Raw genomic sequence first — 98,713 nt, 5'->3', positions numbered from 1 at the left:
CCCCACCGCGGCCGATTGCTTCGTGCCCGTGACTCCCGCTACGGTCAACCAGAGTCACATGCGAGAGGAAACCCACATGAGCGACCCCCAGAATCCCGTCGACCCGGCGCAGCAGCCGCCGGAGCCGCCGGCCGAAGCCGCACCCGCGGCCCCTGCCGCAGAGCCCGCTGCGCCGGCGGCGCCCGCTGCGCCGGCTTACGACGCACCGGCCGCCCCGGCAGCTGAACCGGCCGCCCCCGCCGCGCCGGCCGCCGAGCCCGCCGCACCCGCCTACGGCGCCGTTCCGCCGGCACCGCCGGCGTACGGCGCTCCCGCCGCACCCGCCTACGGCGCCCCGGCCGCACCTGGTTACGCCGCGGCTCCGCCGGCCCCGTACGGCGCTGCCGCGCCCGGCGCTCCGGTCCCGGGCAAGACGCTCGGCATCGTGGCGCTCGTCGTCGTCTTCTTCGCGTCGCTGATCGGCCTGATCCTGGGCTACGTCGCGCGCTCGCAGAGCAAGGCGGCGGGCGTCCCGAACACGCCCGCGAAGGTCGCGATCATCCTCGGATGGGTCTTCATCGGCCTCAGCATCATCGCGGGCATCATCCTGGCCATCACGATCCCGCTGATCGTGATGAACGCGCACAACGCGCTGTGCGAAGGCATGCCCCCGGGGACGTACGACCTCACCGACGGCACCACGATCACCTGCGAGTGATCCGCTGACGCACGACGATGCCCCTCTCCGCGCGGAGAGGGGCTTCGTCGTCTGCAGGTCTGTCCGGTATCAGCCCACGATGCGGCAGTGCGTGGTGAGCGCCCCGATGCCGTCGATCCCGACGGTCACCGTGGACCGATCGCGCAGGAACACCTGCGGGTCGCGCGAGTAGCCGGCGCCGCCGGGGCTCCCCGTCGAGATCAGCGTGCCCGGAAGCAGTGTCGCCGAGCGCGACAGGTGCGACACGAGCGATGCGACCGGGCGCACCATCTGGGCGGTCGTGGCGTCTTGCAGGGTCGTGCCGTCGAGCACCGTCCAGATGTGCAGCGCCTGCGGATCGGGCACCTCGTCGCGCGTCACGACGAACGGGCCGGTGGGCGTGAATCCGTCGAACGACTTGCAGCGCGACCACTGCGCCTCGGAGTACTGGATGTCGCGCGCCGTGATGTCGTTGACGACCGTGTAGCCCCACACATGGTCGAGCGCGTGCTCGGGAGCGACATCCTTGGCGGGCGTGCCGATGATGACGCCGAGCTCTGCCTCGTAGTCGACGGATTCGCTGAGCGACCGCGGCCACACCGTCGTCCCCTCGTGGCCGGCGAGCGAGTTCGGCCACAGCACGAACACCGTGGGCGTCGAGTCGGTCTTGAGACCCAGCTCGCTGGAGTGGGCGGCGTAGTTCAGCCCGATGGCGAGGATGACGGGCGGCCTCAGCAGCGCCGACGCGTACCGCAGTCCGTCGAGCGGATGCCGCACGCCGCGGTCGGCGGCATCCCGAACCTGATCTAGCAGGCCGTCGCCGCCGGCGATCAGCTGCTCCAGCGTGGCCGGTGCGCCGTCGAACAGCTCGTCGACGAACACGCCGTCGTCGCCGGTCACCACGACGAGTCTGGGCTCGGCGCTTCCGGGCGGGACGACGTGGGCGAAGCGCATGCCCCCAACCTACTCGGACCACCCCGCGACCGGGCCGTCCGCAGCCGACGGCCCTCCACCCACGTGAGGGCGGTGTGTCTCACGGCACGGCGCCGCCCCTAGGCTGAGCGCATGACGCCTGACCCCGGCGCCGCATCCCCGCGGCCCTCGCTCACGCCGCCCGAGTTCGCCTCGCCGTTCGCGCAGCCGCACTATGCGGCACCGGCCACGATCACGCCGTCGGCGACCTCGTACGCGCCCGTTCCGGCGGCCGCGGCCGCGCCGCGGCGGGGGAGCACGGCGACGATCTGGATCGTGGGCGTGCTGGTGCTGGTGCTCGTCGCGCTGGTCGGCTACTTCCTCAACGCCCTCGGCCCCGGCGCGTCGCTCGTGGGCATGCTGCTGGCGTTCGTGCCGCTGGTGGGCGTGTGGTTCGCGGTGCGCATCGTCGACAGGTGGGAGCCCGAGCCTCGCGGCCTGCTGCTGCTAGCGGTCGCGTGGGGCGCCATCGCGGCCGTCGGCATCGCGCTGGGCGTCGACGTCGTGCTCACCCTGATCTTCGGCGTGCGCACCGGTGCGGGCGAGGTCCTGCAGACCGTGGTCCAGGCGCCGGTCGTCGAGGAGTTCGCGAAGGGCCTCGGCGTCTTCCTGATCTTCGCGGTCGCCCGCCGGTCGTTCGACGGCCCCGTCGACGGCGTCGTCTACGGCGCGCTGGTCGGCGCCGGCTTCGCGTTCACCGAGAACATCCAGTACTTCGCGGTGAGTCTCATCGAGGGCGGCGCGGCCGAGACGACCACGACGTTCTTCCTGCGCGGCATCCTCTCGCCGTTCGCCCACGTGATGTTCACGAGCGTCACGGGCTTCGCGCTCGGGCTCGCGGCGCGGCGCGGTCTGCCGACGGGGCAGGCCGTCGGACCCTGGCTGGTCGGCCTCGCGGGCGCGATCGCGCTGCACGCGTTCTGGAACGGCTCGGCCACCTTCGGCGACTTCTTCGTGCTGTACCTCACGCTGCAGGTGCCGCTGTTCATCGGCTTCATCCTGGGGATCGTCGCGCTGCGCCGGGAAGAGGCACGGCTGACCCGTCGCCGCCTGGGCGACTACGCCGCGGCCGGATGGTTCACGACGCAGGAGGTCGACATGCTCGCCACCTCTGCGGGGCGCAAGGCCGCGATGGCGTGGGCGCAGACGCTGCGCGGCGATCGGCGCCCGCTCATGCGGGGCTTCATCACGGATGCGACAGCGCTCGCCGCCACCCGTCAGCGGGCGCTGACCGGGCGCGATCCGCAGGCGGCCGCGCAGGAGCACGACCTGCTGGCGCGGATCGTGTCGACCCGCGCGGCGATGTTCGCGCCGTAGACCGTCGCCGCCCTCTCGGGGCCGGCTGGGGCACGGACGAGACGCCCGCAGACGAACTCAGCGCTCGGTGCCGCGGCGATGCCTGCGTGACTCCCGAGCGCTGAGCTGATCTGCCACCAGGATGCCGGGTGCCCGGCGCGGGTGTCAAGACATGGTGTCCGGTTCCCCTGAGGGCGAACCTGCACTGCGCGCGGGGCGGCGGGATGGTTGGATGGTGGCATGACTGACGACCGCACCAAGCCCGAGATCGACGCACCCGCGGGCCCCGCGCCCGCCGAACTCGTCATCCGCGACATCGTCGTGGGCGACGGCGCCGAGGCCAAGCCCGGCGACACCGTGACCGTCCACTACGCCGGCGTCGAGTACGAGTCGGGCGAGGAGTTCGACTCGTCGTGGAACCGCGGCGAGAGCATCCAGTTCCCGCTGCGCGGCCTCATCCAGGGCTGGCAGGACGGCATCCCGGGCATGAAGGAGGGCGGTCGTCGCGAGCTCGTGATCCCGCCCCACCTCGCGTACGGCCCGGCCGGCGGCCACTTCCTCGGCGGCAAGACGCTGATCTTCGTCATCGACCTCATCAAGGTCGGCTGACCACACGACCGACACGGAGGGGCGGATGCTGCGGCATCCGCCCCTCCACTCGTTCGAAGCCCGTAGCGCGACGTCTTTTTGCATTCACGGGAATAGATGTCGCGTATCGTGTCGTTGTCACCCCTGTGCCCGCAGCGCGCGGGCGCCACAGCTTCTCGCATGAGACCCCACGGAGGAACGCCATGACCGACGCCACGACGATCGACATCCCGGGCTACCGGACCGGAACCTGGGTGCTGGACCCCTCGCACAGCGAGGTCACCTTCAGCGTCCGCCACATGATGATCTCGAAGGTGCGCGGCACCTTCGGTGTGAAGAGCGCCACGCTGGTCGCTCCCGAGAACCCGCTGGACGCCAAGGTCGAGGCGAGCGTCGACGTCACGTCGGTGGACACCAAGGACGAGGCGCGCGACAACCACCTGCGCTCGGCCGACTTCTTCGACGCCGAGAACCACCCGACCATGGAGTTCCGCTCGACCGGCGCCCGTGTCGAGGACGGCGACTTCCTCGTCGACGGCGACCTGACGATCCGCGGCATCACGAAGCCTGTCACGTTCGAGCTCGAGTTCGGCGGCTTCGGCGTCGACCCGTGGGGCAACTACAAGGCCGGTGCGACCGCCAAGACGATCGTGAACCGCGAGGACTTCGGCCTCACCTGGAATGCCGCGCTCGAGACCGGCGGCGTCCTCGTCGGCAAGGACATCACGATCACGCTCGACCTGCAGGGTGCGCACCAGCCCGCCTGATCGCGCGAACCTTCAGAAGAGTGGATGCCTCGGCCCGAGGCATCCACTCTTCTCATTTGCGCGGGGCTCCGCTCCGGCGGCGCAGGCGGTCCTGGGCGAGCAGGATGCCCAGGAACACGACGAGGGCGCCGACCGGCTCGTTCCAGGTCACCGTCTCGCCGAGGATGACGACGCCGAGGATCACTCCCACGACGGGGGTGATGTAGGTGACGGTCGAAGCGCGCGTGGGGCCCCACGCACGGACGGTGTTCTGATTCCAGACGTAGGCGATGCCGGTGCCGAGGCATCCGAGCAGCACGAGGCTCACGATGATCGGCACGTCCAGCTTCACCGGGGTGAGCACCAGGAACGGCGTGAGGACGGCCATGACCGCGCCCGCCATCGCGATGTAGCCGAACGTGAAGGCGAGTGCCGACATGCCGGTGTTCGAGGCGAACCGCCGCATGTACGCGAAGCTGAAACCGTAGCTGGCGGTGGCGCCGAGGATCGCGAGCTCGGCGACGAGACTGCCGTCCCACGAGAGCCCCTGCCACGGCGCAATGATGACGATCACTCCGAGGATGCCGACGCCGATGCCGACGACCTGCATCGCCTTGAGCCGCTCGACGCGGAACACGAGCCACGCCATGATCGCCGTCATGATCGGGGTCGTCGCGTTGAAGATGCTCGCGACGCCCGAGCTGACGTGCTGCTGCGCCCACGAGAACAGCAGGAACGGGATGACGCAGAACGTCATGCCCAGCACCAGGAGGTGCCCCCACACCCGCAGGCTGCGCGAGAGGTGCTCGCGGCGCGCGAGCACCAGGATGCCCAGTGTCAGCGTGCCCAGCAGGATCCGGGTCCAGGCGACCTGCGCGGGCGAGATGCCGGTGAGCGCCACCTTCATGAAGAGGAAGCTGGAGCCCCACACGATCCCCGCCAGGACGAACTGGACGGTGATCCAGGTCGACGAGGGTGTGCTCGTCGCACCGGCGGTCGCGGTCGTGGAGGTCGAGGTCACGGGGGCCACGCTACGCGCGCCGGGAACGGCGCGAGCACCAGGGCGGGTGCGACGTCCGAAATCTGCCGACGAGCGGCCGTTCGGCTACGTTGCGGCGGCCCTCCGGCCGCGCCCGGCTACGGCACCGGGTTCTCGGCGTCGTACGCCCGGAAGCGCGGGCTGAGCCGCACCAGGGTCGCGACGATGCCGATGATGAGGAAGCCGCCGAGCAGTGGCGGGAACCACAGCGCGGTGAGGGTCGCGAGGGTGCCGGCGTAGAGGGCGCCCAGCCGCGGTCCGCCCGCGACGACGACGATGAAGATGCCCTGCAGGCGCCCCCGGATCGTGTCGGGCACGGCGGCCTGCACCATCGTGTTGCGGTAGATCGAGCTGACGTTGTCGGCGGCGCCTGAGACGGCGAGCGCGACGCACGCCGCCGCGATGAGCACGAGGTTGGGCGTGTCGGCCCCGACCGCGGCGGGCGCGAACCAGCCGAGCGCCGCGGCGCCGAGGACCAGTCCGAGCGCGGCGATCGCGCCGCCGTAGACGAGGATCGCCCGCTCTATGCCGACGCCCTGCCGCCGTACGGCTCCCACGCGCCCCGAGAAGAGGCTCGACACGAACGCCCCGGCGGCCACGGACGCGGTGAGCACGCCGGTCGTGATCGGCCCGCCCCCGAGCAGCACCGCGCCGATCGCCGGGAACAGCGACAGCGGCTGGCCGAACGTCATCGCGGTGATGTCGAGGATGAACTGCAGCCGGATGTTCGAGGCACGCCGCAGGAACTGCCACCCGTCGCGCAGCGATTCCAGGCCCGGACGCACGATCACGCCCTCGGGACGCAGCGTCGGGAGCGTCCACAGGCCCAGGAACAGCGACGTCATGAGCAGGACGTCCAGGGTGTACGTCCACGCGTAGCCGGTGAAGGCGACGAGCACGCCGGCGAGCGCGGGCCCGGCCATCACCATGATCCCCACCGTGATGCCGCCGAGAGCGGATGCCGCGGCCAGCAGCTCGCGGGGGAGCAGCCGCGGCACGATCGCCTGACGGGTGGCGAGCACGATCGAGTTCGCCGCGGAGTTGACGATGCTGAGGGCGTACAGCCACCAGACGGTCTCCAGCTGCGTCCATGCGAGGACCGCCAGGAGCGCCGTCGAGCCGAAGGTCACGGTTGCGGCGATGAGCGCGACCTTGCGCCGGTCGAACGCATCGGCGAGCATGCCGCCGTAGATGCCGGCGATGATCATCGGCACGAGTCCCGCGACCGCGATCATCGACACCGCGAACGTCGACCCGGTGAGGTCGTACATCTGCAGCATGATCGCGACGATCGTCAGCTGACCGCCGAGCCCGGCGAGCGTCGAGCCGATCCACATGCGCGTGAACGCGGGGCTGGTGCGGAACGGGCGCAGGTCGATGAAGTGGCTGCGATGCTCGCCTGCCGCGCTCACTCGTCGACCTGGACGCGCTGGACGCGGACGGTGTACTGCACGCTCTCGAGCCTACTGGCGGCGCGGCGCACCCCGGATGGCGGGCGGTTCGCCGAGGCATCCGTTCGCTGGTAGACTCTTCAGGTTGCCGTTGGATCGGCCGCGGAGAAAGAGAGCTCGCACATCGGGTGACGGGCACCGCGCAACAAGCAGAGAGGGGATCACCTATGGCACTGGAAGCAGACGTCAAGAAGGCGATCATCGAAGAGTACGCGACGCACCCCGGTGACACCGGATCCCCCGAGGTGCAGGTCGCGATGCTGACGCAGCGCATCAAGGACCTCACCGAGCACCTCAAGGAGCACAAGCACGACCACCACTCGCGTCGTGGCCTGTTCCTGCTCGTCGGTCAGCGCCGTCGCCTGCTGGGTTACCTGCAGGACATCGACATCAACCGGTACCGCTCGCTCATCGAGCGCCTCGGTCTCCGTCGATAAGGCATCGACCAGCGTTCAATCGCGCAAAACATTCTTGAGAAGGCCTCCCCACGGTGTGGGGAGGCCTTCGTCATTCCCGCTGGTCGATCCGGGACGCTCTCACGCCGACGCGGCGCGTGCCGCAACGAGGTCGGCATGATGGATGCCGGCGACGTCGGGGTGTGCGCGCAGCCGCGACTTCAGGGCGTTCTCGCCGTACAGCGCGTGGATCGGGTTGGCCGGATCCTGCGTGACGCCCCGGGCCTGCGCCGCGAGATCGGCGGGCAGCTCGATGAGCGGCAGTCGCTTGTCGAGGGCGGGGTTGAAGAAGAACGGCACCGAGATGCGGTCGTCGGGGTACGTCGGCGAGATCACGCGATGCTTGGTGGCGATGAGATAGCCCTGCGTCGCGTACTCGAGCAGTTCGCCGATGTTGACGACGAAGGCGCCGGGCACCGGGGGAGCATCCACCCACTCTCCGTCGCGCTCCACCTGCAGGCCGCCCTTGCCGGGCTCGACCCACAGCAGCGTGAGAACGCCGGAGTCCTTGTGTGCGCCGACCCCCTGCTGCGGCGTCGGGTCCTCCTTGCCGGGGTAGCGCACGATCTTGATGAGCGTGGACGGTTCGCCGAAGTGCTCGTCGAAGTAGTTCTCGGGGGCGCCGAGCGACAGCGCCCATGCCCGGAGCAGCTTGCGGGCGACCCCCGACAGGTGGTCGTGCCACTCCGAGACGACATCGCGAAGCTCGGGCTGCGCCTCGGGCCACAGGTTCGGCCCGATCAGACGCGAGAAGTCCGGGGCGTCCGGGTCGGCGATCGCCTCGCGCTCAGGGCCGATGTCGATCTGCTCGCGCCAGTCGACCTTGCCCTGCGTGCGCTCGCCGCCGACGCGCGTGTACCCGCGGAAGTGGGGGCTGTTGACGTTCTCGATCGCGAGCTTGTCGGCCTCGGGCAAGGCGAAGAAGTCGCGCGCCGCCCGGTTCAGCCGGGCCTCCAGCGCGGGCGAGACGCCGGTGCCGGTGAGGTAGAAGAACCCGACGTCGTGGGTCGCGGCGCGCAGCTCCGCACGGAACGACGCAGCCTCCCCGGGGCCCGCGTCGAGCCGGGAGAGGTCGAGGATCGGCAGGGTGAGGTCGCTCATGAGGCGAGGCTAGGCGGATGCCGCGGGCGCCGCTCGATTGTTGCCCACGGTTAAGCCGGGGCAGGGCGTGAAGCCCGGCCCCGGCCGCGGTCCCGGGCGCGACGCGGTCGTCACACGTCGGCGAAGAACGCGCGGATGTCGCCCACGACGAGGTCGGGCACCTCGAGCGCGGCGAAGTGGCCGCCGCGCTCGAAGCGGCTCCAGTGCACGATGTTCGTGTTGTCACGCTCGGCGAACACCTTGATGGTCTGGAAGTCGTCGGCGAACACGGCGACACCGGTGCGCGCACCGCTCACCTGCGGTGCGGCATCCTCCAGCGCGTTCTCTCGGTAGGCGCGGCTCATGCCGGCCGACGCGTTGGCGAACCACGCGACGCTCACCTCGGTGAGGATCGTGTCCAGCGGCACGAGCGACGTGCCGTTGCCGAACGAGTTGAACAGCTCGGCGTACGCGAGGTGGCCGACGGGGGAGTCCGAGAGCGCGGCCGCGATCGTCTGCGGCCGCGACGCGTTCATCGTGTTGTAGGCGCCGACCGACTGGAACCACTGCATGTGCTCCAGGCCGGCGTAGTCCTGCGGCTCGAGCTTCTCGAACTCCGCCGGGTCGCCCGACGGGAACGAGAAGAGCTGCAGCACGTGCAGGCCGAGGAAGCCGTCGGGGCTCTGCAGACCGAGCTCGCGCGCGACCATCGCGCCGTTGTCGCTGCCGTGGATGCCGTATGACTCGTAGCCCAGGCGGCGCATCAGGACGTCGTACGCGGCCGCGACGCGCGCCGTGGTCCAGCCCGCCTCGGTCACCGGCTGACTGAACCCGAAGCCGGGCGCGTCGGGCACGACGACGTCGAACGCGTCCTCGGCGCGGCCGCCGTGCGCGACCGGGTCGACGAGCGGGCCGATCATGTCGAGATAGTCCACGAAGGAGCCAGGGTAGGTGTGGGCGAGCAGCAGCGGCGTCGCGCCCTCGTGGGGCGACCGCACGTGCACGAAGTGGATGTTCTGGCCGTCGATCTCGGTGGTGAACTGGGGGAACTCGTTCATACGGGCCTCGGCGGCCCGCCAGTCGAAGCCCTCGCGCCAGCGGGCGACGGCATCGGCGAGGTAGCTGTGGGGCGTCCCCGACTCCCAGTCGTCGGTGGGGGCGGGCTGCGGCAGGCGGGTGCGGGCGAGACGGTCGGCGAGGTCGTCGAGGTCGGCCTGCGACACCTCGACGAGGAAGGGGTGGATGCCGGCGGCCGTGGTCGTTGCGATGTTCATGTCTTCGACGCTATGGTCCAATCAGGCAAAGTATCTTCCTGTTATCTGAACTCATCCGGAGAGGGCTGACATGGCCGACACCTCCGCCCGGATGCTGGCGCTGCTCGCCTTGCTGCAGAGTCGCGCGCGGTGGCCGGGGCCCGAACTCGCGGCGCGGCTCGACGTATCGGTGCGGACCATCCGCAACGACATCGAGCGGCTGCGCGCGCTCGGGTACCCCGTCGAGGCCGAGCGCGGACGAGCCGGGTCCTACCGGCTGGCCGCCGGCGGCAAGCTCCCGCCGCTGCTGCTGGACGACGAGGAGGCGGTCGCGGTCGCGATCGGGCTCCGCGTGGCACGCGGGATCGCCGGCGTGGACGAAGCGGGGGCGCGTGCGCTCGCGAAGCTGCTGCAGGTGCTGCCCGAGCGCCTCCGGCCCACCGTCGACGCGGTGGCCGCCACCGTCGACAGCGGCCCCGAGAACATCGGCACCGATGCGCCGGACCCCGAGGTCGACCCGGCGGTGCTGAGCGCGGTGGCCCAGGCCGTCCATGCGGGGGAGTGGCTGCGGTTCGAGGACCGCGGCATCCCGCGTCGTGTCGAACCGTACCGGCTGCTCAGCTGGCAGCGCCGCTGGTACCTGGTGGCGCGCGATCCGGACGCCGACGAGTGGGAGACGTTCCGCCTCGACTGGATCGAACCGCGCATGCCTACTCGCCGGCGCTTCGACCCGGTGCCGATCCCGGGCGGCGACTTCACCTCGTTCGCCCTGCGATCGATCGCGGCGGGCGGGTGGAACGTGCACGCGCGACTGCGCATCGCCGCGCCGGCGGAGCGCGTCATCGCGCGCATCAACCCCACGGTCGGCGTGGTCGAGGCCGTCGATCCCCGCACGTCGGTGCTGGTCACGGGCGCGGACAGCCTGGAGACGATCGCGGCGTACATCGGCATGCTCGGCATGGACTTCACGGTGGATTCGCCGCCCGAACTGGTGCCGCATCTGCAGCGCCTCGCCGAACGTTACGTGCGCGCCGCGGGCTGAATGGACAACCGGACAGAGCGTCGGGTAGCGTCATAGGTAAGGCTCACCTTACGATTGATGTCACCCGATCGACGTCCCGGCGGGCCCGGTGCGACGGAGCGCCGCTCATCCGCATGAAATCCCAGGAATCCCCTTGCTCGCCACTTTCCTCATCGGCCTGCGTGAAGGCCTCGAAGCCGCGCTCGTCGTCGGCATTCTCGTCGCCTATGTGACCCGTCTCGGCCGTCGTGACGTGCTGCCCCGGCTGTGGGTCGGCATCGGCCTCGCTGTCGCTCTCGCCGTCGCGATCGGCGCGACGCTGACGTTCGGCGCGTACACGATGACCTTCCAGGGCCAGGAGATCCTGGGCGGGACGCTGTCGCTGCTGACCGTCGCGATGGTGACCTGGATGATCTTCTGGATGCAGAAGACCGCCCGCAGCATGAAGCGGTCCCTCGAAGGCGGCCTCGACCGCGCGCTCGCCGTCGGGAGCCTGTGGGCCCTCGTGGCCATCGGCTTCGTGTCGGTCGCCCGCGAAGGCGTCGAGACGACGCTGCTGCTGTGGGCCATGGTGCAGTCGTTCGGCGACGCGCCCGCGGCGCTCACCGGCGCGCTCCTCGGCCTCGTCGTGGCCGTCGTCCTCGGCTGGCTGCTCGCCCGCGGCATGCTCAAGCTCGACCTGCGCCGCTTCTTCGCCTGGACCGGCGGGTTCCTGATCATCGTCGCCGCCGGCGTGCTGGCGTACGCGATCCACGACCTGCAAGAGGCCGGCGTGTTCCCCGGGCCGTTCACCGAAGCCGCTCCGGTGGATGCCGCGACCGGCGCCGTCCTCGTCGGCTGGGCAGCGTTCCCGTTCGGCTGGGCCTTCGACGTGACCGGTGCGATCCCGCCCGGCTCGGTGCTGGCCACCGTGCTGCAGGCGACCGTCGGGTTCATGCCGCGCATGTCGTGGATCCAGGTCGTCGCGTGGGCGCTCTACGTCGCGATCGTCGGCGCCGTCTGGGCGCGCCGGCAGTTCTTCGCGCCGCGCAAGCCCGCGGCCGCGGCATCCTCCTCTCCCGCTGTCGAGTCGGCGGGCACCGCGCCCGTCGCCGTCTCGCCCACCGACCCCGTCCTGTCCTCGCAAGGAGAAGCATGACCGTCCGCCGCCTGATCCCGGCCCTCGCCGTCACCGCGCTCGGCGCCCTCGCGCTGTCGGGCTGCGTCGCCAAGAGCGACGCCGCCGCATCCGACGCCCTGACCGTCTCGTCGACCGCCGCCGCGTGCGACGTCTCGGGCGACGGGGCGACGAGCGGCACGCTCACATTCGATGTGAGCAACGAGGGCGACGACGTCACCGAGTTCTACCTGCTCGCCGAGGACGGCCTGCGGATCGTCGGCGAGGTCGAGAACATCGCGCCGGGCACCTCGCGCACGCTCACGCTCGTCGCACAGCCGGGCGAGTACTTCACCGTCTGCAAGCCCGGCATGACCGGTGACGGTGTGGGCCGTGCCGCGTTCACGGTCTCGGGCGACGCCGTCGCGCTGACCGGTGAGGACGCCGAGCAGAAGCAGCAGGCCGTCGACCTGTACGCCGCGTTCGTGAAGGACCAGGTCGGGCAGCTCGTCCCCGCCGTCGCAGACTTCGTCGCCGCGTACGAGTCGGGCGACGACGAGACCGCGCGCACGCAGTTCCCGCAGGTGCGTGCGTACTACGAGCGCATCGAGCCGGTGGCCGAGGCGCTGGGCGACCTCGACCCGCGCATCGACTACCGCGAAGTGGATGCCGTCGCCGAGGGCCTCGACTGGACTGGCTTCCACCGCATCGAGAAGGACCTGTGGCTGCCCGCGGCCGACGCGCTCAACGCCGACGGCGAGACCCCGGCCTGGCAGGATTGGGCGCCCTCGACCGCCGACGAGCGTGCTGCCTACGGCGACCAGCTGATCGTCGACGTGCAGGAGCTGTACGACTACGTCCACGGGGACGACTTCGCCGCGACACTCGCCGACCAGGGCATCGGCGGCATCTCGAACGGCGCCATCGCGCTGCTCGACGAGGTCGCTACCGGCAAGATCCAGGGCGAGGAGGACTGGTGGTCGCACACCGACCTGTCCGACTTCGCCGCCAACGTCGAGGGTTCGAAGATGGCGTTCTCGCTCGTGCGCGACTTCGCCGAGGCCCAGGGCGACGAGGGTGCAGCCCTCGCCGACCAGATCGACGGCGGCTACGCCGACCTGGAGGCCGCGCTCGCGCAGTACGGCTCGCTCGACGCCGGCTTCGTGTCGTACCTCGAGCTGTCGGACGACGACAAGCGCGACCTGACCGACCTCATCAACGCACTGGCCGAGCCGCTCGCGCAGCTCACGAACACCGTCCTGGCGTGACCGGAACCGCAGCGGGTCACGGGCCCGCGGAAGAGACCGCCCCCGCAGCTGCGGAGGCGGTCTCGCCCGCACCTGCCGGGGTCTCGCGCCGCGGCCTGCTCGGCCTGGCGCTGGGCGCCGGGGCCGCGGGTCTCGCGATCGGCGCCGGCGCGGGTGCGGCGACCGCCGCGGCGATCGGGCGCGCGCAGCAGGCGGAGACGGCGGCATCCGCCTACGACTTCTTCGGCACGCACCAGGCAGGCATCACGACCCCCGTGCAGGATCATCTGCACTTCGCGTCGTTCGACATGATGGCCCGCACCGACCGCGACGACCTCATGAGCCTCCTGCAGGACTGGTCGTACGCGGCGTCCCGCATGACGCAGGGGCTGGACGTCAGCGCCACCGGCGCCGTGGGCGGATCGCCCGAGGCGCCGCCGGACGACACCGGCGAGGCGCAGGGTCTCGCGGCGAGCGGCCTGACGATCACGTTCGGCTTCGGTCCGACCCTGTTCGAGAACGACGAGGGCGACCGGTACGGCATCGCCACGCAGCGCCCCGCCCAGCTGCAGAAGCTGCCTGCGTTCCTCGGCGACGACCTCGACCCCGAGCACTCCGGCGGCGACCTGTGCATCCAGGCGTGCGCCGACGACCCCCAGGTCGCGGTGCATGCTATCCGCAACCTCAGCCGCATCGCCTTCGGGCGTGCGCGGCTGCGCTGGTCGCAGCTCGGCTTCGGCCGGACGTCCCGCACGACGGCATCCCAGTCGACGCCGCGCAACCTGTTCGGCTTCAAGGACGGCACCGCCAACATCCTCGCGACCGACGATGCCGCACTGGATGAGAACGTCTGGGTGGCGGCATCCGACGACCCCGCCTGGATGGCGGGCGGCTCGTACCTGGTCGCACGCAAGATCGCGATGCTGATCGAGACGTGGGACCGCGTGCGCCTCACCGAGCAGGAGGCGATCATCGGGCGCGACAAAGGCCCCGGCGCGCCGCTGTCGGGCGGCGACGAGTTCACCGAGCCCGACTTCGACGCGAAGGCGAAGGACGGCACGCCCGCGATACCGGTCATGAGCCACGTGCGCCTCGCGCACCCGGACTTCAACGACGGCATCCAGATCCTGCGCCGCGGCTACAACTTCGTCGACGGCAACAACGAACTGGGCCGGCTCGATGCGGGCCTGTTCTTCCTGTCGTACCAGCGCGCGCCCGAGCAGTTCGTCACGCTGCAGCGGTCGCTGTCGACCGACGCGATGAACGAGTATCTCCGGCACGTCGGCTCAGGCATCTGGGCGATCCCTGCCGGCGCCGCGCAGGGCTCCTACGTCGGGGCCGCGCTGTTCTCCTGAGGGATGCCGCAAGCCGCGATGCCGGGCGGTCCAGGTCTGCACTGCAACCGCCCGGCACCGCATCGGATCACACCCCGGGTCGGTTGATGTCGGGGATCGTGATCGGCGTCGTCGTGCCCGAGCCGCCGCGGTTGAGGAACGCCATCGCGAGCGCGCGCACGAACTGGTCGAACATGTAGAACCCGACCGGTGCGATGGGCAGCAGCCCCTCGCGGAAGGCGATGTAGGTCGGCCAGCCGGCGCGGATCGTGGCCGCCGAGACGTAGTCGCGCTTCAGGCCCAGCCAGTCGCCGATGTCGTTCCCGAGTTGGTACCGCACGAACTCGTTCAGGAACCCGCGCGTCACGCCGAGGTCGACCTGCGCGGTGAGCCCGAGCAGCACTTCGGCGAGGTCCTGGCCCTCCGGCGTCCAGGCGAGCTTCGGCGTCAGGATCTGCTCCGCCTGCGAGTGGGCGGCCGCCCACGTCGCCGGGATGTACTCGTCTCGGACGCCCAGGAAGTGCAGCGCCACCTGCCACGAGTGCAGGAAGGCCTCCTCGTCTGCCGCCGACATCGGCACCTTCCACTCCTTGAGCTTCTTGTGCGCGAACGTGCCGGTGCTGTGGAACGTGACGAGGATGTCCTGGTTGCTGATCGGGATGGTCTCGTCGGCGACCGCCTTCCAGTACGGCGACTGCGGCAGCAGGTGACGCACCGCGGCGTGCACCATGCGGGTCTTGTTGGACGTGACCTTGAACTGCCCGCTGTTCTCGAACGCGTTGATGTCGCTGAGGTCGTAGCCGAACGAGAAGGTCTTCGCGGCGCGGTCCTGCATGTCGGCGCCGCCCTTGGACCAGTAGACCGACTTCGCCTCGCGCGGGATGACGGTGCTCATGATGCCGCCGCCCAGGCCGTAGATGAGGAACAGATAGGTGTCCTTGCGGCGGTTGAAATCGGCGGCCCGCCGGAGCTTGGTCATGTCGGCCCATGCCGGCATCGCGGTGCTGCGCTGCAGGAAGCCGGCGAGGTTCGCGGGCAGGCCGGCCGGCACCGGCTGGTTGTTGTTGACCCACGAGGCGATGGCGGAGTTGACAGCGGGCACCTGCCCGCTGTCGATGACACCGGCCATGATCTGATCGATCTCGTCGTCCCAGACCCATTGCGGGTCGGTGCCCGCGCCGCTGCCGAGGACGGAGCCGACAGGGGACCAGGACCACGCCGCGCGGGGGATCGCGACGCCGGCGAGTCCGAGTGCGGCGCCGAGGGTGAGGACGGAGCGCCTGCTCATTTCAGGCATGGGGAACCTGCTTCCAGACAGGGATGGACCACGCCGCGACGACACCGTCGACGTCGCTCCTGCACTGTCGATCCATCCAGGACCAATGTGATTCGCCGTTAACATATGGGCAATGGGCGCGCCGCACAACCCCTGATGTCAGGGGAGTTCGATAAGAGGCTCAGCCGTTCTGACGAGGATCGGGGCGCGGCATCCCCGATCCGCCGCCCGCGGCGCGCGGCACCTCACGCGGCCGGCGCGAGCCGGTGGGGTCGCTGCGCCGGCCCTCGCGCCGCGCCAGGGTGCGGTCGGCGAACAGCCACGACGGACGCGGCTCGACGAGCGGGCGGAAGATGCGCCGCACGGGCCTGGTGGCAAGCCCCAGGGCGATGAGCACCGACAGCACGATCACCAGCGGCAGCCACAGCCACGTGGGCTCCGCGTTGCGCAGCAGGCCGTTCTCGCGGAACGGGTACAGCACGAACGAGTGCAGCAGATACACGTACATCGTGTACTGGCCGAAGTGGGTCCACCAGTGCGTGCCGCGCGGGACGAGGGCGAAGAACGCCGTGGCCAGCACGACCGCGACGAGCATCAGCGCGAGTCGGACGCCGCCCGCCCACCACTGGGTGCCGCCGATCGACGCGTAGTTCTCGTCGTAGAACAGCCATTCGCGCAGGTTCATGGCGCGCCAGTCGTCGACGAAGAACCAGGCCGCCCACGCCGCGAGCGCGAACAGCCCGAGGCCGCCGGCGAACACCCACCACGGTCGGCGCACGAGGAGGTGGAGCCGCGAGACGACGTCGTGCTCGTGCAGCCACCAGCCGAGGGTGAAGAACGGCAGCAGGCCCAAGGTGCGCGACAGCGAGAAGGTCGAGTCGATGTTGGGGAGGTAGCCGGCGCCGATCGAGATCACGACTGTCCACAGCAGCGGCCAGCGCAGCAGGGCGAGGTAGGGCAGCACGACGCGGAAGATGCCGAGCGCCAGCAGGAACCACAGCGTCCACGACGGCTCGGTGAGGTTGGGGTTGGCCTCGCCCTCGACGAGCCACTTCGTGAGCGTCCACAGGCCTTCGAACACGATGTACGGCACCAGGATGTCGGTGATCACGCGCGCCATCTGCGTCTTGGTGGGCGCGTCCGATTTCGAGAAGTAGCCCGAGATGACGGCGAACGCCGGCATGTGGAAGGCGTAGACGACGAGGTACAGGCTCACGGCGAGGTCGGAGTCGTAGGTCAGCCGCTGCACGGCGTGCCCGAGCACGACGAGCACGATGCACGCGAAACGGGCGTTGTCCCAGAACGGGGTTCGGCGGCGTGGGCGGGCGATCGCTCCGGTCTGGGCGGTCGCCGGGGGTCTGGCGTTGTGGCCGGTCATTTCACCTCCGGGCGCAGACCAGACTAGGCGACCCGGCGCCGGCTCGCCTCTGCGGATGCCCTCCATGGCGCGTCGGAGAGCGCTTCGCACGTGCCCGGGGCGGATTCGGCGTTTTCTCAGGCTTCCCATAGGGTCGGTCCGCGGCGGACCCGTCGCGAGCTGAGGAGTGTGCCGCTGATGCGGCTCGAGGAGGATGCAGGATGGCCGGAGTCGCGACTCGTGCGCGAGTGACCGTGGCAGCTGTCGTGGCGGGCGTGATGCTCGCCGTCGGTGCGAGCGGGCCCGCGTGGGCGGACTCGATGGACGACCTGATCGCGGTCGATACGTCGCTGAGCGCGTCGGTCGACACGTTCGCGACGGTCTACTCGGACCAGACGGCGTCCAACGAGGATGCCGCCGCCGCCGCGGAGACCTTCCAGACCGCAGCGGAGTCCGCTCAGACCGACTTCCAGTCGATCGCGGACGAGGCCACCGACTCCGAACTCGCCGGCTACGCGGAGGACTTCGCGGGGGAGGCCGGCGACATGGCCGCTGCGGCGGGCGACATCGTCGCCGCGTTCGGCACCCAGGACCCCGATGCGCTCTCGCAGGCCGAGACCGACCTGTCTGCCGCGATGGACGCCTACTCCGCGAGCGCCGACGAGTACAACGCGTACCTCGCGACGGTGCCCGTCTCGCCGCTGACCGATCCGGCCTTCGTCGGCTGGCTGATCGTGCTGGTCATCGCGGTCGTGGTCCTCGTCCTGGCGCTGGTCTTCGCGCTCGTCACGCGCAAGCACCAGGGTCTGCTCCCGGCCAAGCCCGACAAGAAGGGCGCCATGCAGCAGACGTCGCTGAAGCGGCTGCGCTGGATGGTCGTCCTGTGGGCCGGCGTGTTCGTCGTGGGCGCCGCGATCCCGTTCTTCCAGGTCGCCCTCGCCCAGCCGGACGAGAACGGCGAGTACACGTACAACGTGTTCTGGTACCCGCTGGCCGCCGGCGTCGTGCTCTCGATCGTGGGCCTCGTGCAGTACTTCATCGCCGCCGCGACGGTGCGCCGTGAGGGCTCCGCGCCGCTGTACGACCCCGACGATCCGTTCCCGCTCGCCGCGGGCGCGCCGGCCGTCGCAGCGGACCCCGCCGCTGCGGCGGGCGCCGCGACCGCCGCACCGGTTCCCGCGCCCGCGGCTGCGGTGGACGCGGCACCTGCCGCCCCCGTTCCCACCGCTCAGCCGGCCGCGCCCACCGGCGAGCCGGCGCCGCAGCCGGTCGCGGTCGCCGAGTCGCAGGGCTGATGCACGAGACCGCCGCACGGCCCGCGTCCTGGGATGCGGGCCGTGCGGCGTCTCTGCTTGACACCGAGTCCCACGCTGGCTGAGTCTGAGTACGAGCGTGCCGAGGGTGCCGCGCAAAGGGGATGACATGACGGATGCCGCCACCGGGACCGGAGCGACGGCCGCCGCCGCGCGTCCGGTCGTGACCGTGTCGACAGGTGCCGTGCGCGGCACGTGCGTGGACGGGCTGGATCGGTTCCTCGGCATCCCCTACGCGGCCCCGCCGGTCGGCGACCTGCGGTTGCGCCCTCCCGCGCCCGCGGCCGCGTGGGAGGGGGAGCGGGATGCCGCGGCCTTCGGCCCGACAGCCCCGCAGCGCCCGTACGCCCCGGCGATCGCGCGCTACCTCGCGTCGGTCGAGGTGCCCGGGGACGACATCCTGACCGTCAACGTCTGGACGCCCGCCGATCGCGCTCCCGACGCGGCGCTGCCGGTGCTGGTGTTCGTGCACGGCGGAGCGCTCACGCGGGGCGCGACGGCGCTCCCGACCTACGACGGCGAGCGGTTCGCGCGCCATGGGATCGTGTTCGTGTCGATCCAGTACCGGCTCGGGCAGGAGGGGTTCGCCGTGCTCGAGGGCGTGCCGCACAACCTCGGCGTGCTCGACCAGCAGGCGGCGCTGCGGTGGGTGCGGCGCGAGATCGCGGCCTTCGGCGGCGACCCGGCGCGGGTGACCGCGATGGGCCACTCCGCCGGTGCCAACACGCTGACGGCCCTGCTCGCGCTGCCGCACGCCGGGGAGCTCTTCGACCGGGCGATCCTGCAATCGGGCCCGCTCGTGGCGCAGCCGCCGAAGAAGGCCGGCCGCATGACGCGCGAGATCGCGAAGCGGCTGAGGGTCCCGGCGACGCGTGCCGGGTTCGCCGCCGTGCCGGCCGACGACCTCGTCGCGCAGCAGACCGCGGTGGCGGCGGGCGGCTCGCCGCTCGGCGCCGGCCCGACTCTGACGCTCGCGATCGGCGGTGACGCCGTGCCGCGCAACCCGCTCGATGCCCTGGTAGACGGTGCGGGCCGCGGCGTCCCGGTGCTCATCGGGTCCACGAGCGAGGAGTACCGGCTGTGGCTCGTGCCCTCGGGAGCGGTCGACAAGGCGTCGTGGCTCACGGTCGCCCTCGCGCGCCTGGCCGCGCGGGTCCCTTCGCGCGTCGTCCGGGCGCACCGCTCACGACGCCCCGACGCCGCGCCCGGTGAGGTGCTCGGCGAGGTGATGACCGACATGCTGCTGCGCGGACCCCTCACGCGGTTCGCCGACAGCCGGGCGTCCGCCGCGGGCGCCGCGCCGACCTGGGTGTACGAGTTCCGCTGGAAGAGCCCGGTCGACCGGCTGGGTGCGGCGCACGTCATGGAGCTCGGCTTCGTGTTCGACCGACTGTCGGAGCCCGACGCGATCGGCATCGGCGGCTCGGACGGCCCGCAGGCGCTGGCCGATGCGATGCACGGCGCGTGGGTGTCGTTCGTGGTCGATGGTGACCCCGGGTGGGCGGCGTGGTCCGCGCGGCGTCCGGTGCAGGCCTTCGACGCCGACGGCGGGCACATCGACTACGCGCCGCGGCAGGACGAGCTCGACGGTCTTCCGCGGCGGTAGTGTCGCACTCGCGATGACGACGATCGACGACGCGCTCCAGCGCGACCAGGCCATCCCCGACTTCGACTGGCACGTCTTCCCGGACGGCACGGAGCAGGACGTGTTCGCGGCTGCGAGCGGCGGTCTCGCCCGGGTGCGCCTCGGTGATCCGGACGCGCAGCGCATCGTCCTCGTGCCCGGCGTCGCCGGCTCGAAAGAGGACTTCGTCCTGATGTTCCCGCTGTTCGCGGCGGCGGGGTATCGCGTCGAGTCCTACGATCTCGCGGGGCACTACGGATCGGTGGATGCCGGTCCCCACCGCCTGGACCCGCCGCGCGAGCACTACGACTATCCGCTCTTCGTCGACGACCTGATCGCGATCCTCGAGGACGGCGGTCCCGCCCACGTCCTCGGCTACAGCTTCGCCGCCCTCGTCACCGAGCTCGCCCTCGTCGCGCGTCCCGACCTGTTCCGCAGCCTCACCCTGATGTCGGCGCCGCCGGCGACCGGCCAGGTGTTCCGCGGTGTCAAGCACATCGGCCCGATCTCCGACATGTCGCCGCACCGTGCGGCGGGGCTGATCCTCTGGGGCATCCGCTACAACCTCAACCGCACGCCTCCCGGTCGCATCGCGTTCGTGCGCGAGCGGCTCGGGGTCACCGGACGTGCGTGCATCGACGACGTCGTCGGCCTGATGATGACGACGCCCGACGTGGCCGACGACGTCGCGGCCGCCGGCATCCCGAAGCTCATCGCCGTGGGGGACCAGGATCTGTGGCCGCAGGCGCAGCACGACGCGTACGCGGCCCGCATCGGCGCGCGGGTGGCGACGTATCCGACGGGGCATGCGCCGTGCGAGACCGCGCCGCACCAGCTCGCCCGCGACATGCTGCAGCTGTTCGCCGAGGCGGTGTGACAGGGATGCCGGGCGCCCGGCATCCGCGCGGGAATAAGTTTGGATCGCACGCGTTGCACGAGATACATTCATTTGCATAGACCTTCACAAAGGGGAAGCGGAGAAGCGATCGTGAGCGAGAGCACCACCTGGCAGGGAATGCAGTTCGGCATCTTCTCGGTGAGCGACATCACCGAGGACCCCACGACGGGCAAGACCCCGAGTGAGGCCGAGAAGATCCGGGGCGCCGTGACCCTGGCCAAGCACGCCGAAGAGGTGGGGCTGGATGTCTTCGCCATCGGCGAGCACCACAACCCGCCGTTCTGGTCGTCGTCGCCCACGACGACGCTGGCCTACATCGCCGGTCAGACCGAGCGCCTGATCCTGTCGACCGCGACCACGCTGATCACCACGAACGACCCGGTGAGGATCGCCGAGGACTACGCGATGCTGCAGCACGTGGCCGGCGGGCGCATGGACCTCATGCTCGGCCGCGGCAACACCGGCCCGGTGTACCCGTGGTTCGGCAAGGACATCCGCCAGGGCCTGCCGCTGTCGATCGAGAGCTACAACCTGCTGCACCGCCTGTGGCGTGAGGACGTCGTGGACTGGGAAGGCCAGTTCCGCACGCCCCTGCAGGGCTTCACCGCGACCCCGCGCCCGCTCGACGGCGTCGCGCCGTTCGTGTGGCACGGCTCGATCCGCACGCCCGAGATCGCCGAGCAGGCCGCGTACTACGGCGACGGCTTCTTCGCGAACAACATCTTCTGGCCCAAGGAGCACTACCAGCGCCTGATCCAGCTGTACCGCCAGCGCTACGCGCACTACGGGCACGGCACGCCCGAGCAGGCGATCGTCGGCCTCGGCGGCCAGGTGTTCATGGCCGCGAAGTCGCAGGACGCGGTGAACCAGTTCCGCCCGTACTTCGACAACGCGCCCGTGTACGGCCACGGCCCGTCGCTCGAGGACTTCAGCGAGATGACGCCCCTCACTGTCGGCTCGCCGCAGCAGGTCATCGACCGCTACGCCGCCATGCGTGAGACGTTCGGCGACTACCAGCGCCAGCTGTTCCTCGTCGACCACGCGGGGCTCCCCCTGAAGACCGTGCTCGAGCAACTCGACATCCTGGGTGGCGAGGTCGTGCCGGTGCTGCGCAAGGAGCTGCAGAAGAACCGTGCCGCCGAGGTGCCCGACGCGCCGACCCACGCCGGCCTCGTGAAGGCGAAGTACGGCGAGGGCCCGGCCCGCCAGGCCGTCCCCGGTGCGAACCGCGGCGACAACCTCACCGCCGGCTCGCCCTACCAGGACGCCGGTGCCGTCGCGCCCGCGGGTGCCGCGTTCGGCCTCGGCCGGAAGGAGGCGTGACATGACCGGTTCGCCCCGTCGCATCGCCGTCGTCTCAGCCGGCCTCTCGAACCCGTCGTCGACCCGCATGCTGGCCGACCGGCTCGCCGCGGCGACCGCCAAGCAGCTGTCGGAGCGCGACATCGAGATCGAGGTCGATGTGTTCGAGCTGCGCGACTACGCGCACGACATCACGAACAACCTGCTGACCGGCTTCGCGCCGCCCGCGCTGGAGTCGGTGATCAACGCCGTCGTCTCGGCCGACGCGCTCATCGTCGTCACGCCGATCTTCTCGACGAGCTACTCGGGGCTGTTCAAGTCGTTCATCGACGTGCTCGACCCTGACGCGCTGACCGGCAAGCCGGTGCTCATCGGCGCCAACGCCGGCACCGCGCGGCACTCGCTCGCGATCGACTACGCGATCCGGCCGCTGTTCACGTACCTGCACGCGGAGCCCGTCCCGACCGGTGTGTTCGCGGCGTCGAGCGACTGGGGGGCGAGCGCCGACAACGTGGCTCCGCTCGCCGAGCGCGTCGACCGCGGTGCCCGCGAGCTCGCCGACGCGATCGCGCGGCGCGAGCCCGCGAAGGACAGCGACCCGTTCGACCCGGCGAACTACCTCGGCGATGGCCGGTCGTTCGGCCACCTGCTGGGCGGCCTGTCGGGCGAGTAGCCGGGGGCTCAGCCGAGGTGCGCATCCTCCGGTGCGCGGAGAAGACGCCAGGCGTCTTCTCCGCGCACCTGCGTGTCGCGGGGCTCTGTGGGGGGCAGCACGTCGGCGGCCACGAGCGGACCGAGATCGATGCCCGCGAGCACCGCGATGTCGGCGATCGGCGCCTGGAACGTGCGGAACGCGCCGAGCGGCGGCACTGAGAGCGCGCCCTGGGCGACGTCGATGAGGTCGGACTGGTCGAGCACGAACCCCGCGGCCGCGAGCTGCGTCGGCGCGCCGTCATCGGCCGCCGCCCAGGATGCGACCTTGAAGAACCGGCGCGGGACCTGGATGCCGCGATACGCGGGATCCTCGTCGGTCAGCACCGGCGCCGTGAACACCGCGAGACGCCGGTCGGTGGCATCCGCGTACTCCAGGACGTGATCCTCCAGTCCGAGCCACAGCTCTTTCGACTGGTTGAACCCGCTCGCCTGCGGTGCCGCGTTGGGGTAGACGAATGTCGCCGCCGTCGCCGCCCGCGCCTCGGCCGCCGTTCCCCAGCCCGGGTCGCGCCGGCGCACGAGATGCCCGCGATCGAGGTCGTTGTCGGCGTACACCGCGGGGCCGGCCTGCTCCTCGTCCGGGAGGCGCGGGTCGAGCCGCCACTGTCCGGTGCGCGGCAGATCCTGCAGCGCCGCACCGTCGATGTTCACCCCGGTGACCGCGGCCAGACGGCGCTCGGGATCGACCAGCACGGTGAAGCGGGGATAGGTCAGCTCGCGCGTCTCGCGGCCGTCGGCGGGGCGAGGCAGCGGCACCGCGATGCCGAGGAAGCCGTCGTCGTAGCCCGTGGTCATCGTCGCCATGACCTCATCCTGGCGCGTGCCCGCGACATCGCGGGTCACCCCTGCGGCGGGCGCGCCGCGCGCAGCCGACGGGCGAGCACCGCGTCGATGATCAGCCCGAGGCCGACCGCGAACACCACCGACACGACGACGGCCACGACCGGACCGCCGGGGACGATCGCGGCCACCGCTGCTCCGACGAGCGCCTGGTACAGCGCCCACGCCAGCGCGGCGAGGCCCGCCACCGCGAGGTAGCGCGGCGCCGGCAGCCGGGTCGCCCCCGCTGTCAGGTTCACCGCGAGCCGTGCGAACGGGATGAACCGCGCCGTGAAGAGCACGAGGGCGGCACGTCGCTCCAGTCGCAGGCGCGCCCACGCGAAGGCCGCCTGCGCGCGCGGCGCCCGCATCCATCGCCACCGCTCCAGCCCGATCGTGCGACCAACCAGGTAGCACAGGGCGTCGCCGGTGAGCGCGGCGGCGGCCGCCACCAGCACGATGGCGGCGAGCATTGGCTCGCCCTGCGCCACCGCCAGCGCGCCCAGCGCCGTCACGGCAGCCTCGCCCGGGATCACCACGAGGAACGCGTCGCCGAGGACGAGCACGAACAGCAGCGGCAGCACCCAGGCGCTGCGCGCCACCTCGGTCAGCACGTCCTCGACCACCCCTCCTTGGTACGCGACGCGGGTGAACAGCGCCCCGCGAACGGGGACCGGACGGGGCACGGGCGGTGACCTGCCGCGGTGCATCGGGTGAACACTTGCGCGCGGGCGCCGGTTCGCGGCATCCGGTCCCGCCGACGCCGTCACTCTGGGACCGTGAGAGTCGCACTGCTCGCCGAATCGTTCCTGCCCCACATGAACGGGGTGACGGGGTCGGTGCTCCACGTCCTCCGTCACCTCGCCGCCGGGGGTCACGAGACCCTCGTGATCGCGCCGCGCGCCGGCGAGATCACCACCGACCTGCACGGTGCGCGCACCGAGCTGCTGCGCTCGGTGCCGCTGCCGTCGTACCCCGACGTGCGCGTCGTGTTCGCGCGGGCCGCTCGTCTCACCGCGATCCTGCGGGAGTTCCAGCCCGACGTGGTTCACCTCGCGTCGCCGTTCGTGCTCGGCTGGCAGGGGGTGGCTGCCGCCGACGCGCTGCGTGTGCCCACTGTCGCCGTCTATCAGACCGACGTCGTCGCCTATGCCGAGAAGTACGGGATGCCGCAGGCCTCGGCCCTGGTCGGCCGACACCTCTCGCGCCTGCATCGCCGGGCCACGCTCACCCTCGTGCCCTCCAGTGCCTCGCTGCGGCAGCTGGAGGAGCTCGGGGTGGACCGGCTGCGGCGGTGGGGCCGCGGCGTCGACACCTCGCGGTTCGGGCCGCAGCGCCGCAGCGACGCCTGGCGGGCCCGCACGGCGCCCGGCGAGCTCATCGTCGGCTACGTCGGCAGACTCGCACCCGAGAAGCAGGTCGAGGATCTCGCAGCGCTCGCCGGGCTCGACGGCATCCGCGTCGTGATCGTCGGCGACGGCCCGGCGCGACCCGCCCTGGAGCGAGCGCTGCCGGGCGCGGTGTTCACCGGGCACCTGACGGGCACGGCGCTCGCCGAGGCACTGGCGAGCTTCGACGTGTTCGTCCATCCGGGCGAGAGCGAGACGTTCGGCCAGACGATCCAGGAGGCGCTCGCCAGCGGGGTTCCGGTGGTCGCGACCGGCACGGGCGGACCCGTCGACCTGGTGCGCTCGAGCGTCGACGGCTGGCTGTATCGCCCCGGCGACCTCGCCGACCTGCGCTCGCGGGTCGCAGACCTCGTCGGCGATGAGGGCAAACGCCGCGCGTTCGGCGCAGCGGCGGGGGAGTCCGTGCGCGACCGCACGTGGGACGCCGTCTGCCGTCGCCTGGTCGCCCACTACGACGAGGCGCGGATGCTGCGGCCCATCGACGACGCGCTGCCGCGCGGCAGCGCCACGCGGCCGTCGGTGCCGGCGCCACCGGTCGAGCGGCGGGCGTGGTCGCGGTTCGTCGCCCTCGGCGACTCGATCACCGAGGGGCTGTGCGACACGTCACGCATGCCGTCGGGGGAGTACCGCGGCTGGGCCGACCGGCTGGCGCAGCTGCTCGCTCACACCGGCCGCGGCGACGAGCCGTTCCGCTTCGCCAACCTGGCGGTGCGCAGCCGCAAGGTGCGGCACGTCGTCGAGGAACAGCTTCCCCAGGCGCTCGCGATGCGGCCCGACCTCGTGTCGGTGCTGATCGGCGCGAACGACCTCGTCGCCCGTCGGGTCGACCCCGTCGCCGTCGCCGCCGAGGTCGAGACCGTGGTGCGTCGGCTGCGGGATGCCGGCATCGCGGTGCTGCTCGTGACGCCCTTCCTGCCCGGCCGGCGCGCGGCGGCGCTCTTCGCGCGGCGGTTCGCGACGTTCGCCTCGCAGCTGCGCCGGATCGCGCACGAGACGGGCGCCACGCTGCTCGACACCGCCGTGTTCCTCGACGCCGACGGCGTGCCGGCGATCGGCGACCTCGACCTGTGGGCCGACGACAAGGTCCACCTGCGCTCGCGCGGCCACCGCTACCTCGCCTACCGCGCGGCCGAGGTGCTGGGCGTCCCGGACGCCGAGGCGCTCGGCGACCTCGACGCGGCGCTGCACGCCGACGACGACCCGGTCGTCGTCGGCACGTGGCTCCGGCGCGACGCGCTGCCCTGGGTGTGGCGCCGCCTGCGCGGCCGGACGGCCGGCGACGGGCGGGTCGCCAAGCATGACGGCTACGTGCTCATCGGCGGGCGCGGCGACGTCCGCGCCCGCGCGAACGCCGGCTGAGGCATCCGCCGACGCCTGAGGGCCACTCGCCGGCATTCACGCGCCGGGGTCGATCTCTCCCGCCTCGATCGCGGACTCGTGCTCTTCGAACACCTGCTCGTCGACCTCGTCCTCGACAGCCTCGAGCGGATCGAGGGTCGCGGGCGGCAGCTCGAACTCGGTGTCGTCGTCGAGCGGCACATCCCGATCGTCGTCGGGGATCCGCTCGCGGAAGTCGCTCATCTCACACCTGACTGCCCCTACCCGCTCTTGCGGCGGAATTCGCGCTTTGTGACTGCCCCGTGCGTGCCGTGGATGGCGGAATCGCCGTCCATGTGCGACTCGCCCTCCCGGTGCTGAGCGTTCTTCTTGTCGAGCGCTTCTTTGAACTTGCGCTTCATCTCATCGGATGCCGCAGACGCCGGCTTCTCGTCGGTGCTCATGCCCCCACCCTAGGCGTGGCATCCGACGCTCGCCAGGGTGAGGGGGAATGCACCGCCCGCTGATAGGCTTGTGCGGGTTGCCCTGTGGCATCCGCTCAATTACATATGAGCTTACGGAGCAGGCCGGCAGGAAGCTGGTCCCCATTGGTGGGTTCCCCGACGCACGAGCGCCGGGTGATCTTCTACTGGTGACCAGCGCTGGCGAGTCCCGCGGCCCTGCCGCGCGCCGAGATCTGCCTGTTCCTGCTCCTTCGCACAAGCTCGTGCGCGAAACGCGCGTGCGAGCCTAAACAAAGAAGGAGGGACCTCTTGGAAGGTCCGGAAATCACTTTCGCCGAAGCCGTCCTCGACAACGGCCGCTTCGGCACCCGCACCGTCCGGTTCGAGACCGGGCGACTCGCGCAGCAGGCACAGGGTGCCGTCGCCGCGTACCTCGACGAGGAGACGATGCTCCTCTCGGCCACCAGCGCCGGAAAGCACCCGCGTGAAGGCTTCGACTTCTTCCCGCTGACCGTCGACGTCGAAGAGCGTTCGTACGCCGCCGGAAAGATCCCCGGCTCGTTCTTCCGCCGTGAGGGCCGCCCGTCGACCGAGGCGATCCTGGTCTGCCGCCTGATCGACCGTCCGCTGCGTCCGTCGTTCGTCGACGGCCTGCGCAACGAGGTCCAGATCGTCGTCACCGTACTCTCGATCGCGCCGGGCGAGTTCTACGACGCGCTCGCGATCAACGCCGCCTCGCTGTCGACCCAGATCTCGGGCCTGCCGTTCTCGGGCCCGATCGCCGGTGTGCGCCTCGCGCTCATCCCGGGCCACGGCGAGAACGCCGACCAGTGGGTCGCGTTCCCGACCGTGACGCAGCTCGAGGACGCCGTGTTCGACCTCATCGTCGCGGGCCGCGTGCTGCCCGACGGCGACGTCGCGATCATGATGGTCGAGGCCGAGGCCACCGAGCACTCGTGGAACCTCATCAAGGGCGGCGCCACCAAGCCGAGCGAAGAGATCGTCGCGCAGGGCCTCGAGGCCTCGAAGCCGTTCATCAAGGAGCTCGTCGCCGCGCAGAACGTCGTGGCGAACACCGCCGCGAAAGAGATCCAGCCGTACCCGGTCTTCCCGGCGTACAGCCAGGAGGTCTACGACTTCGTCGCCGGCCGCTCGTACGACGACCTCGTCGGTGTCTACCAGATCGCCGACAAGATCGAGCGCCAGAACGCCGACGACGCGATCAAGGACCGCGTCAAGGCCGAGCTGATCGCCGCCGTCGAGGCGAACGAGCTGCCCGCCGTCGCGACGCTCGAGTTCTCGGCCGCCTACAAGTCGGTGACCAAGAAGATCGTGCGCGGCCGCATCCTCGCCGAGGGTGTCCGCATCGACGGTCGCGGCCTGGCCGACATCCGTCCGCTCGACGCCGAGGTGCAGGTCATCCCGCGCGTCCACGGCTCGGCGATCTTCCAGCGCGGCGAGACCCAGATCCTGGGCGTCACCACGCTGAACATGCTCAAGATGGAGCAGCAGATCGACTCGCTGTCGCCCGTCACCAGCAAGCGCTACATGCACCACTACAACTTCCCGCCCTACTCGACCGGTGAGACCGGCCGTGTCGGCAGCCCGAAGCGTCGCGAGATCGGGCACGGCTTCCTGGCCGAGCGCGCGCTCGTGCCGGTGCTCCCGAGCCGCGAGGAGTTCCCGTACGCGATCCGTCAGGTGTCCGAGGCCCTCGGCTCCAACGGCTCGACGTCGATGGGCTCGGTGTGCGCCTCGACCCTCTCGCTGCTCAACGCCGGTGTGCCGCTGCGCGCCCCGGTCGCCGGCATCGCGATGGGACTCGTGTCGGACGAGGTCGACGGCCAGACGCGCTACGCCGCGCTGACCGACATCCTCGGCGCTGAGGACGCCCTCGGCGACATGGACTTCAAGGTCGCCGGCACCAGCGAGTTCGTCACCGCGATCCAGCTCGACACCAAGCTCGACGGCATCCCGTCGTCGGTGCTGTCGGCGGCGCTCACGCAGGCCAAGGACGCGCGTCTGACGATCCTCGGTGTGCTCAACGCCGCGATCGACGGCCCGGACGAGATGGCTCCGACGGCTCCGCGCGTCATCAGCGTGCAGATCCCGGTCGACAAGATCGGCGAGCTGATCGGCCCGAAGGGCAAGACGATCAACGCGATCCAGGACGAGACCGGTGCGCAGATCTCCATCGAGGAGGACGGCACCGTCTACATCGGCGCGACCGACGGCCCCTCGGCCGAGGCGGCCCGCGCGCAGGTGAACGCGATCGCCAACCCCACCAACCCGGAGGTCGGCGAGCAGTTCCTCGGCACGGTCGTGAAGATCGCGACGTTCGGCGCGTTCATCTCGCTCCTGCCCGGCAAGGACGGACTGCTGCACGTCAGCGAGGTCCGCAAGCTCGCCGGCGGCAAGCGCGTCGAGAACGTCGAGGACGTCCTCTCCGTCGGCCAGAAGCTGCTCGTCAAGATCACGAAGATCGACGACCGCGGCAAGCTGTCGCTCGAGCCCGTGCTCGAGGAGCCGGCCGACCAGGAAGGCCGTGCGGCCGCCAGCGAGGGCCCGGAGGCTCCCGCCGAAGGCTGATCCTCTCGTATCACGCGGATGCCCGTCCCCTCCTTCACGGTGGGGGCGGGCATCCGTCGTCCGGTCCGAGAATCGGGCGGGCTGTCCTCCGAATGGGGGACAAACGCCCGAGAATCAGGCCTTCGTGACCAAAGCGTTATGTAATGTTTATCGACAGTTCGCCTCAGTGCACGGAGTGCTGTCCGGACTGGCCTACCCTCTTAGTACGCGCCGGGGGGTGCGTAGAGAGTGATCACGAAGACACCGGGCCGTGAGGCAAGGATCGTCGTGAGGGGGTGGCACATGGCTTATTTCGGCGTTGACTCGGCGCTCGGCGCGACCGGTCAGGATGCCGCTGCCCCTGCCCGCCCCGACGGCACCGTCGTCCGCGGCCCCCACCCTTCCGCCCCGATCCCCGTGCAGGGGCCGGCGGTCGGCAGCAGCATCCGCGTGTCGCTGGGCGACGGCGGACCCGCGGTCTTCCCGCTGATCCTCGGCGGGGCCGAGTTCGGCTGGAACGTCGACCTCGAGTCCAGCCACGCGATCCTCGACGCGTACGTGGAGCTCGGCGGCAACGCCGTCCACACCTCCGACAGTTTCGCGAGCGGCCGCAGCGAGCACATCATCGGGCAGTGGCTGCATTCGCGCGGGCTGCGCGACGACATCGTGCTCGGGGTGCGCGTCGGCGGCCACGCCGACAACCCCGGGCTCGGACCGGTGAACCTGGTGCGCGCCGTCGAGGCCTCGCTCACGCGGCTGCGCACCGACCGCATCGACGTGCTCTACCTCGATGCCACGAACGACAGTGCGGCGGCGATCGAAGACACGCTGGCCACGGCGGAATGGCTCGTCGAGACCGGCAAGGCCCGCACGCTCGGTGCGATCGGCTACACCGCTGCGCAGCTCGTCGAGGCGCGCATCTTCGCGTCGGCAGGCTACCCGCGCATCACGGTGCTCGACGTTCCCTTCAACGTTCTGCGCCGCCACGAGTTCGACGCCGACCTGCGCCTCGTCGCCGGCGCGCAGGGCATGGCCGTGACGCCGTCGCATGCGCTCGAGCACGGGTTCCTCGCCGGGCGGCAGCGCTCCAAGCTGCGCGGTGCACTGTCGGTGCGCGGCGCCCAGCTCGCGGCGAACCTCAACCGCCGCGGCGGACGCACGCTGCGGGCCCTGGACGCCGTGGGGGCGGAGCTCGGCGTACCCGATGCCGCCGTCGCGGTCGCGTGGCTCCTCGCGCAGAAGCTGGTGACCGCGCCGATCGTCAACGCCTACGCGCCGGCACACGTCGAAGAGCTCGTGCAGGGCGTCGGCGTGCGGCTGAGCCGCGGCCAGCTGGCCGACATCGCCCGCGCGGCGGAGTGATCCGGCCCGTCGTCCGCGGGTTGTCCACAGCGCCGGGTGGCGGCATCCCTCTGCGTCGGAGGGTGACGTAGTGTGGAATGGTGCCCGCCGGGCGGGCACAACATCCCCTGGACCTCGATGGCGAAGTGAGCGGCGTGACGCACTACATCTATCTCGTGCGGCATGGCGAGCACCAGGATGCCGAGCACGGACTGGCTGACGGCCCTCTGTCGCCGCGCGGGCGACGCCAGGCGGCGCTGCTCGCCGATCGGCTGTCGGGGGTGCCGTTCGACGCCGTGTGGCATTCGCCGCTCGAGCGGGCGAGCCAGACGGCGCGTGCCGTCGCCGAGCGCATGCCGTCGTTGTCGCCCGAGCCTTCCTCGCTGCTGTTCGACTGCGTGCCGACCGGCATGACCGATGAGACGCCGGCGGCCTTCGAGCCGTTCTTCGGCTCGGTCACCGAGGCCGAGGTCGAGGCCGGGCGGGCGCAGATGTCCGACGCGACGAGCGAGTTCCTGGTCCGCAAGCGCGGCGAGGTGCACGAATTGCTGATCACGCACAACTTCGTGATCTCGTGGTTCGTGCGCGAAGTGCTGCAGACGCCCGAGTGGCGCTGGATGACGCTCAACCAGGCGCACTGCGGCCTGACCGTGATCGCTCAGAAGCAGGGGCGGCCCTGGACGCTGCTGTCGCACAACGACATGGCGCACCTGCCGGTCGAGCTGCGCACCGGCCTGCCCGAGCTGTACCCGGTCTGACGCCGGTCGCCGCTAGAGCGGCTTGCCGTACCAGCGCGATGCGTTGGGGTTGTCGTTGTAGGGCTCGATCGCGACGAATCCGGTGCGGGAGTACAGCGCGCCGGCGGCCTCGAGCGAGTGATGGGTGTCGAGCACCAGTTCCGCCGCGCCGAAGCCGCGGGCGCGCTCGACGAGGTCTTCGACGAGCAGACGGCCCCAGCCGCGCCCGCGCGTCTCGGGCCGCAGGTACAGGTGCTTGAGCTCGTAGCGCGTGCCGGCGGGGCCTGGAGCGATCAGCCGGATGCCGCCGCAGCCCATCGGCGTGCCCTCGTCGTCGTCCAGCACGACGAAGACGCCCGCGGGCGGGACGAACGCCGCCGGGTCGGGGAAGGTCGTGCGGTAGGCCACGCCCTGCTCGGCGAAGCCGACGGTGCGGGAGCGGAAGTACTCGTCGAGCAGCAGGTGCGCGTCGGGCGCGTCGGCGGGGGAGGAGCGCAGTGTCACCACGCATCCAGCGTAGGCGCTGCCGCGGCCCGCTCGGGCCCGGCCTCCCCAGGCCCCGCCTAGGATGGAGGCATGACGACACGCGTGGCCATCGTCGGCGGAACTGGAAAGCTCGGCGGCATCATCCGCGATGTCGTCGAGGCCGAACCGGACTTCGAGATCTCGGCCGTGCTCACCTCGCGCTCCGAGCTGTCGGACCTCGACGGCGCCGACCTCGTGGTCGACGCGTCCACCCCCGCGGTGTCGGTCGACGTCGTCCGCGCGGCGATCGAGCGCGGCGTCAACGTGCTGATCGGGACGTCCGGCTGGTCGGCCGAGCGCATCGCCCTGGTGCGTCCGCTCGTCGAGGCCGCGGGCACCGGCGCCGTCTTCATCCCGAACTTCTCGCTGGGCTCGGTGCTGGGCTCCGCGCTCGCGGCGGCCGGGGCCCCGTTCTTCCCGTCCATCGAGATCGTCGAGTCCCACCGCGAGACCAAGATCGATTCGCCCAGCGGCACGGCAGTGCGCACAGCCGAGCTCATCGCCGCCGCCCGCGAGGCGGTCGGCCCCGTCGAGTCGCCGCACGTCGACCAGCGTGCGCGCGGGCAGCAGGTCGCAAGCGTCCCCATCCACTCGCTGCGCCGTCCGGGCGTGGTGGCGCGGCAGGAGACGATCCTCTCGGGGGCGGGGGAGTCCCTCACGATCGTGCACGACACCGTGGAGCCTGCGCAGGCGTATGCCGCCGGCATCCGCCTCGCCCTGTCCGCCGCGCGCGACGCGAAGGGCGTCACGGTCGGCCTCGACAGCCTGATCGACATCGGCATCGGACGCCCCGCGCCGGCCGCCGACGAGGCGCCGGTCGACGAGGGCGGCGTTCCCGGCCAGGTGGCCCGTGCCACCGAGCCGTTCCCGACCGACCGATGAGCGCACGCATCGGCGTCGCCGTGGTGGCGGTGCTGCTGGCGCTCTACATCGTGCTGGTGGGGCAGCGCGCGTGGCTGCTGCTGCTCAGCGGCGACCCGATCGGCGTCGCCATGGGAGTGGCCCTGGTCGTGCTGCCGCTCATCGCCACCTGGGCGCTCGGCCGTGAGCTGTGGTTCGGCGTGCGGGCCGAGCAGCTCGGCCGGCGGCTTCAGGCCGAGGGCGGGCTCCCCGACGAGACGGTGTCGGTGCGTCCCAGCGGGCGGGTGATGCGGGAGGACGCGGATGCCGTCTTCCCGGCGTACCGGGCCGACGCCGAGGCGCACCCCGACGACTGGCGGGCGTGGTACCGGCTGGGCGTCGCGTACGACGCGGCGGGAGACCGCCGGCGTGCGCGCGAGGCCGTGCGGACCGCGATCCGCATGGAGAAGTCCGACCGCCCGGGCTGAAGAGTCAGGATCCCGCGGGCACGGCGGCTGCGACGGCAGCTTCGACGGTCGGGTGCGTGAACGAGAAGCCGGACCCCTCCAGCGCCGCCGGAACGACATGCGCGTCGGTCGTGAGCAGCGCCTCGGTCGCGTCGGGGCCGAGGACGAGCTTCATGCCCCACACCGGGGCGCGCAGCACGTAGGGGCGGTTCATGCGTACGGCGAGTGCGAAGCCGAGGTCGTTGGCGGTCGCGCGCGTCGGGCCCGAGAGGTTCACCGGCCCGGTCAGCCGCGCATCGATGACATGACGGATCGCGCGCACCTCGTCATCGAGCGAGATCCACGGCCAGACCTGGGTGCCGCGGCCGATCGGCCCCGAGACGCCGAACCGGGTGAGCAGCAACAGCGGCTTCAGCACGCCGTCGGCGTGGACGACCGGAGCTGTCCGCAGCAGCGTGACGGCGGCATCCGATCCGGCGCCCAGTGCGGCGCCCTCCCATTCGCCGCACAGGTCGGCGAGGAACGACTCGCCCCGCCGGGCGCTCTCGTCCAGCCGAGCACCGGGCACCGACCCGTAGTACCCGACCGCCGATGCCGACACGAGGTGCGGAGCGTCCGCGCCGAGCTCCCGCACGGCGCTGGCCAGAGCCCGCGTGGGCGTGATGCGCGACCAGAGCAGGGTGCTCTTGTACGCCGGCGTCCACGGGAACCGGCCGATGCTGGCGCCGTTCAGCCCCACGACGGCGCGGGCGCCGTGGAGCACCGCGGGATCGAGCGGCGCGTCCGACGTGAGCCACTCCACCTCATGCGGGGCCTCGGCCGGCCGGCGCACCAGCGTCGTGACCTCGACGCCGTCGCCGCGCAGGCTCTCGACGAGTGCGCGGCCGATGAGTCCCGATGCGCCGGCGACGACCACACGGTCGGCGCCGACGCGACGAGGGGAATCAGGCAAGCGTCGCCTCGAGGGTGATCTCGATGCCGGCGAGCGCCTGCGACACCGGGCAGCCGGCCTTCGCGCCCTGCGCGATGCGCTCGAAGTCCTCGGCAGACAGGCCCGGCACGACGGCGTTCACGTTGAGGTGGCTGCCCGTGATGCCGGTCCCCGGCTTGAACGTCACCGAAGCGGTCGTGTCCACCTGCTCGGGCGGCGTGCCGTTGTCGGCCAGCGCGTTCGAGAGAGCCATGTTGAAGCACGACGCGTGGGCGGCGGCGATCAGCTCTTCGGGCGTCGTGACCGTCGTCGAGCCCTCGCTGCGGGCCTTCCAGTTGACGGCGAAGGTGCCCGAGCCCGAAGACGCGAGGGTGACCTCGCCGGCGCCGTCGAACAGGCTGCCCTTCCAGGTGCTCTTGGCTTCGCTGGTGACGGTCATGAGGGCCTCCTCGCTCGTGGCGCGCCCGCGTTCGGGGCGTCTCGCGTCAGCCTAACCGCGAGGGATGCTGCGGCGCGACGGTCCGGCGCACCCGGGCGAGCCGCGCCCCGCGTCGGTCAGGCCGCGGCCGGACGAGCCCGGCCGACGATGCCGAGGCGCTGCAGCAGGAGGTACAGCTGGCAGCCCAGGCACAGGCCGAACACGGCGTTGAGGAACGCGGCGATGAAGGCCATCGCGGCGGCGATCGGCAGCGCCCACGGCACGCCGAACAGCTGCAGCACGAGGCCCACCACCGACACGAACAGCCCGACGCCCTGCGCGAACCGCGGTGGACGGGCGTCCTCCCACTCGGCGGGGGGAGCCAGTCGCGGCGCGACGGCGGTGCGGTACAGGACACTCCACGGCGCGGTGCGCGGCCAGGCCACGCCCCAGAGGAACAGGGCGGCGGCCAGGAGCAGCAGCAGGAAGGCGGGGTCGAGGATGCGCTGCTCGAGCGAGGCATACGTGATCGCCCACGGGCCGTCGTCGTAAGCGAGGTCCGACGGTGCCGACAGGAAGGAGCCGAAGCTCGGGACCTGCGCCGTCGACAGGCCGGTGAGCGCGAAGAACACCGTGATCAGAAGCAGTACCGACGTGATGGCTGCGCCGAACCGCGGCGCGCGGGGATCGACCTTGCCGCGAGGCGCGCGACCCTGGCCGGGGGCATCCGATCGCTCAGACATTCGCATCCTCGGCGATCAGGCGGTTGAGCTCGAGCTCGAGGACGTCGCGGCCGGGGGCGCCGCCGAAGCGGGTCTGCACGACGCCGTGCCGGTCCAGGACGAGGGTGGTGGGCGTCTGCAGCACGTGGAAGTGCCGGGCGATGTCGGGGCGGTGCGTCAGATCGACGTCGAGGTGGCGCACGCCTTCGTGGTCGTCGGCGATCGACGAGAGCACGCGGTGCACGCCAGGGCAGCGGGTGCACATCTCGGTGCTGAACTGGAGCAGGGTGGCGACCTCGCCCAGGCCGTCGGCGCCGAGCCGGTGCGGCTCGATCACCTCGTGCGCGATGTGGTGGCGGGGCCGGGCGCGGGTCGCCCGCCAGTTCACGAAGACGCCGAGGGCCGCGCTGCCCGCGAGAAGCAGGACGAGCGCGAGTACGGCACCGGCAAGGGTCACAGCAGATCAGGCTAAACCCTTTCGGCTGGGAGCGGCCCGGATCGCGGAATATGACGCGCGGCGCGTAACACGACGCGGCGGCGCGGGACGGCCCCGGGTGTCGGCGCCCGCGGGTATCGTGGCAGCCGTGACGACGCCGATCCCCACCCCCTACGAGGACCTGCTGCGCGACGTGCTCGACCACGGGACGCACAAGGACGACCGCACCGGAACGGGCACGACGAGCGCGTTCGGGCGGCAGATCCGGTTCGACCTGTCGCAGGGCTTCCCGCTCATCACCACCAAGCGTGTGCACTTCAAGTCCATCGCGTACGAGCTGCTGTGGTTCCTGCGCGGCGAGTCGAACGTGGCGTGGCTGCAAGAGAACGGCGTCACGATCTGGGACGAGTGGGCGGATGCCGCGGGCGAGCTCGGTCCGGTCTACGGCGTGCAGTGGCGCTCGTGGCCGACCCCGTCGGGCGAGAGCATCGACCAGATCTCGCAGGTCGTCGACCAGATCCGGTCGAACCCCGACTCGCGACGGCTCATCGTGTCGGCGTGGAACCCGGCAGACATCCCCGACATGGCGCTGGCCCCGTGTCACGCGCTGTTCCAGTTCTACGTCGCCGACGGCAAGCTGTCGTGCCAGCTCTACCAGCGCAGTGCCGATCTCTTCCTCGGCGTCCCCTTCAACATCGCCTCGTACGCGCTGCTGACCCTGATGGTCGCGCAGCAGACCGGGCTCGAGCCGGGCGACTTCGTGTGGACCGGCGGCGACTGCCACATCTACGACAACCACGTCGAACAGGTGCGCGAGCAGCTCACCCGCGACCCCTTCCCGTATCCGACGCTGCGGTTCGCCCGCATGCCCGACTCGATCTTCGACTACCGGTACGAGGACTTCGTCGTCGAGGACTACCAGCACCACCCCGCGATCCGCGCCGCGGTCGCGGTATGACCTCGCGCATCGGCCTGATCTGGGCCGAGGCGCATGACGGGATCATCGGCGCCGCCGGCGGCATGCCGTGGCACGTGCCCGAGGATCTCGCCCATTTCAAGGCGGTCACCTTGGGTGCACCGGTGGTGATGGGCCGCCGCACGTGGGAGTCGTTCCCGGCACGGTTCCGCCCCCTGCCCGGCCGTCGCAACATCGTGGTCACCCGTCAGTCGGACTGGGCGGATGCCGGCGCCGAGCGCGTCGCGTCCCTCGAAGCCGCGCTGGCGCTGGCCGGCGCGGACGACCCGGAGTGGATCTGGGTGATCGGCGGCGGCCAGCTCTACGGCGAGTCGATGATGTTCGCCGACCGGCTGGAGGTGACAGAGCTCGACCTCGACGTCGCGGGCGACACCCGCGCGCCGGATCGCTCGGGCTGGATCCCGGCTCCCGACGGGCAGGGGGAGTGGCAGACCTCGGCCGCCGGCATCCGCTATCGGTTCCTCTCCCTCATGCGGGCGGCGGCGGCGTCGCAATAGGCTGACGCGCATGAGCAAGACGGCACTGATCACCGGCGCGAGTTCAGGACTCGGCGCGGAGTACGCGCGGCAGCTGGCGGCCCTGGGTGCCGACCTCGTGCTCGTCGCACGCGACCGCGGCGCGCTCGACGAGCTCGCGGGCCGACTGCGCAGGACGTACGGCGTGCAGGTCGAGGTGCTCCCTGCCGACCTCGTCAAGCGGCGGCAGCGCGACAAGGTCGTGACGCGCGTCGCCGACGCCCAGCGGCCGATCGAGATGCTCGTCAACAACGCCGGGTTCGGGCTTCCGCTCGCGTTCGAGAGCAACGACATCGAGGACGAAGTCCGGCATCTGCAGCTGCATGTCGAGGTCCCGATGCGGCTGACGCACGCCGCACTGGGAGCGATGCTGGCACGCGGGCACGGCCGGATCATCAACGTGGCCTCGGTCGCGGCCTTCATCCCGCGGTCGACCTATGGCGCGTGCAAGGGCTGGCTGGTGAGCTTCAGCCGCTGGGCGAACGGCCGATACCGGTCGCGTGGCGTGACAGTGACGGCGGTGTGCCCCGGCTACACGCACACGAGCTTCCACGAGCGCATGGGCCTGGGCCCCGGCGAAGAGGGCGTGCCCGACGTCATGTGGCTGCAGGCGCGCGACGTCGTGGCCGAGTCGCTGCGCGACGTGGCACGCGGCACCGCGGTGTCGATCCCGTCGCTGCGCTACAAGGCGCTCGTCACGCTGGCGCGCTTCGCCCCGCCGTCGCTCGCCGCGCGCATCGGCGAACGCGGCCGCTGACCGGCGTACGGAGGTCCGGCCGTACGCGCCGGGCGCGGCATCCCGATAACCTGAAGTCATGACGCATACGGGCAACCCTTTCGGACAGGTTCTCGTCGCGCTCGTCACCCCGATGACGGCCGACGGCGAAGTCGACTGGCCCGGTGTCGAGAAGCACATCGACGACGTCATCACCGCGGGGGCCGACGGCATCGTCGTCACCGGCACCACGGGTGAGACGTCGACCCTCACCGACGCGGAGAAGCTCCGCCTGGTCGAGGTGGGAAAGGATGTCTCGGCCGGACGGGCGAAGATCATCACGGGCGGCGGCTCCAACGAGACCGCGCACGCGATCGAGCTCTACAAGGCCAGCGAGAAGGCGGGCGCCGACGGCATCATGATCGTCACGCCGTACTACAACAAGCCCACCCAGGCCGGCATCCTGACGCATTTCCGGCTCGTCGCCGATGCCACCGACCTGCCGGTCATCCTGTACGACATCCCGGGCCGCACCGGCGTCCCGATCAAGTACGAGACGATCCTGCGCCTGGCCAAGCACCCCAACATCCTCGCGATCAAGGACGCCAAGGGTGACTTCAGCGAGGTCAGCCGCGTGCTCAACCAGACCGACCTGATGTACTTCTCGGGCGACGACTCGAACGTGCTGCCGCACCTCGCGATCGGCGCGACCGGTCTGATCGGCGTGACGGCGAACGTCGCGGCCCAGCCGTACCGCGTGATCGTGGATGCCGTCAACCGCGGCGATCTGGCAGCGGCGACCGCCGAGCACAAGCGCCTCGAGCCTCTCGTGCGCGCGCTCATGACCCACGTGCCCGGCACGGTCTCGACGAAGTACGTCCTGCACGGCCTGGGCCGGATCGGAAGCCCCCGCGTCCGCCTGCCGCTGGTCGGCCCGGAGGAGTGGGAGGCCGCGATGATCGAGGACGAACTGGCGCTGGTCACCGACGTGCCCGGCGCGGACTTCTCGAACTTCCGCCCCGACCGCAACGCCGCCGCCGGCGGCGCACTGCCGAAGGTCTCGGGCACCACGAGATGACGGATCCTGCTGTCGCAGACGCGACGGCAGGACAGATGAACGGATGCCGCGGCATCCGGAGGAGGCCTCACGATGCCCACCACCCTGTACGACCCGCCTGAGCTCGACGCGGGCACCCTCCGGATCGTCCCGCTCGGCGGCCTCGGCGAGGTCGGCCGCAACATGACCGTCTTCGAGTACGGCGGCAAGCTGCTCGTCGTCGACTGCGGAGTGCTGTTCCCCGAGGAGCACCAGCCGGGTGTCGACCTGATCCTGCCGGACTTCGAGCCCATCAAGCAGCGGCTCGACGACATCGTCGGCGTCGTGCTCACCCACGGCCACGAGGATCACATCGGCGCGGTGCCGTACCTGCTCAAGCTCAAGGGCGACATCCCGCTCATCGGGTCGGGGCTGACCCTCGCGCTCGTCGAGGCGAAGCTCAAAGAGCACCGCATCAAGCCGTTCACGCTGACCGTCGCCGAGGGGCAGCGCGAGAACCTCGGTCCGTTCGATCTGGAGTTCGTCGCGGTCAACCACTCCATCCCGGACGCCCTCGCCGTCGCGATCCGCACGCCCGCGGGCATGGTGCTCGCGACGGGCGACTTCAAGATGGACCAGCTGCCGCTGGACGGCCGCATCACCGACCTGCGCTCGTTCGCGCGGCTCGGCGAAGAGGGCGTGGACCTGTTCCTCGTGGACTCGACGAACGCCGACGTCCCCGGCTTCACGCCCACCGAGCGCTCGATCGGCCCGGTGCTCGACCAGGTCATCGGCAAGGCGCCCCGCCGTGTCGTGGTGGCGAGCTTCTCCAGTCATGTCCATCGCGTCCAGCAGGTGCTGGATGCCGCAGCCGCCCATGGCCGTCGTGTCGCGTTCCTCGGCCGCAGCATGGTGCGCAACATGACGATCGCCGAGGACCTCGGCTATCTCAAGGTGCCCGAGGGCGTGCTGATCGACTACAAGAAGGCGCGCGACCTCCCCGACGACCAGATCGTCTACATGTCGACGGGCTCGCAGGGCGAGCCGATGGCGGTGCTCAGCCGAATGGCGAACCTCGACCATGCGATCGAGCCGGGACCGGGCGACACGGTGATCCTCGCCTCGAGTCTCATCCCGGGCAACGAGAACGCGGTCTACCGCGTGATCGACGGCCTGACGAAGCTCGGCGCGAACGTCGTGCACAAGGGCAACGCGAAGGTGCACGTGTCGGGTCACGCCGCCGCGGGTGAGCTGCTGTACTGCTACAACATCCTGAAGCCGCGCAACGTGCTGCCGGTGCACGGCGAGTACCGCCACCTGATGGCCAACGCGCGTCTGGCGCAGGACACCGGGATGCCCGCGGAGCGGACGCTGCTGGCCGAGAACGGCACCGTCATCGATCTGCGCGACGGCGTCGCCGAGGTCGTCGGCCAGCTCGACCTCGGCTTCGTGTACGTCGACGGGTCGACCGTCGGCGAGATCACCGACGCCGACCTCAAGGACCGCCGCATCCTCGGCGAGGAGGGCTTCATCTCGGTCATCGTCGTCGTCGACGCGACGACCGGCAAGATCATCTCGGGGCCTGAGGTGCATGCGCGTGGCTTCGCCGAGGACGACTCCGTGTTCGAGGACGTCAAGCCGAAGATCGCTGCGGCGCTCGCCGAGGCGGCCCAGTCGGGCGTCCGCGACTCGCACGCCCTGTCGCAGGTGGTGCGCCGCACGATCGGCCGCTGGGTGAACCAGTCGCTGCGCCGCCGGCCGATGATCGTGCCGCTGGTGATCGAGGCGTAGCGAGATCACTCGACGGCGCAGTGTCGAGGCGTGGCCGCGTCACGTCGTTCGCCGGCGGCGCCCGCGGCGGAGGGCCGCCGCGAGGCCGGCGAACGCCAGCACCGCGAGTGGCGCGCACACGAGCAGGATGGGTGCCGGGTGCACCGACCAGATCAGTGCGCCGATCGAGGCGAGGGCGAGCGTCGCTCCCGCCGTGCCGAGCGTCGTGGGCAGGAAGCGCACGCGCGTTCCCTCGCGCATCCCGCTGAGGATGAACCCGGCGAGCACCACCAGTGCTGAGAACATCGCGATGAACCCGATCGTGGCGAGGGCGACGCCGAGGACGGCGGGACCGTCGTACCCGCCGGCGCGGCCGGGGATGTAGACCTCGCCGCCAGGCTCGGTGTACAGCGCCCACCAGCTCACGACGGCGCGGTAGCCGAAGATCGCCGTTCCGAGCAGTGCGCCGACGAGGTAGAGCACGAAGATCCCGCGGGGCACTTCGTTGCGCCTGCGCAGCGACTCCCGGTGGGCGGCGTCGTCTGGCTGGTCGGTCACCGCTCCATCCTGCCCGACCACGGCGGGGCGCCTCCCGCTGGGTGGGCCGCCGACCTCGTCATCCGGCCGTAACACACGCACCGTACGATCGGCGTCGTGGCGTCTTCGTTCCGCATCAGGCCGGCCGTCGGGGCCGACGGCTCGTTCCTGGGCGACATGGTCGTCGAGGCGGCGAACTGGCGGCAGGGCGGGGCGCGGCCGCGGCACGAGATCATCGGGGGAGACGACCACCGTCGCTACGTGGCCGGCTGGATGCGGCCGGGGGATTCCGGGTTCGTCGCCGAGGATGCGGTCGGCGGGCCGGTCGGCGCGGCGTGGTACCGCATGCTGCCGCGCACCGACCCTGGCTTCGGCTACGTCGGCACGGGCGTGCCCGAGCTCATCATCGGCGTGCGACCGGTGTGGCGGGCGCACGGCGTGGGCCGCGCGCTGCTGCAGCAGCTGTGCGACCGGGCGCGCGCGGAAGGTTTCGCACGCCTCAGCCTGAGCGTGGAGCGCGGCAACTTCGCCGCGATCCTGTACCGCAGCGAGGGGTTCGCGGTGGTGCGCAGCGGCGTGGGCCGCGACACGATGGTCAAGCGCCTGCGCTGAGGTCTGCGGCGGCGTGGTTCCGCGGAAATGTCGGCGACCCGGCCTACCGTGGGGGGATGGCCAGGAGCAGCAGCCCGACCAAGGGGTCGCGCGCGTCTTCGAACGCGTCGTCGAGCAGTCGCTCGACGACGTCGTCGAGCGTGCGGAAGCCGGCGGCGGCCAAGCCCGCCCCGGCGCCGAAGCGCTACGTGGGCGAACCAGACCGGCCGCCCGTCATCGTGCGGGCCTGGATGGGTCTCGCCCACGCCACCGGCGGCCTGTTCCGCGCCTTCGGGCCCGAGGCGCTCGAGAAGGAGCAGCGGCGCGATGGCTTCCCGTTCTTCCTCGTCCTGCTGGCGATCGCCGGTGCGGTCAACGAGTGGTTCTTCATCGGCAACGAGGTCGCCAAGACGATCAGCGCCTACTCGGTGGGTGCTCTGCTCGGGCGTGAGGCGTTCGTGCTGCCGGTCCTGCTGCTCATCCTGGCGGGCTGGATGTTCCGGCATCCCTCGTCCGTGCATGACAACGGACGCGTCGGCATCGGCTTCGGCCTGCTGATCGTCACGATCGCCGCGTTCTGCCACGTCGCGGGCGGGCGACCGCAGCCGAGCGAGGGACTGCCTGCGCTCAGCCAGGCCGGCGGGCTCTTCGGCTGGATGCTCGGGGAGCCGCTCGCCTTCGTGCTCACGGATGTGGGCGCGTACATCGCGCTGTCACTGCTGGCCGTGCTCAGCATCCTGATCATCACCAAGACGCCGCCGAACCGCATCGGCCGTCGCCTCGGCGAGCTCTACCGCTGGATGTTCGGCGCCGAACCGCGTGAAGAGAAGCCGGTGGATGCCGCGGCCGCCGCATCGGCGGACGACGATGGCGATCCGTCCCTGCCGTTCTGGCGCCGCAACAAGACCGGACGCGAGAAGGATCCCGAGGGGGGTGTGGGCTCGCAGGACCTCACCGAGCTGCTGCCGGCGGGCTCGTCGCAGGGCGGCTTCGACCAGGCCATGGCCCCGGCCGTGACCCCGCCGTCCGCGCCGGCGACCGATGCGCTGACCGAGGTGATCGACCCGGCCGTGCTGTCGGCGGCCAAGGCGGCGACGTCGTCCCGCACGTCGCTGCGCGACGATGCCGAGGTCATCGAGGACGACGGGCTGCTGCCCGGTCTCGACGGCATCGGCACCGCGCCGGCATCGGGCGCCCCCGCTGCGCCGTACCGCCTGCCGTCCGTCAACGCACTGGCTGCCGGCTCGCCCCACGTCGCCCGCTCGCAGGCCAACGACGACACCGTGCGCGCCATCACGAGCGTGCTCGAGCAGTTCTCGGTCGACGCGCGCGTGACCGGCTTCTCGCGCGGCCCGACGGTGACGCAGTACGAGATCGAGCTCGGCCCGGGCGTGAAGGTCGAGCGCATCACGGCGCTCACGAACAACATCGCGTACGCGGTCGCCTCGAACGAGGTCCGGATCCTGGCGCCCATCCCCGGTAAGAGCGCGATCGGCGTCGAGATCCCGAACACCGACCGCGAGATCGTGACCCTCGGCGACGTGCTGCGGTCGCAGACGGCGACGAGCCAGACGCACCCCATGACGATCGGCGTCGGCAAGGACGTGGGCGGCGGGTACGTCGTCGCGAACCTCGCGAAGATGCCCCACCTGCTCGTGGCCGGCTCCACCGGCTCGGGCAAGTCGAGCTTCGTGAACTCGATGATCACGAGCCTCCTGATGCGCGCCAAGCCCGCGGACGTCCGCATGGTGCTGATCGACCCGAAGCGCGTCGAGCTCACGTCGTACGCCGGCGTGCCGCACCTCATCACGCCCATCATCACGAACCCCAAGAAAGCCGCCGAGGCGCTCCAGTGGGTCGTGAAAGAGATGGACATGCGGTACGACGACCTCGCGTCGTTCGGCTTCCGCCACATCGACGACTTCAACAAGGCCGTCGTCGCGGGCGAGATCACGCTGCCCCCGGGCAGCGAGCGCATGCTCAAGCCCTACCCGTATCTGCTGGTGGTGGTCGACGAGCTCGCCGATCTCATGATGGTCGCCCCGCGCGACGTCGAGGACTCGATCGTTCGAATCACGCAGCTCGCCCGCGCGTCGGGCATCCACCTCGTCCTGGCGACCCAGCGGCCGTCGGTGGACGTGGTGACCGGTCTGATCAAGGCCAACGTGCCCTCGCGACTCGCGTTCGCGGTGACGAGCGTCACGGATTCGCGCGTCATCCTGGACCAGCCGGGCGCCGACCGCCTGATCGGGCAGGGCGACGGCCTGTTCCTGCCGATGGGCGCCTCCAAGGCGCTGCGCGTGCAGGGCGCCTGGGTCAGCGAGAAAGAGATCGAGCAGGTCGTCAAGCACGTCACGCACCAGGCGCGGCCGGAGTACCGCGCCGATGTGGCGGCGGTGGCCGAGAAGAAAGAGATCGACGCCGACATCGGCGACGACCTCGATCTGCTGCTGGCGGCCGCCGAGCAGATCATCTCGACGCAGTTCGGCTCGACCTCGATGCTGCAGCGCAAGCTGCGGGTCGGGTTCGCGAAGGCCGGCCGCCTCATGGACCTCCTGGAGTCCCGCGAGATCGTCGGCCCGTCCGAGGGCTCCAAGGCCCGCGACGTCCTGGTGTCGCCCGATCAGCTGCCCGCGGTGCTCGCGCGCCTGCGCGGCGAGGACGTGCCCGCCACGGCGCCCGCGGCCGCCGCAGCCGATCAGTACGGTCAGGATGCCGTGGCGTCGCAGTTCGACGGCATCCCGGTGGTCGACGGCGACGAGGGCTCCGAGGATGCCTGGGGCCTCACCGGCCGCGACTGACCGGCACCGACAGACCGATACCGACGGATAGGCTCGGCCCATGGCGATCCCGCGGCAGCTGCCGAACACGATCACGATCGTGCGCATCCTGTGCGCGCCGGTCTTCCTCTGGCTGCTGCTGGCGGACGCGGGCGCGGACGGTGCGTTGCGCTGGTGGGCGGCCGCGCTGTTCATCGTCGCGATCGCGACGGACGGCATCGACGGCTACCTCGCGCGCAAGCACGAGATCGTCACCGATCTCGGCAAGCTGCTCGACCCGATCGCCGACAAGGTGCTCACCGGCTTCGCCTTCATCGGGCTGTCGATCCTCGCCGAGCTGCCGTGGTGGGTCACGATCATCGTGCTGATCCGCGAGATCGGCATCACCGTGTACCGGTTCATGGTGGTCAGCGACCACGTGCTCGCTGCTGCGTGGATGGGCAAGCTCAAGACCGTGGCCCAGGCCGTGGCGCTGTCGCTCGCACTGCTGCCGCTGTGGACGGTCGTGGGGGACTGGATCTTCTGGGTCAACGGCGTGACGATGACGATCGCCGTGATCCTCACGATCGCGAGCGGCATCGACTACGTCGTGAGCGAGGTGCGCGCGGCCCGCGCGAAGCGGTCATCGTCATGACGGTCGCAGCCGCCGTGCTCCGGGCACTCGACGGTCGGGGGTGGTCGATCGCCGCGGCCGAGTCGCTCACCGGCGGCAGGGTCACCGCGACGCTTGTGGACGTGCCGGGCGCATCCGCCCACGTGCGCGGCGGGATCGTCGCCTACGCCACCGACCTCAAGGCGACGGTGCTGGGCGTCGATGCCGCGCTCCTCGCCGAGCGGGGTCCGGTCGATGCCGACGTGGCGATCGCCATGGCCGAAGGGGCGCGCCGCGCGCTCGGCGCGGATGTGGGCCTCGCGACGACCGGCGTGGCGGGTCCCGACCCGCAGGACGACAAGCCGGTCGGGACGGTTCACATCGCCGTCGTGACGCCCGAGGCGTCCCGGACGGAGGAGCTGGCGCTGGCGGGCACGCGCGATCAGATCCGCACCGAGACCGTGCGGCGCGTGCTCGGGCTCGCGCTCGACCTGCTGTGAGGCATCCGTTCGTCTTCATCGACGTCGGGAACAGACGGTGTTTCGTCTCGGTTACATTCGGTGATTCCCACCCATTGCCCAGTTCACGGGATTAGATTGACATCATCCGGTGCTGTACTGTTGGCCACCCGGACGACGGTGGAATCAGAAGTGAGGAGGGGCCCTGATGATCCTGGTACGTCAAGAGATCGGCGAAGTGCTTCGTGATCTCCGCCAGCAGAAGGGGCGGACCCTCCGCCAGGTCGCGAGCCGCGCGAGCGTCGCTCTCGGCTATCTGAGCGAGGTGGAACGCGGTCAGAAAGAGGCTTCGAGCGAGATCCTCGCGTCGGTGGCCGAAGCGCTCGACGTCCCGATCTCGATGATCATGCGTGAGGTCGGCGACCGCATCTCGGTGCTCGAGGGCCTGCAGACCTTCCCCGACGTCGTCCCCGACGACCTGGTCGCCTCGGTCGACGCCGAACTGTCGCTGCGCTGAGCCGCCTCGTCGGACCGAGCCCGGGAGCCGTCTACCCCTATGCGTCGCAGTGAGTTCCACCGTGCCGTGGCGGACGAGTTCGGCGCGCGCGCCGATTCCGTCGTCACCGATCTGATCCTCTCGGACGTGGGCGGCCGCACCGCCTCGGACGCCATCGCCGCGGGCGTCGATCCGCGTGAGGTGTGGCTCGCGCTGTGCGCGGAGCTGGACGTGCCGGTCGAGCGCCGCTACGGCGTGGGACGCCTCGAGCCCCGCCGCCGCTGAGCCGGTGATCGGCGCGCCGACGCGCGGCGTGTCGTCGAATATCTGTTCGAGATCCGCGTAGTGTCCTCCACAGAAGGTGTCGAGGACGTGTTTTCCACGTGACGGGGCCGGGCGAAGGCCGATGTCGGAACCCACCCCTAGCGTGATCCACGTCGAACGACACCACACGCCTTGTCGCAGCATCCCTCCCACCCGGGGCGGAACGCGACAGCCTACAGGCGACGGAACGCAAGCAGAAGGAGCACGTCATGCCCTCACCCGCAGACCGCGAGAAGGCCCTCGAATCGGCCCTCGCCCAGATCGACCGGCAGTTCGGCAAGGGCTCGGTGATGCGCCTCGGCAGCGACGAGCGCGCTCCCGTCGAGGTCGTCCCCACCGGCTCGATCGCCCTCGACGTCGCACTCGGCATCGGCGGGCTCCCGCGTGGCCGCATCATCGAGATCTACGGCCCGGAGTCGTCGGGTAAGACGACGCTGACCCTGCACGCGATCGCCAACGCGCAGCGCGCGGGCGGCATCGCCGCGTTCATCGACGCCGAGCACGCGCTCGACCCCGATTACGCCCAGAAGCTCGGCGTCGACATCGACGCGCTGCTCGTGTCGCAGCCCGACACGGGTGAGCAGGCGCTCGAGATCGCCGACATGCTGGTGCGCTCCGGCGCGATCGACCTGATCGTGATCGACTCCGTCGCGGCGCTCGTGCCGAAAGCCGAGATCGAGGGCGAGATGGGCGACTCCCATGTGGGTCTGCAGGCGCGCCTCATGTCGCAGGCGCTCCGCAAGCTCACGGGTGGCCTCAACCAGACCAACACCACGATGATCTTTATCAACCAGCTGCGCGAGAAGATCGGCGTGTTCTTCGGTTCACCCGAGACCACCGCAGGTGGCAAGGCGCTGAAGTTCTATGCGTCGGTGCGTCTCGACATCCGCCGGATCGAGACCCTCAAGGACGGCTCCGACGCGGTGGGCAACCGCACGCGCGTCAAGGTCGTCAAGAACAAGATGGCCCCGCCGTTCAAGCAGGCCGAGTTCGACATCCTCTACGGCGTCGGCATCTCCCGCGAGGGCAGCCTGATCGACTTCGGTGTCGAGCACGGCATCGTCAAGAAGTCCGGTGCGTGGTACACCTACGACGGCGAGCAGCTCGGCCAGGGTAAAGAGAATGCCCGCAACTTCCTCCTCAAGAACGAGGACGTCGCGGCCGACATCGAGTCGAAGATCAAGGTCAAGCTCGGCATCGGCCAGCCCCGTGGTGCGGCTGCTGAGGGAACGACCGCCGACGAGCTTGCCGCCCGCCGCCCGGCCTGATGCCTCGCTTCGAGGACGGGGGCGAGCGGGACTCGCTCGCCCCCGTCATCCCTCTGTTCGGCGGACCGGCGCCTGAGACGCCGTCGGCGGACGCTGCAGGGTCCCTGGCGGAGCCGGCCTGGAACGCTACTTGGGCCGAGGACGTGGACTCGGCCGATGACGACGACCGCTACGACTTCGGTGGCCGAGACGGCGACGACACGGCCCAGCTGCAAGCCCCGAGTGCGTCGTTGGCCGCGGCCGACGCGCGGGATCAGGCCGAGAAGAGCCTGCTGAAGAAACTGCGCGCGCGTTCGCTGTCGGTGCGTGAGGCCCGTGCGGTGCTCCGCGAGCACGACCTCGACGACGAGACGAGCGACGAGCTCATCTCTTCGTTCGAGCGTCTCGGGTACCTCGACGATGCCAAGCTCGCCGAGCAGCTGGTCCACTCCGGATCCGACCGCAAGGGGCAGGGGCGAAAGGCGATCGCGCAGACGTTGGCCAAGCGCGGTGTCGCGCGCGACATCGCCGATGCCGCCCTGGACGAACTGCCCGACGACGACTTCGAGCGCGCGCTGGAGTTCTCGCGCTCGAAGGCCGGTTCGATGCGCGGACTCGATCGCGACGTGGCCCTCCGGCGACTGTCCGGTCAGCTCGCCCGTCGGGGATACGGCGGTCCGGTGGCGATGAACGCGGCGCGTCAGGCGCTGGAAGAGCTGAGCCGGCCGGTTGGTCGCGTCCGCTTCGAATGAGACCGGGACGACCGCTGCGGCATGCATCGACACACGGTGCGGCGCGGGTTCTCGCGCCGCTAAGGTGAGCGGATGCTCACGAAGTTCGTGCTCGATGACGAGCAGCTCGCCGGTATCGTCGCGCCCGTCGGGCGGCTGGCCTCCGCCGAGGCGCTGTCGGGCGGCATGTTCGCCACCGCCTACCGGGTGGAGTTCGAGGACGGCCGCCGCGCGGTCGCCAAGATCGTCGGAGCCGACACGTCGCGCCTCTATCGCTACGAGCTCGGTCTGCTCGGCACCGAGGCGCTGACCTACCGCATGCTCAGCGGCAGCGGTGTGCCCGTGCCGCGGGTCCTCCACACCGACTTCACCAGGTCGGTCGTCGATGCCGACGTCGTCGTCGCCGAGCACCTGCCGGGCGTCCCATGGCTCGACCTTCAGCTGGACGAGGCGCAGAACGCTGTCGTGCGGCGGGGGCTGGGCGCCGTCATGGCCGATCTGCATCGGGTCGACGCGCCGACCTTCGGCTACCCGGCCGCCGACGCCGCGCTGTCGGGAGCCACCTGGCGCGACGCGTTCGGCGCGATGATGCACGCCGTGCTCGTCGACGCCGAGCGCTGGGGCGTCGCGCTCCCTGCGACCCGCGTGCGCGCGGCGGTCGCGGCGCACGGCGCAGCGCTGGACGCCGTCACGCATCCCGTCGTCGTGCACACGGACCTCTGGGCGGGCAACATCTTCGTCGACCCCGAGACGCTCGACATCGTCGGCATCATCGACACCGAACGGACGCTCTGGGGCGACCCGCTGCACGAGCTCGCCGGCGCCGACCAGCTCGGACACGGCGAACCCGACGCCGACCTGCTCGCCGGCAACGCGGCGGCCGGCGGCATCCTCGCGGCCGAAGTCGACTCGCCCACCGGGCGTGCGCGTCTGCAGCTGTCGCGGCTGTACTTCTCGCTCATCCTCTCCAGCGAGCCTGTGGTCCGTGGCTACGAGGGCGAATGGGTGGCCGGCTACGAGCAGACCGCACGCGACAACATCGAGCGCGCGCTGGTATGGCTGGAGCAGGCCGCCGCGGGCTGATGGGGCGGCGGGCGGCATCCATCGATCCAGACTCTCGCACAGTCGCGGCTCGTAGAATGGCGGGATCATGTCTTCCCCTTCCGCATCACCGACTCTCATCGCGCCGTCGGACGCGTCGCTCGACGCCGACGGCCGCGCCCGCACCTATGAGGTGCGCACGTTCGGCTGCCAGATGAACGTGCACGACTCCGAGCGGCTCTCGGGCTCCCTCGAGAGCGCCGGCTACGTGCGCGCCGACGCCGGCGAAGAGGCCGACGTCGTCGTCATCAACACGTGCGCCGTGCGCGACAACGCCGCCGGCAAGCTGTATGGCACGCTCGGCCACCTGAAGTCCCGCAAAGACAAGCACGAGGGCATGCAGATCGCCGTCGGCGGCTGCCTCGCGCAGATGGACAAGGACGTCGTTCAGCAGAAGGCGCCCTGGGTCGACGTCGTGTTCGGCACGCACAACATGGGATCGCTGCCGAGCCTGCTCGAGCGTGCGCGGCACAACGGCGAGGCCGAGCTCGAGATCCTCGAGTCGCTCGAGATCTTCCCGTCGACGCTGCCGACCAAGCGCGACAGCGTCTACAGCGGCTGGGTGTCGATCTCGGTCGGCTGCAACAACACCTGCACGTTCTGCATCGTGCCGAGCCTGCGCGGCAAGGAGAAGGACCGCCGTCCCGGCGACATCCTCAACGAGATCCGGCTGCTGGTCGACGACGGCGCCATGGAGGTCACCCTCCTCGGCCAGAACGTCAACTCGTACGGCGTCGAGTTCGGCGACCGCCAGGCGTTCGGCAAGCTGCTGCGTGCCGCGGGCGAGATCGACGGCCTCGAGCGGATCCGGTTCACGAGCCCGCACCCGGCCGCGTTCACCGACGACGTCATCGACGCGATGGCGGAGACGGACGCCCTCATGCCGCAGCTGCACATGCCGCTGCAGTCCGGCAGCGACCGGATCCTCAAGGCGATGCGCCGTTCGTACCGCAGCGAGAGGTTCCTCGGCATCCTCGACCGCGTGCGCGCCAAGATGCCCGACGCCGCCATCTCGACCGACATCATCGTCGGCTTCCCGGGTGAGACCGACGAGGACTTCGAAGACACCATGCGCGTCGTCGAGCAGGCGCGGTTCGCGAGCGCGTTCACGTTCCAGTACTCGATCCGCGAGGGCACTCCTGCGGCGACCATGGCCGACCAGGTGCCGAAAGAGGTCGTGCAGGAGCGATACGAGCGCCTCATCGCCCTGCAGGAGCGCATCTCGCTCGAAGAGAACCAGAAGCAGGTCGGCCGCGAGGTGCGGGTGCTCGTGTCGACCGGCGAGGGCAAGAAGGACGCCGAGACGCATCGCCTCACCGGCCGTGCCGAAGACAACCGGCTCGTGCACTTCGAGGTTCCGGACGGCTCCGAGACTCCGCGCCCCGGTGACGTCGTGTCGGTCGTCGTGACGCACGCCGCGCCGTTCCACCTCCTCGCGGACTCGCCGGACGGCGCGCCGCTGCGCATCCGCCGGACGCGTTCGGGCGACGCGTGGGATCGGTCGCAGGCCGAGTCGTGCGCCGTGCCCGCACCCGCGAGCGCCGACGGCGCCCCGCGCGCGGTGTCGCTCGGGCTTCCGACGCTGCGCATCGGCGTCTGATCCGGCGGTGACCGTCCCCGGGCCGACCCCGCACGGCGGCGATGCGCCGACGCTGTGGGCCGTCGTCGGTGCCACCGGCACCGGCAAGACGTCGCTGTCGCTCGACCTCGCCGAGGCGCTCGCCGCCCGCGGGCGCCCGGCCGAGATCGTCAACGCCGATGCGATGCAGCTGTACCGCGGCATGGACATCGGTACGGCGAAGCTTCCGGTCGGCGAGCGGCGCGGCATCCCGCATCATCTCTTCGACGCGCTCGAGGTGACCGACGAGGCTGCGGTGGCCTGGTATCAGGATGCCGCCCGCACCGCCGTGCGCGGCATCCACTCCCGCGGTGCGGACGCGATCCTCGTCGGCGGCTCGGGACTGTACGTGTCGAGCGTGCTGTTCGACTTCCGCTTCCCGCCGCGCGACGAGGCGGTGCGCGCACGCCTGGAGGCAGAGCTCGACCGGTCCGGTCCGGGAGCGCTGTTCGCGCGGCTGCGCGAGCTCGACCCGGCCACCGCCGAGAAGGTCGACCCCCGCAACGGCCGCCGCATCGTGCGGGCTCTCGAGGTGCTCGAGCTCGGGGAGCGCACGCACGGCGCGGCCCTTCCCGAAGCGCCGGTGGAGTGGCATCCCGACACGCGCATCATCGCGGTCGGCGTGCCCCGCGACGAGCTCGTTACCCGGCTCGACGCGCGGGTCGAGGCGATGTGGCGCGACGGGATCCTCGACGAGGTGCAGGCGCTGCGCGGCCGGGGGCTCGAAGACGGCGTCACCGCTCGGCGCGCCATCGGCTACGCGCAGGCGCTGGCCCAGCTCGCGGGCGACCTGACCCAGGACGAGGCGATCGCCGAGACGCAGGCGCTCACCCGCCGCTACGCGCGACGCCAGGTGTCGTGGTTCAAGAGATATGACGCCGCGCGGTGGGTGGCCCCGGGAGCGGATGCCGGCGGCCTGGCAGACTCGGGGACATGACCCCCGAGATCCGTGCGTTCGCACTCCCCGATACCGAGGCCGTCGTGTCGCTCTGGCAGGCGGCCGGGCTCACGCGCCCGTGGAACAACCCGTACCAGGACATCAACCGCAAGCTGAGCGTGCAGCCGGAGCTGTTCCTCGTCGCGGTCGACGGCGGGGCGATCGTCGGTTCGGTGATGGCCGGCTACGACGGCCACCGCGGCTGGCTCTACTACCTGGCGAGTGCGCCGCACCGCCGTGGCGAGGGGATCGGGCGGCTCCTCATCGAGCGGGCCGAGGAGCTGCTGCTCGACATGGGTTGCCCGAAGGTCCAGCTGATGGTGCGGCCGGACAACGGCATCGCCCGCGGGTTCTACGACGAGCTCGGCTACGAGGCGTTCGACGTCTGGGCCACCGGCAAGCGCCTGATCGCGGACTGACCCGGGAGCGGGGGCCGTCCGGCCCGCCCGTAGACTGGGACGATGCCGCAGACGATCGCGTTCACCAAGGGCCACGGCACCGGCAACGACTTCGTGATCGTCCCCGATCCCGACGGCGCCCTCGACCTCTCCGACGACCAGGTCGCCGTGCTGTGCGACCGGCGCTTCGGCATCGGCGGCGACGGCATCCTGCGCGTGGTGCGCGCGGCCTCGATCCCCGAGGGCGCACAGGCCGCGGCCGCAGGTGCCGAGTGGTTCATGGACTACCGCAACGCGGACGGGTCGAAGGCCGAGATGTGCGGCAACGGTGTGCGTGTCTTCGTGCGCTACCTCGTCGACGTCGGCTGGGTAGACCTCGAGGACGGCCCCCTCGCGGTCGGCACGCGCGCGGGCGTCAAGACCGTGACCCGCAGCGAGCGCGGGTACGAGGTGGACCTCGGCCCCTGGCGCGTGGACGAGTCCGAAGTGCTCGTGCGCACGCGCGGCGGCGGCGCGCCGCGACCCGGCGTCGGCATCGACGTCGGCAACCCCCACGTCGTCGTGGCGCTGCCCGAAGAGACCGAGCTGGAGGGCCTGGACCTCGCGGTGCAGCCGCTCCTCAGTCCCGAGCCGCCGCAGGGCGCCAACATCGAGTTCGTGGTGCCCAGCGACCCGCTCGTCCACGAGGGCGTCGGCTCCATTCGCATGCGCGTGTTCGAGCGCGGCGTCGGCGAGACGCTGAGCTGCGGTACCGGCGTCGCGGCGGCGGCCCTCGCGGTGCGTCACTGGGCCGGCCCCGCCGCGCCCGACCGGTGGGTCGTCGACGTCCCCGGCGGAACGCTGGGCGTGAGGATGCCCGAGGTCGAAGGGGAGCGGCACGTGCTGCTCTCGGGCCCGGCCACGCTCGTCTACACCGGCGAGGTCACGCTGGCATGATCCCTCGCCCCGGGCGCTGTCACAGCGCCCGGCTCAGTCCGCGAGGGACTCCAGAAGCGTCGCCGACGGCGCGAAGAACGCCGCACCCGTGAGCGGCGTCGAGAAGTCGAGCAGCCGGTCGTGCAGACCGGGCGGGTCGCCGATGAACATGCGTTCCAGCATCCGCTCGATCACCCACTGGCGTCGCGCGTAGCCGATGAAGTAGGTGCCGAACTCGCCGCGTCCGGGGAAGCCGAAAGGCATGTTGTCGCGCAGGATGTCGTGCTCCCCGCCCGCGTCGTCCACGATCGTGGCGAGTGTCTTGTGCGACTTCTGCGCCGCGGGTCCGGCGTCGTCGAGCTCGATCCCGTCGGGCTTGGTGCGACCGATGATCGCCTCCTGCTGCTCGGCCGTGAGCGCCGCCCACCGCTCCAGCGGATGCACGTACTTCTGCACGACGACGTAGCTCCCGCCGGCGAACGCCGGGTCCTCGGAGCCCACGAGCGTCGACTCGGGCAGCGCCTGGCCCACCGGGTTCGCGGTGCCGTCGACGAAGCCGAGCAGGTCGCGGGCGTCGAAGTACCGGAAGCCCTCCGTCTCGTCGGCGACGTCGACCGCATCGCCGAGCAGTCCCACGAGCTGGCGTTCGAGCTCGAAGCACAGGTCGCGCCGATCGGCGCGGATGTGGAACAGCAGGTCGCCGGGTGTGCTAATCGCGGTGTGGGTCGCGCCCGCGATCGCGCGGAACCCGTGCAGTTCTCGCGGCAGATCGGCGCCGATCACCTTCGGCCAGAGGGCGGCGCCGATGCCGACCGTGCACGAGAGCGAGGCGCCGAGATCGCGGAACGCCACGTTCTTGGTGACGTCGGCGAGGTCGCCGAGCACGCCGCGCACGACGGCGACCGCTTCAGGGGTGTCGCGGACCGTGAGCACGAGGAACACGGCGGAGCGGGTGAGAGGCGCGTCGACGCGCTGCGGCTCGATGGGGACTCGTCGATCGTCCGACACGCTCGGCTCCTGGGATCACGCGATGATGGGGATGTCCTCGGTGGGCGGCGTGCCGTGCCGGCGCACCTTCAGCACGCGGAAGCCGCGCGCGGTCGCCGAGCGATGCACGCTGTAGCCGTGGGCGAACGTGGCCGCGAGCCAGCGCTGCAGCGAGTCGGAGCCGAGGTTGCGCTGCACGACCAGCCACGCATCGGCACGTTCGTCCAGGCGAGGGATCCAGCGTTCGAGCAGCCCGTGCAGCTCGTTCTTGCCCACGCGGATGGGCGGATTGGACCGGATCGTGCGGAACACCACGTCGTCGGGAACATCGTCGGGCAGCGTTGCGTTGACGTTGTCGAGTCCGAGAGCCTCGGCGTTGCGTCGCACGAGGTCGAGGGCGCGCTCGTTGACGTCGACCGCCCACACCGTGGCGTGCGGCGCCTCCAGCGCGAGACTCAGCGCGATCGGGCCCCAGCCGCAGCCCAGATCGAGGAAGTCGCCTCCGGCCGGAGGCGGCGGCGTGTTCGCCAGGAGCACGCCGGTTCCCGAGTCGACGTGGTCGGGGCTGAAGACGCCGCCGGCGGTGGTGACGTCGAGATCGCGGCCGGCCAGCTGGACGCGGACGCGTCGCAGATTCTCGGGACTGGCGGGGGTTGCACTGAAGTAGTGATCGCCGCCCATGGCTGACGAGCCTAGCGGAGGACCCACCCCTGTGCCCACCGGGCGCGACTAGAATTCACGGATGCCTCTGATCGGCCGATGATGGGCCGAAAACCGGCATCCACCGACACACGAAGGAACACATGACGGATACGACCACACCCCGCAGCACCGACGAGACCCCGGTGGACCCGGTGGATCGGGTGCTGTCGCGCGCCGAAGCGCGGTCCGGGGTGCACGTCTTCGGCGCCGCACAGGCGCTGCAGGACGAGGCCACGATCGGACGCGCCGACACCGACGGCGAGCAGTGGGACCGCGAGGAGCGCGCCGCGCTGCGCCGCGTGCCCGGGCTTTCCACCGAGCTCGAAGACGTCACCGAGGTCGAGTACCGCCAACTGCGGCTGGAGAACGTCGTGCTCGTGGGCGTGCACCCGCAGGGCGCGGCCGACGACGCCGAGAACTCGCTGCGCGAGCTTGCGGCGCTCGCCGAGACGGCCGGCGCGGTCGTGCTCGACGCGGTGCTGCAGCGGCGCCCTCACCCCGACCCGGCGACCTACATCGGTCGCGGCAAGGCCGAGGAGCTGCGCGACATCGTCGCGGCGGTCGGAGCCGACACCGTGATCGCCGACACCGAGCTCGCGCCCAGCCAGCGCCGCGCGCTGGAGGACGTCGTGAAGGTGAAGGTGATCGACCGCACGACGGTGATCCTCGACATCTTCAGCCAGCACGCCAAGAGCCGCGAGGGCAAGGCCCAGGTCGAGCTCGCGCAGCTGGAGTACCTGCTCCCGCGCCTGCGCGGCTGGGGCGAGTCGATGAGCCGCCAGGCCGGTGGCCAGGTCGGTGCCGGCGGTGCGGGCATGGGCTCGCGCGGTCCCGGTGAGACCAAGATCGAGCTGGACCGTCGCCGCATCCGCACGAAGATGGCGCAGCTGCGCAAGCAGATCCGCGACTTCGCACCGGCGCGCGACGCGAAGCGTGCCGAGCGCAAGCGCAACACGATCCCGTCGGTCGCGATCGCCGGATACACGAACGCCGGAAAGTCGTCGCTCCTGAACCGCCTGACGAGCGCGGGCGTCCTGGTCGAGAACGCGCTGTTCGCGACCCTGGATGCCACCGTGCGGCGTTCCGAGACGACCGATGGGCGCATCTACACCCTGACCGACACCGTCGGCTTCGTGCGCAACCTGCCCCACCAGCTCGTGGAGGCCTTCCGCTCGACGCTGGAGGAGGTCGGCGGGTCCGATGTCATCATCCACGTCGTCGACGGCTCGCACCCCGACCCGGCCGCCCAGCTGGCGACGGTGCGCGACGTGATCGGCGACGTCGGCGCGCGCGACATCCCCGAGCTCGTGGTCTTCAACAAGGCCGATCTCGTCGATGACGACACGCGCCTCGTGCTGCGTGGGCTGGAGCCCAAGGCGATCTTCGCGTCCTCGCGCACCGGCGAGGGGATCGAGGAGCTGCGTGCGGCGATCGAGGCGGCGCTGCCGCTTCCGGCCGTCGAGGTGCACGTGCTCGTGCCGTACGACCGCGGAGACCTCGTCTCGGCGATCCACGAACACGGCATGCTCCTGTCGCAGCAGCACGAAGAGGGCGGCACCGCGGTGCATGCCCGCGTCGGCGAGCACCTGGCGGCGAGGCTGGCGCCGTATGCCCGAGGCTGAGGGCTGGACCGTGCAGGATCACCTGCGCGGCCAGCCCGAAGAGAGCGTGGCGCTGTTCCGCGCGGTCGAGGCGATGATCCTCGCGCACGGCGAGGTCGTGCACTCCGTCTCCAAGACGACGATCACCTTCAAGGGGCCGCGGCGAGGGTTCGCCGGCGCGCGCCCCGACCGACGGGGTGTGATCGGATACCTCGATCTGATGCGGCCGCTCGACGCCGACCCGCGGATCGGGTCGGCGGCTCCGTACGGCCGTCGCCTGTTCGTCAACCACTTCCGCATCCACAGCGCCGACGAGCTCGACGAGACCTTCGCCGGCTGGGTCGACGAGGCCTACGCCGTCGGCTGCGGAGCCCACCTCGGCAGCTGACGCCGCCTCATTCGAGCGGGAGCGCCGGCACGCCGGGCGTCTCGAAGCCGAAGATCTGGCCGAGGAACGCGAGTTCGGCCTCGAGCGTCCGCACGATCGTGTCGGCGCCGCGGAAGCCGTGCCCTTCGCCCTCGAACGCCAGGTAGGCGTGGGCCACGCCGTTCGCGGCCAGGGCGTCGCGCACCGCCTCGGACTGCGACGGCGGCACGACCAGATCGTCCAGTCCCTGCTCGATGAGCAGCGGCGTGCGCAGTCGATCGAGGTGCGACAGGGGCGACCGCTCGATGTACAGCGCCTCGGACTCGGGGAGCGGCCCGACCATGCCGTCGAGGTAGCGCGCCTCGAAGTCGTGCGTGTCCTCGGCGAGGCGTCGCAGGTCGGCGACGCCGTAGCGGCTGATGCCGGCGCCGAACGCGTCGGAGTTCGTCACGGCGCACAGCACGGTCCAGCCGCCCGCCGACCCGCCCGCGACGGCGATGCGCGCCGGATCGGCGGTGCCGGCCCTGCCGATCCCGCGCGCGGCGGCGACCACGTCGTCGACGTCGACCACGCCCCACTGCCCGAGCAGACGCTCGCGATAGGCGCGGCCGTAGCCGGTCGAGCCGCCGTAGTTGACGTCGAGCACGCCGATGCCGCGGCTGGTCAGGTACGCGATCTTGCCGGATGCCGCACCCCCGACATGGCTCGTCGGACCGCCGTGCACGAACACGACGTACGGCGGCAGCTGGTCCTCCGGAGCGAAGGCGCCGGGATTCGTGGGCGGATAGTCGAACGCGTGCACCGGACCATGCGGCCCGGGGAGGGTGACGGCGCGGGGGAGCGGCATCCATTCGTCCCCCCACGGGGACGTGGCGCCGGCGATCACGCGGGACTCGGCGGGGCGGTCGACATCGACGAGCCACAGGCCGGCGCCGCGGGCGCCCGCGCCGGAGAGCAGCACGCGCGACCCGCGCGCGTCTTCGAGCGAGAGGTTGGTGACGGGGTCGACGAGGAGGGCGCGCTCATCGCCCGCCGGCGTGATCGCGACGAGCGTGTCGGCGCCGTTCGTGCGCACCGCGACGATGCGGCCGTCCTCGAGCACGGCGAACCAGCGCGTGCCCAGCGCCCACAGCGGCCCGCCGGTGTCGGCGTCGGCCGGTGCGACGGGTGAGGGGGTGTCGTCCGTCACGCGCGCCCGCCACAGGTTCCAGCGTCCGGTCGGGTCGTCGGCGAACACGAGCTCGTCCTCGCCGGTCCACTCCGGCTGCAGGGGCGACGAGCCGCCGCCGGCGAGTGTGCGCCACGAGTCCACCCGGCCGCCCTCGAGGCGCCCGACGCGGAGCTCTGCGCTGTCCCACGCCATGTGAGGGTGATCCCACGCGATCCACGCGAGATGCGTGCCGTCGGCCGACAGCGCAGGGTGCGCGACGAAATCGCTTCCGGCCACGACGGACTGCGGCCCCGAGCCGTCGGCGGCGATCTCGACCACGTCGCGCGGCGGCACGCGATCGGTCGTCGTGTGATCCTCGCGCACGGCCAGCAGACGCCCGTGCTGCAGCGTCAGCCCGCCGTAGCGGACGTCGCCGGCCTCCGGTGTCAACGGCGTCGGGTCGCCGGCGCCGGCCGAGAGCCGCCACACCCGCTGGTCGCCCTTCTCGACGAAGAAGAGGGTGCCGTCCTCGTGGGCGGTCCACGAGCCGCCGCCGTACTCGTGCACGCGCGACCGGGCACTCCACGGTGCGGGCAGCACGTCCACGACCGCGCCCGAGGCGTCACGCCGGCGCACGCCCGAGCGCCCCGCCTCCTCGGCGATCGACTCGCCCCACCACACGTCGTCGCCGACGAAACGGGCGCCTTCGATGCGGGCGGAGGATGCCGAGACCTCCGCCGCGGTGAGGGGGGAGATCCAGCTGCCGTAGGGGGCGGATGCGGGTGAGGTCACGCCCCCACGCTACGGTGTCCCGGACGCCGCCGCAGCGAAACAGAAGGTCACAGGAACCGCGGGCCCCGGAGGATCCGCTACGGTGGACGCATCGTCGCCCGGTCACGACCGGGCAGGAGCGACAGCCGAGCCCGGCACCCGCCCGCGATGACACCCCGTGCCCCACGGCACGAGCGGTGCCGCGGCCGACCGGGCTTTTTCCGTCTCGGCTGAGCCCCCTCCCCACAGGCAGCACTGTCCACCGGAGAAACACGATGCCGATCGACCTGAGCGCACCCCCCGTGCCGATCTCGTTCGAGGTGTACCCGCCTCGCACCGAGGCCGGCTGGCCTGCGCTGCACGAGACCATCCGGCATCTGGCGGGCGTCGGTCCCCGATTCATCTCGGTCACCTACGGCGCCGGCGGCTCGACCGGAGGGCGCTCGCTCGAACTGCTCACGCACATCCTTCGCGAGACCGACGTCGAGCCGCTCGCCCACCTCACCTGTGTCGGAAACACCTGGACGGGTGCGAACGCGCTCATCCGGGAGTTCCTGGATGCCGGGATCACGAGCTTCCTCGCGCTGCGCGGCGACCCGCCTGTCGGCGCCGCCCAGGACGACGCGTTCCTCGGCGACCTCGAGAGCGCCGCGCAGCTCGTGCAGCTCATCGACCGCGTGCAGTCCGAGCGCGAGCCGTACACCGAGGCGCCGATCCCCGGCGTGCCGGGGGCTGCGCGCGTCGACCGGCGGCCGAAGGTCGACATCGCGGTGGCGGCGTTCCCGAACGGCCACCCGCGCTCCCGTCACGCGACCGAGCACATCGACGCCCTGCTCGCCAAAGAGGCGGCGGGTGCGACGCTCGCCATCACGCAACTGTTCTTCGACGCCGACGACTATCTGGGCTTCGTCGCCGCGTCCCGCCAGGCCGGGGTGACGATCCCGATCCTGCCGGGCATCATGCCGATCACCTCGCCGGCGCGGCTGCGGCGGACGCTCGAGCTGACCGAGGTCCCGCGTCCCGACGCGCTCGCCGCGGCACTGGAGGCCGAGCAGACGACCGAGGGTCAGCGCGCCGCCGGTATCGCCCACGCCGCCGAGCTCGCCCGGGCCGTCCGCGACGGCGGAGCACCCGGCATCCACCTCTACGCCTTCAACAACCACGACATCGTGCTCGCGGTACTGCAGGACGCCGGGCTCCTCGCCTCGGCGTCACGAATGCCCGACGCCGTCCGCTGAGCCCGGGCGCCGCATCCCGTCGGAGGTCCGACGGGTCTCTTCGGCGACCCTGCACACGCCTGCCCGCCCAACGACACCCATCGAGACCGAAAGAGAGAACACGATGACCGACTCCCGCACCGCCTTCCCGCACGGGACGATCCTCGGCTACCCCCGCATCGGGCGGCGCCGCGAGCTCAAGCGCGCCGTCGAGGCCTACTGGGCCGGCACGATCGACGAGGCGACCCTCGAGGCGACAGCCGCCGAGCTGCGCCGTGCGACGCGCGCCCGGCTCGCCGAGCTCGGACTCGGCCGCGACGACTCGTCGATCCCCGAGTCGTTCTCGTTCTACGACCAGGTGCACGACGCCGCCGTCGCCGTGGGCGCGCTTCCGGAGCGCTTCGCCGCCCTCCGCGATGCCGACGGACGCATCGGTCTCGACGCCGCCTTCACGGCCGCGCGCGGCGCCGGCGAGGATGCGGCGCTCGAGATGACGAAGTGGTTCGACACGAACTACCACTACCTCGTGCCCGAGATCGGCCCCGGGACGGCGTTCTCGCTGTCCAGCGACAGGTTCGCCCGCCAGGTCGCCGAGGCCAAGGCCGACGGCTTCACGACCCGCCCGGTCGTCGTGGGCCCCGTGACACTCCTGGCCCTCGCGAAGGCCGCCGACGGCGCGCCGGCCGGCTTCGACCCGCTCGAGCGCCTCGACGACCTCGTTCCGGTGTACGTCGAGCTGCTCGCCGCCCTGCGGGCCGCCGGCGCCGAGTGGGTGCAGCTCGACGAGCCCGCGCTGGTAAGCGAGAGCCTCGCCGCGAGCCCCGTAGAGCTGGCGGATGCCGCGGCTCGCGCCTACGCGGTGCTCGGTGCCGCCGCCGACCGCCCGCGCGTGCTCGTGGCCGCCGGATACGCCCAGCTGTCGGCGCCGGCGTGGACCGCGCTGGCCACCGCACCGATCGAGGCGATCGCGCTCGACCTCAGCCGCGGCGCGGTGCCGGCAGCGGTCGACGGGCTCGCCGGCAAGACCCTCGTGGGGGGCGTGATCGACGGCCGCAACGTGTGGCGGGGCGACCTCGCCGCCGCGTGGGATCGCCTCGACGCCCTGCGCGCGCTCGGCGCCGCGCAGGTGAGCGCCGGCACGTCGACCTCGCTCCAGCACGTGCCGCACGACGTCGAGGACGAGGGAGCGCTGGACCCGCGCCTCGCGTCCTGGCTCGCCTTCGCGGACCAGAAGGCTGCGCAGGTCGTGACGCTCGCGTCGGGCCTGGTCGAGGGACGCGGAGCCATCGAGGACGCGGTGTCGGCGGCATCCCTCGCCCTCGCCGATCGCCGCTCGGCGCCGGGCGTGCGCGACGGCGCGGTGCGCGCCCAGGCCGCCGCGCTGCAGGCCGCGGACTTCGACCGCGGCGACTACGACGCGCGCGCCACTGCGCAGGACGCCGAGCTCGGCCTGCCGGTGCTGCCGACCACGACGATCGGCTCGTTCCCGCAGACCGGCGACATCCGTCGCGCCCGCGCCCGTCACGGTCGCGGCGAACTCTCGGCCGACGAGTACGAGGGCTTCCTGCGCGACGAGATCGCGCGCGTCGTGACGCTGCAGGAAGACCTCGGGCTCGACGTCCTCGTGCACGGCGAGGCCGAGCGCAACGACATGGTGCAGTACTTCGCCGAGAACCTCGACGGATTCGCCGTCACCGAGCACGGCTGGGTGCAGTCGTACGGCTCGCGCGCCACGCGGCCCTCGATCCTGTGGGGGGACGTCTCGCGTCCGGCGCCCATCACTGTCGACTGGTCGGTGTTCGCGCAGTCGCTCACCGACAAGCCGATGAAGGGCATGCTCACGGGGCCGGTGACGATCCTCGCGTGGTCGTTCGTGCGCGACGACCAGCCGCTCGGCGACACCGCGAACCAGGTCGCGCTGGCGCTGCGCGACGAGATCGCCGATCTCGAGGCGGCCGGCATCCGCGTCATCCAGGTCGACGAGCCCGCGCTGCGCGAGTTGCTGCCCCTCAAGAAGGCGGACCAGCCGGCATACCTCGACTGGTCGGTCGGGTCGTTCCGGCTCGCGACGGCCGGCGCCGCCCCCGCTACGCAGGTGCACACGCACCTGTGCTATTCGGAGTTCGACGTCGTCATCGACGCGATCGCGGCGCTGGACGCCGACGTGACCTCGATCGAGGCGGCGCGCAGCCGCGGCGAGGTGATCGGCGACATCGCGACGTCGGGCTTCGCGGCCGGCATCGGCCCGGGCGTCTACGACATCCACTCGCCGCGCGTGCCCGCCGTCGCCGAGATCGGCGCGCTGCTGGACCGTGCCGTCGCAGAGCTGCCGCTGCGTCGCGTGTGGGTCAACCCGGACTGCGGCCTCAAGACCCGCGGTTACGACGAGACCGTCGCGTCGCTGCGCAACCTCGTGGCGGCCACCGCCGGCGTGCGGGAGCGTCTGAACGCCTGATCCTGAACTCGCGAACGAGCAGGGCCGGTGCGGTCGCCCGCACCGGCCCTGCTCGTTTCCGGCTAGGCGCCCTTCGGCGGGCGAGGGGATGCCGCACCCTCGTCGCCAGTTCCGGCCGCAGGCCCGAGGTCGGGCAGCGGTGTCGTGTCGGCATCGGGCGAGGGGAGCGGGAGCGTGTCGTTCGTGCCCTCGTCGGCTGTCTCGGCGGGGTCGTCGGACGCCGACGCCGAGGCGCCCTCCGCCGCGGACGCGTCGTCGGAGCGCCGCGCCGCGGCGGCGCGCGCCGCGTCGTCGGGCCGCTTCTGCAGCAGCTCGAGCACCCAGGCGACCACGAGTGCGACGATCACCACGAGGGCGACGTCGCCACCCGAGAGGGGACGCAGCGCCATCAGCCAGATGACGGCGAGCACGATCACGATGGCGCGCACCAGCACGCGCTGACGGCCCATCCAGACCCCGAACCGGCCGGTGTCCAGGCCGCGCGCGGCCAGTGCGGCGCGGGCGCTCGCGTTCAGACCGCTGACGAACCCGCGGAAGCGGCGCGCGGGCTTCCAGCGACCGCTGACCCATCCGATCACGGCGATCAGCACGCCCAGCAGAGCCACGATCAGCGCCGTGCGGTGCATGTCGTCGACGAGCGCGTTGTAGATGACGTCGAGTGCCGACACCGACAGGTCGAGCTGGCTGGCGGCATTGGCCACGACGAGCGTGCCGACCGAGAACGTCGATGCCAGCGCCGCCCCGCCGATGAACAGGGCGATGCCGGTTCCGAGCACGGCGACCGGGCGGCGACGCGCGATCAGGATGCCGGCGACGAAGAGGCCGATGGTGATGAAGGGCAGCCACCAACCGGCGACGTCGGCGATCGCGTACACGGTGCGGATCGTGCTGACCGCCGACCCGTCGCCGATGATGATCGTCTTGTCGACCGCGGGGATGAGGGATGCCACCCCCACACCGCTGTCGACCAGCTTCTGTTTGACCTGCTCGATGATCGGCCCGAGCTTCATGCCCAGGCCCTCGTCTGTCAGCACGAAGACGCCGGCGCCGTCCGAGGTGGCGGTCGTCACGAGCGCGCGGTGCGCCGCGCGGACCGCGGTCGTCCACACGTCCGCGAACGCATCGGACTGCACGACGCGCGTGACGCCGGTCTCGACCAGATTGTGCAGCCCGTCGGCCGCCGGCTGCTGCAGCAGCTTGAGGGCGGCGGCGGCACGCGGGCCCAGACCGAGGTCAGAGATCCCGTCGATCACGTTGCCGGTGATCTCGGTGAAGTCGACCTTCGCGTCGACCGCGTCCATCGCCTCCGAGATGATGAGGTTCTGCACGTGCGGGTCCTGCGCGAGCGGCGCCAGCGTGGCCACGAACGTCTCTTCGTCCACAAGTTCGCTGCGCGCCCACGCGCCGACGATCGACGTGGGCACGAGGATCGTCGCCAGCACGATGCACAGTGCCGAGAAGAACGCCCGCCAGCGGGAGCCCTTCAGCCGCTCGTCCGACGCGGGGGTCGCGTCCTCGTCGGTCGTCGCTCTCAGGCGGGCGTTCTCGGCCTCGAGGGCTTCGAGCCTCGCACGCAGCGCGGCGGTGTCGTCGGCGGTGGTCGCATCGGCGGTCATTCCCCCCTTATAGCGCTTGCAGACGACATCCCGCCACCTCCCGCTCCGTCTGCCGTCGAAAGCGCCGGGGCTTGCGAGGGGCCGCGGCGTCAGACCGCGCGCAGGACCGCGACGACCTTGCCCAGCACGACGGCCTCGTCGCCCAGGATCGGCTCGAACGCGGAGTTGCGCGGGAGCAGCCAGGTGTGGCCGTCGCGCTGGCGGAACGTCTTGACTGTCGCCTCGCCGTCGAGCATCGCGGCGACGATGTCGCCGTTGTCGGCCGTGGCCTGGGAGCGGACGACGACCCAGTCGCCGTCGCAGATGGCCGCGTCGATCATCGACTCGCCCGACACCTTCAGCATGAACAGGTCGCCCTTGCCGACGAGCTGACGGGGGAGGGGGAAGATCTCCTCCACCTGCTGCTCGGCCGTGATGGGCACGCCGGCGGCGATCCGTCCGACCAGGGGCACCAGCGCCGCGTCGCCCAGCGCGGGCGCCGTGTCGGCCGGGTTCTCGGTGGATGCGCCGGGCAGGTCGATCAGCACCTCCATCGCGCGGGTCTTGCCCGCGTCGCGGCGGAGGTATCCGCTGAGCTCGAGCTGGTTGAGCTGGTGCGTGACGCTGGACAGCGACTTCAGGCCGACGGCGTCGCCGATCTCGCGCATGCTCGGCGGGTAGCCGTGACGGGCGATGGAGCGCTGGATCACCTCGAGGATCGCGAGCTGCTTGTCGCTGAGGCTCTTGCGTCGTCGGGTCTGTGGCTTGTCGCGACCGGCCGCGTCGCTCATGTCCGGCTCCGTCCTGCGCTGCGTCGTCGAGCGCTGTTTCTTCGAATGTCGGAGGCCCGTGGTGGGGTTCTCTTATCGAAACCGTATCCGGATCCATGCGCTGAGGGGAACAACCCCGCCGCGTGTCGCGTTCGACGGATATGCATCGGAATCGACTGTTGACATCGTTGAGAATCGAAGATAGCTTCGGAAAAGAGGTTCGGATTCCCCGCTCCCGGCCGAGCGGGGGATGCGAATCTCTCCCCAGCAGGAGGAGAACAGCATGACCGCGATCAGCTTCCCGTCGCCCGTCGCCGCGCCGGCCCGTGCCACGCGTCTCCGGCTGACCGTCCGCGGTCGCCGGGTCCTCGCTCTGCTGGCCGCGCTGCCCGCGCTCGTGGCGCTGGGCGCCGCTCTCGCGCTGGGCGGCGGTGCGGCCCTCGCCTCGCGCGACAGCGGCACTCCGGTCGACTCGTTCGAGACCGTGCTCGTGTCGGCGGGCGACACGCTGTGGTCGATCGCCGAAGAGGTCGCTCCCGGGCACGACCCCCGTGATGTCGTCGACCAGATCGCGCGGCTCAACGCGCTGACCGGCGTGTCGGTGCAGGCCGGCCAGCGACTGGCCATCCCCGCGCAGTACGCCGACGAGCACTGAGCCAGAGCGCGAGCGGTCGGTCGCTCTTCGTCACCTGGGGTTCGGCGACCCCGCACCGCTCTACCATGGGAGGGGTGAGTGCACGTCTCGAAGACCTCCCTTTACGCGCCGACCTCCGTGGGCAGAAGCCCTACGGCGCCCCGCAGGCCCCGCTCCCCGTGGCCCTGAACGTCAACGAGAACACGCATCCCGTTCCGCAGGACGTCGCCGACGACATCCTCGATTCGATCGCCCGTGCACTGCGCGATGTCAACCGCTACCCCGACCGCGAATTCACGGCTCTGCGTGAGGGCTTCGCCGACTATCTCGGGCACGGCCTGACCCGCGACCAGATCTGGGCGGCCAACGGCTCCAACGAGGTGCTGCAGCACATCCTGCAGGCCTTCGCAGGACCGGGGCGCACCGCCTTCGGCTTCTCGCCCACGTACTCCATGTATCCGCTGCTCACGCGCGGCACCGGCGCCCAGTGGGTGTCGGGCACCCGTTCCGACGACTACACGGTCAGCGCGTCCGACGCCGCCGCGCAGGTCGCCGACGCCGCACCCGACGTCGTGTTCCTGTGTGCGCCGAACAACCCGACCGGCACTCCGCTGGGTCTCGACGTGGTCGAGGCGGTGTACGAGGCGACCGACGGCATCGTGATCGTCGACGAGGCGTACTTCGAGTTCGCGCCCGCCGACGCGCGTTCGGCCCTCACCCTGCTGCCCGGGCGCGAGCGCCTCGTGGTCTCGCGCACCATGAGCAAGGCGTTCGCGTTCGCCGGCGCCCGCGTCGGCTACCTCGCCGCCGATCCCGCGCTGATCGATGCGCTGCGACTCGTCCGCCTGCCGTACCACCTGAGCGCGCTCACGCAGGCCGCCGCGTCGGCTGCACTGCGGCACGCGCCGGTGATGCTCGGCATGGTCGACGAGATCGTCGCCCAGCGCGACCGCATCACGGCGACAGTCGAGGCCCTGGGCTACAGGCCGCACGAGTCGTGGACGAACTTCGTGCTGTTCGGCGACGTCGACTACCCCGCCGAGACCTGGCAGGCGCTGTACGACCAGGGCGTGCTCATCCGCGACGTCGGGATCCCGCACCACCTGCGGGTCACGGCAGGCACCGCGGGCGAGACCACGGCGTTCCTCGACGCCCTCGCCTCGGTAGGATCGGCCGCATGAGCGCCGCACCTCGCACCGCATCCCTCCGGCGCGCGACCAGCGAGTCCACGGTCGAGCTCGACCTCGACCTCGACGGCACCGGCCGCAGCCGCATCGACTCGACGGTGCCCTTCTTCGACCACTTGCTGACCGCCTTCGCGAAGCACTCGCTGACCGACCTGACGGTGCGCGCGTCGGGCGACACCGACATCGACGCGCACCACACCGTCGAAGACATCTCGATCGTGCTCGGTCAGGCGATCCGCGAGGCCCTGGGCGACAAGTCGGGGATCTCGCGCTACGGCGACGCGCTGGTCCCGCTGGACGAGGCGCTCGCGCAGGCCGTCGTCGACATCAGCGGCCGACCGTACCTCGTGCACACCGGCGAGCCGGCAGGCTTCGAGCACCACCTCATCGGCGGGCACTTCACCGGCTCACTCGTACGCCACACGTTCGAGGCGATCTCGTTCAACGCGGCCCTCACCGTCCACGTCAACGTCCTCGCAGGGCGTGACCCGCACCACATCGCCGAGGCGGAGTACAAGGCGTTCGCGCGCGCGTTCCGCCAGGCCAAGGCCCTCGATCCGCTGGTGGACGGCATCCCGAGCACGAAGGGTGCGCTGTGACCGACGACGACGCCCGCAACGAGGGCGACAAGCCGGTCGTGGCGGTGCTCGACTACGGGTCGGGCAACGTGCACTCCGCCGTCAAGGCGCTCATCGCCGCAGGGGCGGACGCGCGGCTCACCTCCGACCGCGGACTCGTGATGGATGCCGACGGCCTGTTCGTGCCGGGCGTCGGGGCGTTCCGCGCCGTGGCCGAGGCGCTCCGGGCGAGCCGCGGCGACGAGCTCATCGAGCGGCGGCTGGCCGGCGGGCGCGCCGTGCTGGGGGTGTGCGTCGGCATGCAGATCTTCTTCGAGCGCGGCGTGGAACGCGCGGTCGACACCGAGGGCCTCGGCGAGTGGCCGGGCGTGGTCACCGAGCTCGATGCACCGGTCCTGCCGCACATGGGCTGGAACACGGTGCAGGCGGGCGACGGATCGCGGCTGTTCCGCGGCATCGAGGACGAGCGGTTCTACTTCGTGCACTCGTTCGGTGCGCAGAAGTGGCTGCTGGAGGTCCAGCCGCCGTTCCCCGAGCCGGTGCTGACGTGGTGCGACTACGGCACGCCGTTCCTCGCGGCGGTCGAGAACGGGCCGCTGTCGGCCACGCAGTTCCACCCCGAGAAGTCGGGCGATGCGGGCATCCGGCTTCTGACGAATTGGATCGACGGGCTCCGCGCAGCTACCCTCTGAACTCGTGCCCGTCCGCGCCGGCGCCCGCCGCGCGTGACCCCGTCCGCACGCACATGACTTGATCAGCCAGGAAAACATGAACGATTTCGCGTCTACGCCCAAGCTTGTCCTCCTGCCCGCCGTCGACGTCGCAGACGGCAAGGCGGTCCGCCTCACCCAGGGTGAGGCAGGAACCGAGACGAGCTACGGCGACCCCGTCGACGCCGCGCTGGACTTCGCCCGTCAGGGGGCGGAGTGGATCCACCTCGTCGACCTGGATGCGGCGTTCGGCCGCGGCAGCAACGCCGCCGTGCTGCGTCGCGCGATCAAGCAGGTCAAGGGCGTTCAGGTCGAGCTGTCCGGCGGCATCCGCGACGACCGCACGCTGGAGGCGGCGCTCGAGAGCGGCGCCTCGCGCATCAACCTCGGCACCGCGGCGCTGGAGAACCCGGAGTGGGCGGCTGATGTCATCAGCCGTTACGGCGACGCGATCGCCGTCGGGCTCGACGTGCGCGGCACGACGCTCGCGGCGCGCGGCTGGACCCGCGAGGGCGGCGACCTGTGGACGGTGCTCGATCGCCTCGAGGCCGCCGGCTGCAGCCGCTACGTCGTCACCGACGTGACCAAGGACGGCACCCTCAAGGGTCCGAACCTCGACCTGCTGCGCGAGCTGACCACGCGCACCCCGAAGCCGATCGTCGCCTCGGGCGGTGTCTCGAGCCTCGACGACATCGCAGCGCTGCGCGAGCTCGTGCCGCTGGGCGTCGAGGGCGCGATCGTCGGCAAGGCGCTGTACGCGGGCGCCTTCACGCTCGCCGAGGCGCTGGATGTCGCCGGACACTGATCCCGCCGCGGGCGGCCACGCGCACCACGGCGCCGCCGATTCGGCCGGCGTCCCGTGGGAGGGACGCAGCTTCCACAGCAATCCGCACGCCGCCGACGACGGTTCGGCCGATCCGGCGCTGCTGGCCGCGCTGACCGGATTCCGTGCGGGAACGGCCTCTCAGGCCGACGTCGTCGACGCGTACCGCGCGGCGCGCCTGCTGATCCCGCTGATCTCCGACAAGGGAGATCACGGCATCGGCCCCCACGGCCTCGAGGTCGACAAGACGCAGGAACTGTCGATCGTGACGGTCGCCGCGCCCGACGGCCGGCGCGTGCTGCCGGTGTTCACGTCGGTCGACACGATGAGGCGATGGGATGCCGCAGCCCGGCCGGTCCCGGCGGACGGCGTCCGCACCGCCCTCGCGGCGGCCGCCGACGACACCGACCTGATCGTCGTCGATCCCGGGTCGGCGACCGAGTTCGTGATCCGCCGGCCCGCCGTCTGGGCGATCGGCCAGGGCTCCGCGTGGGAGCCGAGCTTCCTGTCGGCCGAGGTCGTGGCGGGGCTGCACCAGAGCATCGGCGGCGAACTGGCGGTCATCGACCTCGTCGTCGAGTCCGGCGACCCCGAGGCGCGGCTGCGCGGACCCGAGCTGATCGTGCGCCTGCAGCTGATGCGGGGGCTGGAGAAGGACGAGCTCGACGCGGTGCTCGCGCGGCTCGCGAAGCGCTGGGCGGCCGACGACCGCATCGCGGTGCTCGTCGACTCGCTCACCGTCAAACTCGTGCGGGCCTGACCGCGACAGACAGCCCGCTTCGGGCATAGAGTCCTCCTGTCTCACGACGGCAGCTTCCGCAGCAGGAGGTCGCAATGGTGCATCCCGAATCCGACGCGTTCCCGCGTGCGCTCGACGCGGCGGCCGAGTCCGCCCTCGCGTGGCTCGCCGCCCTCGACGACCGCCCCATTCCGCCGCGCGTGGGCGTCGACGCCGTCAAGGACGCGCTCGGACGGGATCTCGGCGATGACGCCACCGATCCCGAGGCTGTCGTGCGCCGGCTGGCGGCCGCCGTGGAGCCGGGGCTGATGGGCATGCCGAGCGCCCGGTTCTTCGGCTGGGTGATCGGCGGGACGCAGCCGGCCGCGCTCGCGGCGGACTGGCTGGTGTCGGCGTGGGATCAGAACACCGCGCTGCGCGCCGTCACGCCGGGTGTGGTGGCGGCCGAGGAGCTCGCGGGGGAGTGGATCCTCGACCTGCTGGGGCTTCCGCCCGGCTCGGACGTCGGGTTCGTCACGGGTGCCACGATCGCGAACTTCACGTGCCTGGCGGCCGCACGCGACGCGGTGCTGCGCGATGTCGGCTGGGACTCCTCGATCCAGGGGCTCGCGGGCGGACCGCGCGTGCGGGTGATCGTCGGGGAGGAGCGGCACGACACCGTCGATCACGCGGTCCGCATGCTCGGGCTGGGCGCTCCCGTCGTGGTTCCCGTGGACGACCAGGGGCGGATCGACGTCGCCGCGCTGGAGGCCGAGCTGGCGATGGACCACGGTCCGACTGTCGTGGTGCTGCAGGCCGGCAACCTCCACTCGGGAGCGTTCGACGACTTCGGGGCCGCGATCGACCTGGCCCACCTCGCCGGTGCCTGGGTGCACGTCGACGGCGCTTTCGGGCTGTGGGCGGCGGCATCCCCTCGCACGCGTCCGCTCGTCCTCGACGTCGAGCGGGCCGACTCCTGGGCGACCGACGCGCACAAGACGCTGAGCGTGCCGTACGACTGCGGCATCGCGATCGTCGCCGACCCGGCGGCGATGCGCGCCGCGATGGGCATGACGGCGAGCTACCTCAGCCGCACCGCGAGCGTCGATCATGCCGACCCTCACGACCGGGTGCCCGAGCTGTCGCGGCGTGCGCGCGGCGTGCCGACCTATGCGGCGCTGCGCGCGATGGGCCGCGACGGCGTCACCGCGCTCGTGGAACGGCTGACGGATGCCGCCACGGCACTCGCCGCCGGCCTGTCCAGGCTTCCGGGGGTCGAGGTGCTGGGCGAGGTCGTCTTCACGCAGGTGTGCGTCGCCCGCGCGGACGATGAGGCCACGGATGCGTGGGCCGACGCGCTGCGTGCGGACGGTGTCGCCTTCGCGTCGTCGTCCCGCTGGCGCGGACGCTCGGTGCTGCGCTTCTCGGTCAGCAACTGGGGGACCGATGCCGCCCAGGTCGAGCGGACGCTCGCGGCCGCGGCATCCGCCCTGGCCCGCGTCAGTTGACCGGGCCGGTCCACTTCTCGCCGGGGCCCTGCCCGATCGGATCGGGGATGACGGATGCCTCACGGAACGCGAGCTGCACCGAGCGCAGGCCGTCGCGCAGCGAGCGTGCGTGCATGTCGCTGATCTCGGGGGCGCCGGCGGTGACGAGCCCGGCGAGGGCGTTGATGAGCTTGCGCGCCTCGTCGAGGTCGGTCTGCGTGGCGGGGTCGTCGGCGAGGCCGACCTTGACCGCGGCCGCGCTCAGCAGGTGAACCGCGGTCGTGGTGATCACCTCGACGGCGGGCACGTCCGCGATGTCGCGGGTCGCGGATGCCGCCACCCGTTCCTGCTCCTCCCAGCGGGCCTGACGCTCCGCGTCCACCGCCGCAGCGCTCGTCTGGTCGCCGTCCTGGTCTCGAATCGTGTCCACGCCGTTCTCTCTGATAGACTGCTGCGGTCTCCGGTGCGTTCTGCATCGGATCGGAAAGTGGATCACATCCCACCCGCGCTTGCCGTTCCAGGCTACCGGGTCATGCACTCCGCCCCGACCGCTTGCGGCAGGGGTAGTTCAGGGTGCGAGAGCCGGCGCTCGCGTCGTGCCGGGTGGAATGCGTGACTCTTTCCGCGAATCCATCCGCATGAAGGAGTTCCGCATCAGCGATCCCCGCACCAACGACCGCATCCGGGTGCCCGAGGTCCGCCTCGTCGGCCCGAACGGAGAGCAGGTCGGCGTCGTCCGCATCGAGGTGGCGCTGCGCCTGGCTCAGGAAGCCGACCTCGATCTCGTCGAGGTGGCCCCCAACTCGAAGCCGCCCGTGGTCAAGATCATGGACTACGGCAAGTTCAAGTACGAGGCCGCGCAGAAGGCCAAGGAAGCGCGTCGCAACCAGGCGAACACCGTCCTCAAGGAGGTCCGGTTCCGTCTGAAGATCGAGGCTCACGACTACATCACCAAGCTCAAGCGCGCCGAGGGCTTCCTCCAGTCCGGCGACAAGGTGAAGGCGATGATCCTGTTCCGCGGTCGCGAGCAGTCGCGTCCCGAGCAGGGCGTGCGTCTGCTCCGCAAGTTCGCCGAGGACGTGGCCGAGTTCGGCACCGTGGAGTCCAACCCCACGATCGACGGCCGCAACATGGTGATGGTCATCGCACCGCACAAGAACAAGTCCGAGGTGAAGACCGAGCAGAACGCTCAGCGCGCCGCGAACAAAGAGGCCGCCCGGTCCGCCCGCAACGGCGCGGCCCCGGCGGCAGACGCCCCGGCCGCCGAGGCCGAGGCCGCCCCGGCCGAATAGGCCCCCACAGACTCCCGCACCGGCGGGATGAGACTCCCGCCTGGGCGGGATGTGAAACGAAGGAAGAAGAGATGCCGAAGCAGAAGACCCACTCGGGCGCCAAGAAGCGCTTCAAGGTCACCGGCAGCGGGAAGCTCATGAAGCAGCAGGCGAACCTTCGCCACAACTTCGAGGGCAAGCCCAGCCGCCGCACCCGCCGTCTGTCGCAGGAGCAGGTCCTCGCTCCCGGTGACGCCAAGGTCGCCAAGAAGCTCCTCGGTCGCTGAGCGCGCCGACGCACGAATAGGAATACAACGAAATGGCTAGAGTCAAGCGGGCCGTCAACGCCCACAAGAAGCGTCGCGTCATCCTCGAGCGCGCCTCGGGTTACCGTGGTCAGCGTTCGCGCCTGTACCGCAAGGCGAAGGAGCAGGTCACCCACTCGCTCGTCTACGCGTACCGCGACCGTCGCAAGCGCAAGGGCGACTTCCGCCGTCTGTGGATCCAGCGCATCAACGCCGCTGCCCGCCAGAGCGGCATCACGTACAACCGCTTCATCCAGGGCCTCGGCCTCGCGGGTGTGCAGGTCGACCGCCGCATGCTCGCCGAGCTCGCGGTGAACGAGCCCAAGACGTTCGCGTCGCTCGTCGAGACCGCCAAGAAGGCTCTGCCCGAGAACGTCAACGCTCCCAAGAGCGCCTGACACCGGCATCCGCTCGAAACGGGGCGTCCTCCGCACGGAGGGCGCCCCGTTCTTGTCCCTAGACTGATGCCGTGCTCGAGAACCCCCGCTCTCCGCGTGTCCGCGCCGTCGCGAAGCTGACCAAGCGCAGCGCCCGTCAAGAGACCGGGCTGTTCCTGCTGGAAGGGCCCCAGGCCGCGCGCGAGGCGCTCGCGTACCGGCCCGAGACGCTCGTCGAGATCTTTGCGACGCCGACGGCGATGGACAAGCACACCGACGTGCGGGATGCGGCGAAGGATGCCGGGCTCGAGATCGTCTACACGACCGAGGCCGTGCTCGATGCGATGGCCGACACCGTGACGCCGCAGGGGATCGTCGCTGTCGCACGGCAGTCTCCGACGTCGGTGCGCGAGGTGTTCGCGGCATCCCCTCGTCTTGTCGCCATCTGCGAGGAGGTGCGCGATCCCGGCAATCTCGGCACGATCATCCGCGCCGCGGATGCGGCGGGGGCGGATGCCGTCGTCCTGACCGGCCGGACCGTCGATCCTTACAACCCCAAGGTCGTGCGGGCGACGACCGGATCGCTGTTCCACGTCCCCGTCGCGGTGGGTGTGGAACTGTCGGTCGTGGTCGAGAAAGCCCGCGCCGCGGGCGTCCAGGTGATCGCGGCCGATGTCGGCGGCGGCGACTTCCTCGCCTCGCGCGAACTGCTCTCGCAGCCCACGGCGTGGCTGTTCGGCAATGAGGCGCGCGGCCTCGAGGACGACGCGCTCGCCCTCGCCGACCTGTCGCTGCGGCTGCCGATCTACGGCGCCGCCGAGTCGCTCAACCTCGCGACCGCCGCCAGCGTGTGCCTGTACGAGACGGCGTTCGCGCAGCGCGCGGCCGGCTGAGGGCTGCCGGCATCCTGTTACAACACGGTTAAGACGCGGGTGCCGCTATGGCATCGTGTCGGAAACCGGCCCTAGGGTGGCGATATGACGCCCGACGACAGTGCGCCGCCGACCAGCAACATCTCGGTGCGGCGCGGCGAGCCCCTGGTCAAGATCACGAACGTCCAGAAGCACTACGGCGACTTCCAGGCGCTCAAGGACATCGACCTCACGGTCAACCGCGGCGAGGTCGTCGTGGTCATCGGGCCCTCGGGCTCCGGCAAGTCGACGCTGTGTCGCACCATCAACCGCCTCGAGACGATCACGAGCGGTTCGATCACGATCGACGGTGACGAGCTGCCCAAAGAGGGCAAGGCGCTCGCAGGCCTTCGCGCGGACGTCGGCATGGTGTTCCAGTCGTTCAACCTCTTCTCGCACCTGACCATCCTCGAGAACGTCACGCTCGGGCCCATCAAGGTCAAGAAGATGAAGAAGGCCGACGCCGAGGCCCTTGCCAAGCAGCTGCTCGACCGCGTCGGCGTCGGGCACCAGGCATCCAAGCTGCCGGCACAGCTGTCGGGCGGTCAGCAGCAGCGCGTCGCGATCGCCCGCGCGCTCGCCATGCAGCCGAAGGTCATGCTGTTCGACGAGCCGACCAGCGCCCTGGACCCCGAGATGATCAACGAGGTGCTCGACGTCATGGTCGGCCTCGCCCAGGACGGCATGACGATGATCGTCGTCACCCACGAGATGGGGTTCGCGCGCAAGGCCGCCGACCGCGTCGTCTTCATGGCCGACGGGCAGATCGTCGAGCAGGCCACGCCCGAGGAGTTCTTCACGAACCCGCAGAGCACTCGGGCCAAGGACTTCCTGTCCAAGCTGCTCACCCACTGACGTCCGCGCCCGCACCGGCGCGACGAATGAAGGAACACACGGAACCGACTTTGGAGGATCACATGCGCAAGCTACGAATCGGCGGGGCGCTCGCGGGCATCGCGGTCGCGGCCCTCGCCCTGACGGCGTGCAACAGCGGCACGCCCGGCGCGGAGCCCGACGCGACGAACGACGGCGGCGGCGAAGAGACGTCGAGCACCCCCTGGACCGTCGCGACGGACGTCACCATCGACGGCAGCCCCACGTTCGACGCGATCACCGAGCGCGGCAGCGTCAAGGTCGGCGTCAAGGAGGACCAGCCCGGTCTCGGCTACCTCGACCCCGTCACGAACGAGCGGACCGGCTTCGACATCGACATCGCCCGCTGGATCGCAGCATCCCTCGGCTACGACAAGGACAAGATCGAGTTCACGGCGATCCCGTCGGCCAACCGCGAGCAGGCGATCGTGAACGGCGACATCGACTACTACGTCGGCACGTACTCGATCACCGACAAGCGCAAGGAGCAGATCTCGTTCGCCGGTCCGTACTTCATCACGGGTCAGGGTCTGCTCGTCGCGGCCGACAACGACACGATCGACGGGCCCGATTCGCTGACCGCCGACATGACGGTGTGCTCGGCGACCGGTTCGACGTCGATCCAGCGGATCAAGGACCTCGGCACCGCGCAGACGAAGGAGTACGACACGTACTCGCAGTGCGTCGAGGACCTCAAGAACGGTCAGGTCGACGCGGTGACGACCGACGAGGCGATCCTCATCGGCTACGCCGCGCAGGACCCCGACAACCTCAAGGTCGTCGGCGAGGTCTTCAGCGAGGAGCGCTACGGCGTCGGCATCGCCAAGGGCGACACCGCCCTGCAGGAGTTCATCAACACGATGTTCACCGACGGCAACGACGTCTGGCAGCAGATCTTCGACAACAACCTCGGAGCGTCCGGCGTGAAGGCCGAGCAGCCCGAGGTCGACCCGGCGGACTGATCTCACGACGTGGCGGCGCCGGTTCGGCGCCGCCACGTCCCACCCGGCGGCAGTGAGGACGAAAGGGACTCGATGGGCGTCATCACGGACAACCTCGACCTGTGGGGCGAGGCGATCGGCGGCACGCTGATCCTGTTCTTCGGCGGTGGACTGATCGCGCTCGTGCTCGGCTTCATCGTGGGAGCCATGCGGGTGTCTCCGATCCCGATCGCGCGCTCGGTCGGCGCGGTGTACGTGAACTGGATCCGCAACACGCCGCTCACGCTCGTGATGTTCTTCTTCGCGTTCTGCCTGCCGATCCTGCTGCAGCAGCGCGTGTCGGCGATCGCACTGGCCACGGCGGCTCTGGGCATCTACACCGCGACGTACGTCGCGGAGACGATCCGCTCCGGTGTGAACACGGTGCCCGTGGGTCAGGCCGAGGCGGCCCGCGCGCTCGGGCTGTCGTTCGGACAGGTGATGACGTTCGTGGTGCTGCCGCAGGCGACCCGCTCGGTCATCCCGCCGATGATGAGCGTGTTCATCGCGCTCTTGAAGAACACGACTGTGGCCGCAGGCTTCTCGGTGCTCAACCTCGGCTCGGTGCGCGCGTGGCTCAGCGAGCGCGGCGAGAACCAGCTGGTCGTGCTGCTGTGGGTCATGGTGATCTTCGTGGTCCTGGTGCTGCTGCTGGCGTGGCTGCAACGGATCCTCGAGCGCAAGTGGAGGATCGCGCGATGAGCAGCTCAGTACTGTACGACGTCCCCGGTCCGAAGGCGATCACCCGCAACCGCATCCTGGGCGTCGTCACCGTCCTCGTCGTCGCGGCGCTGTTCGGATGGGTGATCTGGCGGTTCGCCGCCACCGGGCAGTTCAGCGCCGACAAGTGGGAGATCTTCGGCTACACGCAGATCTGGGTGCTGATCGGCCAGGGCGTCGTCAACACGCTGTCGGCATTCGCTGTCGCGGCGGTGGGCGCCGTGATCCTCGGCTTCGTGCTCGCGCTCGGCCGGATGTCCGACCACGCGTGGCTGCGCATCCCGGTCGGCTGGATCGTCGAGGTCCTCCGCGCCATCCCGGTCCTCGTCTTCATGATGCTGCTGTACTACGGCCTGCCGGTCGTCGGCATCAAGATGGCGCCCTACTGGGCCGTCGTGATCGCCCTCATCGCGTACAACGGATCGGTGCTCGCCGAGGTCATCCGTGCGGGTGTCGAGTCGCTGCCGCGCGGTCAGAGCGAGGCGGGCTACGCGATCGGGCTGCGCAAGGCCGGTGTGATGCAGCTGATCCTGCTGCCGCAGGCGATCCGGGCCATGCTGCCGGTGATCATCTCGCAGCTCGTCGTCACCCTGAAGGACACCGCGCTCGGGTTCATCATCACGTACCACGAGCTGCTCTACGTCATCAAGCTGCTGGGGTCGAACGCGGTGTACCACTCGCCGCTCATCCCTGCGGCCATCGTGGGCGGGTCGATCTATGTGGCGATGTGTCTCGCCCTCTCCTACGTGGCGTACCTCGTCGAGAAGCGGACGCGGCGCTCGCCGAAGGTGGTGACACTCGACAACGGCGACGGCGGCGAGCCGACGACGGCCACCGAGACGATCGCCGCGCAGCGCGGACTGGGCAGATACGACGGCACGTCTCTCTGACCGGGCGGGCGACGCACCGGTTCCGGCCGGTGCGGCCCTGTGCCGTCGGTAGACTCTTCTCTCGTGTCCGACGCTCCCGAAACACTCGAAATCACGCCTGAGGCGGTGGATGCCGCCGTCACCGACGCGCTGGCAGCCATCGCGGCGGCCGCCGACACGGCGGCGCTGAAGGCCGCGAGGTCCGCGCACACCGCAGAGGGCTCGCCGCTGGCGCAGCTCAATGCGCGGCTGCGCGACGTCCCCAACGACAAGAAGGCCGAGTTCGGCAAGCTCGTCGGCCAGGCCCGCGGGCGCGTCAACCAGGCGTTCTCGGCGCGAGAGGACGAGCTCGCCGCCGCCGAGACCGCCGCGAAGCTCGAGGCCGAGCGGGTGGACATCACCGCGCTCGCGGCCCGCGCACGGGTCGGGGCGCGGCATCCCATCTCTCTCCTGCAGGAGCAGATCGCCGACATCTTCGTCGGCATGGGGTGGGAGATCGCGGAAGGACCCGAGCTCGAGCACGAGTGGTTCAACTTCGACGCGCTGAACTTCGACGTCGACCACCCGGCGCGTCAGATGCAGGACACGTTCTTCGTCGACCCCGTCGAGCGTCACCTCGTGATGCGCACGCACACGAGCCCCGTCCAGGTGCGCTCGATGCTCGAGCGCGACCTGCCGCTGTACGTGCTGTGCCCCGGCCGCGTGTATCGCACCGACGAGTTCGACGCCACGCACCTGCCCGTCTTCACCCAGTTCGAGGGCATCGTCGTCGACAAGGGCATCACGATGGCCCACCTCAAGGGCACGCTCGACCACGCCGCCAAGGTGCTGTTCGGCGCCGAGGCGAAGACGCGCTTCCGCGCGAACTTCTTCCCCTTCACCGAGCCGTCGGCCGAGCTCGACCTGTGGCACCCGACCTTCAAGGGCGGGGCGCGATGGATCGAGTGGGGCGGCTGCGGAATGATCAACCCCAACGTGCTTCGCGCGGCGGGGATCGATCCTGAGGAGTACTCGGGCTTCGCGTTCGGCATGGGCATCGAGCGCACGCTCATGTTCCGCAGCGACGTCCAGGACATGCGCGACATGGCCGAGGGCGATGTCCGCTTCAGCGAGCAGTTCGGAATGGTGGTCTGATGCGCGTCCCGCTCTCCTGGTTGCGTGAATACGTCGACCTCTCGAAGGATGCCGCGCCCGAGGACGTCCTCGCGGCGCTCGTGCGCGTCGGCTTCGAAGAGGAGGACGTGCACCGGTTCGAGCTTGCCGGGCCGATCGTCGTGGGCGAGGTGCTCGAGTTCGTCGAGGAGCCGCAGTCCAACGGCAAGACGATCCGCTGGTGCCAGGTGCGTGTCGCGCCGGACGGCGAGACGGCTGCCGACGGCGGCGACGCCGTGCACGGGATCGTGTGCGGCGCCCGGAACTTCTTCGCCGGTGACAAGGTCGTGGTGACGCTCCCTGGTGCGGTGCTGCCCGGCCCGTTCCCCATCGCCGCGCGCAAGACGTACGGCCACGTGTCGGACGGCATGATCGCCTCGGCGCGTGAGCTCGGCCTCGGCGACGAGCACAACGGCATCCTGCGCCTGGTCGAGCTCGGCATCGACGCGCCCGTCGGCACCGACGCGATCGCGCTGCTCGGCCTCGACGACGTCGCGGTGGACATCAACGTCACCCCCGACCGCGGCTATGCGCTGTCGATCCGTGGTGTCGCGCGCGAGTACTCGCACTCGACGGGCGCCGCGTTCCGCGACCCGGCCGATCGCCCGTGGGAGGAGCTCGCACCGGGCTCCGGCTTCCCGATCGCCGTCGACGACCAGGCGCCGATCCGCGGCCGTGTCGGCGCGTCGGAGTTCGTGGCCCGCGTCGTGCGCGACGTCGACCCGACCAAGCCGACGCCGGCGTGGATGATCGCGCGCCTGTCGCTGGCCGGCATCCGCAGCCTCGGCATCCTCATCGACATCACCAACTACGTGATGGTCGAGCTGGGCCAGCCGATCCACGGGTACGACCTCGACAAGCTGCAGGGCGGCATCACCGTGCGCCGCGCGGCCGCGGGTGAGAAGCTCGAGACGCTCGACGGCAAGGTGCGCACGCTCGACGCCGAGGATCTGCTCATCACGGACGAGTCAGGTCCGATCGGTCTCGCCGGCGTCATGGGCGGCGGCGCGACCGAGATGGGCGACACGACCCGCAACGTCCTCATCGAGGCCGCGACCTTCGACACCGTCTCGATCGCGCGCACCGCGCGCCGTCACAAGCTGCCCAGCGAGGCCTCGCGCCGGTTCGAGCGCGGCGTCGACCCGCTCGTGCCGTTCGTGGCCGCGCGGCGCGTCGCCGACCTCATGGTCGAGTACGCCGGCGGCACCAGCGACGAGGAGTACGGCGGCGCGCTGTTCGCCGAGGTGTTCATCCCCGGCATCGCTCTGCCGCCCACGTTCGTGCAGCGGCTCATCGGCGTGGACTACACCCCGGGCGAGATCGAGGGCGCGCTGCGGCTCATCGGCTGCGAGGTCGTGGGTGCCGAGGGCGAAGGCGACGACGCCCAGGGCTGGCAGGTCATTCCGCCGTCGTGGCGCCCCGACCTCACCGACAAGTGGACGCTCGCGGAGGAGGTCGCCCGCATCGAAGGGTACGACCGCATCCCGTCGCACCTTCCGCTGCCGCCGTCCGGCCGCGGCCTGACCGCGCTGCAGCTCGGTCGCCGTCGCGTGGCGAACGCGCTGGCCGCCGCCGGGTACGTCGAGACGCCCTCGTTCGGATTCACGACCGAGGAGCACAACGACCTGCACGGCTCGGCCTCGGGTGGTCACCTCCCGAGCATCAAGCTCGCCAACGCACTCGACGGCCAGGCGCCGTTCCTGCGTCGCACGCTGATCCCGGGCCTGCTGCAGGTCGCGCACCGCAACGTGTCGCGCGGCCTCACCGACCTGTCGCTGTTCGAGACGGGCCTGGTGTTCCTGCCCAAGCCTGGCGTGCAGTACGGCACGTCGTTCGTCCCGCCGCTGGCGGTGCGTCCGGATGCCGCGACGCTGGCCGAGCTCGACGCCTCGATCCCGCCGCAGCATCGTCACGTCGCGGTGCTGCTGACGGGCCACCTGGTCGCGAAGCAGCCGGGTGTCGCACCCGTGACGGCAGAGCTCGGCGACGCGCTGGACGCGGTCCGCACGATCGCGTCCGCCGCGGGCGTGTCGATCGACGTGGCCCAGGGGGAGCGCGCGGCGCTGCACCCGGGCCGCACCGGTGTGCTGAGCGTCGCCGGCACCGAGGTCGGGTACGTCGGCGAGCTGCTGCCCGCGGTGGCGGAGGCATCCGATCTTCCCGGTCGCGTGATCGTGGCCGAGCTCGATCTCGATCTCGTGCTGTCGCTCGCGGGCGAGAAGGTCGTCGCCGCGTCGCTGTCGGGCTTCCCGGCCGCCACGCAGGACGTCTCGCTCGTGCTCGGGGTCGACATCGCCGCCGCCGACGTGCGTGCCGCCCTCGTCGAGGGCGCCGGCGACCTGCTCGAGTCCGTGCGCCTGGTCGACGACTACCGCGGCCAGGGCGTCGCAGACGGGCAGAAGAGCCTCACGTTCGCGCTGCGCTTCCGCGCCGACGACCGCACGCTGACCGCCGCCGAGGCGACCGAGGCGAAGCTCGCCGGCGTCGCCGCGGCCGCTGAGCGTTTCGGCGCCGCGATCCGCGACTGATCCGAGAGGACGGCAGGCGTTCCGCCCACGGCGGAACGCCTGCCGTTCTGCGTGCGCGCCTGCTTGGCTGGAGCCATGACGGACGTGCTGATCCTGGGTGGGACGGGCTGGCTGAGCGGACGCATCGCGCGCGCATGGGTGGATGCCGGCGCCGACGTGACCTGCCTGGCCCGAGGCTCCCGCCCCGCACCCGAGGGCGCGACGCTCGTCGTCGCCGACCGCGATGCCCCCGACGCGTATGCGGTGCCGGCCGGCCGGCACTGGGACGAGGTCGTCGACGTGTCGTCGAGTCCGGCGCACGTGGCGGCCGCGGTGGACGCGCTGGGCGCTCGCGCCGCGCACTGGACCTACGTGTCGAGCGTCTCGGCCTACGCCCGCGCCGACGTCGAGGGGCAGGACGAGTCAGGGGAGCTGCTCGTGCCCGCGGCGGCGGGGGAGGAGTCTGACTACGGCCGTGACAAGGTCGTCGCCGAGAACACGGTGCGAGGTTCGCTCGGTGCCCGCGCGGCGATCGTGCGGCCGGGGCTCATCGTCGGTCCGGCCGACCCGACCGACCGCTTCGGCTACTGGGTGTCGCGGTTCGCGCTGGCGGGCGACGGGGCGGTGCTCCTGCCCGAGACCACCGGAGCCCGGGCGCAGGTGATCGATGTCGACGACGTCGCGGCGTTCGTCGTGCGCGTCGGCGCCGATCGCTGGTCCGGCACGGCGAACGCGGTCGGCGACGTGCACCCGCTCGCCGACGTGCTCGGCCTCGCCCGCGAGATCGCAGGGCATTCCGGCGCGGCGGTGGCGGCATCCGATCCGTTCCTCGTCGACCACGACGTGGCGTACTGGGCCGGACCCCGGTCGCTGCCGCTGTGGCTGCCCGACGACATGCCGGGGTTCATGACCCACCGCAGCGCGGTGTTCGCGGCCGCCGGCGGGACGCTGCGGCCCCTGCGCGAGACGATGCAGCGCACCCTCGCCGACGAGCGTGCCCGTGGGCTGGACCGCGAGCGGCGGGCCGGGCTCGCACGGTCCGACGAACTGGCGCTGCTGGCAGAGCTCGCCGCGCCGGCCGCGTCGCCTGCCGCAGCCGGGCCCGCCGGGCCTCAGCGGTAGCGGCGACCCTCGTCACGGCGGTACAGCCACACCGCCAGCACACCGAGGACGACGGTCCAGACCAGGATCCCGAGAAGCGCCCACAGCGGCGCCCCGGTCCCGATGGCCGTGCCGACGACGATCTCGCGCGCCTGGCGCACCGGGAGCAGCTTCGACAGCGCATCGAGCCAGTCCGGGAACATCACGGGCGGCAGGAACAGCCCGCCGCCGAACGCGAGCAGGAACATGGCGACCTGGGTGACGGCGATCGCGGCCTTGGGGCCGCACGTCGTGCCGATGATGACGCCGATCAGGGCAGACGGCACGGCCGTGACGATGACGAGTCCGATCGCGGCGAGCAGGTCCAGCGGCTGCGGCGCCGCGGCGGTGAACAGCCCGCCGATCACGAGCAGCGGCACCATCGCGACGGTCGCGACGATCAGCGTCGAGGCCATGAGCCCGGCGATGCGCGCACTCGGCGCTCCCGGAAGGGTGCGCAGGTACGGTGCCCACGGCTTCGCCCGCTGCTCGGCGAGGTCGATCCCGATCGAGAACAGGCTCGCCGACATGAACGCGAACACGACCATCGAGGCCACCGCCGCCGTCGCGAACTCCGGGGTCTCGACGACCATCCGCTGCGGCAGCACGAACAGGCAGAACGCGAGTGTCGGGAAGGCGAGCGAACCGATCACGGCGATCGGCACGCGGGCGGTCTCGAGCAGGCTGTACTTGGTGTGGACGACACTGAGGGTCAGCGCGGACATCACACGGCTCCCTTCGTGAGCGACAGGAAGGCCTCTTCGAGGGTGGCGCCCCTCACGGCGAGGCCCGAGAACGGCAGATCGGATGCCACCAGCCGGCGGATGAACTCGTCCGAGTCGGCGAGCACGGCGGTGAGCGTGCCGGCGTCGGGATCGATCGTCACGGCGGCGTCCGGGGCGAGCGACTCGATCTGCGCCGCGTCGAGGCCCGAAAGGGTGACGCGACGCCGTGCGACGCCCGCCACGATGGCGGCCAGCGTGTCGTCGGCGCGCACGACGCCCTCGTCGATGACGACGACGCGCTGGGCGAGCTGCTCGATCTCTTCGAGGTGGTGGCTGGTCATCACGACGGCGCAGCCGGCAGCGTTGCGGGCGCGCACGGCATCCCACAGTCGCCGGCGCGCGTCGACGTCGAGCCCGGTGGTGGGCTCGTCGAGCAGCACCAGATCCGGATCGCCGACGAATGCCAGGGCGACCGCCACGCGCCGCTGCTGTCCGCCCGAGAGCGCGCCGCACTGCTTGCCGAGCAGCTCGTCGAGCCCGAACTCGTCGACGATGCGCGAACGCTCGGCCGGCCGCGGATAGTGCGCGGCCACCAGGTCGAGCACCTCCCGCACCTTGAGTGACTCCGGGAGGGCGGTCGTCTGCGGGGTCGTGCCCAGACGGACGCGGGATGCGGCATCCAGCGGGTCCCCGCCGAACAGGGTCACGGTGCCGGAGGTCGGCGCCCGGAGGCCTTCCACGAGAGTCAGCAGGGTGGTCTTGCCGGCGCCGTTCGGGCCGAGGAGTCCGACGCACTCGCCGGCGTCGATCTCGAGCGAGACGCCGTCGAGGGCGGTGACGTCGCCGAAGCGCTTGACCAGCGCGTCGGTGCGGATGAGGGTGTTCATCGCGATCCTCCGAGAAGTTGCAGGAGCTGGGCGCGGTACGCGTGGAACGCCTCGCGCCCGGTCGGGGTGATGGTCACGAGGGTGGTGGGCTTGCGTCCCGCGAACGTCTTGGTGCTCGACACGTATCCCGCGGCTTCGAGCTTGGCGAGGTGGGTGGTGAGGTTGCCCGGCGTCATGTCGAGCAGCTTCTGGAGCGCGGGGAAGGCGATCTCATCGCCCTCCTCGAGCGCTTCGTCGAGCGTCGTCATGATCCGCAGGCGCGCGGGCGCGTGGATCACGGGGTCGAGCTCAATCATCGGCCTGCTCCCGTCGCGGCTCGACGGGGAGGAGTCCTCGCACGAGCAGGACCGCGACCACGAGCATCGCGACGGGTCCGGCGACCGCATACACGAGGTAGTGGACGGGCGCGCCGACGAATGTCGCGGCGACGGCGACCGCGATCATGACCACGCCGAGCGCGTACTGGACGGGGGCGCGCCACAGGGCGCCGCCCGCGAGGTACAGCCCCCCGACCATGAGCGCGAAAGCGCCGGGGTAGAGCAGGGCGGCGAGCTCCTGCGACAGTCCCGCACGCTGCACCCCGAACAGCAGCAGCCACGTGCCCACCATGGTGATCGTCCACGACCACCCGTACAGCATGCCCTGGAACCGCGACCGGCCGCGGATCCCGGCGCCGGTGCGGATGCCGGCCACGATCGACCACACGATGGCGGCGCCGATGCACACCCCGAAGACCGTCCAGGCCACCGGCGCGGGGATGAGGTCCACGCCGCCGATGCCATCCCCGAGCCACAGGGTCGTGAATCCGATGGCCCACGCGGCGGCCCAGACGGCGAGCAGCACGGCGTAGCCGCGCGTCAGCCGGCTCTGCGTGCTGCGTCGCTGGGACTGCATGAGGTCGAACATGCGCTCGGCCTCGGCGCGTGCGCTGGCGTCATCTGTCGTCATGCAAAGTACTTTGCACCGCAAAGCACTTTGTGTCAACCCTCGTGACGCCGCGGAGCGGATTTGCGGATGCTGCAGCTGTGCCGTTATCGTCGGCGCATGCCTTCGGCGTTCCAGGGACCGCAGACGCTCGCTCTGAGCGTCGCTCCCGCGCGACGCCGCCTGGGCGAGCGCCGACTCTAGGCGACGCCGCACGCCGTCCGTCATGGACGCCGCGAGTGGGCGTCGCCGTCTCCGGCCCTTGCACCCAGACTCTAAGGTGGAATCCATGACATATTCGGTCGCCGTCAGCGGCGCATCCGGCTATGCGGGCGGCGAGATCCTGCGGATCCTCGCCGCGCATCCCGATATCGAGATCCGCACCGTCACCGCGCATTCGAACGCGGGACAGCCGCTCATCCAGCATCAGCCCCATCTGCGCTCGCTCGCGCACCTGACCCTGCAGGACACGACGCCCGAGATCCTCGCCGGTCACGACATCGTCTTCCTGGCGCTGCCGCATGGTCAGTCGGGGCAGTACACCGACGCGCTCGGCGACACGCCGCTCGTGATCGACGCGGGCGCCGATCACCGCCTCGAGTCCGTCGCCGACTGGGACGCGTTCTACGGCGGGGACTTCCACGAACCGTGGGTGTACGGCGTCCCCGAGCTCCCCGTCGCGGGCGCGAAGCAGCGCGAGCGGCTCGTCGGCGCATCGCGCATCGCCGCCCCCGGGTGCAACGCATCCACCGTGAGCCTGAGCCTCGCGCCGGGCGTCGCCGCCGGCGTCATCGATCCTTCTGACATCGTGACGGTGCTCGCCGTCGGCCCCTCTGGTGCCGGGAAGAGCCTGAAGCCGAACCTGCTCGCCAGCGAGATCCTTGGCACCGCCAACCCGTACGCGGTGGGCGGCACGCACCGGCACATCCCCGAGATCCGGCAGGCGCTCGCCGCCGCCCGCGCGGGCGGCGGGGCCGCGGCCGCCGAGACCGCCCCTGATGAGGGCATCCGCATCTCGTTCACGCCGGTGCTGGTGCCGATGGCGCGCGGGATCCTCGCGACGTCGACGGCACCCATCGCGCCCGGCGTGAGCGACGCCGGGATCCGCGCCGCGTGGGAGGCCGCGTACGGCGAAGAGACCTTCGTGCAGCTGCTGCCGGCCGGCCAGTTCCCGCGGACGGCCGACGTGCTCGGCGCGAACACGGCACTGATGGGCCTGGCCATCGATCGGGCGGCGAACCGCGTGGTCGTCGTCACGGCGGTCGACAACCTCGTCAAGGGCACGGCCGGAGCGGCTGTGCAGTCCATGAACATCGCGCTGGGCCTGGCAGAGGGCACCGCGCTGACCGTGAACGGAGTCGCGCCGTGAGCGTCACCGCAGCCCAGGGGTTCGAGGCGGCCGGAGTCGCCGTCGGACTCAAGTCGACCGGCAAGCCGGATGTCGCCGTCGTCGTCAACCGCGGCCCGCTCAAGGTCGGCGCTGCCGTCTTCACGAGCAACCGCGCCAAGGCCAACCCCATCATGTGGTCGCAGCAGGTGATCCAGGACGGCGTCGTCGAGGCGATCGTGCTGAACTCCGGCGGCGCCAACTGCTTCACCGGCTCGTTCGGGTTCCAGACCAGCCACCTCACCGCCGAGAAGGCGGGGGAACTGCTCGGCGTCAGCGCCGGGGACGTGCTGGTGTGCTCGACCGGCCTCATCGGCACCGGCGACGAGGTCTTCCGCGGCAAGGTGCTCACCGGCACCGAGCAGGGGATCGCCGAGCTGTCGGCCGACGGCGGCGAGGCGGCATCCCTCGCGATCATGACCACCGACTCGCGCCCGAAGCGCTCGGTCTTCTCGGGCGACGGCTGGACGATCGGCGGTATGGCGAAGGGTGCGGGGATGCTGGCGCCCGGCCTCGCCACGATGCTCGTGGTCATCACGACCGACGCCGTGCTCGACGCGTCCCAGGCCGATGCCGCGCTGCGGCAGTCCACGGGCCGCACGTTCGACAGGCTCGACTCGGACGGCTGCATGTCGACGAACGACCAGGTGACGCTGATGGTCAGCGGTGCGAGCGGCGTGACCCCCGACGCCGATGCGTTCGCCGCAGGCCTTGCCGAGGTGTGCCAGGACCTCGCGAGGCAGCTCCAGGGCGACGCCGAGGGCGCCAGCCACGACATCACGATCCTCGTGCAGAACGCCGCGACCGAAGAGGATGCCGTCGAGGTCGGCCGCTCGGTCGCGCGCAACAACCTCTTCAAGGCCGCGATCTTCGGCAACGACCCCAACTGGGGCCGCGTGCTCGCCGCGATCGGCACGACGCGGGCCGCGTTCGACCCGTACGACGTCGACGTGTGGATGAACGGCGTGCGCGTGTGCTCGCTGGGCGGCCCCGACGCGCCGCGCGAGGACGTCGATCTGACCCCGCGCGCCACCGACCTCATCATCGACCTGAAGGTCGGCACCGCGTCGGCGACGATCCTCACCAACGACCTGACCCACGACTACGTACACGAGAACAGCGCGTACTCCTCATGAGCGACCTTCAAGAGACCGATCCCAGCGAGGCCAGCGCCCGGGCGGTGACGCTCATCGAGTCGCTGCCGTGGCTCAAGCGCTTCCGCGACCAGATCGTGGTGGTCAAGTACGGCGGCAACGCCATGGTGTCCGAAGAGCTGCAGGACGCCTTCGCGGCCGACATCGCCTACCTCCGCTACGTCGGCGTCAAGCCGGTCGTCGTCCACGGCGGCGGCCCGCAGATCTCGTCGATGCTCGACCGCCTGGCGATCCCCAGCGAGTTCAAGGGCGGCTACCGCGTCACCTCGACCGAGGCGATCTCGGTGGTCCGCATGGTGCTGACCGGCCAGATCAATCCGCAGCTGGTGTCGAAGATCAACGCGCACGGACCTGTCGCGACCGGCCTCAGCGGCGAGGACGCCGGCCTGTTCGGCGGCCGTCGCCGCGGCGTCGTCATCGAGGGTGTCGAGCATGATCTGGGACGCGTCGGCGACGTCGTCCAGGTCGACCCGCAGCCGGTGCTCGACCAGATCGAGGCGGGCCGCATCCCGGTCGTCTCCAGCATCGCCCCCGACCTCGACAACCCCGGGCACTCGCTCAATGTGAATGCGGATGCCGCCGCATCGGCCCTCGCCGTCGCCCTGGGCGCGGCGAAGCTCGTCGTGCTCACCGATGTCGCCGGCCTGTACGCGGACTGGCCCAACCGCGACTCGCTCGTCTCGCACCTGACCTCGGGCGAGCTCCGCGAGATGCTGCCGCGACTGGAGTCGGGCATGATCCCCAAGATGGCGGCGTGCCTGGAGGCCGTGGAGGGCGGCGTCCAGACCGCGGCCATCATCGACGGACGGGTGCCGCATTCGGTGCTCGTCGAGATCTTCACCAGCAAGGGAATCGGAACAGAGGTGGTGCTCGGATGACGTGGCAGGACGACGAGGCACGCGACCTCGTGAAGAGCTTCGGCGCTCGCATGCAGATGTTCGTGCGCGGCGAGGGCGCCTACTTGTGGGATGCCGACGGCAAGCGGTATCTCGACTTCCTCGCCGGGATCGCGGTCGACTCGCTCGGTCACGCCCACCCGGTGTTCGTGGACGCGGTCGCGACCCAGGCGGCGACGCTGGTGCAGGTGTCGAACTACTTCGCCACGCCGCCGCAGCTGGCGCTCGCCTCGACGCTCAAGCGCCTGGCCGGCACCGGCGATGCAGGCCGCGTCTACTTCGGCAACTCCGGCGCCGAGGCCAATGAGGCGGCGTTCAAGCTCGCCCGCCTGCACGGCGGCGCGGACCGCCCGCGGATCCTCGCGCTCAAGGACGCGTTCCACGGCCGCACGATGGGCACACTGGCCCTCACCGGCAAGCCGTACATGCAGGAGCCGTTCCTGCCGATGACGCCGGGCGTCGAGTTCATCGACTCGACGGTCGAAGCGCTCGAGGCCGCGATCGACGACCGCGTCGCGGCGCTGTTCGTCGAGCCCGTCAAGGGCGAGGCCGGTGTGCTGCCGCTGCCCGAGGGCTACCTCGCGGCCGCCCGCGAGATCACCGAGCGCCACGGTGCGCTGCTCATCATCGACGAGATCCAGACCGGCGCCGGCCGCACCGGGGAGTGGTTCGCCTTCCAGCACGAGGGCATCACTCCCGACGCCATCACGGTGGCCAAGGGCATCGGCGGCGGCTTCCCGATCGGCGCGATGATCACCTTCGGCACCGCCAGCGAGCTGTTCTACCCGGGCACGCACGGTTCGACGTTCGGCGGCAACGCGCTCGGCACGGCCGTCGCGAACGCCGTGCTCGGCGAGCTCGAGCGTGCCGGCCTCGTCCAGAACGCGGCAGATCGCGGCGCCCAGCTGTGGGCCGCGATCGAGGGCATCGGCTCGCCGTTGATCGACGGATGCCGCGGCATGGGCCTCCTCGTCGGCGTAGGGCTGCGGCATCCCGTCGCCAAGGCCGTCGTCGCGGCCGCGCAGGAGCACGGCCTCATCATCAACGCGCCGAACGACGAGACGATCCGTCTCGTGCCGGCGCTCACGATCGGCGATGTCGAGATCGACGAGTTCATCGCCCTGTTCACGGCGGCGCTGCGCACCGTCGAAGACGCCCTCGTTCTCGATGCTTCGACACCGCTCAGCACTCCGGAGGTTTCCGCATGACCCGCCACCTGCTTCGCGACGACGACCTCACGCAGGCCGAACAGGCCGAGATCCTCGATCTCGCCGTCGAGCTCAAGAAGGACCGCTGGGCGAACAAGGCCCTCGCCGGTCCGCAGACCGTCGCGGTGATCTTCGACAAGTCCTCGACCCGCACCCGCGTCTCGTTCGCCGTCGGCATCGCCGATCTCGGCGGCTCGCCGCTGATCATCTCGACGGCCAACAGCCAGCTCGGCGGCAAAGAGACCCCGTCCGACACGGCCCGGGTGCTCGAGCGCCAGGTCGCCGCGATCGTGTGGCGCACCTACGCGCAGGCGGGCCTGGAGCAGATGGCCGCCGGCACGCGGGTGCCCGTCGTCAACGCGCTCAGCGACGACTTCCACCCATGCCAGCTGCTGGCCGACCTGCTCACGATCAAGGAGCACAAGGGCGACCTCGCGGGCCTGACCCTCGCCTTCTTCGGCGACGGCAAGTCGAACATGGCGCACTCCTACGTGCTCGCCGGCGTCACGGCGGGCATGCACGTGCGCGTCGCTTCGCCCGAGTCGTACGCCCCGCGCGACGACGTGATCGCCGACGCCGACCGCCGCGCGGCCGAGACCGGCGGCTCCGTCACCCTCTACACCGACCCCAACGAGGCGGCGGCCGGCGCCGACGTCGTCGTCACCGACACCTGGGTGTCGATGGGCAAGGAGGAGGAGAAGCTCGAGCGTCTGCGCGACCTCGGCGGCTACAAGGTCACACAAGAGACCATGGCGCTCGCCCAGGACGACGCGATCTTCATCCACTGCCTGCCCGCCGACCGCGGCTACGAGGTCGACGCCGAGGTCATCGACGGCCCGCAGTCCGTCGTCTGGGACGAGGCCGAGAACCGCCTGCACGCCCAGAAGGCGCTGCTGGTCTGGCTGCTGCGCCAGGACTGAGACCAGGGGCAGCCCCGTGCGCGGGTCGAGCGAGACGCAGGGTTCTCGGCTCGCCGCGCGCTGGGCGCACCTGGGCGGCCCCGGCAGGCTCGGCGGTGTCGACCTCGCCCGCGGGCTCGCGGTGCTCGGCATGTTCGCCGCACACCTGCTGGTGATCCCCGATCCGGTCTCGTGGACCGATCCGTCGACGTGGAAGGCGCTGGCCCACGGCCGCTCGTCGATCCTCTTCGCCACCCTCGCTGGTGTCTCGATCGGTCTGGTCACGGGTGGCGCCGAGCCGTTCACCGGCGCGGGGATGCGCATCGCACGGCGGCGCCTGGTCGTCCGCGCCGGCCTGCTGTGGCTGCTGGGGGTGCTGCTGATCCTCACCGGCGTGCCGGTGTACGTGATCCTCCCCGCCTACGCGATCCTCTTCCTGTGCGCGGTGCCGCTGACGGCGCTGTCGGCGCGGGCGCTGCTCGTGCTGGCCGCGGCGCTCGCGCTGGCCATGCCTTTCGTCCAGGTGCTGCTCGACGCGCTGCCGATGTGGCAGACGCCCACGGGCGCTGACCTGTCGCTCGTGCTCGGGTGGCACTACCCGTTCACGACGTGGATCGCCTTCATCGTCGCCGGCATCGGCGTGGCCCGTGCCGGCCTGACCCGGCTACACGTCCAAGCGTTGCTGGTCGCCGCGGGCGTGGCGCTCGCGATCGCCGGTTACGGGATGGATGCCGCCACGGGCGCCGCTGCGGAGGCCGAGGCGTCATCGTTCGGGGGAGCGGTGTGGACTGCCCGCGAGCATTCCACCGGGGTGCTCGAGGTGATCGGATCGGGCGGCTTCGCGCTGGCGGTGCTCGGCGCCTGCCTGCTGCTGTGCCGCACCGCGGCACGCTGGGTCGTGCTGCCGCTGCGCGCGGTGGGGGCGATGCCGCTCACGGCGTACACGCTGCAGTTCGTGGTGTGGGCGATCGTCGCGGCCGCCGTCCTCGGCGACTCCGGCGACCTCGCGGGCTTCCGCGCGCTGGCGCCGTTCTGGCCGTTCGCCGCCGGCACCATCGCCTTCGCCACCGCCTGGGCGCTGCTGGTCGGACGCGGCCCGCTGGAGTGGGCAGTCGACCGTGCGGCACGGCTCGTCGTGCGCCCCGCGCCCAAGGTCGCCGGCATCCGCTGAGTCCGCGGTCGATCAGAGCGGCGAAGGAGTGACGGGCTCGGCGGGGGAAGCCGCGACCTTGGGTGCGGGCTTGTCCTCGTGCGGCCAGGGGAGCCACGCGCCGGATTCGAGGTCGAGCGCCCGGCGGAACTCCTTCGCGAACGCCCCGTCCGTGTCGTAGTCGCGGGTCGTGACGTACACGCCGTGCGCGTACCCCGGGATGCGGGACTTGGGCGCGTCGCCGGTGAGCGGGATGTCGGCGATGCCGGCGCCGTAGAGGCGTCGCAGCCCGCCTCCGAACCAGTCGCCGAAGAAGTGCCGGCGCGCGGGGTACCACATGTTCGTCCAGCGCACCGGGGCGAACGCGGCGGCCTCGTGGAGGCGGCGGGTGTGCCACTCGTATTCGCTGCCGTCGTCGCGCCGGCGCTTGTCGTGGGTGAGGTACGAGAAGAACTCGGGGTGTCCGTTCGCCTCGGGCCGGTACTCGAGCGGCCACTTCTGGTCGCGGGCGTCGAGGTCCTCGCTCCGCGGTGGGCACGACTGGAGTTCGCGCCGCCTCTTGCGCTCCTCGAACTCCGTGGTGTCCTTGGTGTAGATCTGGTCGGCGAAGTTCATGGGGCTGCCGAAGCTCACGAAGTCCGAGATGAGCCATGGGTGGCCCTTGGCCCGCATCGCCAGCCACAGCGTGCGCTGGGCGCGCCGGTACTCCTCCGGCGGCTGCGCCCCGTCGGAGGCGAGGGCGGATGCCGCAGCCTCGAGGTCGTCCAGGTCCTCCGGGGTGAGCGACGCCCGGCCGTGACCCGTCGTGGCCCACAGATACGAGATCGCGTCGTATGCGATGTACGAGCCGAGGCTGTGGCCGGTGACCACGATGCGGTCGTAGTCGCCACTGTCCTGCAGCGAGCGGAGCAGGTCGACGATGCCCGTGCGGATCTCGCGCCGGGCGGCGAAGGAGCGCGGTGACGTGTCGAGGTAGCGGACGACGTCGACGAGGTACTTCACGAGCCACCCGGGAAGCAGGCGGCTGATGGCGTACGTCACGATCACGAGCGCCGACACGCTGCCGGCGGCGATCTGGGCCCAGGGCGGCACGCCGAACCAGGTCGAGAATCCGGGGATCGACACGAACCCCCACGCGAGTGCGAGCGTCGCGAGCCAGATGACGATCCACAGCCCCCACAGCCCCGGCGGCACACGCCTCAGCTGCGTCGCGAAGAACGTGATCAGCGTCGCGATCCCCAACGACGCGAGAACCCACGGCGACCAGTCCGGCAGCCATTCCTGCGGGAACACCAGCAGCCCCGCCGCCCCGACGACGACGAGCAGCAGCGCGACCGCCCGGAGCAGCTGCGGGATGGTCGTCGCGGGCAGCATGATGCGCCGGAACGTCGGCCACAGATCGTCCAGGCGGTTCCCCTGCATGAGGTGGGCCCAGTGGTATTCGTAGATGTCGGTCTGCACGTCGAAGCCGTGTTCCGCATCCGCCGCTTCGTCGTCGTGACGAGCGGGCACGATGTGCAGCCGCCCCTCGAAGTCGCCCCGGAACTTCACCGGCCGGGAGTGGAACGGCGCTCTCCGGCAGATGACCTCGCTGAACGCGTTGAGCGTCTCGACCGGCCGCTGTTCGCCCATCCCGTGGACGACGACGACCGCCTGGCGGCGCTGTCTGGTCACTGTGCACCTCCTCAGCCATCAGGAGGAGCAGCGCATCGGCTCTGATACCCGGGGTCGGGGCGCCGCGTGCCTCGGTAGGCTGTTCGGGTGAACGACGAGAGCGACAGCCTGGCCCAGCACGGCACGAACGAGGGATCGCTGTGGGGCGGCCGATTCGCTTCCGGACCGTCCCCCGAGCTGGCCGAGCTGAGCCGCTCGACCCACTTCGACTGGGACCTGGCGCTCTACGACATCGCCGGATCGCACGCGCATGCGAAGGCGCTCGCTGCGGCGGGCTACCTCACCGCCGACGAGGAGCACGCGATGCACGCCGGCCTCGACGAGCTCGCGCAGGGAGTGACCGACGGGACGCTCCGGCCGGCGGCATCCGATGAAGACGTCCACGGCGCGCTGGAGCAGGCGCTCATCGCGGTCGTCGGTCCCGAGCTGGGCGGCAAGCTGCGCGCCGGCCGCAGCCGCAACGACCAGATCGCCACCCTCGTGCGCATGTACCTGCTCGACCACTCACGCACGATCGCGCGCGAGATCCTTCGCCTCGTCGACGCGCTGGTGTCGCAGGCAGAGGCGAACGCCGATGCGATCATGCCCGGTCGCACGCACCTGCAGCACGCCCAGCCCGTGCTGCTGGCCCATCACCTGCAGGCGCACGCCTGGCCGCTCGTGCGCGATCTGGAGCGCCTGCGCGACTGGTCCGCCCGCGCGTCGGTGTCGCCATACGGCGGCGGCGCGCTCGCCGGATCCACGCTCGGTCTCGACCCGCAGCTCGTGGCGCGCGAGCTGGGCCTCGCCCGGCCCGCCGAGAACTCGCTCGACGGCACCGCCTCGCGCGACGTCGTCGCCGAGTTCGCGTTCATCACCGCCATGATCGGCATCGACGTGTCGCGCTTCGCCGAAGAGATCATCCTCTGGAACACGCGGGAGTTCGGGTTCGTGACGCTCGACGACGGCTATTCGACCGGGTCGAGCATCATGCCGCAGAAGAAGAACCCCGACATCGCCGAGCTCGCGCGCGGCAAGTCCGGCCGTCTCATCGGCAACCTGACCGGACTGCTGGCGACGCTCAAGGCGCTGCCGCTGGCGTACAACCGCGATCTGCAGGAGGACAAGGAGCCGGTGTTCGACTCGGTGCGCACGCTCGAGACGCTGCTGCCGGCGTTCGCGGGGATGGTCGCGACGATGCGCTTCCACACCGAGCGGATGGCCGCCCTCGCACCGCAGGGCTTCTCGCTCGCCACCGACGTCGCCGAGTGGCTCGTCAAGCACGGCGTCCCGTTCCGCGACGCGCACGAGATCTCGGGCCACCTCGTGCGGGTGTGCGAAGAGAACGGGATCGAGCTGCACGAGGTCACTGACGCGCAGCTCGCTGCGGTCTCGCCGCACCTGTCTCCCGACGTGCGCGACGTGCTGAGCGTCGAGGGCTCCGTCGCGAGCCGCACGGGTGCGGGTGGCACGGCTCCGGTGCGCGTCGCCGAGCAGCGCGCAGAGCTCATCCAGCGGGTGCAGGGCGCCGCCCACGCTCTCGGACTGTGAACTGATCATCTCGATTGATCAGTGATTCACTGATATTCCAGAAATATCAGTGATACCCTGATCGCATGTCTGTAGCGATGACTGTCGACATCGTCGGTTCGCGGCGTCTTCCCGACCGCGATGCCGCGCAACGCGCGCTGGACGAGGCTGTCGCCAGGGTCGAACGCGACCTCCCGGTCGCCGAACGTCCGCTGCGCCCGACCGTGGGCGACGAGCTGCAGGGGATCTTCCCGACGCTCGATGCGGCGCTCGCGACGACGCTGCTCGTGCAGCTCGCGCTGCCCGATGTCATCGAGTGCCGGTTCGGGCTCGGGATCGGTGAGACGGGGCTCGTCGCGTCGGCATCGGGCGACATCCCGGATGGTCCGGGCTGGTGGGCCGCACGCGCTGCGATCGAGCACGTCCACGCGCTCGAGCAGCGCACGGTTCCCCGCGCACGGACGTGGGCGGTCGCCCATGAGGCGCAGCCGGATGCCGCGCACGAGGCCGCGCGTCGCGCCGACGCGTATCTGCTCGCACGCGACCAGATCGTCGGCGCGATGTCCGAGCGGGCGCGACGGCTCACGTACGGCCGCTGCTTCGGCGTGACGCAGCGGGCGCTGGCAGCCCAGGAGGGGATCACCCAGTCGGCGGTGTCGCAGCTGCTGGCGGCATCCGGATCCGCGGCCGTGGTCGAGGGGTTCCGCCTGCTCGAGACGTGAGGCGCGCTCAGAAGATGGCGAGCCGTACGAGTCCGCCGACGGCCGCCGCCCACAGCAGGCTGGCGAGCGTGCCGACGATGAAGCGCTCGCGCGCCTCGGCGGTCGCGAGCTCCGAGAATCGGCCGATGCCCTTGACCGCCACGACGACGGCGATCGCCTCGGGGAAGCCGGCGATGATCGAGATCACGACGGCCACCCGTTCCAGGTAGCCGATGACGGTGCCGCCGCGCATGAGGGTGCGCACCTCGGTCTCTCCGTCCTCGGCCGCGGGGACGGCGAGCAGGATGCCGCCGTCCTCGGTCTCGCGGACGCGTCCGCCCGTCGCCGCGTCCAGCACGCGCCGAGTGACCGGGTTGCCGCCGAGCACGGCGACCGCGATCCCCAGCAGCGCGAGCATGAGCCCCATGATCTCGGGGATCTTCACCGACGAGATCGCCACCACGACGAGCCCGAAGGTGACCAGCGCGCCGGCGATCACGAGCGGCACGGTCGTCGGGCGCCGCAGGCTCACCACGATCAGCACGAGCGCCCCGCACAGCACGAGGAACAGGAAGATCGACAGGATCGCGACGAGGATCGCGTCGGGCAGCAGCACCATGCGCGAAAGTCTGGCACGCACCGCCGACGCCGCCGGCCCGACGGGCCGCACCGCGACGGGATGCGGCATCCGGCGCTGATAACCTGGCGAGCGTGTCTGAAACCCCCGTGAGCGCGATCGCGCCCGCCAACGACCCGACGTTCGAGAACGTCTGGGATGAGATCGTGTGGCGCGGACTCGTGCATGTGTCCACCGACCAGGAGGCGCTGCGCGCCCTTCTCGCCGACGGACCGATCACGTATTACTGCGGGTTCGACCCGACCGCGCCGAGCCTGCACCTCGGCAACCTCGTCCAGCTGCTCCTGATGCGTCGGCTCCAGCTGGCGGGTCACCGTCCGCTGGGGCTCGTGGGCGGGTCCACCGGCCTCGTCGGCGACCCGGGCGGTCGCGACACCGAGCGGGTCCTGAACCCGGTCGAGACTGTCGAGGAGTGGGTCGGGTACCTGCGTGCGCAGGTCGAGCGATTCCTCAGCTTCGAAGGCGACAACGCCGCGCGAATGGTCAACAACCTCGATTGGACGGCGCCGCTGAGCGCCATCGACTTCCTCCGGGGGATCGGCAAGCACTTCCGCGTCGGGACGATGATCAAGAAGGACGCCGTCAGCGCGCGCCTGAACTCCGAAGCCGGCATCAGCTACACCGAGTTCAGCTACCAGATCCTCCAGGGGCTCGACTACCTCGAGCTGCACCGCCGCTACGACTGCGTCCTGCAGACCGGTGGCAGCGACCAATGGGGCAACCTGACCAGCGGCACTGACCTCATCCACCGCGTCGAGGGCGTCTCGGTGCACGCGATCGGCACGCCGCTGATCACGAACAGCGACGGCACCAAGTTCGGCAAGAGCGCGGGCAATGCGATCTGGCTCGACCCCGAGATGTGCAGCCCGTACCGGATGTACCAGTTCTGGCTGAACACGGACGATGCCGATGTCATCACGCGGCTCAAGGTGTTCACGTTCCTCACGCGCGCCGAGATCGAGGAGTACGAGCGCCTCGTCGCCGACGAGCCGTTCCGCCGCGCCGCGCAGAAGCGCCTTGCGCTGGAGGTCACCACCTTCGTGCACGGCGCCGAGTCCACCACCGCCGTGATCGCGGCATCCGATGCCCTCTTCGGGCAGGGCGACCTCGCCGCGCTCGACGCGTCGACGCTGCGCCAGGCGTTGGAAGAGCTGCCGAACGCGTCGGTCGAGGCCGGGACGCCGGTGGTGCAGGCGCTTGTCGACACGGGGCTCGTGGCGAGCCTGTCGGAGGGGCGTCGGGCGATCGCGCAGGGCGGCGTCTCGCTCGACGGAGTCAAGGTCGACGACGATTCCGCGGTCGTGGCGGGCTCGCTGCCCGGTGGCGTGTCGGTGCTGCGTCGCGGCAAGAAGACGCTCGCGGGCGTGTTCGTCGGCTGATCCGGTCGGATGCCGTTCACCCCGAGTCACGCCGTCGTCGCGCTGCCGTTCGTCCGCACGCCGCTCGTGCCCGCGGCGGTCGCGGTCGGTGCGATGACGCCGGACCTGCCGCTGTTCGTCCGGGGACTGCCGCTGCAGTACGGCACCGCGCATTCGTTCGCGTGGCTGCCGGTGACGATGGCGGTGGCGCTCGTGCTGCTGCTGGTCTGGCGGTGCGTGCTCCGGCCGGCGGCGCGTGAGCTGTCGCCGCGGTGGCTCGCGGGCCGCCTGCCGGGGGAGTGGGATGCCGGGGCGCCGGCGTCGCTCGGCGAGACCTTCGCGGGCCGGTCCGGCGGGCATGCGGGCGTGCGCAGCGTGCTGCTGCTCGCCGCATCGCTGGCGATCGGCGTCGTGAGCCACATCCTGTGGGATCTGTTCACGCACGAGGGGCGGTGGGGGTCGTCCGTGTTCCCCTTGCTCGACGCGGCGTGGGGCCCGTTTCCCGGCTACAAGTGGCTGCAGCACGGCTCGAGCGTGGTCGGCCTCGCGATCCTCGGCGCGTACATGGTGGTGTGGCTGGCGCGGCGCCGGGTGGCGGCAGCCATTCTCCGGATCCTGCCCGACGCGGTGCGCTGGTGCTGGTGGCTGTCGCTGCCGGTCGTGCTCGTGCTCGCGTGGGGCTGGGGGTACGTCGCCTTCGGTCCGTTCGATGCCGCCTTCACGCCTGCGCACCTCGGGTACCGGGTGCTTCCTCCGGCCTGCGCGGTCTGGGGTGCGGCGACGCTGGTGCTGAGCGTCGTGGTGCAGGTGCTGCGTGCGCGACGGTCCCGGGATGAGCAGCCCCTGGTGTCCCGGGAAGGGATGCCGCGACCCTGACGGGCGGGCGACACGCCCGGGATGCACGGCCGATTCGCCCGGGACCCGGGGCGCACGTAAAGTATTACCAGTTCGCCCCACAGGGAAGCGGAGAGGCTCAGAGCCTTACCCCCCTCAAGCGGAGAACGATCCCCTTCCTCTCACTCGATTGAGTGTGACGGCCTCCGGGTCTAGGATGGGTATCCTGCCTCGGAGACCGCGGTCGCCGACCAGCTGATTGATCTTCGGATCACGGCGTGTCGGTTTGACAGACGGATCGGGCGGGATAAGATAGTGAAGTTGCCCAGCCGGGGCAGCGGGTCTGTGATCTGCTGCTGGCTGGTGCGTCCGATCTTTGAGAACTCAACAGCGTGCACTTGTCAAATGCCAATTTTTTTCTCTGTCGACCAGTTTTGCTGGTTG

The 98,713-nt window shown here is 71.0% G+C and carries 99 protein-coding genes; 70 read left to right on the top strand and 29 right to left on the bottom strand.

Features of this window, described 5'->3' with window-relative positions; all coding sequences use genetic code 11:
- The first annotated feature begins 76 nt into the window (after positions 1-76).
- Positions 77-697, top strand: a complete 621-nt coding sequence (locus tag ABEA46_RS17905) for a DUF4190 domain-containing protein (protein ID WP_345546459.1) — start codon at positions 77-79, stop codon at positions 695-697.
- 69 nt (positions 698-766) lie between these two features.
- Here the strand turns inward: ABEA46_RS17905 and ABEA46_RS17900 are convergent, their stop codons facing one another.
- Positions 767-1,630 (bottom strand): fumarylacetoacetate hydrolase family protein, encoded by an 864-nt coding sequence (locus ABEA46_RS17900; RefSeq protein ID WP_345546457.1) that lies wholly within the window; start codon positions 1,628-1,630, stop codon positions 767-769.
- A 111-nt stretch (positions 1,631-1,741) separates the two neighbouring features.
- On the opposite strand from ABEA46_RS17900, the gene ABEA46_RS17895 reads away from it, so the two are divergent.
- From ABEA46_RS17895 to ABEA46_RS17885, 3 genes are all read left to right on the top strand, one after another.
- On the top strand, positions 1,742-2,965 hold the full coding sequence (locus ABEA46_RS17895) for a PrsW family intramembrane metalloprotease (protein ID WP_345546455.1): 1,224 nt from the start codon (positions 1,742-1,744) through the stop codon (positions 2,963-2,965).
- A gap of 219 nt (positions 2,966-3,184) precedes the next feature.
- The gene (locus ABEA46_RS17890) at positions 3,185-3,553 is read left to right on the top strand and encodes an FKBP-type peptidyl-prolyl cis-trans isomerase (protein ID WP_345546453.1); all 369 of its coding nucleotides are present in this window, start codon (positions 3,185-3,187) and stop codon (positions 3,551-3,553) included.
- A 182-nt stretch (positions 3,554-3,735) separates the two neighbouring features.
- Complete coding sequence (locus tag ABEA46_RS17885) at positions 3,736-4,299, top strand: YceI family protein (RefSeq protein WP_345546451.1); 564 nt, start codon at positions 3,736-3,738, stop codon at positions 4,297-4,299.
- Between the two features lie 52 nt (positions 4,300-4,351).
- On the opposite strand, the gene ABEA46_RS17880 is transcribed toward ABEA46_RS17885, so the two are convergent.
- Both ABEA46_RS17880 and ABEA46_RS17875 read right to left on the bottom strand, forming a co-directional pair.
- Positions 4,352-5,299 (bottom strand): DMT family transporter, encoded by a 948-nt coding sequence (locus ABEA46_RS17880; protein WP_345546450.1) that lies wholly within the window; start codon positions 5,297-5,299, stop codon positions 4,352-4,354.
- Positions 5,300-5,415: 116 nt separating this feature from the next.
- A complete protein-coding gene (locus tag ABEA46_RS17875; RefSeq protein ID WP_345546448.1) occupies positions 5,416-6,729 on the bottom strand; it encodes an MFS transporter in 1,314 nt (437 codons plus the stop codon).
- A gap of 206 nt (positions 6,730-6,935) precedes the next feature.
- On the opposite strand from ABEA46_RS17875, the gene rpsO reads away from it, so the two are divergent.
- Positions 6,936-7,205, top strand: a complete 270-nt coding sequence (rpsO, locus tag ABEA46_RS17870) for a 30S ribosomal protein S15 (protein ID WP_005048780.1) — start codon at positions 6,936-6,938, stop codon at positions 7,203-7,205.
- Between the two features lie 99 nt (positions 7,206-7,304).
- Here the strand turns inward: rpsO and ABEA46_RS17865 are convergent, their stop codons facing one another.
- Together ABEA46_RS17865 and ABEA46_RS17860 are read right to left on the bottom strand one after the other, a co-directional pair.
- Positions 7,305-8,324, bottom strand: coding sequence for an isopenicillin N synthase family dioxygenase (locus ABEA46_RS17865; RefSeq protein ID WP_345546445.1), 1,020 nt, complete (start codon positions 8,322-8,324; stop codon positions 7,305-7,307).
- 110 nt (positions 8,325-8,434) lie between these two features.
- The gene (locus ABEA46_RS17860; protein WP_345546443.1) at positions 8,435-9,577 is read right to left on the bottom strand and encodes an epoxide hydrolase family protein; all 1,143 of its coding nucleotides are present in this window, start codon (positions 9,575-9,577) and stop codon (positions 8,435-8,437) included.
- 70 nt (positions 9,578-9,647) lie between these two features.
- Between ABEA46_RS17860 and ABEA46_RS17855 the strand changes: the two genes are divergently transcribed.
- The 4 genes from ABEA46_RS17855 (at position 9,648) to efeB (ending at position 14,275) form a co-directional block, all read left to right on the top strand.
- Entirely contained in the window at positions 9,648-10,598 is a 951-nt protein-coding gene (locus ABEA46_RS17855; RefSeq protein WP_345546442.1) for a helix-turn-helix transcriptional regulator, read from the top strand.
- Between the two features lie 133 nt (positions 10,599-10,731).
- The gene (efeU, locus tag ABEA46_RS17850; RefSeq protein ID WP_345546440.1) at positions 10,732-11,715 is read left to right on the top strand and encodes an iron uptake transporter permease EfeU; all 984 of its coding nucleotides are present in this window, start codon (positions 10,732-10,734) and stop codon (positions 11,713-11,715) included.
- A complete protein-coding gene (gene efeO, locus ABEA46_RS17845) occupies positions 11,712-12,941 on the top strand; it encodes an iron uptake system protein EfeO (protein WP_345546439.1) in 1,230 nt (409 codons plus the stop codon). The genes efeU and efeO overlap by 4 nt, the downstream gene beginning before the upstream one ends.
- Positions 12,938-14,275, top strand: a complete 1,338-nt coding sequence (gene efeB, locus ABEA46_RS17840) for an iron uptake transporter deferrochelatase/peroxidase subunit (protein WP_345546438.1) — start codon at positions 12,938-12,940, stop codon at positions 14,273-14,275. The genes efeO and efeB overlap by 4 nt, the downstream gene beginning before the upstream one ends.
- 67 nt (positions 14,276-14,342) lie before the next feature.
- On the opposite strand, the gene ABEA46_RS17835 is transcribed toward efeB, so the two are convergent.
- The gene (locus ABEA46_RS17835; protein ID WP_345546436.1) at positions 14,343-15,542 is read right to left on the bottom strand and encodes an oxygenase MpaB family protein; all 1,200 of its coding nucleotides are present in this window, start codon (positions 15,540-15,542) and stop codon (positions 14,343-14,345) included.
- A gap of 169 nt (positions 15,543-15,711) precedes the next feature.
- The gene (locus ABEA46_RS17830; RefSeq protein WP_345546434.1) at positions 15,712-16,908 is read right to left on the bottom strand and encodes an acyltransferase family protein; all 1,197 of its coding nucleotides are present in this window, start codon (positions 16,906-16,908) and stop codon (positions 15,712-15,714) included.
- Positions 16,909-17,108: 200 nt separating this feature from the next.
- On the opposite strand from ABEA46_RS17830, the gene ABEA46_RS17825 reads away from it, so the two are divergent.
- From ABEA46_RS17825 to ABEA46_RS17805, 5 genes are all read left to right on the top strand, one after another.
- Positions 17,109-18,182 (top strand): hypothetical protein, encoded by a 1,074-nt coding sequence (locus tag ABEA46_RS17825; RefSeq protein ID WP_345546432.1) that lies wholly within the window; start codon positions 17,109-17,111, stop codon positions 18,180-18,182.
- Between the two features lie 127 nt (positions 18,183-18,309).
- Positions 18,310-19,806, top strand: a complete 1,497-nt coding sequence (locus ABEA46_RS17820) for a carboxylesterase/lipase family protein (protein WP_345546430.1) — start codon at positions 18,310-18,312, stop codon at positions 19,804-19,806.
- Positions 19,807-19,819: 13 nt separating this feature from the next.
- On the top strand, positions 19,820-20,701 hold the full coding sequence (locus ABEA46_RS17815; RefSeq protein WP_345546428.1) for an alpha/beta fold hydrolase: 882 nt from the start codon (positions 19,820-19,822) through the stop codon (positions 20,699-20,701).
- Between the two features lie 138 nt (positions 20,702-20,839).
- Positions 20,840-22,045, top strand: coding sequence for an LLM class flavin-dependent oxidoreductase (locus ABEA46_RS17810; protein WP_345546800.1), 1,206 nt, complete (start codon positions 20,840-20,842; stop codon positions 22,043-22,045).
- A 1-nt stretch (position 22,046) separates the two neighbouring features.
- On the top strand, positions 22,047-22,697 hold the full coding sequence (locus tag ABEA46_RS17805; protein ID WP_345546426.1) for an FMN reductase: 651 nt from the start codon (positions 22,047-22,049) through the stop codon (positions 22,695-22,697).
- Positions 22,698-22,705: 8 nt separating this feature from the next.
- Here the strand turns inward: ABEA46_RS17805 and ABEA46_RS17800 are convergent, their stop codons facing one another.
- Both ABEA46_RS17800 and ABEA46_RS17795 read right to left on the bottom strand, forming a co-directional pair.
- Complete coding sequence (locus ABEA46_RS17800; RefSeq protein WP_345546424.1) at positions 22,706-23,542, bottom strand: DNA/RNA non-specific endonuclease; 837 nt, start codon at positions 23,540-23,542, stop codon at positions 22,706-22,708.
- Between the two features lie 35 nt (positions 23,543-23,577).
- The gene (locus ABEA46_RS17795; protein ID WP_345546422.1) at positions 23,578-24,243 is read right to left on the bottom strand and encodes a DedA family protein; all 666 of its coding nucleotides are present in this window, start codon (positions 24,241-24,243) and stop codon (positions 23,578-23,580) included.
- A 93-nt stretch (positions 24,244-24,336) separates the two neighbouring features.
- On the opposite strand from ABEA46_RS17795, the gene ABEA46_RS17790 reads away from it, so the two are divergent.
- Positions 24,337-26,325: a GDSL-type esterase/lipase family protein gene (locus tag ABEA46_RS17790; protein WP_345546420.1), complete on the top strand. Its 1,989-nt coding sequence runs from the start codon at positions 24,337-24,339 to the stop codon at positions 26,323-26,325.
- A gap of 36 nt (positions 26,326-26,361) precedes the next feature.
- On the opposite strand, the gene ABEA46_RS17785 is transcribed toward ABEA46_RS17790, so the two are convergent.
- Positions 26,362-26,547: a hypothetical protein gene (locus ABEA46_RS17785; RefSeq protein ID WP_345546418.1), complete on the bottom strand. Its 186-nt coding sequence runs from the start codon at positions 26,545-26,547 to the stop codon at positions 26,362-26,364.
- Between the two features lie 17 nt (positions 26,548-26,564).
- Positions 26,565-26,747: a DUF5302 domain-containing protein gene (locus ABEA46_RS17780; protein WP_345546417.1), complete on the bottom strand. Its 183-nt coding sequence runs from the start codon at positions 26,745-26,747 to the stop codon at positions 26,565-26,567.
- Positions 26,748-27,056: 309 nt separating this feature from the next.
- Here ABEA46_RS17780 and ABEA46_RS17775 point away from each other — a divergent pair, with 309 nt between their 5' ends.
- The 3 genes from ABEA46_RS17775 to ABEA46_RS17765 all read left to right on the top strand — a co-directional run bounded on the left by ABEA46_RS17775 (position 27,057) and on the right by ABEA46_RS17765 (position 31,414).
- Positions 27,057-29,336 carry a polyribonucleotide nucleotidyltransferase gene (locus ABEA46_RS17775; protein ID WP_345546415.1) on the top strand — a complete coding sequence of 760 codons (2,280 nt, stop codon included), beginning with the start codon at positions 27,057-27,059 and terminating at the stop codon, positions 29,334-29,336.
- 282 nt (positions 29,337-29,618) lie between these two features.
- Positions 29,619-30,677, top strand: coding sequence for an aldo/keto reductase (locus ABEA46_RS17770; protein WP_345546413.1), 1,059 nt, complete (start codon positions 29,619-29,621; stop codon positions 30,675-30,677).
- A gap of 134 nt (positions 30,678-30,811) precedes the next feature.
- Positions 30,812-31,414 (top strand): histidine phosphatase family protein, encoded by a 603-nt coding sequence (locus ABEA46_RS17765; RefSeq protein ID WP_345546412.1) that lies wholly within the window; start codon positions 30,812-30,814, stop codon positions 31,412-31,414.
- Between the two features lie 12 nt (positions 31,415-31,426).
- On the opposite strand, the gene ABEA46_RS17760 is transcribed toward ABEA46_RS17765, so the two are convergent.
- Complete coding sequence (locus ABEA46_RS17760; RefSeq protein ID WP_345546410.1) at positions 31,427-31,900, bottom strand: GNAT family N-acetyltransferase; 474 nt, start codon at positions 31,898-31,900, stop codon at positions 31,427-31,429.
- Between the two features lie 69 nt (positions 31,901-31,969).
- On the opposite strand from ABEA46_RS17760, the gene dapB reads away from it, so the two are divergent.
- Positions 31,970-32,800 (top strand): 4-hydroxy-tetrahydrodipicolinate reductase, encoded by an 831-nt coding sequence (gene dapB / locus ABEA46_RS17755; RefSeq protein ID WP_345546408.1) that lies wholly within the window; start codon positions 31,970-31,972, stop codon positions 32,798-32,800.
- Positions 32,797-33,246 (top strand): tetratricopeptide repeat protein, encoded by a 450-nt coding sequence (locus ABEA46_RS17750; protein ID WP_345546406.1) that lies wholly within the window; start codon positions 32,797-32,799, stop codon positions 33,244-33,246. Before dapB ends, ABEA46_RS17750 begins: the two co-directional genes overlap by 4 nt.
- 4 nt (positions 33,247-33,250) lie before the next feature.
- Here ABEA46_RS17750 and ABEA46_RS17745 read toward each other — a convergent pair whose 3' ends face one another.
- The 4 genes from ABEA46_RS17745 to ABEA46_RS17730 form a co-directional block, all read right to left on the bottom strand.
- Entirely contained in the window at positions 33,251-34,177 is a 927-nt protein-coding gene (locus ABEA46_RS17745; RefSeq protein WP_345546404.1) for a TIGR01777 family oxidoreductase, read from the bottom strand.
- Positions 34,170-34,595, bottom strand: coding sequence for an OsmC family peroxiredoxin (locus ABEA46_RS17740; protein ID WP_345546402.1), 426 nt, complete (start codon positions 34,593-34,595; stop codon positions 34,170-34,172). Before ABEA46_RS17740 ends, ABEA46_RS17745 begins: the two co-directional genes overlap by 8 nt.
- Before the next feature lie 116 nt (positions 34,596-34,711).
- Complete coding sequence (locus ABEA46_RS17735; RefSeq protein WP_345546400.1) at positions 34,712-35,317, bottom strand: DUF4395 domain-containing protein; 606 nt, start codon at positions 35,315-35,317, stop codon at positions 34,712-34,714.
- Positions 35,310-35,753, bottom strand: coding sequence for a TlpA family protein disulfide reductase (locus ABEA46_RS17730; RefSeq protein WP_345546398.1), 444 nt, complete (start codon positions 35,751-35,753; stop codon positions 35,310-35,312). The genes ABEA46_RS17735 and ABEA46_RS17730 overlap by 8 nt, the downstream gene beginning before the upstream one ends.
- A gap of 127 nt (positions 35,754-35,880) precedes the next feature.
- Between ABEA46_RS17730 and ABEA46_RS17725 the strand changes: the two genes are divergently transcribed.
- The 5 genes from ABEA46_RS17725 to ABEA46_RS17705 all read left to right on the top strand — a co-directional run bounded on the left by ABEA46_RS17725 (position 35,881) and on the right by ABEA46_RS17705 (position 40,765).
- The gene (locus ABEA46_RS17725) at positions 35,881-36,690 is read left to right on the top strand and encodes a thymidylate synthase (RefSeq protein WP_345546396.1); all 810 of its coding nucleotides are present in this window, start codon (positions 35,881-35,883) and stop codon (positions 36,688-36,690) included.
- On the top strand, positions 36,687-37,205 hold the full coding sequence (locus ABEA46_RS17720) for a dihydrofolate reductase (RefSeq protein ID WP_345546394.1): 519 nt from the start codon (positions 36,687-36,689) through the stop codon (positions 37,203-37,205). The genes ABEA46_RS17725 and ABEA46_RS17720 overlap by 4 nt, the downstream gene beginning before the upstream one ends.
- Positions 37,206-37,215: 10 nt before the next feature.
- Positions 37,216-37,980, top strand: a complete 765-nt coding sequence (locus ABEA46_RS17715) for an SDR family NAD(P)-dependent oxidoreductase (RefSeq protein ID WP_345546392.1) — start codon at positions 37,216-37,218, stop codon at positions 37,978-37,980.
- Between the two features lie 58 nt (positions 37,981-38,038).
- Entirely contained in the window at positions 38,039-39,016 is a 978-nt protein-coding gene (gene dapA, locus ABEA46_RS17710) for a 4-hydroxy-tetrahydrodipicolinate synthase (protein WP_345546390.1), read from the top strand.
- Between the two features lie 72 nt (positions 39,017-39,088).
- Positions 39,089-40,765: a ribonuclease J gene (locus ABEA46_RS17705; protein WP_345546388.1), complete on the top strand. Its 1,677-nt coding sequence runs from the start codon at positions 39,089-39,091 to the stop codon at positions 40,763-40,765.
- Positions 40,766-40,804: 39 nt separating this feature from the next.
- On the opposite strand, the gene ABEA46_RS17700 is transcribed toward ABEA46_RS17705, so the two are convergent.
- Entirely contained in the window at positions 40,805-41,302 is a 498-nt protein-coding gene (locus tag ABEA46_RS17700) for a hypothetical protein (RefSeq protein WP_345546386.1), read from the bottom strand.
- 96 nt (positions 41,303-41,398) lie between these two features.
- On the opposite strand from ABEA46_RS17700, the gene ABEA46_RS17695 reads away from it, so the two are divergent.
- The 13 genes from ABEA46_RS17695 to dapF all read left to right on the top strand — a co-directional run bounded on the left by ABEA46_RS17695 (position 41,399) and on the right by dapF (position 53,490).
- Entirely contained in the window at positions 41,399-41,893 is a 495-nt protein-coding gene (locus tag ABEA46_RS17695) for a GNAT family N-acetyltransferase (protein ID WP_345546384.1), read from the top strand.
- Positions 41,894-41,949: 56 nt separating this feature from the next.
- A complete protein-coding gene (locus ABEA46_RS17690; protein ID WP_345546383.1) occupies positions 41,950-44,673 on the top strand; it encodes an FtsK/SpoIIIE family DNA translocase in 2,724 nt (907 codons plus the stop codon).
- A gap of 40 nt (positions 44,674-44,713) precedes the next feature.
- Positions 44,714-45,286, top strand: coding sequence for a CDP-diacylglycerol--glycerol-3-phosphate 3-phosphatidyltransferase (gene pgsA, locus ABEA46_RS17685; protein ID WP_345546382.1), 573 nt, complete (start codon positions 44,714-44,716; stop codon positions 45,284-45,286).
- On the top strand, positions 45,283-45,744 hold the full coding sequence (locus tag ABEA46_RS17680) for a CinA family protein (RefSeq protein ID WP_345546381.1): 462 nt from the start codon (positions 45,283-45,285) through the stop codon (positions 45,742-45,744). The genes pgsA and ABEA46_RS17680 overlap by 4 nt, the downstream gene beginning before the upstream one ends.
- Before the next feature lie 166 nt (positions 45,745-45,910).
- On the top strand, positions 45,911-46,219 hold the full coding sequence (locus ABEA46_RS17675; protein WP_191173288.1) for a helix-turn-helix domain-containing protein: 309 nt from the start codon (positions 45,911-45,913) through the stop codon (positions 46,217-46,219).
- Positions 46,220-46,258: 39 nt separating this feature from the next.
- Positions 46,259-46,483 (top strand): DUF3046 domain-containing protein, encoded by a 225-nt coding sequence (locus ABEA46_RS17670; protein WP_345546379.1) that lies wholly within the window; start codon positions 46,259-46,261, stop codon positions 46,481-46,483.
- A gap of 248 nt (positions 46,484-46,731) precedes the next feature.
- Complete coding sequence (gene recA / locus ABEA46_RS17665; protein ID WP_191173290.1) at positions 46,732-47,790, top strand: recombinase RecA; 1,059 nt, start codon at positions 46,732-46,734, stop codon at positions 47,788-47,790.
- A 143-nt stretch (positions 47,791-47,933) separates the two neighbouring features.
- Positions 47,934-48,521, top strand: a complete 588-nt coding sequence (locus ABEA46_RS17660) for a regulatory protein RecX (RefSeq protein WP_345546376.1) — start codon at positions 47,934-47,936, stop codon at positions 48,519-48,521.
- A gap of 72 nt (positions 48,522-48,593) precedes the next feature.
- Positions 48,594-49,583: a phosphotransferase family protein gene (locus ABEA46_RS17655; RefSeq protein ID WP_345546375.1), complete on the top strand. Its 990-nt coding sequence runs from the start codon at positions 48,594-48,596 to the stop codon at positions 49,581-49,583.
- 67 nt (positions 49,584-49,650) lie between these two features.
- A complete protein-coding gene (gene miaB / locus ABEA46_RS17650; RefSeq protein WP_345546374.1) occupies positions 49,651-51,201 on the top strand; it encodes a tRNA (N6-isopentenyl adenosine(37)-C2)-methylthiotransferase MiaB in 1,551 nt (516 codons plus the stop codon).
- A 7-nt stretch (positions 51,202-51,208) separates the two neighbouring features.
- Complete coding sequence (gene miaA / locus ABEA46_RS17645) at positions 51,209-52,156, top strand: tRNA (adenosine(37)-N6)-dimethylallyltransferase MiaA (RefSeq protein ID WP_345546373.1); 948 nt, start codon at positions 51,209-51,211, stop codon at positions 52,154-52,156.
- Entirely contained in the window at positions 52,153-52,575 is a 423-nt protein-coding gene (locus tag ABEA46_RS17640; protein ID WP_345546372.1) for a GNAT family acetyltransferase, read from the top strand. The genes miaA and ABEA46_RS17640 overlap by 4 nt, the downstream gene beginning before the upstream one ends.
- A 42-nt stretch (positions 52,576-52,617) precedes the next feature.
- On the top strand, positions 52,618-53,490 hold the full coding sequence (gene dapF / locus ABEA46_RS17635; RefSeq protein WP_345546371.1) for a diaminopimelate epimerase: 873 nt from the start codon (positions 52,618-52,620) through the stop codon (positions 53,488-53,490).
- 33 nt (positions 53,491-53,523) lie between these two features.
- On the opposite strand, the gene ABEA46_RS17630 is transcribed toward dapF, so the two are convergent.
- Complete coding sequence (locus ABEA46_RS17630; RefSeq protein WP_345546369.1) at positions 53,524-54,477, bottom strand: Dyp-type peroxidase; 954 nt, start codon at positions 54,475-54,477, stop codon at positions 53,524-53,526.
- Positions 54,478-54,492: 15 nt separating this feature from the next.
- A complete protein-coding gene (locus ABEA46_RS17625) occupies positions 54,493-55,137 on the bottom strand; it encodes a class I SAM-dependent methyltransferase (protein ID WP_345546367.1) in 645 nt (214 codons plus the stop codon).
- A gap of 311 nt (positions 55,138-55,448) precedes the next feature.
- Here ABEA46_RS17625 and hflX point away from each other — a divergent pair, with 311 nt between their 5' ends.
- Both hflX and ABEA46_RS17615 read left to right on the top strand, forming a co-directional pair.
- Positions 55,449-56,780 (top strand): GTPase HflX, encoded by a 1,332-nt coding sequence (hflX, locus tag ABEA46_RS17620; protein ID WP_425563225.1) that lies wholly within the window; start codon positions 55,449-55,451, stop codon positions 56,778-56,780.
- The gene (locus ABEA46_RS17615) at positions 56,767-57,147 is read left to right on the top strand and encodes a DUF5655 domain-containing protein (RefSeq protein WP_345546363.1); all 381 of its coding nucleotides are present in this window, start codon (positions 56,767-56,769) and stop codon (positions 57,145-57,147) included. Before hflX ends, ABEA46_RS17615 begins: the two co-directional genes overlap by 14 nt.
- A gap of 7 nt (positions 57,148-57,154) precedes the next feature.
- Here ABEA46_RS17615 and ABEA46_RS17610 read toward each other — a convergent pair whose 3' ends face one another.
- Positions 57,155-59,068 carry a S9 family peptidase gene (locus ABEA46_RS17610; RefSeq protein WP_345546361.1) on the bottom strand — a complete coding sequence of 638 codons (1,914 nt, stop codon included), beginning with the start codon at positions 59,066-59,068 and terminating at the stop codon, positions 57,155-57,157.
- A 254-nt stretch (positions 59,069-59,322) separates the two neighbouring features.
- Between ABEA46_RS17610 and ABEA46_RS17605 the strand changes: the two genes are divergently transcribed.
- Together ABEA46_RS17605 and metE are read left to right on the top strand one after the other, a co-directional pair.
- Positions 59,323-60,285: a methylenetetrahydrofolate reductase gene (locus ABEA46_RS17605; protein WP_345546359.1), complete on the top strand. Its 963-nt coding sequence runs from the start codon at positions 59,323-59,325 to the stop codon at positions 60,283-60,285.
- A 103-nt stretch (positions 60,286-60,388) separates the two neighbouring features.
- Positions 60,389-62,719, top strand: a complete 2,331-nt coding sequence (metE, locus tag ABEA46_RS17600) for a 5-methyltetrahydropteroyltriglutamate--homocysteine S-methyltransferase (protein ID WP_345546357.1) — start codon at positions 60,389-60,391, stop codon at positions 62,717-62,719.
- 62 nt (positions 62,720-62,781) lie between these two features.
- On the opposite strand, the gene ABEA46_RS17595 is transcribed toward metE, so the two are convergent.
- Together ABEA46_RS17595 and lexA are read right to left on the bottom strand one after the other, a co-directional pair.
- Positions 62,782-64,335 carry a hypothetical protein gene (locus ABEA46_RS17595; RefSeq protein WP_345546355.1) on the bottom strand — a complete coding sequence of 518 codons (1,554 nt, stop codon included), beginning with the start codon at positions 64,333-64,335 and terminating at the stop codon, positions 62,782-62,784.
- An 89-nt stretch (positions 64,336-64,424) separates the two neighbouring features.
- A complete protein-coding gene (lexA, locus tag ABEA46_RS17590) occupies positions 64,425-65,105 on the bottom strand; it encodes a transcriptional repressor LexA (RefSeq protein WP_345546353.1) in 681 nt (226 codons plus the stop codon).
- 262 nt (positions 65,106-65,367) lie between these two features.
- Here lexA and ABEA46_RS17585 point away from each other — a divergent pair, with 262 nt between their 5' ends.
- The 7 genes from ABEA46_RS17585 (at position 65,368) to ABEA46_RS17555 (ending at position 71,242) form a co-directional block, all read left to right on the top strand.
- Positions 65,368-65,739 carry a LysM peptidoglycan-binding domain-containing protein gene (locus tag ABEA46_RS17585; protein WP_345546351.1) on the top strand — a complete coding sequence of 124 codons (372 nt, stop codon included), beginning with the start codon at positions 65,368-65,370 and terminating at the stop codon, positions 65,737-65,739.
- Positions 65,740-65,804: 65 nt separating this feature from the next.
- A complete protein-coding gene (locus ABEA46_RS17580) occupies positions 65,805-66,899 on the top strand; it encodes a histidinol-phosphate transaminase (RefSeq protein WP_345546349.1) in 1,095 nt (364 codons plus the stop codon).
- A complete protein-coding gene (gene hisB / locus ABEA46_RS17575) occupies positions 66,896-67,504 on the top strand; it encodes an imidazoleglycerol-phosphate dehydratase HisB (RefSeq protein ID WP_345546348.1) in 609 nt (202 codons plus the stop codon). The genes ABEA46_RS17580 and hisB overlap by 4 nt, the downstream gene beginning before the upstream one ends.
- The gene (gene hisH, locus ABEA46_RS17570; RefSeq protein WP_345546346.1) at positions 67,501-68,175 is read left to right on the top strand and encodes an imidazole glycerol phosphate synthase subunit HisH; all 675 of its coding nucleotides are present in this window, start codon (positions 67,501-67,503) and stop codon (positions 68,173-68,175) included. The genes hisB and hisH overlap by 4 nt, the downstream gene beginning before the upstream one ends.
- 76 nt (positions 68,176-68,251) lie before the next feature.
- Positions 68,252-68,998: a bifunctional 1-(5-phosphoribosyl)-5-((5-phosphoribosylamino)methylideneamino)imidazole-4-carboxamide isomerase/phosphoribosylanthranilate isomerase PriA gene (gene priA / locus ABEA46_RS17565; RefSeq protein ID WP_191173307.1), complete on the top strand. Its 747-nt coding sequence runs from the start codon at positions 68,252-68,254 to the stop codon at positions 68,996-68,998.
- Positions 68,982-69,776 carry an SseB family protein gene (locus ABEA46_RS17560; RefSeq protein ID WP_345546343.1) on the top strand — a complete coding sequence of 265 codons (795 nt, stop codon included), beginning with the start codon at positions 68,982-68,984 and terminating at the stop codon, positions 69,774-69,776. The genes priA and ABEA46_RS17560 overlap by 17 nt, the downstream gene beginning before the upstream one ends.
- A gap of 74 nt (positions 69,777-69,850) precedes the next feature.
- Positions 69,851-71,242 (top strand): pyridoxal phosphate-dependent decarboxylase family protein, encoded by a 1,392-nt coding sequence (locus ABEA46_RS17555; protein ID WP_345546341.1) that lies wholly within the window; start codon positions 69,851-69,853, stop codon positions 71,240-71,242.
- Here ABEA46_RS17555 and ABEA46_RS17550 read toward each other — a convergent pair.
- Positions 71,235-71,651 (bottom strand): DUF1844 domain-containing protein, encoded by a 417-nt coding sequence (locus ABEA46_RS17550; protein ID WP_425563214.1) that lies wholly within the window; start codon positions 71,649-71,651, stop codon positions 71,235-71,237. The two genes, ABEA46_RS17555 and ABEA46_RS17550, sit on opposite strands and share 8 nt — an antisense overlap.
- Positions 71,652-71,859: 208 nt before the next feature.
- Here ABEA46_RS17550 and infC point away from each other — a divergent pair, with 208 nt between their 5' ends.
- The 11 genes from infC (at position 71,860) to ABEA46_RS17495 (ending at position 82,308) form a co-directional block, all read left to right on the top strand.
- On the top strand, positions 71,860-72,513 hold the full coding sequence (infC, locus tag ABEA46_RS17545) for a translation initiation factor IF-3 (protein ID WP_345546339.1): 654 nt from the start codon (positions 71,860-71,862) through the stop codon (positions 72,511-72,513).
- A 71-nt stretch (positions 72,514-72,584) separates the two neighbouring features.
- Positions 72,585-72,779, top strand: coding sequence for a 50S ribosomal protein L35 (gene rpmI, locus ABEA46_RS17540; protein ID WP_045297246.1), 195 nt, complete (start codon positions 72,585-72,587; stop codon positions 72,777-72,779).
- A gap of 32 nt (positions 72,780-72,811) precedes the next feature.
- A complete protein-coding gene (rplT, locus tag ABEA46_RS17535; protein WP_345546337.1) occupies positions 72,812-73,195 on the top strand; it encodes a 50S ribosomal protein L20 in 384 nt (127 codons plus the stop codon).
- A 71-nt stretch (positions 73,196-73,266) separates the two neighbouring features.
- Entirely contained in the window at positions 73,267-74,067 is an 801-nt protein-coding gene (locus ABEA46_RS17530; RefSeq protein WP_345546335.1) for a TrmH family RNA methyltransferase, read from the top strand.
- 144 nt (positions 74,068-74,211) lie between these two features.
- Positions 74,212-74,940, top strand: coding sequence for an amino acid ABC transporter ATP-binding protein (locus tag ABEA46_RS17525; RefSeq protein ID WP_345546797.1), 729 nt, complete (start codon positions 74,212-74,214; stop codon positions 74,938-74,940).
- Positions 74,941-75,002: 62 nt separating this feature from the next.
- Positions 75,003-75,920 (top strand): glutamate ABC transporter substrate-binding protein, encoded by a 918-nt coding sequence (locus ABEA46_RS17520; RefSeq protein ID WP_345546333.1) that lies wholly within the window; start codon positions 75,003-75,005, stop codon positions 75,918-75,920.
- 72 nt (positions 75,921-75,992) lie between these two features.
- Entirely contained in the window at positions 75,993-76,640 is a 648-nt protein-coding gene (locus tag ABEA46_RS17515; RefSeq protein WP_345546331.1) for an amino acid ABC transporter permease, read from the top strand.
- On the top strand, positions 76,637-77,548 hold the full coding sequence (locus ABEA46_RS17510; protein WP_345546329.1) for an amino acid ABC transporter permease: 912 nt from the start codon (positions 76,637-76,639) through the stop codon (positions 77,546-77,548). Before ABEA46_RS17515 ends, ABEA46_RS17510 begins: the two co-directional genes overlap by 4 nt.
- Positions 77,549-77,611: 63 nt before the next feature.
- The gene (gene pheS, locus ABEA46_RS17505; protein WP_345546327.1) at positions 77,612-78,661 is read left to right on the top strand and encodes a phenylalanine--tRNA ligase subunit alpha; all 1,050 of its coding nucleotides are present in this window, start codon (positions 77,612-77,614) and stop codon (positions 78,659-78,661) included.
- A complete protein-coding gene (pheT, locus tag ABEA46_RS17500; RefSeq protein WP_345546325.1) occupies positions 78,661-81,207 on the top strand; it encodes a phenylalanine--tRNA ligase subunit beta in 2,547 nt (848 codons plus the stop codon). The genes pheS and pheT overlap by 1 nt, the downstream gene beginning before the upstream one ends.
- A gap of 75 nt (positions 81,208-81,282) precedes the next feature.
- Entirely contained in the window at positions 81,283-82,308 is a 1,026-nt protein-coding gene (locus ABEA46_RS17495) for an NAD-dependent epimerase/dehydratase family protein (protein ID WP_345546323.1), read from the top strand.
- On the opposite strand, the gene ABEA46_RS17490 is transcribed toward ABEA46_RS17495, so the two are convergent.
- The 4 genes from ABEA46_RS17490 to ABEA46_RS17475 are packed head-to-tail and all read right to left on the bottom strand — an operon-like array spanning position 82,299 to position 84,886.
- Positions 82,299-83,051, bottom strand: a complete 753-nt coding sequence (locus ABEA46_RS17490) for an ABC transporter permease (RefSeq protein ID WP_345546321.1) — start codon at positions 83,049-83,051, stop codon at positions 82,299-82,301. The two genes, ABEA46_RS17495 and ABEA46_RS17490, sit on opposite strands and share 10 nt — an antisense overlap.
- Positions 83,051-83,938, bottom strand: coding sequence for an ABC transporter ATP-binding protein (locus tag ABEA46_RS17485; RefSeq protein WP_345546319.1), 888 nt, complete (start codon positions 83,936-83,938; stop codon positions 83,051-83,053). Before ABEA46_RS17485 ends, ABEA46_RS17490 begins: the two co-directional genes overlap by 1 nt.
- Positions 83,935-84,234 carry a transcriptional regulator gene (locus tag ABEA46_RS17480; protein ID WP_345546317.1) on the bottom strand — a complete coding sequence of 100 codons (300 nt, stop codon included), beginning with the start codon at positions 84,232-84,234 and terminating at the stop codon, positions 83,935-83,937. Before ABEA46_RS17480 ends, ABEA46_RS17485 begins: the two co-directional genes overlap by 4 nt.
- Complete coding sequence (locus ABEA46_RS17475) at positions 84,227-84,886, bottom strand: hypothetical protein (protein ID WP_345546315.1); 660 nt, start codon at positions 84,884-84,886, stop codon at positions 84,227-84,229. Before ABEA46_RS17475 ends, ABEA46_RS17480 begins: the two co-directional genes overlap by 8 nt.
- 265 nt (positions 84,887-85,151) lie before the next feature.
- On the opposite strand from ABEA46_RS17475, the gene argC reads away from it, so the two are divergent.
- The 6 genes from argC to ABEA46_RS17445 are packed head-to-tail and all read left to right on the top strand — an operon-like array spanning position 85,152 to position 91,577.
- Positions 85,152-86,231: an N-acetyl-gamma-glutamyl-phosphate reductase gene (gene argC / locus ABEA46_RS17470; protein WP_345546314.1), complete on the top strand. Its 1,080-nt coding sequence runs from the start codon at positions 85,152-85,154 to the stop codon at positions 86,229-86,231.
- Positions 86,228-87,385: a bifunctional glutamate N-acetyltransferase/amino-acid acetyltransferase ArgJ gene (gene argJ, locus ABEA46_RS17465; protein WP_345546312.1), complete on the top strand. Its 1,158-nt coding sequence runs from the start codon at positions 86,228-86,230 to the stop codon at positions 87,383-87,385. Before argC ends, argJ begins: the two co-directional genes overlap by 4 nt.
- The gene (gene argB / locus ABEA46_RS17460) at positions 87,382-88,281 is read left to right on the top strand and encodes an acetylglutamate kinase (RefSeq protein WP_345546310.1); all 900 of its coding nucleotides are present in this window, start codon (positions 87,382-87,384) and stop codon (positions 88,279-88,281) included. Before argJ ends, argB begins: the two co-directional genes overlap by 4 nt.
- On the top strand, positions 88,278-89,507 hold the full coding sequence (locus tag ABEA46_RS17455) for an acetylornithine transaminase (RefSeq protein WP_345546308.1): 1,230 nt from the start codon (positions 88,278-88,280) through the stop codon (positions 89,505-89,507). Before argB ends, ABEA46_RS17455 begins: the two co-directional genes overlap by 4 nt.
- Entirely contained in the window at positions 89,504-90,427 is a 924-nt protein-coding gene (gene argF / locus ABEA46_RS17450; protein ID WP_345546306.1) for an ornithine carbamoyltransferase, read from the top strand. Before ABEA46_RS17455 ends, argF begins: the two co-directional genes overlap by 4 nt.
- A 16-nt stretch (positions 90,428-90,443) precedes the next feature.
- On the top strand, positions 90,444-91,577 hold the full coding sequence (locus ABEA46_RS17445) for a DUF418 domain-containing protein (protein WP_345546304.1): 1,134 nt from the start codon (positions 90,444-90,446) through the stop codon (positions 91,575-91,577).
- A 12-nt stretch (positions 91,578-91,589) separates the two neighbouring features.
- Here ABEA46_RS17445 and ABEA46_RS17440 read toward each other — a convergent pair whose 3' ends face one another.
- Entirely contained in the window at positions 91,590-93,230 is a 1,641-nt protein-coding gene (locus ABEA46_RS17440; protein WP_345546303.1) for a hypothetical protein, read from the bottom strand.
- Between the two features lie 87 nt (positions 93,231-93,317).
- Between ABEA46_RS17440 and argH the strand changes: the two genes are divergently transcribed.
- Entirely contained in the window at positions 93,318-94,760 is a 1,443-nt protein-coding gene (gene argH, locus ABEA46_RS17435; protein WP_345546302.1) for an argininosuccinate lyase, read from the top strand.
- A gap of 65 nt (positions 94,761-94,825) precedes the next feature.
- On the top strand, positions 94,826-95,461 hold the full coding sequence (locus ABEA46_RS17430) for a SatD family protein (protein WP_345546301.1): 636 nt from the start codon (positions 94,826-94,828) through the stop codon (positions 95,459-95,461).
- A gap of 7 nt (positions 95,462-95,468) precedes the next feature.
- On the opposite strand, the gene ABEA46_RS17425 is transcribed toward ABEA46_RS17430, so the two are convergent.
- On the bottom strand, positions 95,469-96,059 hold the full coding sequence (locus ABEA46_RS17425) for a hypothetical protein (protein ID WP_345546300.1): 591 nt from the start codon (positions 96,057-96,059) through the stop codon (positions 95,469-95,471).
- 92 nt (positions 96,060-96,151) lie between these two features.
- Between ABEA46_RS17425 and tyrS the strand changes: the two genes are divergently transcribed.
- Together tyrS and ABEA46_RS17415 are read left to right on the top strand one after the other, a co-directional pair.
- Positions 96,152-97,456, top strand: coding sequence for a tyrosine--tRNA ligase (tyrS, locus tag ABEA46_RS17420; protein ID WP_345546299.1), 1,305 nt, complete (start codon positions 96,152-96,154; stop codon positions 97,454-97,456).
- 9 nt (positions 97,457-97,465) lie between these two features.
- A complete protein-coding gene (locus ABEA46_RS17415) occupies positions 97,466-98,311 on the top strand; it encodes a DUF4184 family protein (protein WP_345546297.1) in 846 nt (281 codons plus the stop codon).
- The last annotated feature ends 402 nt before the right edge of the window (positions 98,312-98,713 follow it).

The organism is Microbacterium jejuense (assembly GCF_039544225.1).
In the GTDB taxonomy this organism is placed as follows: Bacteria; Actinomycetota; Actinomycetes; order Actinomycetales; family Microbacteriaceae; genus Microbacterium; species Microbacterium jejuense.
This window is presented reverse-complemented; position numbering and strand designations above follow the sequence as displayed.

Coding starts and splice junctions, on each gene's coding strand:
- infC (WP_345546339.1), top strand. CDS start 71,860: ATGAAGGAGTTCCGCATCAGCGATCCCCGCACCAACGACCGCATCCGG.
- ABEA46_RS17640 (WP_345546372.1), top strand. CDS start 52,153: ATGACCCCCGAGATCCGTGCGTTCGCACTCCCCGATACCGAGGCCGTC.
- ABEA46_RS17425 (WP_345546300.1), bottom strand. CDS start 96,059: ATGGTGCTGCTGCCCGACGCGATCCTCGTCGCGATCCTGTCGATCTTC.
- ABEA46_RS17690 (WP_345546383.1), top strand. CDS start 41,950: ATGGCCAGGAGCAGCAGCCCGACCAAGGGGTCGCGCGCGTCTTCGAAC.
- ABEA46_RS17510 (WP_345546329.1), top strand. CDS start 76,637: ATGAGCAGCTCAGTACTGTACGACGTCCCCGGTCCGAAGGCGATCACC.
- ABEA46_RS17430 (WP_345546301.1), top strand. CDS start 94,826: ATGTCTGTAGCGATGACTGTCGACATCGTCGGTTCGCGGCGTCTTCCC.
- lexA (WP_345546353.1), bottom strand. CDS start 65,105: ATGAGCGACGCGGCCGGTCGCGACAAGCCACAGACCCGACGACGCAAG.
- rpsO (WP_005048780.1), top strand. CDS start 6,936: ATGGCACTGGAAGCAGACGTCAAGAAGGCGATCATCGAAGAGTACGCG.
- hisB (WP_345546348.1), top strand. CDS start 66,896: ATGAGCGCCGCACCTCGCACCGCATCCCTCCGGCGCGCGACCAGCGAG.
- ABEA46_RS17905 (WP_345546459.1), top strand. CDS start 77: ATGAGCGACCCCCAGAATCCCGTCGACCCGGCGCAGCAGCCGCCGGAG.
- rplT (WP_345546337.1), top strand. CDS start 72,812: ATGGCTAGAGTCAAGCGGGCCGTCAACGCCCACAAGAAGCGTCGCGTC.
- pgsA (WP_345546382.1), top strand. CDS start 44,714: ATGGCGATCCCGCGGCAGCTGCCGAACACGATCACGATCGTGCGCATC.
- rpmI (WP_045297246.1), top strand. CDS start 72,585: ATGCCGAAGCAGAAGACCCACTCGGGCGCCAAGAAGCGCTTCAAGGTC.
- ABEA46_RS17780 (WP_345546417.1), bottom strand. CDS start 26,747: ATGAGCACCGACGAGAAGCCGGCGTCTGCGGCATCCGATGAGATGAAG.
- ABEA46_RS17675 (WP_191173288.1), top strand. CDS start 45,911: ATGATCCTGGTACGTCAAGAGATCGGCGAAGTGCTTCGTGATCTCCGC.
- ABEA46_RS17560 (WP_345546343.1), top strand. CDS start 68,982: ATGTCGCCGGACACTGATCCCGCCGCGGGCGGCCACGCGCACCACGGC.
- ABEA46_RS17785 (WP_345546418.1), bottom strand. CDS start 26,547: ATGAGCGACTTCCGCGAGCGGATCCCCGACGACGATCGGGATGTGCCG.
- efeO (WP_345546439.1), top strand. CDS start 11,712: ATGACCGTCCGCCGCCTGATCCCGGCCCTCGCCGTCACCGCGCTCGGC.
- ABEA46_RS17715 (WP_345546392.1), top strand. CDS start 37,216: ATGAGCAAGACGGCACTGATCACCGGCGCGAGTTCAGGACTCGGCGCG.
- metE (WP_345546357.1), top strand. CDS start 60,389: ATGACCGACTCCCGCACCGCCTTCCCGCACGGGACGATCCTCGGCTAC.
- ABEA46_RS17740 (WP_345546402.1), bottom strand. CDS start 34,595: ATGACCGTCACCAGCGAAGCCAAGAGCACCTGGAAGGGCAGCCTGTTC.
- ABEA46_RS17720 (WP_345546394.1), top strand. CDS start 36,687: ATGACCTCGCGCATCGGCCTGATCTGGGCCGAGGCGCATGACGGGATC.
- ABEA46_RS17800 (WP_345546424.1), bottom strand. CDS start 23,542: ATGGCGACGATGACCACGGGCTACGACGACGGCTTCCTCGGCATCGCG.
- argC (WP_345546314.1), top strand. CDS start 85,152: ATGACATATTCGGTCGCCGTCAGCGGCGCATCCGGCTATGCGGGCGGC.
- argF (WP_345546306.1), top strand. CDS start 89,504: ATGACCCGCCACCTGCTTCGCGACGACGACCTCACGCAGGCCGAACAG.
- ABEA46_RS17865 (WP_345546445.1), bottom strand. CDS start 8,324: ATGAGCGACCTCACCCTGCCGATCCTCGACCTCTCCCGGCTCGACGCG.
- ABEA46_RS17480 (WP_345546317.1), bottom strand. CDS start 84,234: ATGATTGAGCTCGACCCCGTGATCCACGCGCCCGCGCGCCTGCGGATC.
- ABEA46_RS17855 (WP_345546442.1), top strand. CDS start 9,648: ATGGCCGACACCTCCGCCCGGATGCTGGCGCTGCTCGCCTTGCTGCAG.
- dapB (WP_345546408.1), top strand. CDS start 31,970: ATGACGACACGCGTGGCCATCGTCGGCGGAACTGGAAAGCTCGGCGGC.
- ABEA46_RS17615 (WP_345546363.1), top strand. CDS start 56,767: ATGCCCGAGGCTGAGGGCTGGACCGTGCAGGATCACCTGCGCGGCCAG.
- ABEA46_RS17490 (WP_345546321.1), bottom strand. CDS start 83,051: ATGTCCGCGCTGACCCTCAGTGTCGTCCACACCAAGTACAGCCTGCTC.
- miaB (WP_345546374.1), top strand. CDS start 49,651: ATGTCTTCCCCTTCCGCATCACCGACTCTCATCGCGCCGTCGGACGCG.
- ABEA46_RS17705 (WP_345546388.1), top strand. CDS start 39,089: ATGCCCACCACCCTGTACGACCCGCCTGAGCTCGACGCGGGCACCCTC.
- ABEA46_RS17750 (WP_345546406.1), top strand. CDS start 32,797: ATGAGCGCACGCATCGGCGTCGCCGTGGTGGCGGTGCTGCTGGCGCTC.
- priA (WP_191173307.1), top strand. CDS start 68,252: ATGAACGATTTCGCGTCTACGCCCAAGCTTGTCCTCCTGCCCGCCGTC.
- ABEA46_RS17820 (WP_345546430.1), top strand. CDS start 18,310: ATGACGGATGCCGCCACCGGGACCGGAGCGACGGCCGCCGCCGCGCGT.
- dapA (WP_345546390.1), top strand. CDS start 38,039: ATGACGCATACGGGCAACCCTTTCGGACAGGTTCTCGTCGCGCTCGTC.
- ABEA46_RS17860 (WP_345546443.1), bottom strand. CDS start 9,577: ATGAACATCGCAACGACCACGGCCGCCGGCATCCACCCCTTCCTCGTC.
- ABEA46_RS17680 (WP_345546381.1), top strand. CDS start 45,283: ATGACGGTCGCAGCCGCCGTGCTCCGGGCACTCGACGGTCGGGGGTGG.
- ABEA46_RS17625 (WP_345546367.1), bottom strand. CDS start 55,137: ATGGGCGGCGATCACTACTTCAGTGCAACCCCCGCCAGTCCCGAGAAT.
- ABEA46_RS17805 (WP_345546426.1), top strand. CDS start 22,047: ATGACCGGTTCGCCCCGTCGCATCGCCGTCGTCTCAGCCGGCCTCTCG.
- ABEA46_RS17900 (WP_345546457.1), bottom strand. CDS start 1,630: ATGCGCTTCGCCCACGTCGTCCCGCCCGGAAGCGCCGAGCCCAGACTC.
- ABEA46_RS17455 (WP_345546308.1), top strand. CDS start 88,278: ATGACGTGGCAGGACGACGAGGCACGCGACCTCGTGAAGAGCTTCGGC.
- ABEA46_RS17580 (WP_345546349.1), top strand. CDS start 65,805: ATGGGAGGGGTGAGTGCACGTCTCGAAGACCTCCCTTTACGCGCCGAC.
- ABEA46_RS17555 (WP_345546341.1), top strand. CDS start 69,851: ATGGTGCATCCCGAATCCGACGCGTTCCCGCGTGCGCTCGACGCGGCG.
- ABEA46_RS17515 (WP_345546331.1), top strand. CDS start 75,993: ATGGGCGTCATCACGGACAACCTCGACCTGTGGGGCGAGGCGATCGGC.
- ABEA46_RS17890 (WP_345546453.1), top strand. CDS start 3,185: ATGACTGACGACCGCACCAAGCCCGAGATCGACGCACCCGCGGGCCCC.
- ABEA46_RS17605 (WP_345546359.1), top strand. CDS start 59,323: ATGCCGATCGACCTGAGCGCACCCCCCGTGCCGATCTCGTTCGAGGTG.
- ABEA46_RS17520 (WP_345546333.1), top strand. CDS start 75,003: ATGCGCAAGCTACGAATCGGCGGGGCGCTCGCGGGCATCGCGGTCGCG.
- ABEA46_RS17415 (WP_345546297.1), top strand. CDS start 97,466: ATGCCGTTCACCCCGAGTCACGCCGTCGTCGCGCTGCCGTTCGTCCGC.
- ABEA46_RS17830 (WP_345546434.1), bottom strand. CDS start 16,908: ATGACCGGCCACAACGCCAGACCCCCGGCGACCGCCCAGACCGGAGCG.
- ABEA46_RS17825 (WP_345546432.1), top strand. CDS start 17,109: ATGGCCGGAGTCGCGACTCGTGCGCGAGTGACCGTGGCAGCTGTCGTG.
- ABEA46_RS17810 (WP_345546800.1), top strand. CDS start 20,840: ATGCAGTTCGGCATCTTCTCGGTGAGCGACATCACCGAGGACCCCACG.
- ABEA46_RS17485 (WP_345546319.1), bottom strand. CDS start 83,938: ATGAACACCCTCATCCGCACCGACGCGCTGGTCAAGCGCTTCGGCGAC.
- ABEA46_RS17475 (WP_345546315.1), bottom strand. CDS start 84,886: ATGACGACAGATGACGCCAGCGCACGCGCCGAGGCCGAGCGCATGTTC.
- ABEA46_RS17655 (WP_345546375.1), top strand. CDS start 48,594: ATGCTCACGAAGTTCGTGCTCGATGACGAGCAGCTCGCCGGTATCGTC.
- ABEA46_RS17770 (WP_345546413.1), top strand. CDS start 29,619: ATGGCTTATTTCGGCGTTGACTCGGCGCTCGGCGCGACCGGTCAGGAT.
- dapF (WP_345546371.1), top strand. CDS start 52,618: ATGCCGCAGACGATCGCGTTCACCAAGGGCCACGGCACCGGCAACGAC.
- ABEA46_RS17735 (WP_345546400.1), bottom strand. CDS start 35,317: ATGTCTGAGCGATCGGATGCCCCCGGCCAGGGTCGCGCGCCTCGCGGC.
- argB (WP_345546310.1), top strand. CDS start 87,382: ATGAGCGACCTTCAAGAGACCGATCCCAGCGAGGCCAGCGCCCGGGCG.
- ABEA46_RS17835 (WP_345546436.1), bottom strand. CDS start 15,542: ATGAGCAGGCGCTCCGTCCTCACCCTCGGCGCCGCACTCGGACTCGCC.
- ABEA46_RS17815 (WP_345546428.1), top strand. CDS start 19,820: ATGACGACGATCGACGACGCGCTCCAGCGCGACCAGGCCATCCCCGAC.
- ABEA46_RS17585 (WP_345546351.1), top strand. CDS start 65,368: ATGACCGCGATCAGCTTCCCGTCGCCCGTCGCCGCGCCGGCCCGTGCC.
- ABEA46_RS17885 (WP_345546451.1), top strand. CDS start 3,736: ATGACCGACGCCACGACGATCGACATCCCGGGCTACCGGACCGGAACC.
- recA (WP_191173290.1), top strand. CDS start 46,732: ATGCCCTCACCCGCAGACCGCGAGAAGGCCCTCGAATCGGCCCTCGCC.
- ABEA46_RS17495 (WP_345546323.1), top strand. CDS start 81,283: ATGACGGACGTGCTGATCCTGGGTGGGACGGGCTGGCTGAGCGGACGC.
- pheT (WP_345546325.1), top strand. CDS start 78,661: ATGCGCGTCCCGCTCTCCTGGTTGCGTGAATACGTCGACCTCTCGAAG.
- ABEA46_RS17595 (WP_345546355.1), bottom strand. CDS start 64,335: ATGACCGCCGATGCGACCACCGCCGACGACACCGCCGCGCTGCGTGCG.
- ABEA46_RS17895 (WP_345546455.1), top strand. CDS start 1,742: ATGACGCCTGACCCCGGCGCCGCATCCCCGCGGCCCTCGCTCACGCCG.
- ABEA46_RS17670 (WP_345546379.1), top strand. CDS start 46,259: ATGCGTCGCAGTGAGTTCCACCGTGCCGTGGCGGACGAGTTCGGCGCG.